Here is a 92,690-nt window from a genome sequence, read left to right as displayed (position 1 = left end):
AGGACGCTCCCCCAACTCCGGCGGCGACTACGGCCTCCTGCCCTACCGCCCCGGAATCCTCACCCTCCAACGCTGACGGGGCCCGGATCGTGGTCCGGACACCATCGGGTGTCCGGACCACGATCCGCCGTGCCGTCGGCCGCTGCGCGCGTCACGGCCGGCGTGCGCGTCACGGCTGGGGCTACGGTTTCGCCGATCGACGGGTACGCACCAGGTCGACGAGGCCACGCCACACGTGACCGACCGTGGCGGCGGTACGGATCGTCACCAGCGGGTTCCAGAAATCCCGGAAGTGGACGATCCGGTCGTCCCGGTAGCGGACCACGGAGATGTAGACCTGGTGGAACGGTCGTTTGGTGACCACACCCCTGCCGTTGCCCACGAACTCGGCGATGACCAGGTCGGGATCGGTCGTCTCGTGGAAGGTGAGGTCGGAGAAGCGGACGTCGAACTGCTTCGGGAAGTCCTGCATGTGCTCGTACAACTCGTGGTGTCCGACGAAGCGGGATCGGACGCCCGGTGGCGGGTACGGGAACTCCAGCACCCCGTCCGGGTGGAACAGCTCCACCCATTCGCGGATCCGTCCCTCGGTGAGGTAGTCGAGATTGCGGGCGAACAGCTCCTGCAGGCGCGCCCGGCTCTGCTGATCGGTCTCCACGTGCTGCCTCTCGTGTCGGTCGTCGCGGGTTCGGGTCTGGGGTGATCGGGTGGGGCGGTCAGCCGTCACGCGGTCGGACGATCGCGGCGAGGTGCCGGTCGAGCAGGGAGTCCGGCAGCAGCCGGGCCGCCAGGCTCGCGATCCGCACGTCGGTGCCGACCGGGTACCGGGTCCTCGGGCGTGCCGTGGTGAGGGCACGGGCCACCGTGTGGGCGTACTGCTGCGGGGTGGTTCGGCTGCGCCGCACCTGGCGGGCGTTATGCCTCAGGAAGGCGCGGAACGGCTCCCGGTACACCGTCGCGGTCGGCTCCGGCGCGCCGTCGACGACGTCGGCACCGGCCTGGGCGAGCTTGTCCCAGATCGGGGTACGGATCGCACCCGGCTGCACCACCGAGACCGCGACACCGAACGGCCGCAGCTCGCGTCGCAGGCTGTCGCTGAGCGCCTCCTTGGCGAACTGTGCCGCCGCGTACGCGCCCAGGTACGGCAGCGCGACCCGGCCGAGTCCCGAGGTGACGTTCACGATCCGCCCCCGAGCGGCGCGCAGCAGCGGCAGGTACGCCTGGATCGTCTGGAACTGCCCGATCACGTTCGTCGTCAACTGCCGCTGGAGCAGCTCAGCGGACAGGCACTCCAACGGCCCGGGTTGGGCGATACCGGCGTTGTTCACCAGCCCCCAGAGCCCCTCGCCGTCGAGCCGTTCGGCCACCTCGTCGGCCGCCTGCCGGATCTGATCCGGCTCGGTCACGTCGAGGCGCAGCGGATGCAGCCGCCCGGCGGACGACTCCGCGAGCAGGCGTGCACCGTCGGCCGGGGCACGGATCCCGGCGAAGACCTGGAAGCCGATCCGTTCCAGGTGCAGCGCCGCCGCCTTGCCGAGGCCGGACGACGCCCCGCTGATCACCACGGTGCGACCGGCCGGGGTGATCCGCCGTGTCCTTCTGCTCATCGTCGACTCCGTACCGGTCGGCGGCCGATCGCGGCGAGCACCGCGTCGACGCTCGCCTCCACCAGATCGACCGCTCGCTGCTCGGGCAGCGCGTCGGGCACGTAGGTGAAGTTCCAGAACAGCTGCCCGTGGCTGGTGTTCACCGTGGCCACGAGATAGCCGCACACGGAGAGCCCGGCGATGAACTGCGCGCCGGAGAGCCGCCACGGCCCGACCCGGTCGGGGAAGTCGTAGCGGCCGATGTTGGACAGGCACAGGTTCACCGGGCCGCTGCGTTCCATCATCTCGATGAACCGACCACTGGTGCTGACCGACTCCGGACTGGCGAGCCGGACCAGGTCGACCATGGCGAACTGGCTGCCCGCCGCGCGGCGGGCAGCGAGATCGTCGCTGATCGAGCGGGCGAGCTGCCAGAGGGAGATCCCCGGCCGGTGCCGGACGAAGGTCGGCACGGTGGCGACGTACGTCCCGGCGGCCCGGTCGGGCACCGCGGGTTCCAACGCGTCGCGCATGGTCACCGGGGAACCGATCGTCAGGTGCCCCGACGTCGCCGCACCGGACTCCGCGGCGACGGCCAGCACCATCGCCGCCGCGAGCGCGCCGTGCACCGTGGTCCCCTCCCGGCGGCAGGCGGCCACCAGCATCGCCACCTGGTCGTTGGTGAGGCTCCGGGCGAGCAGCCGGGTACGCCGCTGCGTGAACGGCACGAAGCTGCTCGGCTCCACCCGGACCGGGCGGTGCCGGTGCGTCCGGCACAACTCCCGCAGCAGCAGCCACCGCAGCCGCAGCACCCCGACCACCCCCCGGTACCGGCGGGGGAACATCGCCTCGCAGGCCGGTAACGCCGGCTCACCCGCCACCACCGCCGACCCGGTCGACTCGGCATCCGTCGAGGGGTCGACCTCCCGGTCGGCAGAGCCCGCCTGCTCCGCAAGTTCGATCCACTGCCGCAGCAGGGCCAGCACGGTCGTGCCGTCGGCCACGCAGTGCGGCATGGTCAGCAGCAGATCGTGCACCTCGTCGCCGGAGGCCGGTGCCCGGGTGAGCACCACGGCCCGGCACAGTGGGCCGTCGCGCCAGTCGATCCGGTCGACCAGCTCGTGCTCGTTGACCCGCCGTACCCAGCCCGGTGCCGCATCCGCCGCCGGGGCGTCCGCGCGTACCCGGTGCAGCGGTATCGGCTGGTCGGTCGGGACGAACCGGGGACGTCGCCCGTCCGGCGCGGCGGCGATCGCCACCCGCAGCAGCGGGTGCCGTCGGCGTAGCCGGTGCAGCGCGGCGTGCAGCAGCGCCGTCGGCAGCGGTCCGCGTACCTGGACGCGGGCCACCACATTGAGTGGTGACACCTGGTCGGCGATCCAGTACCAGCGTTCGAGCGGGCTCAACGCCCGCCGTACCTCCGTCGTCGGCGTGCTCATCTCGCGGCCACCGACGGCTCCGGACGGCCCGGGAAGGTCAGGGCGACCTCGTTGCGCCGGTCGAGCAGACGATCGGGCAGCCAGCGCAGGTAGAGGCGGCGGGCCAGGTCGGCCAGCGGATGGGCCAGCTGCTCGACCCGACTGAGCGAGTACGCCTCCTTGACCATCCAGCGGGTCCGCTCGCGCCGTGCGGTCTCGTAACGCCGTAGCGCCTGTGGCAGGTCGACCGCGTCACGGAGACAGTGCGCGAGTACGACGGCGTCCTCGATGGTCAGCGCCGCGCCCTGGGCGAGACTCGGCAACATCGGGTGCGCCGCGTCGCCGAGCAGCGTCACCGGCCCGTGGCCCCACCGTTCGAGGAAGGGCCGGTCCCGGGCCGGGACGGTGATGATCGCCGACTCGGGCGTCCGGGCGATCGCGGTCCGAACCTCCTCGGCCCAGCCCGCGTACGCCCGCTCGATGTCGGCCTTGCCCCCGGACCAGTCGCGGGCCGCCGCCGGTGCCATGTTCAACGTGCCCCACCAGTAGACCCGGTCGCCGTCGAGCTGCACCAGGCCGAACCGTTGGCCCCGCCCCCAGTAGTGGGCGGTGTAGCCGTCCCGGATCTTCGGATGGCGCATCGGGACGGTCGCGAGCCAGCAGACGTACCCGGGTTCGCGGGGTCGCTCGGGACCGGCTATCTGCCGCCGGACGACCGAGTGGAATCCGTCGGCTCCGATGAGCAGGTCACCCTCGGCGGTCTGCCCCTCGCGGAAGTCGACCCGCACGCGGTCACCGACCACCTCGAACCGCTGGGCCGTGGCACCGAGCCGCACCGGCGGATCACCGGCTGCGGCGAACAGCGCCTGATGTAGTTCGGCGCGGCCGATGGCGACGTTCTGCGCGCCGAGCCGGTCACCGAGCCGCTCGAACGGCACCGTCCTGATCGGGTCGCCGGTCGCCGTGCAGAGCCGCAGCGCGGGGTAGACCCGACCGCGCCGCTCCACGTCGAGGTCGATGTCGAGGGTGCGCAGCGCGACGCGGGCGTTGGCGCCCAACGACAGCGCCGATCCGCCGGGCCGCAGGTCACCGGCGCGCTCGTAGATCTCCACGTCGACACCGACCCGGCGCAGGGTGGCGGCGGCGGCCAGTCCGCCGATGCCCGCGCCCAGGATGAGAGCCTTGGGGCGGCGCGCCCCGCCTGCCGCCGGCATCACCGGCCGCCCACCGGGCTGGGGCCGGGCCGACCGGCCACCGGTGCGGCGGAGCCGGCCAACAGTTCGGTGATCCGGCGGGCCACCTCCGCCACGTGCGGTGGCTCCATCAGGGCCAGATGGTCACCGGGCACGTCGAGCACGTCGAGCCGACCCGTGGTCAGCTCACCCCAGCCGTTGCGTGGGTCGAGGTGCAGCGTGCCGGCGAGGTCGTGCATGGGTTTGAGCAGGGGCGGTAACGGGTCGGAGGCGCGCAGCAGGGTGAGGTCCTGGTCGACGACCTCGGGACGGTAGGTGATGATCGCCTCCCAGTTGGCCTTGAACACCTCGAACAGCCGACGTACCGCCGTGGGCGAGTCACCCGGCCGGAGTATCCCGGCGGCACCGGCCCGGCGGGCGACGAAGTCCAGGCGCTCCTGGGGCGACGCCAGTTCCGACGGGATCGCCTCCAGCACCGGGCGATCCTGGTCGATCGGCATCAGCTCCCAGAAGAACCAGTCGAGCAGCACGTCGTCGGTCACCGGCACCGGCTCGTCGGTGCGCCTCGCGATCGGGTCGATGAGGATCAGCTGTTCGACCGGGCCGGTGCCGGTGGGGTCGAGTCGGCGGGCCTCGTCGTTGAGCTGTCGAGCCATCTCGAAGGCCACCACACCACCGAACGACCAGCCACCGATGCGGTACGGCCCGGTCGGCTGGACCCGGCGGATGGCCGCGAGGTAGCTGGCCGCCAGCTCCGGCACGGACCGCAGCGGGGTCGTCCCGGCGGTGATGCCGGCCGCCTGGAGCCCGTGGACGGGCTGCTCCCGGGGCAGGTGCCGGGCGAGGGGGAGGTAACACAGCACGTTGCCGCCGATCGGGTGCACCAGGAACAGTGGCGGCCGGTCGCCGCCGGTGCGGATCGGCACCACCGGGTCGACCGACGTCGGGTCCACCCCACCGGCGCGGAGCAACGCGGCGAGGTGGGACACGGTCGGCCCGGTCACGAACGCGGCGACCGGTACGGTGACGCCGTACCGCTTCTCGATCAGCGTGACCAGGCGCATCGCGGTGAGCGAGGTGGCGCCCAACTCGAACAGGTTGTGTTCGACGTCGACGTGCGGCAGTTGGAGCAGGTCCGCGACGATCTCCGCGAGGACCCGCTCGTACCGGTCACGCGGCGCGGTCGGCCGGGGGGCCGCCACGGGCAGTGGCAGCTCACGCAGCCGCCGGTCGTCGCGTTTGCCGCTCGGCGTCAGCGGCAGCTCCGGCAGCCATTGTAGGTGGGTGGGCACCAGGTGCTCGGGCAGTCTCTCCCGTAGCCGTCGACGCAGGCCGGTCAGGTCGGCCCGGGTCGGGTCGCCGACGAGGTAGGCGGCCAGGAAGGCGTCGGTGTCGTCCCGGCGTCGGGCCACCACCGCGGCCTCGCGAATGCCCGGCTGCTCCGCCGCCAGCTCCATGATCGCCACCTCGGCTTCGAGCGGCTCCACCCGGAACCCTCGGATCTTGGTCTGGGTGTCGGTACGCGCGAGCCAGGCCAGGTCGCCGTTGGGCAGCACCCGGGCCAGGTCACCGGTGCGGTAGAGACGCTCACCGGGCGCGCCGAACGGGTTGGGCACGAACCGTTGACCGGTCAGTCCGGGCTGCCGGTGGAAGCCGCGCGCCACCTGGACGCCACCGAGGTACAGCTCACCGGCGACCCCGACCGGCACCGGACGCAACCGGTCGTCCAACAGGTACAGCTGGACTCCGGGAAGCGGCGACCCGATCGGTGGCAGGCTCGGGAAGCGGTCCGGGTCGCCGGTCATCGGGTACGCGGTGACGACGTGGGTCTCGGTCGGTCCGTACTGGTTCTCCAGGATCGCACCGGCCGGCAGGGCCGCGACGAACCGGCGGATCTCGTCGGTGACCCGCAGCTGTTCACCCGACGAGATCACCACCCGCAGCGCACGAGGGTGCAGTCCGAGCGTCACCGCGGTCTCGGCGAGCTGTTGGAGCACCACGTACGGCAGGGCGACCCGCTCGACGGCCTCCTGGTCGAGCAGGCGCAGCAGCTGCGCGGGGTCCCGCCGACGCTGCTCGTCGACGAGCTGGAGCGTGCCGCCGGTGCCGATCGTGGTGAAGATCTCCTGGAACGACACGTCGAAGCTGAGGGGTGCGAACTGGAGGGTGACGCCACCGGCTGCGGCACTGACCGCTGCGGTCTGCCACACCTGAAGGTTCGCCAAGGCGGCGTGCGACATCGCCACCGCCTTCGGCACCCCGGTGGAACCGGAGGTGAACAGGACGTAGAGCAGATCATCCGGTCGGCTCCGGGGCAGTGGGACCGGTGCCACCGCCCGCGACGGGGCGAGCAGGTCCTCCACGACGAGCACGCTCTCGGGTACGCCCACCAGCGGGGCGTGCGTCCGGTCCGCGATGACCCGGACCGGTCGTGCCTGGTCGAGCATGGCCGCGATCCGTTCCGGCGGGTAGGTCACGTCCAGCGGCACACAGCCCGCGCCGGCACGGGCGATCCCGTAGATCGACGCGATCATCTCGGGGGAGCGGCCGACCGCGATCCCGACCAGATCACCCGGCCGCACCCCGGCGTGGACCAACCCGTACGCGATCCGGTCGACGTCCTGCTGCAACCGCGCGTACGTCCACCGGCGGCTGCCCGCGGCGACCGCCACCGCGTCCGGGGTACGCCGTACCGCCTCGGCGAGGCGATCGACCACGTCCCGGCGTGCCCCGGTCGTCGGCGTGACCGGCCCACCGGTGATCACCGGCGTGGTCGGGGCCAGGAACCCGAAGTCCGGTGTGGCGTCCGGCTCGTCGGTGATCCGGGCGAGGATCCGCAGGTAGGTGTCGGCGATCAGGTCGGTCTGCGCCCGGGTGAACGTCCGGCGGTCCGCGTCGATCCGCAGTGCGATGCGCTGGTGCGCCGGGTGGACGATGACGTTCAGCAGCAGCGCGAAGTTGGTCTCCTCCCAGGCGTCGAAGTCGAGCGGCTCGATGGCGGGCAGGTCGAGCAGCGGGGCCAGGACGTGCATGTGCACGTAGTTGAAGGCCAGTTCGAAGACCGGTCGGCCACCCCGGTCCCGCTGGATGGCGTGCAGCGGGTAGCGCCGGTGCGGCAGACATTCCTGCTCCCGCCGGTGCACCTCCCGGACCGTGTCCAGCCAGCAGGAGTGCTCGGCCCGCAGCCGCAGCGGCAGCGTGTTGAGGAAGAGTCCGGCCAGCCGTTCCGCACCGGCCTGCTCCGGACGGCCGTGGGTGACCAGCCCGACGGTCACGTCCGTGGTGCCGGAGTACAGCCGCACGGTCAGGCAGTAGGCGGCCAGGAACACCGACTTCAGGGGCAGCCCGTGCTCCCGGGCGAAGGCCCGGAGCCGCTGTTCCAGCCCCACCGGCAGGTCGACCAGGCGCACCGGCGACTCGTCGGCGGTGGGCGGCTCGTACGGTCGGAAACCGTCGAGCTGGGTCAACTCGGCACCGTCGAGCCGGTCGGCCCAGAACTGTCGGGCGGCGGGCGAGGCGAGCGCGTGGCGTTCCTCGACGACGTACGCGGCCGGGTCGGGCAGCGCCGTCTCGGTGACCGGCTCGACACCAGCGCCGATCAGGTGCAGGTAGTCGCGGAACAGCTCACCGACGACGGTGGCGACGCTCCAGCCGTCCAGGAGCACGTGGTGGAAGCTGAACACCAGGTCGACCACCCCGGACGGCAGCAGGTGCGCCCGGAACAGGAACAGTGGCGGCTGGTCGAAGACGTACCGGTGGTGACGTCGCTGCCGCATGTGCGCCAGCACCTCGGCGCGGGCGGCGTCCGGATCGAGAGCGCGCAGATCGGCGACATCGAGGCCGCCGGCTACCCGGGCGTGCACCACCTGCATCGGTTCGGAGAGACCACCCACGTCGAAGGCGGAACGCAGCCCCGGATGGCGGGTGACGAGCCGGTCGTACGCCGTGCGGAACGCCTCCTCGTGCCACGGCATCCGGACCGAGTAGCGGAAGACGTCGTGGTAGGCGGTGGCGGTGTCGTGTTCACTGCTGTGGTAGAGCAGGCCGAGCGCGACGGCGGAGGCGGGAAAGGCGTCCGCCACGTCGCCCAGCCGGGCCCGGTCGAGCGGGGACACCAGCGCGAACGGACCGGTCACGGCGGGCGGCGGCGCGGTGCGCCGGGCGCGCTGTGCCAGCGCCGCGATGGTCGACTGTTCGGCCAGGTCGGCGAGGGTGAAGTGCAGACCCTGCCGCTCGGCCTCGGCGCGGATGCGCAACGCCAGGATCGAGTCGCCGCCGATCGCGTGGTAATCCTGGTGGATGCCGACCGACGGCAGGTCCAGCACCCGGGACCAGATCGCGGCGAGGGTGCGTTCCACATCGTCGCGGGGTTCCTGCTCCGGCTCCTGACCCGACCCCGACACGGGCGCGGGCAACGCCGCGACGTCGAGTTTGCCGTTCGGGGTTAGGGGCATCCGGTCGAGCCGGTGGAACAGGGCGGGGACCATGAAGTCCGGCAGGCGGCGCAGCAGGTGACCACGCAGCAGCAGCGGATCGAGGTCCGCCTCCGCCACGTAGTAGCCGACCAGGTGGACGTCCCGGCCGGGGGAGGAGCGGGCGACGACGGCCGCCTCGTGGACCTGCGGATGGTCGCTGAGCACCTGCTGGACCTCGCCGGGTTCGACCCGGTTGCCACGGATCTTCACCTGCCCGTCGAGACGGCCGAGGTATTCGAGGCTGCCGTCGGCGAGCCACCGTGCGAGGTCGCCGGTACGGTACATCCGGCCGTCGCCGCGTACCGGATCGGTGACGAACCGGGCGGCGGACGGTGAGCCGTCGCCGGAGCCCGTCTCCCTTTCCCCGGCACGTCCCAGGTAGCCCCGGGCGACGGCGACCCCGGCGACGCAGAGTTCACCCGGCACACCCATCGGCTGCGGTTGGTCGTCCCGGCCGAGCACGTAGAGCCGGACGTTGTCGATGGGGCGTCCGATCGGCACCCGGCGGGTCGGCCGGTCCGGATCGGGATGGCACTCGTGGTGGGTGACGTCGACCGTCGCCTCGGTCGGCCCGTACAGGTTGACCAGCCGGGGCCCGGCCGAGCGGCCGGTGCCGGGCGGTCGGCGGAACAACCTGTGGAACTGATCGACCCGTCGGGCCGGTAGTTCCTCACCGCTGGCGAAGACCAGGCGGAGCGAATCGGCCTGCCGACCCAGGTGCGCCGCCGTGCCCAGCAGGTCGAGGAACGGCCCGAACATCGACGGTACGAAGTGGATGACCGTCACGCCGTGGCGCGCCACGAGGGCCGCCATCGCGTCCGGATCACGGTGCGCCCCGGGGCGCGGCAGGACGACCCGGGCACCCGCGAACGTCCACCAGAACAGTTCCCACACCGACACGTCGAACGAGGTCGGGGTCTTCTGCACCAGCACGTCGTCGCCGTCGAGGGGGTAGCACCGCTGCATCCAGGCCAGCCGGTTCACCACCGAGCGGTGTTCGACCATCACCCCCTTGGGGTCGCCGGTCGACCCGGAGGTGTAGATGACGTAGGCGAGGTCGGTGGCCTGGGCGAGCGGTTCGACCGGGACGCTCGGGTGGCTTCCCAGGGCGTCGAGGTGGCGCACGGTCAGACCCGCGATGGTGTCGAGGCCGGCGTGCGCGATGGTTCCCTCGGTGCGGGAGGTCACCAGCACGACCTTCGCGCCGCTGTCGGTGAGCAGGTACCGGATCCGGGCGCTCGGGTAGTCGGGGTCGATCGGCACGTACGCGCCGCCCGCCTTCAAAGTGCCGAGGATGCCGGCGAGCATCGGCGCTCCCCGTTCGGCCAGGACGGCCACCCGGTCGTCGCGGCCGACGCCGTCGGCGCGGAGGGCCTGGGCCACCTGGTTCGCCCGCGCGTCGAGGTCGGCGTAGCTGAGGGTCTCGCCGGTCTCGTCGACCACCACCGCGATCCGGTCGGGTGTCCGGGTGGTCTGCTGCTCGAACAGGCCGTGCAGGGTCGCCTCGGTCGGGTGGTCCACCTCGCCGTCATGCGCCCCCGTGACCCGGTCGAGTTCGGCGTCGGTGAGCATCCGGATCCGGGCCAGGGGCTCGTCGGGCCGGTCCAGGGCGTCGCCGATGAGGGTTTCGAGGTGCCGGCCCACCGCCTCGATGCGGAAGTCCTCGTCGAACACGTCGCGGGAGTAGTCGAGATCCATGGTCAGGGTGCCGTCGTCGTACTCGTTGACGAGCACGGCCAGGGCGTTGTGCTCGTGTACCCGGCTGGCACCCGAGGTGCGGTGGGCGATGCCGTGGATCGGCTCCAGGCGCGGCCAGCGCAGCCAGGACAGGGTCACGTCGTAGAGCTGGCGGGGCCCGCCCGGCGCGATGACCTCGCGCAGCAACTCGCCCCGGGACAGGCGTTGGTGGGTACGCATCGACCGCAGGGTCTGTTGCAGCTCGGCCACCAGTTCGGGCATCGTCCGCGTACCGGGAACCGCGACCGGCACCGGCAGTTCGTTGGCGAGTTGGCCGACGGTCTGCCGCTGCGCGTACGTGCTGCGGTTGAGCACCGGCACGCCGAGCACGACCTGTTCGGTGCGGTGGACCCGACCGAGGAACACCGCGAGGGCCGCCGCGAAGACGGTGAACGGCGACTGACCGGTGGCGCGGATCCGGTCGACGAGGTCCCGTCGCAGGGGCAGGCTGTGTCGTGCGGTCCGGTGCCGGCCGGTGGCGGACGAGGCGAACAGCGCCGGGGTGACCCCGTCGAGGCGGTCGCGGAAGTACTCGATATCCAGCTTGCGCTGGACGGACTCGGCGTATTCGGCCAGCTCCCGGGCCAGGTCAAGGTAGGACAGCCCGCGGCGGGCGACCGATCCCGATAGGTTCGCGGTGGGAGCTGTTCCCTCGACCGCCGCCGCGTACCCGGCGCAGATCTGCCGCAGCAGCAGCCGCGCGCTCCAGCCGTCGACGATCAGATGATGGGCGTTGAGGTACACGTACGCGACCGACTCGCTCTCGCGCAGCAGGGCCAACCGGTACAACCGGTTGCGGTGCAGCTCGAAGGGTCGGGAGAAGACCCGCGCCATCCAGGAATGGCATGCCTGGTGGGGATCCGGGGCGTCACGGAAATCGTATACCTCGATTACCGCCTGTTCAGGTTCGACCCATTGGAAGGGCTGACCGTTCTCCTCGTCGAAACGCAGTCGTAACGCGTCGTTTCGCTCTATGACCTGCCGTAGGCAGGCGAGCAGGAGTTCGTGGTCGAGTGGGCCGACGAACTGTTCCCATCCACACACATTGAACTGTGGAAGGTGCGGCGACAAACGGCTCGCCGCCCAGATGTCTGCTTGGTAGGTGGTCAGCGGCGTACGACCCGGATTGATCACTGGTCACCTTTCCGCTCGCCACCGCACCGACCTGGGCCGCTGCTGCGTTCACGCTCGTGCCCGGGGCCAGGTGCAGGTGGTGTGGTTGCGTCGAAACCGCCCGCCGGGAACGAGCCGGCGGCGGTGAAGTCAGGAGAGGCCCGCCGCCTGTGCCCGGCGGCCGTTCCTGGTGTGTGTGGTGTCGCCCGGTGACGCGGCGTTGTGACGCCGTCGCCTCCTGTTGATCTTTTGGGGGCAGCGTAGCCGAGGGCGGCGTCCGGCCACAGTCGTCATTCCGATATCTGTCAGCCGGGGCGGAATCGTCAGCCATTTCGTCCTACTGTGGAATCGACTGTGGGTGTTCAGGCCGCGCTGTTGGCACGCTGATCGCGGCAGGTGGGAAAATTGCATGTTCCGGGTGGGAGAATGAGACGGGTGGGCGTACTGGGTTGGCGATCGGCGACCGATTTCTCCCATCGGGCGAGGCGCGTGCCGGGCCCCGGGGGTGTGGTGCGGTGGACGACGCGGCACGGTCTGATGCGGCTCGCGATCACCGCCGCCGCGCGCCGGGGAGACACCCAGGCCCGTCTCTTTCTCGACCCGGCGGTCCGGGAGGATCCGTACCCGTTCTATCGCCAGGCGCGCCAGACCGGCGCGCTGGTACGCGGCCACCTGATGTGGAGCGCCACCCGGCACGACGTGGTCACCGAGATACTCCGCAGCGACGCGTTCGGCGTGCATCCGGCCACGGTGCCGGCGCCCCGTGCGGTCACGATGTTGCGCGCTCTCGGCAGGCGGGGAAAGCCGATCGGGCCGATCGACCCGCCGTCGATGCTGGTCACCGACCCACCCGAGCACACCCGCTACCGCCGGCTCGTCGTCAAGGTCTTCACCGCGCGGGCGATCGAGGCACTACGGCCCCAGGTGGAGCAACGCTGTGCGGACCTGCTTGACGACCTGGTCCGCGCCGCCTCGCCCCATGGGTCGGTGGACCTGGTCGCGCACTACGCCAGCCTGCTACCGGTCACCGTGATCGCGGAGATCCTCGGTGTGCCGGCGCAACAGCGACAGCGCTTCCTGGACTGGGGCGAGGCCATGTCCCCGGCGCTGGACCTGGGTCTGTCCCTCGGCCAGTACCATCGCGTCGAAACGGCGATCAGGCAGCTCAACGTGTGGCTGCGGGAGCACTTCGCCCGCCTGCGCGCGGAGCCCGGTGACGACCTGCTGAGCCAGTTGGTGCACCAGGACAGCGACGGTGACGGGCTGACCGAGGACGAGCTGGTCGCCCTCGCCGGCCTGCTGCTGGCGGCGGGCTTCGAGACGACGGTGAACCTCCTCGGCACCGGTACGGCGGTGCTGCTGGCCCACCCGGAGCAACTGGCGCTGCTGCGGGCCGAGCCGCACCGGTGGCCCAACGCGGTGGAGGAGATCCTGCGCTACGACGCCCCGGTGCAGACCACCGCGCGGTACTGCCGCTCCGACACCGAGGTGGCCGGGGTGCGGCTACGCCGGGGCGAGATCGTGGTGCCGATGTTGGGCGGGGCGAACCGGGATCCGGCCGTGTTCACCGAGCCGGATCGTTTCGACGTCACCCGGGCCAACGCCCGTGACCATCTCGCCTTCTCCAGCGGGGCGCACTACTGCCTCGGCGCCAACCTCGCCCGGCTGGAGGGCGAGGTCGGGCTGCGCAGTCTGTTCGAGCGTTACCCCGACCTGGCGTTGGACGGCGCACCACGGCGCCGGTCGACCCGCGTGCTCCGGGGCTACGACCACCTGCCGGTACGCCTGAAGCCGTGACCGGAGTCCGGGAGCCGGAGTGTCAGTAACCGAGGGTCCTGCGGCCCGTAGACCGATCATGTTCGCCAGCCCGTCGCATCCCGGGCAGCTCAACCCGCTGTTGACCATCGCCGCGGAGATGTCCCGACGGGGTGAACCCGACCTGTGGTTCAGCGTCGACGTCGAGGGTCGGCACCGGGTCGAGGCGGCGACGCTCGGCAGCCCGGTGCGATACCTGCCCGGCGCCGACACGCCGGTGCGGATCGAAGGCGACCTGTACGCGGCGATGACCAGAGGCCCGCGTACCACCGCCGGTCTGGCCGCCCTCGCCCGTACGACGCGTACGGCCGACGCCACCGCGCAGGTCTATGAGCGCAACCTCGCCCACATCGAGCGGGTCCGTCCCCGGCTGATGGTCATCGACGTGATGAACCTGGGCGCGCTCGACGCGGCGACCACCATGGGCGTGCCCTACGTGCTGAGCGTGCCGTACCCGATCAGCGCCGTCTATCTGAGCCGGTTGCCGTGGGGCTACCCGACGCCGACCTCGGGGCTGCCGCGCCGACTGACCGGGGCGCGGAGACTGACCAACGCGCTGTACCGCGTACGGCTCCAGGCGGCGCTGCTGCGCGCGGTGGCCGGGCCGACCTGGCGGCGTCGGGCCCAGGGCCTGGCCAACGCGACCGGCGACCCCGCGAGGTACGCCGCCGACGCGGTCGCCGTCTTCGGGTACACGGTGTTCGGGCTGGAGTATCCCTTTCCCGCGCCGGACCACCTGCACCTGTTGGGCGCGATGGTGCCCCAGGAGGTGGCCCCGGGCCGGTCCCACGACGAACTCACCGAGTGGCTGGACCGGCAACCCAGCGTGGTCTACGTCTGCCTGGGCACCCTGGCCACCCTCACCACCGCCCAACTCGACGCGTTCGCGGAGGCCCTCGGCAGGCTCGGCCCGGAACACCAGGTGCTGTGGAAGCTGCCGGATGCGCAACGTGCCGCGTTGACCAGGCTGCCGCCGAACGTGCGGGTGCAGGAGTGGATTCCGTCCCAGCTGGAGGTGTTGGCGCACCCTCGGGTCCGGGCCTTCGTCTGCCACGGTGGCGCGAACGGCTTCCACGAGGGCGTCCACTTCGGGCAGCCGATGCTGGTCACCCCGTTCTGGCTGGACTGCTACGACATCGCCGCCCGAGCGGTCGACGCGGGGGTCGGACTGGCCCTCGACGCTCCGCCCCGGGTGGATCCGGACGAGGTGGCCGGGAAGCTTCGTCGGCTGCTGTCCGAGGACGGTTTTCGGCAGCGCAGCCGGTACTGGGGTGAGCAGAGCCGCAAGGCCGGCGGGGTGGCCCGCGCGGCGGACCTGTTGCGGCAGTTCGCCGGCCGTGACCAGTGGCCACGGCTGAGCGGTCTGGGCGGACCGGGACTGACGGCGGGGCGCGGAGCAGAGCCGCACCCCGCCGTGTCGTCGACGGGTCAGGGGTTGGTGATGCCCACCGAGTAGCTGCCGGAGCCGCTGTACGCGTACACCTCGAAGCGGTAGTAACCCGCCGTGCCGTTGTAGGTCAGCGACTCGTCAGGCCCGGGGCTGTACGAGCCGGCCACGTCGACCCAGCTGGAGCCGTTCCACTTCTGCAGGTAGAGGTCGAAGTCGACGCCGTTGGGTCCGTCCAGGCAGCCGCGGTGGGTGCCCGAGGTGGACGAGTAGTAGTAGCTGCCGTTGGGGTGGAACTGGCTCTGCCGGGAGGAGATGCTGCCGTTGTAGGTCGCCTGGTAGCCGCTGCAACCGGTGGTCGGCGGCGGTTCGTTGCCACCACCACTGGTGCGCAGCGTCAACCCGTACGCGGAGAGGATCTCGTTGACCGGCTGGAAGTAGGTGGTGCCGCCGGAGGAGCAGTTGCCGGAGCCGCCGGAGGTCACCCCCTGTGCCTGCTGACCGGAGAGCCAGGAGCCGCCCGAGTCACCCGGCTCGGCGCAGGCGTTGGTTCGGGTCAGTCCGCTGACCGAGCCCTCGGCGTAGTTGACGGTCTGGTTCTTGGCCTGGATGGTGCCGCACCGCCAACCGGTGGTCGAGCCGGAGCGGCAGACCGCCGCGCCGACGGCGGCCTCGGTGGAACCGGCGACCGTGACGTTGGCGCCGGAGTAGTTGTTCACCCAGGGCTGCGGGGTCCAGTTCGAGTTGGTCTGCACCCAGCCGTAGTCGTTGCCCGGGAACGAGGAGCCACGGAAGGTGCCCTGGGCCACCTGGTTGTAGCCCTGGGTCGCGGTGCCGGTGCGTCCGCAGTGTCCGGCGGTGACGAAGCCGCCGGTCACCGAGAACCCGACCGAGCAGCGCCCGCCCATGTAGTACGCGTCTCCGCCGCGTACGTCGTAGAGCAGCCGGGGAGACTCGGTCGTGGTCACCACGCGGACCGCGGCGGCGTCGACCCGGCTGGCGCGGACGAACTTCGCGGCGGCGGCGGCGTCTCCGTTGGCGAGGACCACGACCGTGTTGGTCGTGACGTCGACGTACCAGCCGGGAACCGCACCGGCGGGCGCGTGGGCGGCGTGACGGTCCAGCGTCGCCTTGATCCGGTCCAACTCGGCGCCACTGCGGTCCACGACCGTCGCCCGGGCTCCGGCGGCCTTGACCCGGTTCGCGGCCGTCTTGCTGGTGACGGCGACGACCAGGCCGTCGGTGGTCATCCAACCGCCGGCGTACGACGAACCGAGCGACTTGCGGAGACTGGCGTCGGTGCGGGTCCCCTTGTCGTCCCGGGCGATCCGGTCGCGCGCCTCGGTCGGGCTCAGGCGGAGGTCACGCTGCATCGCGGCGAGCATCTCCGACGATGCGGCTGCCCCGGTGCCGGGGGCCGACGGTGGTGCCGCGGCGGCGGGGGGCACCGCGACGGCGATGGCACCGACGGGCAGCAGCATCGCTGCTGCCGCGAGGGTGAGGACACGTCTCATCTGTTGCCTCCTGTGGAAACAGCGGCGCGGAGATGGGGGTGCGCCGCGTCGGGCGGGGGATCCCGCCGCGCTTCGCCCTCGGGGTTTGGCGACGGTGTCGCGGCTGGGAGCCCGTCGACCTGGCCGGTGCCGCTGCCGGGCGCCTCGGTGGGGCGCCAGCCGGATCAGGTGGGCCACCTCAACCTAGCCCAACTTATAGAGGAATCTCTATATCAACTGGCTCATACCAAGGCGTCGCCGTTGCCGGGCCGGGCCGAGAAGGTGGGTGGCGGCGGGGGGAGGGACCGCCGCCACCCGGGCGCGGTCAGACCGTGAGGGAGCTGGCCGCGCCAGGGGTAAGCCAGTGCAGGCCCGCGCGGACCGTGGACGGTGCGGAGGCGAAGGCGGCCTCGATCGCCTGTCGGCCCTCGCTGAAGTGGCCCCATCCCTCGTAGTGCACCGGCAGCACGGTGTGGGGGCTGATCAGCCCGCACAGCTCGGCGCCCTCCTCGGCGCTCATCGTGTACCGCAGCGGACCGGTGAGGCCGAAGCGCACCGCTCCGAGGTGCAACACGACGGTGCCGATGTCGAACCGGTCGGCGACCTCGCGCACCCCGTCGTAGAGCACGGTGTCGCCGGTGATCCAGAGTGGTCCGTGTCGCTGGCCGTCCCAGCGCAGCGCGAAACCGGTCACCTCGCCGACGACCGGCCGGCTCAGCGGCGGACCATGCCGACACGGAGTCGCCGTGACCTCGATGGTCGGCCTGCCGGGTGCCGTGAGCGTGGTGTGCTGCCAGGGTGCCAGCCCGGTCGTGCCGGCGCCGAGTCGCCGGCCGCCGGCCACGGTGGTGACGACCCGGCCCACGGTCGGCAACAGGGCTCGGCCGGTGTCGTCGAGGTTGTCGGCGTGGTGGTCATGGGTCAGCAGCACCGCGTCGAGGTCGCCGAGTGACTCCGCCGGTAGCGCGGGGCCGGTGAGCTTGCGTGACGCGGTGCCCCAGCCGAATCGGTAGGTCCGGCCGGGCGCGTCGAACGTCGGATCGGTGAGTAGCCGCCAGCCGTCGATCTCGATCAGCACGGTCGGACCGCCGATGTGCGTGATCCGGACGTCGGTCATGGCGGGCACTCCTCTGGGCCGGCGAGGTTGAATGCAGTATGCGCGGTGTCGGGATGCCGGACAACGCCTAGGCGGAGGGTGTCCGTGCCGAGCGCCGTCCTGAGAGGACGGCTGCCGCGTCGCCGTCGCGGGAGCCCGCAGAGATTCAACCTCTGCTATATATGGGAACGCTTCCAAGCTCGGGGGTCGTGGCCGGAGATGGCTCCGCCCCATCCACGTTCAACCCTCCTACCAGGGCTTTCGTCGCTGTCGCCGAAAGCGTCGCAGGTCGGATGTCTGGACGCCGCTGCCCCTGCCACATCGTGGTGCGGGGAATCTGTTCATGGAGGAACCATGCGCAACATTCTCGCCGCGTTGGCCGCCCTGATGGTCGGCGTGACGGCCGGCAGTGTGCCGTCCGATGCCGCCGGTGCCTCCCACCGTGGCTCCTGCGCCCGACACATGCTTTTCTGCGAGGACTTCGAGCGTCTCCCACGCGGAGGTGCCAGCACGCTGGACTGGGGCATCGACACGCGCAACGGCACCCTCACCGTGGAACGCGCCCACCGGGGCAACCAGGTGTTGCACGTGCACACGGTCGACAATGGGCGTGCCTTCCTGCGGGTCGACGACTTCGCCGCACCGGGCAACCGCTTCTACGGCCGGATGCGGCTGCGGGTCGACGCCTTCCCGACCGCTCCCGACTGGGCGCACTTCACCCTCGTGGAGGTGACCGGCACCGGTAGCTCGGAGATCGTCCGGCCGGTCGGCGGCCAGTACGCGCCGACGGTCCCCGGAATCTTCTGGGGCGTGGGTGCCGACGGCGGGCCGACCGGTGACTGGACGAACTGGCGGGAGTCCGCGCCGGTCGTCGAGGACACCTGGCAGTGCTTCGAGTGGAGGCTCGACCCGGCGGACAACCGCGTCGACGTGTGGATCGACGGCGTGGCGAACCCGGAGTTGACCGCCTCCACCAACAACCACGGCGGCAACGACGTGCCGTTCATCCTGCCGACGGTGAACACCGTGAAGATCGGTTGGCAGCTCTACCAGGGCGGCACCACCCCGGGCGCGTTCGACCTCTGGATCGACGACATCGCACTATCCACCAAGCGCCTCGGCTGCTGACCCGCGCTACCGCCACCTGCCGTCGACCTGACCCGGACCGCGGCCGCCGGGCTCCGCCGCCGAAATCGGCTGTGCCCGGCGCCGCTGGGTCCTTACCCTCCATCGAACAGGCGGCGGACGGTGTGCGTCGACCGCCGGACGATGGGGGAACGTGATGACCTGTCAGCTGGTCGCGGTGTGTTTCGACGCGAGCCGACCGCTGCGGCTGGGGCAGTTCTGGGCCGCCCTGCTCGGCCGGGAGGCCGTCCACGACGCCGACGGCACGCTGCTGCCGGGCACGGACACCCAGCTCGGGCTCCGGTTCGTGGCGAGCAGCGCGGCGCGGGTGGAGACCAACCGGGTACATCTGCACCTCACCAGCGCCGACCCCGCCGACCAACGGCACACGGTGGCGCGGGCGGTCGCCCTCGGCGCCGGTCATCTGGACCTCGGGCAGCGCCCGGAGGAAGGACACATCGTCCTGACCGACCCGGAAGGCAACGCGTTCTGCGTGATCGAGCCGGGCAACGACTTTCTCGCCGGTTGTGGTTTCCTCGGCGAGATCGCCTGCGAGGGCACTCGGGAGGTCGGCCTCTTCTGGAGCGCGGCGCTGGGCTGGCCGCTCGTCTGGGAGCAGGGGCAGGAGACCGCCGTGCAGTCACCGGCCGGCGGCACCAAGGTCGCCTGGGGAGGCCCGCCCCTGCCGCCGAAGCAGGGCAGGAACCGGCAGCGCTTCGACCTCGCTCCGCCGAGCCACGGCGATCAGCAACCGGAGGTCGACCGGCTGGCCTCCCTCGGCGCCACGCTGATCGAGGTCGGTGAGGACGGGAGTGTCATGCTCGCCGACCCCGACGGCAACGAGTTCCGGGTGTTGGCACCTCGATAGCCCGGCGGACCGGCTCCTGTCGCTGTCGGTTCAGCAGGCGGCAGCGGAGCTCTCGGCGGGGTCGGCCGAGGCGTGGCCGGGGCGGCGGGTCAGGACCCGAGGTCCGGAGGCCGTGATGGCGACCGTGTGCTCGGAGTGGGCGGTGCGGGAACCGTCCGCCGAGCGGATCGTCCAGCCGTCCGGGTCGTACCTGATCTTGTCGGTGGTGCGGCAGAGCCAGGGCTCGATGGCGATGGTGAGGCCGGGGTCGAGTCTCAGCCCGCGACGCGGGCGACCCTGGTTGGCCACGTGCGGAGCCTCGTGCATGGTGCGTCCGATGCCGTGGCCGCCGAACTCGGAGTTGACCCGGTAGCCGTACGAGTGCGCGACCTCGCCGATCGCGGCGGAGACGTCGCCGAGACGGCCGCCGGGCTGGGCGGCCGTGATCGCGGCCTCCAGCGCCACCTCGGTGGCCTCGATCAGTCTCAGGTCCGCCGGGTCGGGGGTGCCGACGATGACGGAGAGCGCGGAGTCGGCGACCCAGCCGTCGATGCCGACCGCCATGTCGATGCTCAGCAGGTCGCCGTCGCGCAGGACGTAGTCGTGCGGAAGGCCGTGCAGCACCGCGTCGTTGACCGACAGGCACAACACGTTGCGAAACGGCCCTCGGCCGAACGAGGGGGCGTAGTCCCAGTAGCAGGACTCCGCGCCGCGTTCGGAGATCCGGCGGCGGGCGTGATGCTCCAGCTCCATCAGGTTGACGCCGACCATGGCGAGACCGCTCAACTCGGCGAGCAACTCGCCGACGAACTGGCCGGTCACCGCCATCCGGTCGATCTCCTCGGCCGACTTTAGCTCGATCATCTCGGTCCCCTCGCCGCCTGCCGGTATTTTTATACCACGTCTGGATCGGCTGATCGGGAGGGCTATCCTGCTGGCATGGTTCGCCAACCGCTCACTGCCGCACAGGTCGCCGCAGGTCAGCGACTCGGAGCCGCCCTGCGGGCGGCGCGGGGCGACCGCAGTCTCGCCGAGGTGGCCCTGGCAGCCGGCATCTCTCCCGAGACGCTGCGCAAGATCGAGGCGGGCCGCCTGCCCGCTCCGGCGTTCGGCACGGTGGTCTGCCTCGGTCAGGCCCTGGACGTCCCCCTCACCGACCTGGCCGAGGTCTGGCGGTCCGGCATGCCTGCCCGGCAGGCGTCGTAGGGATCGCCCTCGCCGACGATCGTCCACGCGGAGTGTCACGCTGAGTTGACCGGAGCCCGGCTTATGTCACGCTGAGGTGGCCGTGGGAGCGTTCCAACGAAACGACCATTTAGGATGGTCGGCGGCGACCGGCTGCGGTGAGTGATGTGACACGCACCGGCGTCGCGACCGAAAGCGCTTCGACGTCCGACTGCACCCAGTCCCGCGTGAGGCGGTTCGGCCGGCCGTGACCCGGTGTGGACGAGGAGACGAACTGTGGCGAGTCAAGAGGTGGCACCCTCCGGGGTCGACATGAGCGTGCCGAGTGTCGCCCGGGTGTACGACTTCATGCTCGGTGGCAAGGACAACTTCGCGGTGGACCGCGCCGTCGCCGAGCACGCCCTCAGCATCACGCCGGACGGGCCGGAGGCGGCCCAGGCGAACCGGTCCTTCCTGCGTCGGGTGGTGCGGTTCCTCGCCGCGGAGCAGGGCATCGACCAGTTCCTCGACCTCGGGTCGGGCCTGCCCACCCAGGGCAACGTGCACCAGGTCGCCACGGCCTGCAACCCGCAGTCGAGGGTGGTCTACGTCGACAACGACCCGATCGTGCTGGCGCACGGACGGGCGCTGCTGGCCGACGCGGGCACCACGACGGTGTTGCAGGCCGACGTCCGATCGCCGGAGGCCATCCTGGATCATCCGGAGACGCGCCGTTTCCTGGACTTCGACCGCCCCGTCGGGCTGCTGCTGTTCGGGATCCTGCACCACCTGCGCGACGACGAGAACCCGAAGGGGGTGGCGGCGAGGTTGGTCGCGGCCCTGCCGTCGGGCAGCTACGTCGCGATCTCCCACTTCCGCGATCCCGGCGATCGGGCTCCGGACGCCTCCCGTAAGGCGCGCGAGGTCGAGCGCATCTTCAACGAGTCCCTCGGCACCGGCCGCTGGCGTACCGACGAGGAGATCCTCTCCTACGTCGAGGGCCTGGAGGTGCTGGAGCCGGGTCTGGTGCCGTTCGCCGAGTGGCGACCCGCGCCGGGTGAGTCCCTGCCGGCCCAGAGCGACACGTACCACACCTTCGTCGGGCTTCTCGCGCGTAAACCCTGACCCCGACGCTCGCCCGTGCCGGTCGGTCAGCCCGACCGGCACGTCGGCGTACGCCCCCACCGTCACCCGCTACCAACCGTCTGCCCCCGGCACCGCCGGCATCGGCCTACGGGTGCCTCCGCGTGTCGTACGCCTGAAAACTTGATTCATTCCAGAAGAGTGATAGGTTCGTCGGCATGACGGCCGACTTCGAGGCGCAGCTACGAGCGGTCTCGTTGCGCGTGACCCGACCCCGGTTGGCGGTGCTCGCGGCGCTACGTGATCACCCGCACGTCGACACGGACACCGTGATCCGGTTGGTCCGTGCCGATCACCCCACCGTCTCCCACCAGGCGATCTACGATGTGCTGCGGGCGCTCACCGACGCTGGTCTGGTGCGGCGCATCCAGCCCACCGGAGCGGTCGCCCGATACGAGTCCCGGGTGGGGGACAACCACCACCATGTCGTGTGCCGTTCCTGCGGCGTGATCGCCGACGTGGACTGCGCCGTCGGCTCCGCCCCCTGCCTCACCGCCTCCGACGACCACGGGTTCGTGCTCGACGAGGCGGAGGTCGTCTACTGGGGCGCCTGCCCCGACTGCACGACCGCACGCACCACCAGTGATCCGCAAGGTCGGAAGGAAGCACATTGAGTAACGCACAGCACGACGGCCCGTCCAGCGCCCAGGGCGTGGACAAGAAGGCGGCGGCCGGCTGCCCGGTCGCGCACGACTCGGTGACCGCCCACGGCAGCGAGAGCGAGAACCCGGCGATCGACTCGCCGACTCCGAAGACCGGCGGCCGTCCGCGCACGAACCGGGACTGGTGGCCCAACCAGCTCGACCTTTCGGTGCTGCGCGCCCACTCGTCGAAGGTCAACCCGCTGGGGGAGGACTTCAGCTACGCCAAGGAGTTCGCCAAGCTCGACGTCGAGGCGCTCAAGCGGGACATCACCGAGGTCCTCACCACCTCGCAGGACTGGTGGCCGGCCGACTTCGGCCACTACGGCGGCCTGATGATCCGCCTGAGCTGGCACGCGGCGGGCACCTACCGCATCCACGACGGTCGTGGTGGTGCCGGTGACGGCAGCCAGCGCTTCGCCCCGCTCAACAGCTGGCCGGACAACGCCAACCTGGACAAGGCCCGCCGCCTGCTCTGGCCGGTCAAGCAGAAGTACGGCCAGAAGATCTCCTGGGCCGACCTGCTCGTGCTCGCCGGCAACGTGGCCCTCGAGTCGATGGGCTTCAAGACCTTCGGCTTCGGTTTCGGCCGCGAGGACGTCTGGGAGCCCGAGGAGATCTTCTGGGGTCCGGAGGACACCTGGCTCGGTGACGAGCGCTACGTCTCCGAGAAGGAGATGTCGCAGGAAGTCGGCGCGACCGAGATGGGTCTGATCTACGTCAACCCCGAGGGCCCGCGCGGCAACGCGGACCCGCTGGCGGCGGCGCACTTCATCCGGGAGACCTTCGCCCGGATGGCGATGAACGACGAGGAGACCGTGGCGCTCATCGCCGGTGGCCACACCTTCGGCAAGACGCACGGCGCGGCGGTCGCCGACAACCACGTCGGCCCGGAGCCCGAGGCCGCGCCGCTGGAGGCGCAGGGCCTGGGCTGGCTGAGCACGTACGGCAGCGGCAAGGGCCCCGACACGATCACCAGCGGCCTCGAGGTCACCTGGACCGACCGGCCGACGCAGTGGAGTAACCGCTTCTTCGAGATCCTCTTCGGGTACGAGTGGGAGCTGACCACCAGCCCCGGCGGGGCCAAGCAGTGGGTCGCCAAGGACGCCGAGGCGATCATCCCGGACCCCTACGACCCGGCGAAGAAGCACAAGCCGACGATGCTCACGACCGACCTGTCGCTGCGCGTCGACCCGGCGTACGAGAAGATCTCCCGCCGCTTCCTGGAGCACCCCGACGAGTTCGCGCTGGCCTTCGCCAAGGCCTGGTACAAGCTGCTGCACCGCGACATGGGCCCGGTCAGCCGCTTCCTCGGGCCGTGGGTGCCGGAGCCTCAGCTGTGGCAGGACCCGGTGCCGGCCGTCGACCACGAGCTGGTGGACGAGGCCGACATCGCCTCGCTCAAGGAGAAGGTCCTGGAGTCCGGCCTCACCACCGCCCAGCTGGTCACCACCGCCTGGGCCTCGGCGGCGAGCTTCCGGTACACCGACAAGCGTGGCGGTGCCAACGGCGCCCGCATCCGTCTCGAGCCGCAGCGCAGCTGGGAGGTCAACCAGCCGGAGCAGCTCGCGACCGTGCTGGGCACCCTGGAGGGCATCCAGCAGGAGTTCAACTCGGCGGGCGGGGCGAAGATCTCCCTCGCGGACCTGATCGTGCTGGCCGGCTCGGCCGCCGTCGAGAAGGCGGCGCGGGAGGCGGGCGTGAAGATCACGGTCCCGTTCCACCCCGGCCGCACCGACGCCAGCCAGGAGCAGACCGACGTCGAGTCGTTCCGGGTGCTGGAGCCGCGCGCCGACGGGTTCCGCAACTACCTGCGTGCCGGGGAGAAGACCCAGCCGGAGACGCTGCTCGTCGACCGCGCGTACATGCTCAACCTGACCGCGCCCGAGATGACCGTTCTCGTCGGCGGCCTGCGCGCCCTCGGTGCCAACGTCGGTGGTAGCCGCCACGGCGTGCTCACCGACCGGCCCGGCGTGCTCACCAACGACTTCTTCGCCAACCTGCTCTCCCCGGGCACCCGGTGGAAGGCGTCGGAGTCCGAGGAGCACGTGTACGAGATCCGGGACCTGGCCACCGACCAGGTGAAGTGGACCGCGACCGCGGTCGACCTCATCTTCGGTTCCAACAGCCAGCTCCGGGCACTCGCCGAGGTCTACGCCAGCGACGACGCCCGCGACAAGTTCGTGGCCGACTTCGTGGCCGCCTGGACCAAGGTGATGGAACTCGACCGGTTCGATCTGGCCTGATCCGACCGACGACGAGCCCCGGGTGATCTCGACGATCACCCGGGGCTCGTCCCCGTCACGGGACATTACGGCGGGTCGTCTCTATGCTACTAATTGGAGTGACGTTCGCCGCTCCGCCGACCGATCCGTTTGCAGGCACCGGCATTGAGGGGAGTCATCCGTGGCCCATGCCGCACCCGTCGAGGCACAGCAGACGTCAACCGATCTCACTGTCCTTCTGCGCACCCCGCTTGGTGAGCTCTCCACCGAGCAGGTCCGGCCCCTGGTACGCCGGATCATCGAGGACCGCGACCGCGTCGAGGCGGTCGACGTCGCGGTGTTCGGTTCGGCCATCTGATGCCCGGTGTCCACGACACCAGGCGAATCTGCTCCATGGCCGCCCAGCCTCAGCGAGTACGTCCTGAAGGTGCACAGCCGATGTGATCTGGCCTGTGACCACTGCTACGTCTACGAACACGCGGACCAGAGCTGGCGGGCCCGACCGCGACAGATCGCCCGGGAGACGGTGGACGCCGCCGCTTTCCGGATAGCCGAGCACGCCCGAGAACGCGGTACGCGTCGAGTGCGTCTGGTGTTGCACGGCGGCGAACCGCTGCTGCTGGGCGCGGGCGGGCTGGCGATGGTACTCACCCGGCTGCGTGCCGCCATCGAGCCGGTCGCCGAACTGGACCTCCGGATGCAGTCCAACGGGGTGTTGCTCACCCCGGGACTGTGCGACCTGTTCGTGGAGCACGGCGTGCGGGTCGGCATCTCTTTGGACGGTGACGCGGCGGCCAACGACCGGCACCGACGTTTCGCCAACGGGGCCAGTAGTCACGCCCAGGTCCGGCGGGCACTGGCCCTACTTCGCCGGCCGGAGTATCGCCGCTGCTACGCGGGCATTCTCTGCACGATCGACGTGCGCAACGACCCCGTCGGTGTCTACCGGGCGTTGTTGGCCGAGGAGCCGCCCCGGATCGATTTCCTGCTGCCGCACGCGACCTGGGTCGATCCGCCGCCGCGGCCGGGCGGTGTCACCTCGTACGCGGACTGGCTGCTCACGATCTACCGGTTGTGGGTCCGCGACGGCCGGCCGGTCGACATTCGACTGTTCAACTCGTTGCTGGCCACTGCGGTAGGCGGGCGAAGCGGCACCGAGGTGGTCGGGCTCGATCCGTCGGGCCTCGCGGTGATCGAGACCGACGGCGCATGGGAACTGGCCGACTCGATGAAGACCGCGTTCGACGGCGCGGCCGGAATCGGCTTGGACGTCTTCCAGCACTCGGTGGACGTGGTGATCTCACATCCGGAGTTCGTTCGCAACCGACGTGGTCTGACTGGACTCTGCCAAACCTGCCGGGAATGTTCCGTCGTCGGGCAGTGCGGCGGTGGGCTGCGGGCGCACCGCTACTCCGCTGCGGGTGGGTTCGACAATCCGTCGGTCTACTGCGCTGACCTGAAGAAGCTGATTGTCACGATGAACCGTGAACCACCGGAGACCGCCTTGGCGGCCCATCCGAGCCACGCTGCCGGTGACCGGCTTCTCGACGGCCTGCCGGCCGCCGACCTGCTGGACGATCTCGGTACCGGTCAGGGGTCGGAGGCCAGCCTGCAACGGCTCGCAGCCGCCCAGCTCGCCTACGTGCGGGCACTGCTGGTCCAGATCGCCGACCGGGTCGCCAGCACGCCGTTCGCCGCAGCGTGGGAGCTGATCGTCCGGCTCGACGAGGAGGCGACCGACGCGGTCTCGGCCACCTTCGCCCACCCCTACCTGCGGCGGTGGGCCCGGCACTGTCTCGCTCCTGCCGCTGGGGAGGACCCTGACTGGGGGTACCTCGGCGCGCTGGCCGCAGCCGTGGCCGTGCGGGCGGGCGTCGACACGGACATCGAGGTGCCGCTGCGCGCCGGGCTGGTGCATCTGCCGGGCCTCGGCGCGCAGGCCATCGACGCGCCGGGTGAACGGCGTGCTCGCCTGTCGGTCACGGGCGGCGGGTTCACGGCCCGTGCCGGGAGGTCGGTCGTCACGGTGCCACCGGCCGGGGGCAGCTCTCCGGCGGGATGGGTGCCCGTACATCAGGTCGAGCTGGACGGCTGGACGGTGTCGATAGACGACCTCGACCCGTACCGGGATTGCTACCAGTGGCCGGTGACCGGCCGGCTCGACCCGGCGCAGCTGGCGTCCTGGCGGGGGTCGTTGGCTGCCGCCTGGACCCGTATCGAACGCTCTGCGCCCGGTCAGGTCGCGGGACTACGGACGGGGCTGTGGACCATCACCCCACTGCGCGCGGATCCGGGCGGTCGGCTGCGCAGCGCCGCATCCCGGGACGCCTTCGGCGCGCTCGGCACCGTACAGGCTTCCCCGGACTCGCTTGCGGAGCTGCTGGTGCACGAGTTCCAGCACGTCAAACTCGGCGCGGTGCTGGATGTGAGTCAGCTGTACGACCCGACGTACCGGAAGCGACTCAGCGTGCCGTGGCGTGAGGATCCACGACCGCTGGAGGGCGCCCTCCAAGGCACGTACGCGCACATGGCCATTGCCGACATCTGGCGGGCCCGGCCCGGTGACCTGGCCCGACAGCGGCACCGCCAGTACTTCCGGTGGACGGAGCGTGCCATCGACGAGCTGGCGGGCACCGGTGCGCTCACCGAGCACGGGCAGCGCTTCGTGCGGCGGATGCGCCAGACCATGGACTCATGGTCCGATGACCCACGTTGACCGAGCGGGCCGTTCCGACCGTGCCGATCCCGCCGAGGTCGACCGGCTCGCCGCCGACCTGACCACGCTCGGCGTGCGGGCCGACCAAGACCTGTTGGTGCACTGCTCCATGCGTCGGATGGGACCGGTGACCGGCGGACCGGCGACGCTGCTGGCCGCGCTGCGTCGCGTGGCCGGTCCGGCGGCGACGGTCGTCGTGCCGGCACAGACCGCTGGCAGTTCGCCCACCAGCCCGGCCTTCCGAGCCGCCACCAACGGGCTGGACGCGGTGGAACAGGCAGCCTACGAGGCTCGGCTGCCCGGGTTCGATCCGGCGACCACTCCGTCCGAGGGGATGGGGGTCTTCGCCGAGTATCTGCGGCAGCAGCCCGGCGCGACGCGTAGCACTCACCCGCTCACGTCGTTCGCCGCCCTCGGCCGACGCGCGGCGGAATTCACTGCGGTCCACGACCTGGACTGCCACCTCGGGGAGCGCTCGCCACTGGGGCGTCTCTACCAGGCCGGTGCCGCGGTCCTGCTGCTCGGTGTGGGCTACACGAGCTGTACGGCCCTGCATCTGGCGGAGTACCGCACGCAGGCACGACGACCGGCAGGCCCACCGCCGGAGCGGTCCTATCGCTGTTACGTCCTGGTGGGCGGGCGGCGGGAGCGGCGCGATTTTCGCGCACCGTCGCTCGACATGAGTGATTTCGCCGAGCTCGGTGCGGCAATCGAGGCGAATCTGCCAGTCGGTCGCGGCCTCGTCGGCACAGCACCGACCCGGTTGCTCGATCTGCGCGATGCGGTCGACTTCGCGACAACCTGGATGGCGGGGCATCGCCGACCGTAAAGCGGTATAGACCCATCCGTGCGGGTGTGCTTACCTTGGGCGACGGCGCGATGGCACCTGCGGTCGATGGTGGGGGAGCGACAGTTGGGTGACGACAGGGTGGTGGACGATCCGTTCGCTCCACTGTTCTTTGTCAGCTACGCCGTCATCAAGCCACCGTTGCGGGCGCCCGGTGGCCGGCGGGAGGCCAACACGAACGCGCTACGACTCTTCACCGAGCTGTCCATTCACGTGAACGCCTTGGTGAGCCGTCAGGCCGGCGCGGATCCCGGGTTCATCAACCGGACCATGCGCGGCGGCGAGAAATGGACCCCGGAGCTGCTGGAGGCCGTCGGGACATGCCAGGTCTTCGTCGCCCTGCTGTCTCCGGCCTATCTCGACAGCGAGTGGTGCGAGCGCGAGTGGGATCTGTTCACCCGCCGGACGATCATGCGCCGCGACGGTCGGCCCACCCACGAGACCTGCATCTTACCGGTGTGCTGGGCGCCGGAGGATTCGTGCGAGCCGCCCGACGGTCTCGAGTGGTTCTCCCCGGAAGGCACCCCGGACGAGAACGTGGTGCCGAGATACCACCAGGAGGGCCTGTACGGGCTGCTCTCCATGAAGGACGACGCGAGCGACGTGGTGATCTGGAAGTTGGCGCAGCGCATCGTCGAGTTGACCCGATCGCACTGGGTGGAGCCGAAAGTGCTCAGCGAGCCGAGCCGGCACCCCAGGAAGTTCTCCAGGAGGGACAGATGAGCGGGATCGGGGCGACGGCGGCACCCGTGTCGGTCGACCGCGGCACGTACTTCTTCCTCAGCTACGCCCATTCTCCGCCGATGCTGGAGGATCCCCGGCTGGACCCGGACAAGTGGGTCAAGGTGTTCTTCGACGATCTGTCGGCGGCGATCCGCGGTCAGATCTCCGTCCCGGACGACCAGCAGGTCGGGTTCTTCGACGCGCAGTTGAGCTCCGGTGCGGACTGGGAAGAGACGTTGACCATCGCGCTCGGTAACACACAGGTGTTCGTGCCGCTCTACTCGCCCGCGTATCTCAGCAACTCTTGGCCGCTCGGCGAGTTGGAGGCGTTCCGGCGTCGGCTGAAGGCATCCACGGTCGGTGAGAAGTACCGACACATCGTGCCGGTCCTGTGGATCCCACTGCCACCGTGGGACCAGACGGCCGAAACCCGTGAGGCGCTCGAACTCGCCGGTGATGTCGTCGGGTACGCCGAGAACGGGTTACGCGCGCTGTGCATGCTCGCCAGCTACCGCTCGGCGTACCGGGAGGTGCTGAACCGCATCGCGACGGAGATCACGCAGATCGCGCAACGGCATCCATTACCGTCCTCCGTGGTGCCGAAGGTGGCCGACGCGCGTTCCACCTCGCGGGCGGACGCACAGTTCGTGGTGGTTGTCGCCGCACCGACCCGGGCCGAGGCGCCGGCGGAGGGTGCGCCCGGGGTCTACGCCGATCGCAGCGAGCAGTGGCGCCCGTTCGGGCAGGACCAGGCGTTGCCCGCCGCCAAGTACGTGGCGAGCACCGCCGAGCGGCTGGGCTTGTCCACCCACATCACCAGCTTCGCCAATGCCGGGGATGTGATGGCCCGCTGTCCCTCGGTGCTACTAGTCGATCCGTGGATCGTCAGTGACAGTGCCGGGGAGCATGACCTGGCGCTCGTGCTCAAACGGCTGCCTCGGTGGGTGATTCCGCTGGTGGTGCTCAATGAGAACGATCCGTTGGCCAGATCCGCAGGAGATCGGTTCGCAGATCGGGTCGCGCGGATCTTCGACCGCGCCAATCGGCCGACGGCGAGGCGGATCAGCCAACTGTCGGAGTTCGTCAAGATCATGCCGGAGTTGGTGACCGAGGCCCGCCGCCAGTTCCTCAAGAACGCACCCGTCGTGCCGACGGACCGACCCCGGGTTCGGCGACCACAGCTCGGTCGGCCCGAAACGTCAGGTGGCAGCAACGTGTTTCCAGGTGCAGAAGAGGATCGATGACTGACGAACGCAACGGCCAGGTGGTCACGTTCTACTCGTTCAAGGGTGGTACGGGCCGGACCATGGCATTGGCAAACGTGGCGTGGATCCTGGCGGCGAACGGTAAGAAGGTGTTGGTCGCCGACTGGGATCTCGAGTCGCCGGGTCTACACCGGTTCTTCCATCCGTTCATCGACTTGAGTGTCCTGCCCGGCACCGGCGGGGTCATCGACATGATTCGCGCTTTCGAGACCCAGGCGTCGGCCAAGGATTCCGACGGGCTGCCGAAGAGCCGGCTGCTGCCGAACGGTTGGGAGGCGGAGTACGCGAGGGTGCAGCGGTTCGCGTTCTCGCTGAACTACACCTTCCCCGGTGGGGGTAGCCTCGACTTCCTGTCCGCCGGCCGACACAACCGGGACTATGCTGCCGGGATCAGTGGCCTGGACTGGGACGTGTTCTACGACGGACTGGGCGGTGCGGCGTTCATCGACGCGTTGCGCGAGGACATGCGGCGCAACTACGACTACACGTTGATCGACAGTCGGACCGGGCTGAGCGATGTGGCCAGCATCTGCACGATCCACCTGCCGGACGTGCTAGTCGACTGCTTCACGTTCAGCGACCAGGGCATCGAAGGCGCGGCCCAGGTGGCCCGCGAGGTGACCGAACGGTATGTCAACCACCGTCGGATCCGGGTGCTGCCGGCACCGATGCGGGTCGACCCGGCGGAACAGGACAAAGCCAACGCCGGACGCGCGCTGGCCATGCACCGCTTCGCGGGCCTGCCGGCCGGTATGAGCGAGAGCGACCGCCGCGACTACTGGGCCGAGGTCGAGGTGCCCTATGTGGCCTACTACGCGTATGAGGAGACGCTGGCGACCTTCGGCACCGACCGATCGATGCTGTCGGCGTACGAGCGGCTAACCGCGGCGATCACCGACGGCCAGGTCCGGTCCCTGCCGCGGCTGGACGATGCGGTACGCAGCCAACTGCGGTCACAGTACGAACGCAAGAGGTTCCTGCCGCAGGGGGAGATCCTGCTGCGCTACGCGCCGAAGGACGAGGTCTGGGCGGAGTGGATCGTGCGGATCCTCGGCCTGGTCGGCATCCAGGTCCTCGACGGGGGGTCACCTTCGCTTCGCCGGGGAGCCACGCCGATCCGGACGCTGACTGTCGTGTCGACGTCGTACGCGGAGACCGCGCCGGAGGCGTTGCCGCCGTCGGAGACCCCCGGCTCCGGCACCCCGCTGGCCGTGTACATCGACGATGTCAAGCCACTGCCTGAGTTCACGCTGGAGACGTCGGTCTTCCTCAACGGTGTGACGAGGGCGACCGATGCGGCGGCGAGTCTGCTGCGGCTGGTCGGCCGTGTCGAGCAGACCAGCGCGGACGTGACTGCGGCGACCGGGACCCGCTATCCGGGTGCTGGTCCGGAACTGCAGAAGACGCCGGTCGCCAACGTCCAATTCATCGGGCGCGACGATGAGCTGCGCAGGTTGCGGAGGCTACTCCAGGCCGGTGCCAGCCGTGGATACTCTCTGGTCGCACTGCGCGGGATGGGTGGTGTGGGCAAGAGCCAGATCGCCCTGGAGTACGTCCATCGCTTCCGGACGGCTTATGACCTGGTGTTCTGGATCGAGGCCGACCCGAAGGCGCTCGTCGACTCGTCGTTGGTGGATCTCGGCCAACGGATGGGGCTGCCTGAGGCGGTGAACATCCCGGCCGCGATCCGTCAGGTGCACGACACGCTGATCCGCGGTGACCGCTATCCGCGCTGGCTGCTGGTCTTCGACAACGTCGCGGACTACCGGGAGATCGAGGAGTTCCTGCCGCAGGGCGGGCGGGGCCACATCATCATCACCGCTCGGGAACGGACCTGGGAAGAGAGCGCGGAGACCGTCGAGATCAGTCCGTTCAGCCGGGCCGAGAGCATCGCGCATCTCCGGCGCCAGGTAACCAGCCTTTCCGAGCCGGACGCGGACCGCGTCGCCGAGGCACTCGGCGACCTGCCGATCGCCCTCACCGTCGGTGGCGCCCTGCTGGCTGATAGCGGTGGTTCGGTGGACGACTACCTGGTCGCGTTGGCCGAGGACGGCGCCGCCCTGGAGACCTGGGGACCATCCCTGGACCGGCTGAAGGCGGATTCACCCGGCGCGTACCGCCTGCTGGAGATCTGCTCGGTGCTGTCGGTGAAGGTCTCCATCGAACTGCTCAACAGCAGGGGTATCGGAGATCTGCTGCGGCAGGCCGACCCGTCGGTACCGACCCGCTCCGGCGCCGCGAGACTGATCCAGCGCATCAACCGGCTGGCGCTGCTGCGGCTCGACACCCGAGCGCAACAGATCGAGATCCACCGCCTGCTGCGCGACGCCGTCCAACGTCGGATGACCGAGGAGGAGCGGCAGAGCATCCGCCGGCAGGTGATCAGTGCCCTGGCCGCGGCCCGGCCGGACAGCGACGTGGACGTGGCGGACAACTGGGAACGCTTCCGAATGCTCTGGCCCCACCTGGAGGAGTCGCAGGTAGCCATGCAGGCGGCGCTCGACTCCGACGATCCGGCGGTGCTGGAGTTGCTGGTCGAGCGGGTGCGTTACATCTGGCTGCGCGGGGTGCTGGGCCAGGCCCGTGAACTTGGCGAGCGGATCCTCGGGGCATGGAACGACCGGCTTCAGGCGAGCACCGACCCCGACGAGCAGGAGATGCTGCGCCCGCCGCTGCTGCGGCTGCGCTTCAACTTCGGCAACATCCTGCGCTCACAGGGCCACTTCGAACAGGCTCACGCATTCGACGAGGAAACCCTCGCCCAGCAGCGGGAACTGCTCGGTCCGACGCACGCCGACGCGCTGATGACCGCAGGTGGGCTCGCCGCCGACCTGCGCGGTCTTGGCAGGTACGCCGATGCGCTGAAGCAGGACGAGCAGACCTACGCGATGTGGTCGCGGGACTTCGGTGAGAACTTCCCACGTACCTTGGCGGCATTGAACAACCTGGCCGTGTCGATGCGACTCAACGGCAGGGTCGCCGAGGCGCAACGGCTGGACCAGCAGGTTTACGAGCAGCGCCGGGTGATGTTCGGCCGGCTCAATCCCTGGACCCTCGCCTCGGCCGTGAACCTGGCCCGAGACCTGCGGGAGTCCGGCGAGTACGACCGTTCCCTGGTGCACTCGCAGGAGGTGTTCACCGACTTCCAGAAGCTGTCCGGTGTCAACGCACTGGCTACGCTCGGTGCGCAGACGAACCTGGGGGTGGCGCTGCGCACGGTGGGTCGGTCCGCCGAGGCGGCCCAACTCCTCGACGCCGCGTACGACGCGTTGCGGGCGACGTACGGGGAGGACAGCCCGGACACGCTGGCGGCCCGGCTGAGCCGGGCGACGAACCTGCTGGCGCTCGATGACCCCGCCGGAGCCGAGGGAGAGTTGCGGGCAGTGCAGGCGCTCTACCGGGCGTTGCTCGGTCCGCGACACCCACACACGTTGATCTGCGAGAACAACCTCGCGGTGGCGGCCCGGGCGCTGGGCGAGCGGGAGCCTGCCCGGTTGTCGGCTCAGGTGGCGGCTGGTGGGCTGGGTGAGGTGCTCCATGCGCAGCACCCGTTCGTGCTCGCCGCCCAGATGAACCTGGCGATCTGCAAGGCGGAGACCGGGGATCTCGCCGGAGCGTTCGAGCTGATGGACGACCTGCGTAAGGTGCTGCGGAGCGTGCTCGGGCCCCAGCACCCGGACACCCTGCGGGCCGCGGCCAACCTGGCGTTGCTTCGTCACCTGCGGGACCCGGATCCAGCACCGGAGGAACTGGACGCGGCGGTGGCCGAGCTGGTCAAGCGGCTCGGTGGTGGTCATCCGGACGTGCGTGCGCTCGGTCAGCGGAAGCTGCTCGATCGGGTGCTGGATCCGCACCCGTTCTAAGTGGTGCGGCGACCTCGCCGCGACTCGCTGGGCGGTCGGGTCAGACCCGACCGCCCAGACGAGCGTCGACGAGATCCGCCTGGGGGGTAGCGAGCCAGGCGAGGATGTCCGGCAGGATCTGCATTGCGGCGAAATGGCCCGCCCCGGGCTGCTCTTCGAACTCCGCGTGCGGGATTCGCGATTTGAGCCAGCGGGCGTGGGAGACCGGCGAGAAGGCGTCGTCGGCACCGTGCCACAGGCGAACCGGAACGGTTATCGACGACGGGTCGAAGCCCCAGTCCTGGCTGAGTGCCAGCGCGTCGTCGATCCAACCATCGGCACCGAAGCGGACCGCCTCCGCGAAGCTCGTGGCCAACTGCCGGCGAATCGCGACGTCCTCGACCACATGGCGATCGGCGGCACTCAACTCGCCGTCGAGGAAACGGACCACGCTTGCCGGATCTCGCCGGGTGCGGTCAGCCCGGATGGTCAGCGACTCGATCAGCCTGCGCTGGTCGGACATCGCCTCGCGGTATGCCTGGACGTTGGAAGGGGCCATGCCCGCATACCAGTCCAGACCGGGTGCGTCGGTGGGAGCCGGGGAGACCAGTACCGCGGCCCGGGTCAGCCGACCAGCGAACAGGTCACTGGCGGCGCAGGCGAGGGCGTGCGGCCCGCCGCCGGAGCGGCCGACGATGGCGAAGGTGTCCAGTTCGAGGTGGTTGGCGATCGCGTGGACGTCTCGTACCGCGTCGACGACGCGACGGCCAGGATGGCGACTCGATCTGCCATAGCCCGGACGGTCGTAGCAGATGAGCCGGATGCCGAGCAGGTGCAGGATCATGCGTCGGGGCTTCGGGCCGCTGCGGCTGCCGGGCATTCCGTGCATCAGGAAGATCGGGAAACCGTCCGCCTTGCCCGATGTCTCGACGGCGAGAGTTCGGTCGTCCACCGGGACGTCCCACTCGGTCGGCCGTTCTTGTGACACCCCTGTGCCTTCCCCTACGAACCTCGATGCAGGTGGCGGCGGCGCACACCAGCACGCACCTTTTCGGCTGAGGCTTGCCCGTCGATCGCGATAGGGCTGATTACCGAAGAACTCAGGGTATCCCTCACGAGGCAGGTACACCAGCAGAGCGCAGGATACCCGTCAGTTGCCATATCGCCGTGATCGACCCGCCGGTGAACCGTGTGTCTTTGATTACCCGCGACCGCTGCGGCGCGTCGCCAGCAACCGGTGGTGCTCCCGTTTCAACACATCGAACGACCTGCGAACGTAATCGACGTACGCGGCACCGGGATGCCTGATCAGGGGCCGTCGGTTGTCCGCGTGGGCCAGCGCGACCTCGTATGCGGCGACGTGGGCACAGAAGGCTCGCAAAGGCTCCGGCATGCGATCCTCGATCACCAGGTCGGCGCGGCCGACGATGAGGTCGCGCATCTGGATGTTCGCCGGCATGAGCGCCTGCTGAACCCACCGCATCCACTGATCCTGCTGATCCTCGGTCAAGGCCGTGTCTGACCTGCGCTGCTGCTGGCCGGGCAGATTGTCGTCGCGAAGTGCCTGCCAGAGTCGTTCGTTGACGTCGACGAGGGCGTGCAGCGGGCCGTAGAGGTCGCGCAACTGGTTCGCCACTCGGTCGAGGCGGGCGCGGCGGCGCTCGGCGCGAATCTGGGCGTACTGGTTGAGCACGAAGACCAGTACCGCGACCACGATGCTGGCGCTGGCTGTGATCACAGCCGCCGTCACGTCACGCTCCCGCCTCGCCCGCTGCGGACTGCCGTCCCCACGCAGCATATTGCACTGTCTGGCCGACGTGGGATGACGCCCGCACCCGGTGCCCCCGGGATCGGTGGCGGCCACCGCCGACAGTGCTCGGTGGCCCCCACCGGAGTCATCTCACCGGCGCGGACCCGCCGGCAGGATCAGCCGACGGGTCCGCACGGGTGTCACAGGTTGGCGCAGTACCCGATGCTGTAGGTGCTGGCACCGGCTTTCAGGGTCCGGTTCCAGTCCACTCCCTTGATCCGGTAGCTGCCGTCGCCCAGTCGTTCCCGCTGGAAGTTCCAGGCGTCGTAGATGTCACCCTCCAGGTCGACCACGGCGGTCCACTCGACCGCCTCGTCGCCGGTGTTGGTGGCGGTGATGGTGGAGCAGTAACCGCCGCCGCTGTCGGAGTTCCAGCGGGCGATCCGGGTCACCGTGATCTCCACGTTGGAGCCGGCGACCAGCCGACCCACGCCCCAGCGGGCGGTGGTCTGGTAGCCCTCGCCGTTCTGCTCCGCCCAGTTGCGGATCGACGTACGGGCGCCGTCGGAGGCGTCGTTGACCTGGAAGTCCAGGCCGTGGAACGTGCCGACGCCGCCGTATTCGAGCAGGCTGATCGCCGCCTCGATGGTGTAGCCGCTCTCGGTCCGCACCGCGGCGCTCTCCAGCCGCCCGGCCTGGAACGCCTCGTCCCCGGTGCCGAACGACACGACGTTGTCGGCGTTGATCCGGATCTGGGTGTCGTCGTAACGGAAGGGTCCGTTCTTGACGTTGCCCGCGTCGACGTAGATCTCGACCGAGTCCTGCGTCCACGGGTCGGAACCGGAGACGTCGACGACCGGGTCGGTGACCTCGGCCAGCACGTAGAGCGTCTGACCCCGCCAGAGGGTGCGTACCTCGGCGGTCGCCCCGTCGGTGCCGGAGACCTGCTTGGCGGTGGTGACCGAGCCGGCCTGGGCCCAGGCGGCGTCCACGGCGCCGTCGATGACCGGCGCGGTGGCCGTCTCGCGTACCTCCAGGTACGACAGCTCCTCCACCAGGCTCAGGGTGCCGACGGCGCCCGGAGTGTTCCAGCCGGAGGTGGTGCCGTTGTCGGTCACCCGCACGTCGAAGGTGCGGGTGTCGCCCTCGGCGGCGTCGGTCAGCGGCAGGTGGGCCACCAGGTGGTAGCCGCCGTCGCGTTCGGCCGCCACGGCCGGCACGTCACCGGTGCCGTCGCGGGAGACCCGGTAGGGCTCGTCGCCCAGGGTGAAGGTGACCTTGTCGTCGTCGGAGGACGAGGTGTCGTCGACCGCCACGTACGCGGTCAGGTGGTCCGACGCCCAGCGCAACTGGAACCGTGCCGTGTCCTCGATCGGGTGCAGCGGCAGCTTGCGCCAGGTCAGGTCCTTCGGCGCGGTGCCCGTGAGGGCCACGTCACCGGCGAAGACGTTCGCGGTACGCAGGCGTGCCGGCAGCTCGCCGTCCACCGCTCCGTGGTACGCGGGCTTGGCGCGCAGGTTGTCGTCGAACAGCAGTGGCGAGTTGGCCGACCGCCACGACCGGCCGTCGGTGAGGCCCCAGACGGTGACGGCGAACAGGTCGTCGGTGTGCTCCCGGAAGATCCGGAAGGCGTCCCGGTAGAAGTAGCCCTGCTCGATCAGACGCGCCTGGGTCACCGGGGTGCCGGTGGTGACGTCGAGTTCGGTGACGGCCTGGGTCAGCGGCAGCGTCGCGAAGGACTCCAGGGTGGCCTTCAGGCTGCCGACCGGCGTGGCCAGCGAGACGTGGAACTGGTGACCCACGCCGTCGATCGGCACCTCACGGTCGAGCAGTCGCTGCACCAGCGCCCGGTAGCGGGCCTGCTTGCCGCTCTGCTCGGTGTTGTAGTCGTTGATGAACAGGGTCACCGGGTCGCTGCTGCCGGCTGCGGCATGGACGTCGTTGAACGCCTCGTGCGCGTACTCGAACGACAGGTCGATGAAGCTCTCGCCGAGGATCCGGTACCACTCGCTGCGGCGCAGGCCGTCGGCGTACTCGCCGCTGTCGCTGATGACCTCGTTGACGACGTCCCAGGCGTACAGCGGGTTGGTGGGGGAGCCGAACGGGCCGTAACGGTCGGCCAGCGATTCGGCGACGTTGAAGATGTGGGTACGCAGCCGGTCACGCAGCAACTGCTGGTGCGCCGTGGAGGTGGTCAGCGGCTGACCGTCCGGGTCCTGGAAGAACCAGTCCGGGGTCTGGCTGTGCCAGACCAGCACGTGGCCGTAGACGCGCAGGTCGTTGTCGCGGGCGAAGTCCAGCACCGCGAGCGCCTGCTCGTGCGGCCGGAAGTTGCCCTCGTCGTCGTACCACGCCTCCGGCTTCATGTGGTTCTCGTGCGTGACCTGGTTGAAGTGCCGGGTGAGCAGCTGGGTGGGCGCGCCCACGGTCTCCCGGGCGTCGATCGCCACGCCGACCGGGAAGTCGGTGGTCTCGTGGAGGCCGGTGAGGTCCTCGATGACCGGCGGCTCGGGCACCCGTACGACGATGTCGTCGACCAGGAAGTCGCTGGTGTTACCGGTGACGTCCGCGCCCTCCCAACGGGTCTCGAAGTACAGCAGCGCCTCGTCCGCGGCGGGCATCGTGAACCGGGCGGTCACCTCGGTCCAGCCGGTGTTGGTGATCGAGTCGAACTGGGCGATGGTGCTGAACGACTGGCTGCCGCCGGAGGTGCTGGCCAGGCTGAGCCAGATCTGGTCGGTCGGCTGACCCTGGGCGAACCGTACCCAGGCGCTGAACTCGTAGGTGACGCCCGCCTCGAACAGACCGGCGACGTCGCGCCCGATCCCGGCGCCCTGGTTGACCCGGTCGCTGACCAGTGCCGCTGCCGCGCCGCCGTGTGCGACGTCGCTGATGCCGACCGTCGGGGCCCCGGGGCCGCTGTCACGCGGGCCCCAGCCGTCCAGCCCGTCCTCGAAGTCGGTGTCGATGACGACGGTGCCGGGTGCGGGCCCGCCCGGTCCACCGTCCGGTGCGGTGATCAGCACGTCGTCGAGGAGGAACGGGGTGTCGTCCGCCGCCTCGACGTAGAGGGTGGCGGCGCTGAGCCCGGCGGGCAGGGTGTAGGTGCCGCCGATCTGCACCCAGCTGTCGGCGGTGGTCGGGACGTCCCCACCGATCCAGGTGTAGGTGTTGTCGCCGCCGTCGGCCGGGGTCGCCTCGACGGTGAAGTGCACTCCAGCGGTGCCCTCGGTGCCGGCCGGCAGCTTCACCCAGGCGGTGACCGAGTACTGCGTACCCGGTCGGAACAGCGCCGTCGCGCTGGTCGCCGGGCCCTGCCAGTTGGCCGTGCGGCCGGTGACCGACAGGCTGCTGTCGCTCTCGTGTCCCTCGTCGGTGATGGCGAGGGTGACGTCACCGCGCGGCCCCCAGGGGGCGTACGAGCCGGACTCGAAGTCGTTGGCGAGGACGACTTCGGCGGCGGCGGCCGGGGTGGGTGCCACCGCGATGGCCGCCACGAGCGCGGCCGAGGAGAGCAACGCGATGGTCCGGGATCGGCGTCGCGATCGATGGGAGAGGTTCCAGAGGCGCATCGGCATTCCTCTATGTGAGATCGGTGCTGGTGGGGTGTCTCTGACGTGGACCTTCGGGTGGATCAAAGCGCGTGCATGTTATGTCGAGGTGGCGGCCGTGGCCAGAACTTCCGGAAGTTTCCGGTAATGACGCGACGCGCGGGCGAGCCGCTCCACCGGGTGAGTCGGGGCCGCCGACCGGCGCTTGTCGGTGACCCGTTTCAGCGGACGTTCCCCCAACTGCGGCAACACGTGTCGGCCGACCGGCTGCGTACCCTGGCCGCCGCCGTCCGCGTCGCAGCGGCCAGCGCACCGACCCGGCCGCACCCCAGCGCCCAGACGGCCAAGGGGAACCTGGCCGTCGGCCCCGCCCTGGCGGTCATCGACCGGGTCCGCGACGCGATCCGGAAACCTTCAGAAAGGTAACGGCTTCGAGCCCACCGGTAGTCGCACGACAACGTCCGGCATCCCCGGTGACCTCCTGGTCAACGCGGTCAGTGCCCGGCCGACTGTGGGGTGACCGTCGGGCGGCCCGCCGCACCGCTGCGGTACCGGAAGACGTGTCGGTAGGTCTGCGGGGTCATCCCACTGATCCGCCCGAAGTGCTGGCGCAGGTTGGCGCCGCTGCCGAAACCGGTGCGGTGCGCGATCCGCTCCACCGGCTCCTCGGTGGTCTCCAGCAACTCCTGCGCCAACCGGACCCGCTGCTCCAGCAACCACTGCAACGGCGTGGTGCCGAGGGAGTCGCGGAACCGGCGGGCCAGGGTACGCGGGCTCAGGTTGGCCGCACGGGCCAGGTCGTTGACCGACAGCGGCCGGTCGAGGTGCTGCCGAGCCCACTCCAACACCGGGCTCAGATCGGCCGGGGAGGTGCCCCGCATCGGCGGCGCCGGGTACTGGGTGTGGTCGGCACTGCGCTGCGGTGCCACCACCATCCGCCGGGCCACCTCGTTGGCCACCGCCGCGCCGTGGTCCTGCCGCACCAGGTGCAGGCACAGATCGATGGCGGCGGCCGTACCCGCCGAGGTGAAGATGTTCCCCTCGGCCACGTACAGCACCCGGGGGTCGAGGTCGACCAGCGGGAACCGGCCGGCGAAATCCTGGGCGTTCATCCAGTGCGTGGTGGCGCGGCGGCAGTCGAGCAGGCCGGCGGCGGCGATCGGGTACGCGCCGGTGCAGAGACCGACGATGCGCCTGCCTCGCGCGTACGCGGCGCGCAGCGCCTCGACCAGCTCGGCCGGGGGACTGGTCTGGACCGGTCGGGCACACGCCGGCACCAGCACCGTGTCCGCCTCGACCAGGTCGGCCACGCCGTACCGGGCGTCGATCCAGGCACCGCCCGCGGTGGTGCGCAGCGGACCCGGCTCGACCGCACACAGGCGCACCTCGTACGACGGGTCGACGATGTCCCGCCGGTCCGTGCCGAACACCTCCAACGGGACCGCCAGCTCGAAGAACGGCAGGTTGTCGGTCACCGCCACCGCGACGACGTGCGGACGCATGGCAGGAATCTAACGCAGGTCGGCGCCAATCCGACTGGCCGACCCGGCCGAACCGGACGAGGGTTGCCCCATGACTCAGACTCGTGTCGCGCCGGTGGTCGGCGGTCGGCTCACCGCCGCTCAGGGCACCGCCCTCTACGTCGGTGCCGTCCTGGGTACCGGCGTGATCGCGCTGCCCGCGCTGGCGGCCGAGGCGGCCGGACCCGCCTCGCTGCTCGCCTGGTTGCTGCTCGTGATCGTCTCCGCGCCGTTGGCGGCCACGTTCGCCGCGCTCGGCGCGCGCCACCCGGACGCGGGTGGGGTCTCGACGTACGCCCGGATGGCCTTCGGTCCCCGCGCGGCGGCCGTCGTCGGCTGGTGCTTCTACTTCGCGGTGCCGCCGGGCGCCTGCGCGGCGGCGCTGTTCGGGGCCGCCTACGTCGAGGCGGCGCTCGGCGGCGGTGCCCGCACCGTCGCGGTGACGGCCGCCATGCTGATGGTCGCGGTCACCGTCACCAACCACGTCGGCGTGCGACTCGCCGGGCGGGTCCAACTCGCCCTCGCCGGGGTGCTCGTGGCGTTGCTCCTGGCGGCGGTGCTGCTGTCGCTGCCGCACGCGGAGTCGGCGAACCTGGTGCCCTTCGCCCCACACGGCCTGACCGCCGTCGGCCCGGCGGCGGCGCTGCTGATGTGGAGCTTCGTCGGCTGGGAGGCGATCACCCACCTGACGGGGGAGTTCCGCCGCCCGGAACGGGACCTTCGCCGCGCCACCACCGCGGCGGTCGTCGTGGTCGGTGCGCTGTATCTGACCGTGGCCTTCGCGACCGTCGCCGTCCTCGGCTCGGCGGCGGCGGGGTCCGCGGCACCCCTGGGCGACCTGTTCGCGGTCGCGCTCGGCGGCGACGTCCGCTGGCTGGTCGCCGGGGCGGCACTGCTGCTGACCTTCGGCACGATGAACGCCTACTACGCCGGCGCGGCGAAGCTCGGTGCGGCGCTCGGCCGCGACGGTGCGCTACCCGGCTGGCTCGCCCGGGGCAGCGTGGCCGGTGAGGTGCCCCGCCGCAGCCTCGCCGTCACCGCCACCCTGGCCTTCCTCGCACTGGGCGCGACCCTGGCCACCGGTCTCGGTGCCCGCCCGCTGGTGCTGCTCACCACTGGTTCCTTCGTCACCGTCTACGTCATCGGTGTCGCGGCGGCGCTGCGGTTGCTGCCCCGCCGCAGCCCGGCCTGGTATGCCGCTGCCGCGACCATCGGGGTGGTGCTGTTCCTCCTGGTCATGACCGGCGTCTACCTCCTCTGGCCGGTGGCGGTGACCGGGGCGGCGCTGCTCTATCTGCGGGCGTGCGGGCGCAGCCGCCCCTGACCGGTGACGCGCGCCCGGTGCGCGCGCCGTCCCGCCGGGCCCGACGCAAGCCTCGGCCGGGTCGGCACTGGTACGCTTGCCGTCGCGGATCAACCGCCCAGGGGTACGGAGCAAGGAGCGGCGACATGCTTTCGGGGGACGACGACATCTCGGGGTGAGCAGCCCCGCCGCCGTGTCGGCGGCCTGTCGTGTCGTGGCCCTGTCTGCCTGACCGGGGCGCCGGTGGCGTTCCCGGCTTCCTTTCCGAGGTTTCCTGCGATGTCCGACGTCTGCGTGATCTGCACCAATCTGTCCTTTTCCTGGCCCGACGACACCTCCGTGTTCCGGGACCTGTCCTTCACGGTGCCGCCGGGGCGTACCGGTCTGGTCGCGCCGAACGGCGCCGGCAAGTCGACGCTGCTGCGTCTGATCGCCGGTGACCTCGTACCCACCGGCGGCGGCGTGACGGTCGAGGGAGTGCTCGGCTACCTGCCGCAGAACCTCCCGTTGACCGGTGACCTGACCGTGGCGGAGGTGCTGGGTGTCGCCCCGGCGCTGACCGCGTTGCGCGCGATCGAGGCCGGTGACGCCAGCGAGGAGAACTTCGCCGCCGTCGGCGACGACTGGGACGTCGAGGAGCGCAGCCGCGCCGAACTCGACCGGTTGGGTCTGGGCGAGGTGGCGTTGGACCGTCGCCTGCACACCCTCAGTGGCGGTCAGGTGGTCTCCCTCGGCCTGGCCGCGCAACTGCTCCGGCGTCCCGACGTGCTGCTGCTCGACGAGCCCACGAACAACCTCGACATCGACGCCCGACACCGGCTGTACGCGGTGCTGGAGGACTGGTCCGGTTGCCTGCTGCTGGTCAGTCACGATCGGACGCTGCTGGACCGGATGGACCGTATCGCCGAACTCGACGGCGGCCGACTGCGTCTGTTCGGGGGGAACTTCTCCGCCTACGAGGCGGCGGCCCAGGCCGCCCGGGAACTGGCGGAGCGGCAGGTCCGTAGCGCCGAGTTGGAGGTCAAGCGGGAGAAGCGGGAGATGCAGCAGGCCCGCGAACGCGCCGAGCGGCGAGCCGGCAACGCGGCCCGCAACCTCGGCAACGCGGGCCTGGCCCGGATCGTCGCCGGTGGGCTCAAGCGCAGCGCCCAGGAGTCGGCGGGCCGGGCCCAGCAGGCGCACGCCAGTCGGCTCAACGACGCCAAGGCGCGACTCGACGAGGCCGGGCGGGCACTACGGGAGGACCCGACGCTGGCGTTGGAGCTGCCGGAGACCGACGTCCCGGCCGGTCGGACCCTGGTCGCGGCGGAGCGTGCGCAGGTGCGGTACGGCTCCCGGACGTTGTTCGCCGCAGACGGCGTCGACCTGGTCATCCGTGGGCCGGAACGGATCGCGTTGACCGGCCCCAACGGCGTCGGCAAGTCCACCCTGCTGCGGCTGCTGCTCGGCGAGCTGGTCCCGGAGGGCGGGCAGGTACGCCGGGCCGACGGCCGGGTCGCGTACCTGTCGCAGCGGCTGGACCTGCTCGACGGGGACCGCACCGTGCTGGAGAACCTCACCGCGTACGCCCCGGACCGTCCTCGGTCGGAGCGGATGAACCTTTTGGCCCGGTTCCTGTTCCGGGGAGACCGGGCCCACCTACCGGCCGGTGTCCTCTCCGGTGGTGAACGCCTGCGCGCCACCCTGGCCTGTGTCCTGTACGCCCAACCGGCACCGCACCTGCTGCTGCTCGACGAGCCCACGAACAACCTCGACCTGGTCAGCGTGGGCCAGTTGGAGAACGCGTTGAACGCCTACCGGGGGGCGTTCGTGGTGGTCAGCCACGACGAACGTTTCCTGCGTGACATCGGCGTCCAGCGGTGGTTGCGTCTCGACGGCGGCGGCCTGCGGGAGATCCCCGCCCCGGAACCGGACTGAGCGACGCCGTAGCCGTGGCCGCCGGTCCGAGGAGGACGGTGGCGGCGGCGTGTTATCCATGGGCTGGCCGGTTCGAACCGGCTGACGACGGAGGGAGCGCCGATGAGTCCGGTCAAGCCCACTGACGACCTGACCATCTCCGAGGCCGTGCAGAGCCTGCGCGAGCAGATCCTCGCCGCGGTCGACTGGGCCGAGGGTGAGGACCTGACGTTCGAGGTCGAGAGCGTCGAACTGGAGTTGGAGGTGGCGGTCTCCACCGTCGTCAAGGGCGGTGCCAAGGCGGCGCTGTGGACGGTGGTCACCGTCGGCGGTGACGTCGAACGGCACAAGTCCGCCACCCACCGGGTCACCCTGACCCTGCAACCGGAACTGGGCGGCAACCGCGTACGGATCAACAAGCGTGGTCGAGCGGGAAGCAAGCCGGAGCCACCCGTCGAGCCTTCTCAAACACGCTCTCCCGGGCGGCCGTAACCGCCCGGGATGACGAGTCTGTTCGCGTTGAACGCGAGCAGCGGCGCGAAGCCCTCGTCGCCGACGACCGGGGGGCCGGCGTAGTCGCGCAGATCCCGGTCGTGGCTCGACGACCGTAGCGTGATGACGTCGGCGCTGAGGTGGTCGTAGACGCACAACGCGGTGCCGGGTTTGATCTGGCGCAGCGACCGGTGCCGCGCACCCAGCAGCAGGTCGTCGGAGAGCAGACTGCGGTACAACTGCTGGGTGCGTTGGTCCCGGTTGCCGGGCAGCAGCAGCAACGCCGAGTGGTTGTTCGCGATGCTGTTCGCCCGGTACTCCCCGTACATGGCCTCCATCTGGGCCAGGTCGTGGAAGACGGTGACCAGTTGGATGTCGGTGCCGGCGGCGCTGGTGGCGAGGGTGTCGAGGTTCTCCAGCCGCGCGATGTTGCCGGCCTCGTCCAACAGCAGCAGCAGGGGCAGGTGCCGCTCACCTCTGTTGTGCCGGCGGTACGCCTCGGCGATCACCCGTTGGATGAGCGTGGTGAAGATCGGGGCGAGGATGCGCTGGTCCTCCGGTGGCGCGCAGAGGTAGAGCGTGTTCGCCCTGCCGTCGAAGAAGTCGTCGACCCGGAAGTCGCTCTCCGAGTTCCGCCGCACCGCCTCCGAGCTGTACGCCGTGAGCAGCGTGGTGGTGGTGGCGTAGACGCTGGTCATCGTCTGCGGGGCCAGGGCACGGATGCCGGCGAACGCGCGTACCGCGTTGGCCCCGTCGGCACCGCGCCGGAGCGCTATCGTCAGCCGGGCGCTCACCTCGGCACTGTCCATCGTCTTCACCCAGCGGTGCACGTCGCCCATGGTGCAGCCGGTGGCTGCGGCGGCGTAGAGCAACGCTTCGAGCAACTGGTTCGCCATGTTGTACCAGAACTGCTCGTCCCGCACACCCGACTGACCGGCCAGTCGGCCCGCCTCGACCAGGGACCGGGCGGTCAACACCGTGCCCTCCCAGGTACGGCAGTCGTCGATCGGGTTCCACTTCCTGACCAGGCTGCCGTGCACCAGTCGCTCCGCCGGCTCGAAGACGGCGACCTCGCCCATCGCGGCCCGGTGCCGCACGGTGCCGCTGAGCACGTCGGTGCGGATGGAGGTGACCACCGCGGGTCCGTCCCATTCGAGCAGGGTCGGGATCACCATGCTGGTGGTCTTGCGGCTGCGCTGCGGGCCGAGCACCAGGACCGGCCGGAACGGCACCGCGGCGATCAGTTGGTCACCGTGTCGACCGAGCACCACGCGGTGCCGCCGTTGCCGCAGGTCGGGCTCCACCACCAGCATGTCGAGGGTGTCCGACGAGGACCCGGTCGGTGTGACGACGAGGTCGGTACGGCCACCGTCGCGTTCCCGTAGCCACTCGTCGAGTTCGGCGCTGACGGTCTGGCGGTCGTCGTCGTAGCCGGGAAACAGCGGCGACATCACCTCGAAGACGCCGATCGCCTCCTGGGCCAGCACGATGGCCCCGTCCACGTCACCCTGCTCGTGGCGTACCTTCGCCCGCAGGTAGAGCACCAGGGCGAGGTACTGCCGGTGCTCGTCGGTGCGTGCCTGGTCGCGCAGGCTGTCGGTGAGTCGTCGGACCGAATCGTCGGCCTCCGCCTCGAAGCCTTCGTCGCTGAGCCGGGCCGCCGCCGCCAGCTGCAACAGGTGCGCGCTGAGCGTCTGGATCAGGTACGTGCGGGGTTCGTCCTCGGACAGCCGTTGGAACTCGGTCACGGCTCGCTCGGCTGCCTGCAGCGCCGCCCGGAACTCCTCGGTCTCCAGCCGCAGCAACCCCAGCAGGGTGTACAACTCACCCAGGTGCGCCCGGCCACCGATCGGATCCAGGTCGGTGAGCCGGTCGATCGCGCCGCTGATCGCGTCCACCGCCTCCGGCAGCCGATCAAGTCCGAAGTACAGCGCCGCACGGGTCTTGGCCGCGATCACCGGCAGCACGTACATCCGTCGCGGGTGCCGCGCGTACAGGTCCTCGACCATCGCGTCGGCGGCCCGTATCTCCCGCAGCGCCGCGTCGACGTCGTCGAGTTGGTACAGGGCCTCCGCGTACGCGATGCGGGTCATCGCGTACGCGAACTCGAACTGGTCCGGCAGCTCGCCGGAGAGTTCCTGGAAGATCTGCCGGGCTTCCCGCAGATACCGCCGTGCGGCCTCCTGGTCGACCTGCAACAGCAGCGAACCGGCGCCGAGCCGGATCGACGCGCGGTTGAACCGGACTTCGTCGTCGTGGTCGTCCGGGGCGGAGTCGGCGATGGTGATCGCCACCTCGACCTCGTGCTGGGCCTCCTCCAGCTCCCCGGCGAGCGCACGCAGGTTCGCCAGCAGCATGCTCGCCGCCGACATCTCCACCGGGCGTGGTGGCGTGGCGGTACGGAACCGGTCGACGGCCTGCGCCGCCTGGCTCAACGCGCCGGGCAGGTCGGCGGTGGCGAGCAGCGCCATGGCGTACGCCATCCGCAGCCGTCCCGCCTCCAGCGACGGCAACAGGCCGGGTTGGTGCACCGCCTCGTGCAGCGTGGTGACGGCGGCGCGGTGCTGCCCGGCCGCGAGGTAGGCGAGCGCGAGATGCCGCCGGGCCTCGGCGAGGGCGGCGAGGTGCCCGTCCGGATCGTCGCGGGACGCGGCCTCGGCGAGCGCGACGGCCTGCCGGCCGGTCTCGATGGCGGCCTCGACGTTGCCGGTGCCCATGCGGACCAGCGAGGTGGTGCTGAGCAGCCGCCCGAGCTGGTTGTCCTGGCCGAGCTGCGGGGCGCGTCGCAGGTAGCCGAGCGCCTCGTCGGAGGACTGCGTGGCGGCATCGGGTTGGCCGAGCCGCAGGTAGGCGTTGGTGGTGTCCTGGAGCAACCGGATGGCGCGTGCCGGGTCGTCGGTCTGCTGATAGTGGGTCGCGGCCTGGTGCAACACCGCGGCGGCCAGCTTGTGCAGCCGGGCCTGCGAGCGGAACGTCACGGTCGACGCCTCGGCGGCGGCCCGGGGCACCTCGATCTGTTCCAGGGCGGTGGCGATCCTCGCGGCGAACAGGTAGGCGTCCGAGGTGGGGGTGCTGCCGTCGGGCAGCGGGTCGTTGACCTGCCGGGCGAGTTCCGGTAGGCGCTCGTCGAGCAGCCGCGTGAGCACCTGCCGCGCGGACTGCGCCGCCGCGGTCGACGGCGACGCCAGCATCCGCAACAACACTTCGAGCATCCGCGACCGCTGGCCGACCCGATCGACGTCACCGAAGAGACGCGGCACCTGGTCGCGCGCGATCAGCTGGCGTGCGATGAGTCGCTCACCGAGCAGATCCGGGCGTACGGAGGGCAGCGGGGCGCCTCCGTAGGTCTCCCGCAGGTGTTGCAGCAGCCGTTCCACCCTGGCGTCGTCGCCGCGTAACGTGTCGACCTGGTCGAGCAGGAACCGCGCCTCGTCGTCGGTGTCCGCCCCGGCGAAGGTGGCGACCGCGAAGACGTCCATCCGTGGTCCGCTGCTGTCCAGACCGTGTCGGAGCAGCGTGGGGGCCCAGAACTCGCGGTCCTCCCGGTCGAGTAGCCGGTCCAGCAGGTCGTCGATGTCGTGCCGGTCGGCCGGGGACGCCGCGACGGCGGCAGCCTCGGTCGGCGCCGGTGGGGGGAGCAGGTCGAGCAGCGCCCGGGCGTGCAGGAGCAGTGGAGTGCTCAGTACGCGCAGCCACGGCACCAGGTCGGCGGGCGGCTCGGCCGGTGCCGCCAGGTCGGTCGTCGCGCTCCCCGTCGGCTGGTCCGGCTCGGGAAGCCCGCGCAGCCGACTGAACGCGGCGCGGGCCACCAGATAATGCTGGTAGCGGGCCACGTCGTCCAGCTGCTGCTGCGCCAACCGCAGGTCGAGCGCGGGGTCGTGGCTCTCCAACCCCATCGCGGCGTGCAGCCTGGGCAGGAAGGCCGTCGCCGACCGGGCGAGGAACACGATCCGTACCGGATGTCGGGCACCACCGGTGAGGCAGCCGAGCAGCAGGTCGGCGGCGGTGTCTGGGGTGTTGTCGACGTAGTCCACGACGATCAGCACCGGCCGGGGTACCGCGTCCAGTCGGGTCTGCGCCGGTTCGGTGGTGAAGTTCGCGATCCCGGCGACCCATCCGTCAGCTGCCGCCTGTCGGCACAACTCGGCGGCGAGCCGGGTCTTGCCGCTGCCAGCCGGGCCGGACACCACCGCGTAGCTGACCCGGGCCGGCGCGGCGCACCACTGTCTGAGCTGCGCGAACTCGACGGACCGGCCGGTGAACGGCACCAGTTGGTATTCGACGTGCAGCAGCGCGGTCAACGACGTACGCAGATTCTCCCGCAGCTGCGGGCCGAACGACCGATGGGCGGCCCGGATGCGGATCACCTGCCCGTTGCCCACGGAGAAGGAGAGCAGGTTGCTGATCCGTCGCGCCCCCGTGTGCTCCCAGGACCGCGGTAGGTGCTCCTGAAGGTCGCGGTCCGCGAGGAGCCGGGTGACCGGAACCGCCTCCAACCGGCTGCCGCCGTCGAAGGCGCGGTTGTCGGTGACGATCACGCCGACGAGCAGGCCACTGCTCCAGACGGCCGCGCCGGACAGGCCGGCCCACCCGGACTCGTCGCGCCGACGTGCCGGCCGGACGTTCAGCGGCCTGGCCGAGGTGACGTCCAACGACAGGAGTTTCTGCCGGTCGGCGCTGTAGGGCGCGGTCACGCCACGGACGTCCTCCAGATCCCGGCGCTCCTCGGCGTGGACCGGCTCTGCCGTCTGCACATCGGGAAATCCGATCGCCCGGAACGGCAGTGGCTCGTCGACGTCGATGTGGGCGATCTCGATCGGCTCCTCGTCGCCATCGACGTGATCCCAGATCGTATCGAGCAGCACCACTGCGGCGTCCAGGTCGGGGTCGGCCGACAGGATCCGTGCCGTGGCGGTCGTCCAGGCGCGCGGATCCTCGGTGTCGGCCCGGCGCACCTCGATGTCGGCGGGTTCGGCCCCGTCGACCACGTGTGCGGCGGTCAGCACCACACCGGGGGCGATCAGCAGGCCCGTACCTCGACTCGGCCGACCGTCGACGGTGCAGCTGATCTCGACAACGCGGTTGATCATGCGGGTCCGGTTCCGTTCAGGTCCTCGGTGCCGATCAGCCACAGCTGGGATCGGTCCGGTAGTCGTTTCCACCGGCGTGACCGGGCGTCGGTGAAGTGCACCTCGAACTCCTCTGGCAGCGGAGAGCCGGATTCCGGTGGCAGCGCGAAGACATGCCGGAAGGAGTTGTACGGCTGGATCGTCACCGGCCCGGCCTCGGCCTCGCTGAACTGTGGCTCTCCGACGGCCGGCCGATAGTTGACGGACACGCGGTGGATCACGTCGGGGCTGTGGTTCACCACCTCGACCTCCACCGCGCCCGGAAGATCCTGGCCTCCCCGGTAGCTGTCGCCGAGCCGCAGCGACACCCGGCGGGCCTGACCGTTGGCCCGCTCCTCCTGGTCGGCTTCGCAGAACGCGGACACCGCCCGCCCGATCACCGTCACCTGTTCGGCCAGGCGATCGACAGCGGCGTCGGCCCCGGCCGAGCGCTGTGTTCGCAGGATGGCCAGCAGGGCCGTGACAGCGACCGCCAGGGCCGCGACGCTCGCCGACAGCGAGATCAACGCAATCACGGTGGCCGTCCCGCCCACCACCAACCCCCGCAGTCGTGGGCGACACCGGTGCTCCGGTGCGCCTGCTGTCGTCTTGTCGTACGGCGCTTCGAGCATAGTGACGTGCCCGATCCGAGACGAGCACCGGAGTGACGGTGTGGCTACTCCGTTCGGCTGGTTCGCGGTGTCCGGGTATTGCCGCTGAACCGTCCGATGTCCACACCGGCGTCGGCTGATCCCGTCGGAATGACGCCAACGCACTGTCGGGGGTCCGGTGCGGCGGGCTAGATTCCGCTGTGTCCATCACCCCTCGCGCGACCGGTGCCAGCCGAAGGCCGGCGGGTTCGGCCACCCCCGGACCGCGACACTCCAGATCGGAGCATCGGCTGCGTCAGGTGGCGTTGCTGCTGGCGCGTACCGCCTCGGCCCGGTTGTGCTGGTGGCGGCTGATCGGGAGACCGTGGCAGCGGGTCGACGGGCCGTCCCCGCCGTACGTGGCCCTGGCGCGTCGCCGTCGCCGCTGGTGGCAGCAGCTCGGGGCGGTGCTCGGCTGGCCGGTGGCCGGTCTGGCCGCGCTGGCCGGGGGCGGGTGGCTGGCCCACCGCATCGTCGACGTGCTGGTCGACGCGTCGAAGCGGGAGGCCGCGCACGACCTGCTCGACCGGTCGGGCGCCCAGGTCGTGGCGGACCTCGGCGGCACCGGGCCGCTGGGTCGGCTCCTGCCGGTGCTGCTGGTGACGGCGGTGTTGGCGGCGGTCGGCACGGTACGCACCGTGGCGCGACGGGAGATGCGCCAGCCGACGGAGTCGGTTCCGCCGCGTACGCTGTTGCGCCGTCATCGCACCTCGACGCTGCTGACCGTCGCCCCCTGGGCGCTCGGGGTGGCGGCGTTCGGTGCGGTCAGCGGCTACCTCGGTTACCGGGTGCTACCCCGCACCGCACCGCAGTGGCAGGCGGTCGGCGTCACGTTGGAAGAGCCCCGGCTGACCCCCGCGCAGTGGTGGACGTCGACCGTCGCGGCGGTGGCGGTCATCGCCCTCGGCGTCGGACTGCGTACCCACTGGGGACGTTTCGTGGTGGTACGGGCCGGTCTCGTGCTGGCGCGTCGGTTGCCGTGGCGGACCATCGGTTTCCTCGACGACGCGGTAACCTCCGGCGAGCTGCGCGTGGTCGGCGGCGGGTACCAGTTCCGCGACCCGGACCGGGTACGTGCGCTGCTGCGCGGCGACGTCGACCAGGCCGACCTCCGGTCGATGCCGATCGTCGAACTGGCCGCCCGTCGACAGTTGGCCGCGGCCGACCTCGCCTGGCGGCAGGAGGTCGCTCTCGGTGCTGCCGGCGCCCGGATCGGCTGGGCCCGACACCGCGCGGAGTGGGCGGAACTGAGCGCCGGACGGCACCGGTCGCCCATGCCACGTTGGGTCTACCGGAGCACGTCGAGCGCGTTTGCCTGGGCGTCGGCCGTCGAGGCGGCCGAGCCCGGCGTGTGGTCGGCGCTGGCCGGCTGGTGCGACCAGGTGGCGCGGACCGGCCGCCGTTGGCGGCTGTCGCGGGCGGTGATCAGCCCCACCGTGGCGCAGGTGGCTCGGTTCGCCTGGCTGGAGGCGGCGATCCGGGGAGAGCCGGGCGCGTTGGCCGCGCTCGGTGACCTGGTGCGGCGCCGAGACGGCGACGAGCCGCCGGTGGAGTCCTTCACCGGGCTGGCCCACCTGCTCGGTGCCGATCTGGCCCGGCACCTCGACGCAGGCGACGCGACCCGGCGTCGCTGGCTGGACTGGCGTCGGCCGTTGGGCCTGTCCGCGCGGTTCGGGATCACGCTGCAGGCGTGGGCCGTCGCGATCGACACGGGCGAACCGGCGAGCCGCTCGGGTGCCGCCGTCGCCCTGATCGACCTGGCCGAGACCGGCAAGGGGCGGGGCCTCTCCGACCGGCTACTCCGGCTGCTGCTCTTTCACACGGCCGTGCAGGTGCGGATCGCGGCGGTCACCGCCGACGAACCCGACGCGGCGGCCGGTCTCGCCGAGACGGTCCGGCGTTGGCGGCACACCCGGCACCGGTGGTTCGGTGGCCGGCTGAGCCGGTGGCTGCTGCTGTTACCGGCCGAGGCGCTGCTCGCCCGTGGGGCACCGGAGGGTGCCCCGTCGACCCGGCGACCGCCCGCCCCCGAGCGGTTCGCCGAGCAGAGCCTTCGGGCCCTGGACACCGCCGCCGCCGAGGGACCTGTGGTGACGTGCGGCCGGGTGTTCGGGGCGCTGATCCGCAGCGACGTCTACGCCGACTGGGCCCGGATCTGGCCCTACGATCCACGGAGTTCCCGCCTGGTCGAGGCGGTGGACACCGACGTGCCGGACGCCGGGGACGCGCCGACACCTCAGCGCTGGCGCGCCACCCCGGTCACCCCGGCCCTGGCCGACGCGCTCGGCTGGGCCGACGCCGTGGCCACCCGCAACGGGATGGACCGGGTTCCTCCCGGGCTGCTGGCCTTGGCGCTGGTGCGGGACCCGCGCAGCGGTGCCGCCCGGTGCCTGACGGCGGTGCAGGGCGTCACCCGCGAGCAGGTGATGTCCCGCATCCGGCAGGATCTCCTGCGCGCCGTCACGCTGCAGGAGTGAGGTTGTCCCGAACCCAGCCGGCGAGCAGGCGGGCGCAGCCGTCCACCGACTCCTTCCAGGTGCGGTCGGCTCCCGCTCCGGCTTCGTCGCTGACCTGCTTCACCACCCGCACAGGTACGCCGAACGCGCGCGCCGTCGACGCCACCGCGTACCCCTCCATGTCCACCAGGTGGGCGCGGCGGCCCAGTGCCGCACGGGCCTCGTCGTCGGCGATGAAGCGGTCACCGGTGGCCAGCGTCGGGCCGTCGCCCAGGGCCAGCGGCGCGCCCACGCTCTGGCCGGTGAGCCGGCGGATGAACTCGGTGTCCAGGTCGTGCTGCAGGACGCTGCCGACCTCGTGGGTGCCGGTCAGCCCCGCGTGCAGGGCGCCTGCGGTGCCGAGGTTGACCAGGACTGACGGCAGCGGGTGGCGGGCCAGTGTGGCCGCGACCGCGGCGGCGGAGTTGACCTTGCCCATCCCGGTCAGCAGCACCGGCAGATCCGCGTCGAGATACGCGGCCTCCTCGGCGATGGCCAGGACGAGCAGCGGACGGTCCGGGCTGATCGTTCCGCGAAGATCCATCGGGCGATGGTAGCCGCTGTCCGCGACGGGCCGGTGCCGCCGGCATCGGCGCGGAGCAGGGCGCATCGACGTACCCTGCCAGGGTGGAGCATGAAGACCGGATCGCCCTGTTTCTGGACTACGAGAACCTGGCGTTGGGGGTGCGCGACCACCACGGCGGGGCGATGTTCGACTTCCGGCCGATCGCCGACGCGTTGGCCGAGCGGGGACGGGTGGTGGTGCGTCGGGCGTACGCCGACTGGTCGTACTTCGACGAGGACCGTCGGATGCTGACCCGCTCGCACGTCGAGTTGATCGAGATCCCGCAGCGGATGGGTGCCACGCGGAAGAACGCCGCCGACATCAAGATGGCCGTCGACGCCATCGAGTTGGCCTTCGAGCGCGGCTACATCTCCACCTTCGTCCTCTGCACCGGTGACAGCGACTTCACTCCGCTGGTGCACAAGCTCCGCGAACTCAACAAGCAGGTGATCGGTGTGGGGGTCGAGAAATCCACCTCGGCTCTGCTGCCACCGGCGTGCGACGAGTTCCTCTACTACGACCGGTTGGAGGGCGTCGACATCCTGCCGACACGCGGACGACGGTCCCGTCCGGCCCGGCTGCCCGAACCGGAACCGCAGCCCGTCGAGCCGGAGGAGAGCGAGGCGTCGGCGGGCGAGGAGCCGGCCCGGGACGCCGACGCGCTGGCCGTCCTCGTCGCGCAGACCGTCGCGGGTCTGCAGGGCGGCTCCGGTGGGGCGGTGACCGCGTCGCGGTTGAAGCGGACCCTGCTGCGCAAGGATCCGACCTTCAGCGAGTCCGACTACGGATTCCGCACCTTCGGCGAACTGCTCCGCCATCTCGCCGAACGACGGCTGATCGAGTTGGCGGAGGGTCCCGCCAAGGGTGACCCGGAGGTCTCCCTGCCGGAACACGGTGACCGGGAGACGGCTTTCGTGCTGCTCAACTCGGTGGTGCGTGATCTCGGCGGCGAGAACGGAGAGGTGGCCCTGTCCGGTCTGAAGAACCAGCTCCGACGGGTGCGGCCGGACTTCAGCGAGAAGAAGCTGGGCTACCGAGGTTTCCTCCAGTTCTGCAAGGCCGCCGCCACGGAGGGGGCGGTGGGGCTGCGGTGGAGCGCCGAGGCGGACGACTACCTACTCACCGCTTCCTGACCGACCGGGGCGCGGCGGGCCGGTCACTCCCAGCGGAACAGCGCGCTGGCGACCACGGCTCCGCTGACGACCGTCGCGCCGAGGCCGACCAGGTTGGTCGCCGACACCGAGGTGCCGGCCCACACGGCCGACATGGCCTCGACGGCCGCGCCGAACGGTAGCCAGCCGCCGACCTCGGCGAGCGGCTCGGGCAGGGCGTCGCGGCCACCGAACATGCCGCCGAGGGCGCCGAGCACGAAGAAGGCGACCAGGCCGATGGCGACGGCGGAGTTGGGCGTGGGTGCCACCGCCGCGACGATCATGCCGGTGGCGTACATCGCCGCCATCGCCAGGGCGATCACCGCGACCGCCGGGCCGGGGTCGGTGGGCAGGCCGGCGTCGAAGACCAGGACCGCGACGACCAGGGCCACCGCGATGCCGACCAGCGACTGGAGGACGCTGACGACGGCCTGGGCGGCGAGGACCATGACCGGGGACGCCGGGGTGACCCCGAGCCGACGGAGGATGCCGGAGCGCCGGTAGTAGGAGAGGAAGCTCGGCATGTTGACGATGCCCACGATCGCGATGACCATCGTGAACACCAGCGGCAGGACGTAGAGGTCCAGCGCGTTGCGCCCGTTGTCGACGATCGCCTGGCTCGCGGAGGAGGCGCTGGTCAACAGGATCAGCAACGGCAGACAGAGCGGGACCACCAGCCCGGCCGTGTCCCGGACGACCATCCGCGCCTCGCACCCGATGAGCGTGAGCAGCGAGCGGAGTCCGGGCCGGTGGGCTTCGGCGAGCGTACTCATGCGGATTCCTCCTCCAGTGGCCTGCCGGTGAGCGCGACGAACGCGTCGTCGAGGGTGGCGGTGCCGGCGCGGGTGATGAGATCCGCCGGGGTGCCAAGCGCGACGACCCGACCAGCGTCGAGCACCGCCACCCGGTCGCAGAGCCGCTCGACCTCCTCCATGGTGTGGCTGACGAGCAGCACGCTGACCCCGTCGGAGGTGAGTCGTTCGACAGTGCCCCACACCCGCCGCCGGGCCTTCGGGTCGAGCCCGGTGGTCAGCTCGTCGAGGATCACCACCCGGGGGCGGCCGGCGATGGCGAGGGCGATGGAGAGCCGCTGCTGCTGGCCGCCGGAGAGCTTGTCGAACAGCGTCCGGCGGTGGTCGGTCAGCTCGACCATGTCCAGCAGTTCGTCGGTGGGGCGAGGGTCGGGGTAGAAGCTCCGGTAGAGATCGACAAGTTCGGTGACCCGCAACGAGTGATGCAGGTGGGCCTGCTGCAGCTGCACGCCCAGGACCTGCCGCAGCCGCGCCCGGTCCCGGCGCGGATCGAGGCCGAGCACGCGTACCCGCCCCCGATCGGGTACGCGTAGCCCGGCGATCATCTCGACCGTCGTCGTCTTACCGGCGCCGTTGGCACCGACCACGCCGACCGCCTCGCCGACCTCGACCCGCAGGCTCACGTCGACGACCGCCCTGGTGCGGCGGTAACTCTTGGCGAGGTGCTCGGCGAGGATCGCCGGTTCGGCGCTGGTCATACCTCGACGCTACGGACGGTCCCGATCCGTGTCGGGTCCCGAAAGTCATCACCTGCGGGCATTACTTTCGGCACCGGCGGCCCGGTCTCGGCCCGACCTAGAGTGGGATCGTGCGACGCGTCGGAACGGAGGAGTGGTCCGGCCTCGCGATGCTCGTGGTGGCTGTCGCCGTTGCCGCTCCGGGCCTCTTCGGTGCCGTCGAGACCGCCGTTCCGCAGGGCCTGTGGATCGCGATCTTCGTCGGCTACCTGGTCGCCACCTTCGTCGCGGTGGCCACCTGGATGGCCCGTCCGACGCGGTACGCGGCGTTGGCCGCGGCCGTCGTCACCGCCTGGGTCCTGCTGCTGTCGGCGTCCGGCCAGGGACTGTTGCCGGTGCTGCTGGTGCTCACCGCCGCGGTGAGTGTGTACGTGGTGCCGGTACGGGTGGGGTTGCTGGTCGTGGCGGGCAACACCCTGGTGATCGCCCTCGCTGCCGCGTCGAGCATGCGCGGCGTCGTCGACAGCGCCATCACGCTGGGTTTCTACCTGCTCATTCAGGTGGCGACCCTGCTCAGTTCGGTCACCCTGCTGCGCGAGCAGCGGATGCGCCGCGAGCTGGCCGAGGCGCACGTCGAGTTGCAGGCCGCCAGCGTCCTGCTCTCGGAGTCGGCCGCCACCGCGGAACGGCTGCGCATCTCCCGTGAACTGCACGACCTGATCGGGCACCAGCTGACCGTGCTGGCCCTGGAGTTGGAGACCGCCCGTCATCTGGAGGGGCCGGCCGTCCGTACCCACCTCGAGCGGGCCAACCGGGTCGCCCGGGACCTGCTCGGCGACGTGCGGTCCACGGTTGGTCGGCTGCGGACCGAGAGCCCCGATCTTGAGCAGGCGCTGCGTCGGGTGACACAGGATCTGCCCGGACTGGAGGTGACCATCGACGTGGCTGCGGGAGTCAGGATCGACGAGGAGCACAGTGCGGCGTTCGTCCGGGCCACGCAGGAGATCGTCACGAACACCATCCGGCACGCGGACGCGCGTACCCTGCGGATCTCGGTGACCGGCGACGAGCGGGAGACCGTCCTGGACGCCCGCGACGACGGTCGGGGAGCGCCACGGCCCGCCCTCGGCAACGGGCTGCGCGGCCTGGGTGAGCGTTTCGCCGCTCTCGGTGGTGACCTTGCCGTCGACGGCAGCGACGGGTTCCGGGTGACCGTCCGGGTGCCGGCGCGATGATCCGGGTGGTGGTGGTCGACGACCAGACGCTCATCCGGCAGGGCATCCGGGGGTTGCTGGAGGTCGCCGGGATCGACGTGGTCGGCGAGGCCGACGACGGCCGGGCCGCGTTGCCGGTCATCGTGCGTACCTCACCCGACGTGATCCTGCTCGACCTGCGGATGCCCCAGTTCGACGGCATCTGGACGCTGGAGCGGCTACGCGCGGAGAACGTCGACATCCCGGTGCTGGTGCTGACCACGTTCGACGACGACGAACTCGTCCTCGCCGCGCTGCGCGCGGGTGCCCGCGGCTATCTGTTGAAGGACGTCACGCTGGAGCAGCTCACCCGGGCGATCCGGACGCTCGCCGACGGCGGCACGCTGATCGCGCCGTCGATCACCGATCGGATGCTGCGGGCGATCCGGTCCGGGCCGTCTCCGGCCGGTCCGCAGGCGACACCGGTGCAGAGCCTGACCGAACGTGAACAGGAGGTGCTGCGGCTCGTGGCGCGGGGCTACAGCAATCGGGAGATCGCCGAGGTGCTGTTCCTCGCCGAGGGGACCGTCAAGAACCACGTCTCCACGATCCTCACCAAGCTCGGCGCTCGGGATCGCACCAACGCGGTGCTCCGTGCGCTGCACGAGGGAATCCTGGGATGACCGTCCGGCATCCGGCGTCGGGCGGACGGTGGGGGCGAGGGCACGGTTGCGGCGCCGTGGACCACCCGCCGCGTGACAGGGCTCCGGCCCGGCGGATCGTCCCGCCGGGCCGGAGCTGGTGTGGTGCGACGCGGGCGCGGGTCAGCTCGTCCGCACCGAACCGTTGACCTTGCTGTCGCGGATGGTGGCGCCGATGGCGTCCACCGAGCCGTTCACCCGGCTCTCCACGATGGAGACCACGGAGGCGTTCACCGCGTGGATCGAACCGTTCAGGGTCGAGTTGAACACGATCAGCCCGGCACCCGGGTTGACCTTGATGGCTCCGTTCTGGGTCACCCCGTCCATGCAGGTGATCCCGTCCTTGATGGTCATGCTGCCGTTGTGACGTCCGGTGAGGACCGTGGTGCAGGCCGGGTAGCTCGGCTGCGTCTGCACGTTCAGCTCGCTGAAGGCCACCGCGCGGGCGTTGTTGGTACGCGGGTCGTCCAGCTTGAGGACGTCGAAGCCCTTCTGGATGTCGTTGGAGTAGATGTATCCGTTGTGGTAGTAGGTCGACCACGCCCCACCGAGGATGCGGCGGGTGTCCGACAGCGGCCCGCGCTCCCAGAAGGCGATCTCGACCGGGTTGGCCGAGTCGGTGAAGTCGATGACCGAGACGCCGCCCTGGTACCAGGCCTGGACCATGATGTCGCGGCCCATCGCCGGGATCAGCGACCCGTTGTGCGCCACGCAGTTCTCCAGGTCGGTGTTCTCCCGGGGGATCTTGAAGTAGCTCCGGAAGACCAGCTCGCGGTCGGCGCCGCTGCCGACGATGTCGTAGATGGCGTTGGCACCCTGGTTGGCCCGGTAGCTGCTGGTGCAGATCGCGCCGCTGCCGCCGCCGAGTTCGTCGGTGAAGATCACCTTGGTGCCGGCGTTGTTGAACGTGGCCGAGTGCCAGAACGCGAAGTTGGTGTCCCGCACCTGGCTGATGATCACCGGGTTCTCCCGGTCGGAGATGTCCATCAGCACGCCGTCACCCATGCAGGCACCGGCGGCCAGGTCCAGCTCGGGGTAGGTGGTGATGTCGTGGCAGCCGCTGGTGCTGGTGTTGCCGGAGGTGCCGGGGAAGAGCACCGGGGTGGCCACCACCGAGGCGCTGGTCGGGTTGTCCAGCGGCACCTTGATGATCGAGATCTTGTCGTGCGGCGGCTTGCAGTAGAACGCGCTGCTCGACGGGCTGTACGACTGCACGTAGACGTAGACGCTCTGGTCGTCCTTGCTCGGCACCAGGGTGAGGGTGTGCGAACCGCAGTCGGTGCGGACCGACTTGATGTAGCGCGGGTTCGCCTTGTCGCTGATGTCGAAGATCCGGACGCCCTCCCAGGAACTCTCCTGGGCCACCGAACCACTGCTGCTGTCGCACGAGTCGTCACTGCGCGGCGAGTCGACCGCGAGGAACAACAGGTTGCCGAAGACCGAGGGGTCGCCCTGCGCGCCGACGCAGACGACCTGGCTGACCACCTGCGGCGAGGTGGGGTCGCTGATGTCGAAGACGTTGAAACCGTTGTAGTTGCCGGCGAAGACGTAGTCGCCCTGGAACGCCAGGTCCGAGTTGTACGCGCTCTCGCTGGCGAACCCGCCGAACTTCGGGATGTTGGCGACCTGCTGGAGGTTGGGGGAGCTGACGATCTCGTCGATCCCCGGGATGGTGTTCGCGGTGGACTCGGCACCGCTCGCCGGCGCGGCGGCCACACCGGCGACGAGAAGGGCAGCGGTAGCGGCCAGGCTGATGGCCAGCCTTCGGCTCCCTCGTGGGGTTGGATCGGACATGTAGGACACCCTTCGTCGAGGATCAGCAGGGGTAGCGGGACGATAACGCCGTCGGGGCAAGGGCATCGATGTGCTGGTGGTCACGGTTCAGCAACACGACCGGCGCCGGTGGGGTGCAAAACTGTCGCAGCTGGGGTCAATTGATCCTTTCGCCGGGCCGTACCCTCCCGTCGCAGGTCGGCCCGCGCTAACATCCCGCCAACCTCGACCAACGGCGGGAGGCACGTGTGCTGGGGGTACGGATCCGGGAGCGTCTCGCACGTTCGCGCAGGCTGGTGCTGATCGAGATGGCGGTGTTGGCCGTCCTGGCCGTCGGGGTGGCACTGGTGCTCTGGTGGCCGCAGAGCGAGCCCGAGCCGGCGACCACGTCGAGCACCCCCGCGCCGATCGAACTTCCCGGCCTGCCGGACGCCACCGCGCCGGTGCTGATGCCCGGACGCCCCGGCGAGCCGGCGAAGTCGCTGCCGGCGAACGAGATGTCGGCGATGCCGCGCCCGCCGCACAACAACGCCGACGTCCGCTTCGTCACCATGATGATTCCGCACCACGAGCAGGCGCTGGTGATGGCCCGGTTGGTGGCGGACCGGGGCGAGAACCCCCAGCTGAAGATCATTGCGGAACGGATCCTGGCCGCCCAGGGTCCGGAGATCAAGGTGTTGGAGGCGTGGCTTGCCGACCGGGGTCTGGACCGTGACTCCGGTGGCGATCATCGGCACCGCATGTCCGGCATGCAGTCGGCGGAGGCGCTGAACCGACTCACCGCCGCCCGGGGGGCCGAGTTCGACCGGATGTTCGTCGCCATGATGACCGACCATCACCAGGGCGCGATCGACATGGGCAAGGAGGCACTGACGCTCGGTTCCGACATCACCGTGAACGAACTGGCCAGCAGTGTGGTGGTGGAGCAGAGCGTCGAGATCAACCGGATGCGTCAGGCGTTGGCGGAGGGGACCTGACGCCCGGCTGAGCGTCGAACGACGTCGCACCGACAACTGGCGTTGTCGGTGCGGTGCGCCACCCGCTCGCGGGCGTACGCAGGCATCGACTGTTGTATCGATCAACGTCGACTGAAAGACTCGACCTCGGGCTGAGCCCACCGCACCAGGGAGCCGGTGCGGTCACGCGGCGGTGTGGGCATACCGCGCGTGTCACGGTCCGGGCAGCCCTGTCCCCGTGTGCCGCCGCCGACGTCCGCCGTCGACACCTGGCAGTCGTCCCAACGCGGTGCCCGACCCTCGGACCGGCCAAGGAGCCGGCGCGTCGTCGCCCCCGGCCGGTCACCGTTCTTGGAGGTAACGATGCTCCGCACGTTCGGTGTGGCGCTGACCGTCGCGACCCTGACCGCTGGCGCCCTGGTCACCGCGGCCGCTGCCGCCGACTCCCCGGCCGCCCCGCCCCTGGCACCCCTGTGGACCCCGATCCCGAGCCCGCCTTCGTCGCCGAGCCTGACCCCGTCCCCGACCCCGCCCAATATCTCGTCGCCGTCACCGACGGTGGCCTGCCCGCCGGCGCTGCCGATCAGTGGCCAGGTCTCCGACGTCACCGCCACCACCATCACCATCAGCTACTCCCTGATCTTCAACGGCCCGCCCTGCGGTTACGACCTGCCGATAACCGTCCACTTCTTCACCAGCCGCGACGACGCGGAGAAGTGGCGGGACCCGGCGGCCGAGACGGTCACCGGAATGGAGCGCTACGGGAAGGTCACGGTGGACGGACTGACCCCGGACACCGAGTACTGGTTCCGGTTCAGTGACGTCGAGGATCGGCGCGATCCGTACATCGGGGGGCCGGTGCGGACGCAATCGTCGACCGGCTGCGAGGCGACCGCCGCGATCGACGCCAGTTGGGCCACCGGCTTCGTCGCCACGGTCACCGTACGCAACACCGGCAGCGAGCCGCTCGACGGCTGGCAGGTCCGGTGGCGCTGGTCGGGCGACCAGCAGGTCCAGACGGTCTGGGGTGGCGTGCTCGACGGCGCGGGCCCTGACGTGACGGTACGCAACGCACCGTACAACGGCACCGTGGCACCGGACGGCACCACCACGTTCGGGCTGCTCGTGGTCGGCGTGGTGCCCACCGGGATCGCAATGACCTGCGGCTGACGGACGCACGGCGTCGGGTCCCCGGGTGGGGCGCTGCCGGCACGCTTGACTTTATGCCATAAAGTAGTTTGCGTGAACACCGACGATGACCTGCCACCCGAGGACCCGGCTGCCGCCCTGCGACTGATCGACGAGCAGCGGGCGACCGCCGCCCGCCAGTTCGAGCCCGACCCCCGTGCCTACTACTGGCCCTGGGGGCTGGCCTGGCTGATCGGCTTCGGGCTGCACTTCCTCTACTACTCGCCGGGTGACACGCCCCTGGTCGGGATGCCCTCGTGGCTGCCACTGACCACATTGTTCGTGCTGCTGACCGCCGCCGGTGCCGTCACCGCGGTGGCCGGCGTACGGGCGCACGGACAGGTGACCGGGGAGTCCGCCCGGCGTGGCGCCTGGTACGGCTGGTCCTGGGGGCTGGGCTTCCTGACCATCTTCGTGCTCGCCGGTCGGGTGTCCGACAGCCTCCCGCCGGACCTCATCGGCCTGCTCTGGTCAGCCCTCGCGGTGGGTCTGACCGGCATCCTGCACATGGCCGGCGGCGCGATCTGGATGGAGCGCCCGCTGTTCCTGCTCGGCGTCTGGATCACCGCGGTCAACGTGCTCGGCACCATCGCCGGCCCCGGCTGGCACGCGCTGGTCGTGTCGGTGGCCGGCGGTGGCGGGATGCTCCTGGCCGGCCTGCTCGGCTGGCTCCGCCGGAGGGGTCAAGCGTGACCGAACTCGATCCGGTAATCCACGCCCAGGCACGGTTGAGAGTGGTCGCCTCGCTCTCCGCTCTGCCCGAATGTGATCAGGTGACCTTCCCTCGTCTCCAGGAGGTCCTCGGGATGACCGCCGGAAACCTCTCGGTGCACCTGCGGCGACTGGAGGAAGCCGGGTACGTCGCCGTCACCAAGACCCACCGGGGACGTACCCCGGTCACCCTGATCGCCCTCACCCGCCGGGGCCGCCTGGCCTTCGAGGAGTACACGGAAGCGATCCGCTCGCTGCTCGCACCCGCCGACGTCAAGGAGACACCATGATCCTCGCCAGGGCCGAGCAGGCCACCCGACGCTACGGTGACGTACTGGCCCTCGACCAGGTCGACCTGGACGTGCCGGCCGGGGAACTGGTCGGCCTCCTCGGGCCGAACGGGGCCGGCAAGAGCACCCTGCTCAACCTGCTCATCGGTCTGCGTCGGCCGACCGGCGGCCGGGTGCTGCTGTTCGGCGGTGATCCCCGCGACCCCGCGCGTCGCCGACAGGTCGGGGTCACCCCGCAGGAGACCGGGTTGCCCGGCACGCTGCGCGTCGGCGAGGTGGTCGACTTCGTCGGGGCGCACTTTCCCGACCCCGTCCCACGGGCCGAGCTGCTCGACCGGTTCGGCCTGGCGGACCTGGCCCGGCGGCAGACCGGAGGGCTGTCCGGAGGGCAGCGGCGGCGGCTGGCGGTGGCGCTGGCCTTCGTCGGTCGGCCGCGACTGGTCCTGCTCGACGAACCGACCACCGGCCTCGACGTCGAGGCCCGGCGCACGCTGTGGGACGCGATCCGGGACTTCCACGCCGACGGCGGCACGGTCCTGCTCACCAGCCACTACCTGGAGGAGGTCGAGGCGCTGGCGCAGCGGGTGGTGGTCATCGGGCAGGGTCGGGTGCTCGCCGACGACACCGTCTCCGCCATCCGCGGAGTGGTCGACCTGCGTCGGGTCAGCCTGACCACCGACGACCTGCCGACACTGCCGCACGTGGTGCGGGTGGAGCGGGACCGGGACCGGGTCCACCTGCTCACCGGCGACGCCGACCAACTGGTCCGTGACCTGGTCACCGCCGGGGTGGCCTTCCGCGACCTGGAGGTCCGCCCCACCTCGCTGGAGGAGGCCTTCCTCACCATCACCGCCGACAGTCGGCCGGCGGACGCCGACGTACCGACCCCCGCCTGAGGAGATCACCGTGCAGTACGCCCTGGCCCATGCCCGTTACCAACTGCTGGAGATCGTCCGGACGCCGGTGGCCGTCTTCGGCAGCGCCTTCTTCCCCGCCGCCGCGATGCTCTTCTTCGTGGTGCCGGCGGTCGGCGACAACGCCGTCGGCGCCACCTACGCCACCGCCGCCATGGTCACCTTCGCGGTGCTCAGCGCCAACGTCTTCCAGTACGGCATCGGCGTCGCCGAGGACCGCGCCCAGCCGTGGGATCCGTACCTGCGCACCCTTCCGGTGGGACCGACGCCCCGATTCGTCGGCCGGGTGCTGGCGGGCCTGTGTCTCACCTACCTGTCGCTGCTGCCGGTGGTGCTCATCGCGGCGCTGCTCACCGAGGCGCGTACCACCGTGGCGGGGTTCGCGCTCGCCGCCGCCGCCGTCGCCGTGGTGTCCGTACCGTTCACGCTGATGGGGCTGGCCATCGGGTACGCGCTGCCGAGCAAGGCGGCTATCGTCGTCGCCCAGCTGGTGTTCTTCCCGCTGGCCGTCGGCGGTGGTCTGCTCAGCGCACCGGGACAGGCCCCCGCCTTCATCGAGACGATCGCGCCGTTCCTGCCCACGCGGGGTGCCGTGGAGCTGATGTGGACGGCGGTCGGCGACTTCCGGCCCGAGCCGACCTCGATGGTCATGCTCGGGGTGTGGATCGTCGCGTTGGCGGGACTCGCCGGTTGGGCGTACCGCCGCGACGAGGGACGCCGCTTCTCCTGACCGGGTTCGGGCGGCAAGGCCGCGCGTCGGCGCGGGGCGTCATACAGTCGGGGCATGCCGGAGATCGTCCAGTTGCTGGCCTCGCCCGTGCACCGGTTCGTGGGCCGGCCGGCGGACGGGCCGGAACCGGCGCCCGCCGGTGAGCTGGTGAACGAGATCCAGGTCCGGGCGGAGCTGGGCATCGTCGGCGACCGGTACTTCGGCAAGGCCGCGCACCGTCAGGCGAGCGTCACCGTCATCGCGGCCGAGTCGCTGCCGCCGGGGATCGGCCTGGCCGAGGTCCGCCGCAACATCCTGACCAGCGGCGTCGGCGTGGACGACCTGGTCGGCGCGACGCTGGTGCTCGACTCGGGCGAGGGACCGGTGCGGCTGCGGGTGAACCGGCCGGCACCCCCGTGCGCCTGGATGGACGTGACCGTCGGCCCCGGTGCCTGGCGCGGCCTGCGCGGCAGAGGCGGTGTTCGCTGCACCCCGTTGACCGACGGCATCCTGCGGGTCGGTCCGGTCGAGGTGACGATCGAGGACGCCGGGGGAGCACAGGGCTGAACCACTCCGCGTGGCGGCTCTCGGCGTCCGGCCACGGGATGGGCGATGACCGGTGCGTCCGGCGGCACGGTCAGTCGCTGAACTCGGCGCGGTCCACGGTGAAGAGGGTGCCGGTGCCGCCGGTGAACACCAGGTAGAGGTCGTGGATTCCGTTCGCCGCCGGTGGGCTGGTGTCGACCCAGGTCGTCGCGGTCACCCAGTCGCTGCCATCTCCCGACGGTACGGTCATCGAGCCGACCAGCGGTCCGCTCGGGCTGCCGATCCGGGCCTCGATGACTCCGCCGCCCTGCGCGGCGACGGTGACGTGCAGGCGCAGCTGGCCCTTCTGCTCCGGGAAGCCCGCCGCCGAGCCGTCCGCGAAGTTGACGTTCGCCCAGCGGAGGTGGCTGCCATCGCGTACGCCCGTGACGACCTTGCCGTGCTCGGGCGTCGTGACCACCCGCAGCCCGGCGGACTGCCCGTCGTTCTCCTCGGCGAGGTAGGTGGAGAACACGTCCTTGCGGTCGGGGAGCGCGGGCAGCTCGGACCACGTCGGTACGAACGTCGTGACGCTGCGGCCACGGAGTTCGGTGCTGAACGACCCGCCGTGCGTGCGGACCTCGGCCAGCTTCTTCATGTTCTCGTTCGCCGACGTGCGGTACGGCACCACCGACGAGCGCGGGCCCTTGCCGGTGGCGACGTGGGAGACGCAGTCGCCCTGGTTGCGGAACGTCGGGTTGACGAAGTGGGCCCATCCGCCCTTCTTGCAGTCCTGCTTGGTCTCCGGTGGCAGCGGGAAACCGCCGGTGAGGTCGACGGTGAGCGGGACGTCGTCCGGGTTGTTGTTGACCACGACGATGGTGAAGTCGTGGCTCGTCGCGTCCTTGTACGCGGTGACCGTCACCCCGGGCGACGGTGTGCTGGTGGCATCGATCATCACGTCGCCCGGGTCGAGGAACCGGCTGTACTGGCCGAACGTGTAGTACCGCTTGAAGATGCGGTACTGGCCGTTCTCGGTCGGGTTGCCGCTCTGCGGGGTGCCGGTGTTGACCAGGCGGATCAGATCCGAGCCGTCCGCGCCGTTGTTCGCCACCGGCCACCACCAGAAGTAGCCGCTCAGCCGGGTCTCGTCGAACAGGTTGCCGATGAGAGTCGCGTAGCGCAGGCCGTCGCTGATGGTGTTGTTGACGAACAGCCGGTCACGCGGTGAGCCCTGGTTCATGTACTCGGTCTGCCAGATGGTCTTGCCCAACGTGTGCGAGGTGGTGAACGCGGTGGGCGCGGCCCGGGTGGCGTCGTCGATCAGCCCGGCGTAACCGTGTGCCGCGACGACGTCGACGTACCGGTTCGCCGCCGGTTCGCCGATCGCGGGCAGCGCGTACCCCTCGTGGAAGCCGACGCCCTCGCCGAGGACGATCTTCGCGGTGACGCCCCGGCGCTCGAAGGTGGGACCGAGGTGGTCGCGTACCAGCACGCGCAGTTCCTCGGCCGTCCACTGGCAACTGGAGTACCCGGTGCTGATGTCGGGTTCGTTGGTCGGCGAGATGTGCGTGATCCTGATGCCGAACTCGCGTTCGTAGCCGAGCACGTACTCCGCGAGGTAGTCCGCGAACGCCTGGTACATGTCGGGCCGGAGCTTGTTCGGCGGGCCGGAAGGGCCGGAGGAGATCACACTGTTGTTCTGCTTCATCCATGCCGGTGGGCTCCACACGCTGGCGAGGATCGTCTTGACGCCACGCGCCTGTGCCTGCCGCATCAACCAGATCTGGTACGCGTCGAAGTCGGCCTTGCGCTGCGCCCAGTCGGGTTGGTCCCACACGAAGACGCCCGGCTCCGGGGCGATCGTCTGCGTCGGGCCGTCGTAGAGTTGGTCGCCCCAGACGCCCCCGTCGCCCACCATGACACGGACGATGTCCAGCCCGATGCCGGTCTTGTCGTCGAAGATCATGTCGAGCATCTGCGAGGTGAGCGGCTCGCCCAACCGCTGGATCCCGCCCGCCTTGTGGAACGCGAAGGACCCACCGAAGCCGTCGATCGTCTGTCGCTCGGCGCTCCAGTCGACCACTGCGGTGGGTGGTTCGGTGGGCTGGTGCGCGGTGCCGACCACGGCCGTCGAGGTCACCAGGCTCCCCACCGCGACCAGGGCTGTGGCCAGCCGGATCGTCCACCTCGTCCGCCGTCGCATCAACGCCCCCGATGATCAATCGACATAAGTGAATCAAGGCTAGGGGTTCGCCAGCCGACGGGCAAGGTGCGTCGCCTCCCACGGCAGCATCCGGGCGGCGGTGTCACACCGGACCTCATGACGATCGGCACTGCCCGGGACGGCGGCTGACGCGATGTACTGAGGCCGCCGGAAAGCCCAGCAGACCGCAGGAGGGATTCTGGTGACCCTCTGGACAGGTGCCGCCGGTGCGGTGCTGTTCGTGCTGGTGTTCCTCATCGACGGTGGGAGCCGAAAGCACTACTCGTCGGTGCGTCACCCGATCAGCGCCCTGGCGCTGGGCCGGCGAGGCTGGATCCAGACGACGAACTTCCTCGTCTCGGGTGCTGCGATAACCGTGGGGGCGGTCGGGACGGTCGCCGACGGGCCGAGTGTTCTGCTCGGTGGGGTCCTGGCCGTGTTCGGGCTCGGCCTCGTCGCCTCCGGGGTGTTCCGGATGGACCCGATGCTCGGCTACCCGCCGGGCGCTCCACCCGGGATACCCGAGGAGAGCAGCGTCGGGCACCGAGTCCACGACTTCGCCGGGGCCGTCGTCTTCCTGGCTCTGCCCCTCGCTGCGGCGATCGCGACGTTCACGCTGCCCGGGACGTGGTGGCGGACCGGCTCGGCCAGTGTCGCCGTCGCCCTCTTCGTCGGAATCGGTTGGTTCGGCAGGGCGTGGGAGGAGACGTCACCGCACCTCGGCCTCATTCAGCGCGCCGTCGTCATCACCGGATGGGCCTGGCTCACCGCCTTCTTCACGGCGCAGGCGCTCGGCCTGAGCGGGTAGCTGCGCGCCAACCGCCGAATCGGCCCGTCAGGCGAGGTCGTCCATCAGGGCAGGATCTGCACGTAGCCGTCGCTGGCGTGCACCCGGATCCGCTGGCCGTCGGGGCTCAGCCGGGTGGCGTCGGCCACCCCGACGACGGCCGGCAGACCGTACTCGATTCTGCGCCAGGACCGGGGTCTTGCCACAAGCCCCCGGGTGCGCTATACGTTAGGAGTGGCAGGGAGGTGACTCTCTGCCTTTGTCTTTTGTCGCCCGTCGTTGGGGCCCCACCGACCGGACGGGGAGGCCCACACATGGATGTCACGTCGCGGTCCGGGTCGGCCCCGGTCGGTCTCGACGGGCCGTTGGGCGGCAACGCCACCTCGATGCGGGCCACCGCCCGTGCCCTGGCGCAGGCCGAGTCCGCCGTGGCGGTGGTGCTCGTCGAGGGCATCAGCGACCAGATCGCCCTGGAGACGTTGGCGGTCGGCCGGGGCCGGGACCTCGCGGCGGAGCGGATCGTCGTCGTCCCGATCGGTGGGGCCCACGCGATCGGGCGCTTCCTGACCCGGCTGGGTCCGTCGGCCACCGGGTTGCGTCTCGCCGGCCTCTGCGACGTACGCGAAGAGGAGATCTTCCGGCGTGGGCTGACGGACGCGGGCGTGGGTACGCCCCGCACCCGGGCTGAGCTGGAGCAGCTCGGGTTCCACGTCTGCGTCGACGACCTGGAGGACGAGTTGATCCGCGCGGTCGGCGGCTCGGGTGTCGAAGCCCTCTTCGACGCCCAGGGTGACCTGCGACAGTTCCGCGCGTTCCAGAGCCAGCCCGCCTGGCGGGGGCGGGATCGTGACGCGCAACTGTGGCGGTTCCTGCGCAGCAGTTCGCGTCGCAACCTGCGCTACGCCCGGCTGCTCGTCGAGGCCGCCGTCGCCCGGGACAGCGTGCCACGCCCGCTCGACGCCCTGCTCGCCTGTGTGTGACCAGCGACCGCCCGGCGGGTCGACCCCCGCGACGACCCGGTCGTGATCGACACGGCCGCATTCGGCCACGCTGCGCGCCCCGGCCGGGCAGCAGACCGACGCAGCCGGGCAGCAGAACGACGCGGCCGTCGCGGTATGACCTGAGTCGTACCGGGACGGCCGCGTCGTGAGCCGCTGACGATCAGCCCTTCACGGCTCCGGTGAGTCCGCCGACGATCCGGCGTTGGAACAGGCTGAAGAACACCAGCGCCGGGATCATCGACAGGGAGGTGAACGCCAGGACCTTGGCCGTGTCGACCGAGTACTGCGAGGCGAAGGCCTGCACGCCGAGGGGCAGCGTGAAGGTCTCCTCCCGGTTCAGGATGAACAGCGGCAGCAGATAGCCGTTCCAGCTCTGGATGAAGGTCAGGATGCCCACGGTGATGACCCCCGGCATGGCCAGTGGCAGCACCATCCGCCAGAAGAAGCCCAACCGGCCGCAGCCGTCGATCGACGCCGCTTCCTGGATCTCGTCGGGGATGGCCCGTACGAAGGGAACCAGGATGATGATCGTCATCGGGATGCCGAAGCCGATCTGCGGCAGGATCACCCCGGGCAGCGTGTTCATCAGCCCGAGGTTCTTGACCAGGATGTACAGCGGCGTGATCGCCACGGTCAGCGGGAACATCAACCCGGCGGCGAACAGCGAGTACATCGCCCCCCGGCCCCAGAAATTGTACCGGGCGATGATGAAGCTGGTCATCAGGCCGAGAGTGACCACCCCCGCCGTGGTGAACAGGGCGACGATGGTGGAGTTGAGCACCTGCCGCCAGAACGTCCCGCCGGTCAGCACGTCGAGGTAGTTCTCCACCTGCCACGGGTTGGGCAACCCGGCGGGGTCGGTGGTGATCTGCGCGTTCGTGCGGAAGCCACCGAGGATGATGTAGATGACCGGCGCCAGCATCGTCGCGATGAGCAGCAACGCGACGAAGTAGACGGACGGGCTTCCCCAGGCCATTCGCTGGCGGGGTCGCCTTGCCCGGCGCCCGAACACGGCGGTCGCGGCCATCAGCGCCTCCCTCCGGTGATCGCGCCCTCGGTGTCCCGGCGCAGAATGAACCGCTGGTAGAACAGAGCGGCGACGAGCGAGATGAAGAACAGGACCACGGCGACCGCGTTGCCGAATCCGTACTCTCCGGCGGTCCGGCCGTTGGCGACCATGTAGGTGGCCATCGTCGACGTGCCGGCGGTGTCGGCGATGTACTGGCCCCAGATGATGTAGACCAGGTCGAACAACTGCAACGCGCCGATCATCGACAGGAACGCCCAGATGCGGATCGTCGGCCCGAGCAGCGGCAGCGTGATGCGACGCTGGATCTGCCAGTACGACGCGCCGTCGATCGCCGCCGCCTCGGTTAGTTCCTCGGGGATGCCCTGGAGCCCGGCGAGGAAGAGGATGACGGCGAAGCCGATGTACTTCCAGGTGAGGATGCCCATCAGCGTCCAGATCGCGATCTTCGGATCGGAGAGCCATTCGCTCTGCAACGAGCCCAGCCCGATCTTCCCGAGGACGGCGTTGACGACGCCGTCGCCGTGCAGCATCAGGCTCCAGCCGGTGCCGACCACCACTTCGGAGATCACGTAGGGGACGAAGATGAGCACCCGGATGACCGTCTGCCCCCGGATCTGCCGGTTCAGCAGCAGGGCGAGCAGGACGGCCGCCGGCCCCTGGAGCAGCAGCGACAACACCACGATGGTGGCGTTGTGGCGCAGGGCGGCGAGGAAGGTGCTGTCCTCGAAGATGAGTAGGTAGTTGCGGAAGCCGACGAAGTTCTCGGCCGGCCCGTAACCCTGCCAGCTGAAGAACCCGTAGTAGGCGGCCATCACCACGGGCAGGATGACGAAGGACAGGAACACGATCAGTGTCGGTCCTGTCATCAGCGCGATTTCCAGCCGGGCCGGCCAACCGATGCCCTTGCGTCGACGGCGCGGGGCCGGGGGTGACACGACCGGCGTGTCACCCCCGACCTTCGTCAGACCCGATGCCGGGTCCGGCGCGAGCCGTACGCTCTCGTGTTGCGTATCAGACATGACGCTGGGACTACTGAGCCCTCTTGGCGGCGGTCTTGACCGCGTCGACGATGCTCTGCGGGTCGCCCTTACCGGCCAGCATGTTCACCACGGCGGTGTTCAGGGCGTTGCCGACGTTCTGGCCGTAGACGGTGTCGAGCCACTGCGAGACGAACGGCGCCTGGCTGTAGGCGGTGAGGATGGACTGCAGGTGCGGCTCCTGGACCGCCGCCTGCGCCTCGATGTTGACCGGCGGGGCGCTGAACGCCTCGTAGTAGGCCTTCTGCACGTCGGTGCGCGCGATGTAGTTCAGGAAGGCGGTGCACTCGGCCTTGGGGGCCTGCGCCGAGCAGGAGTAGCCGTCGACGCCGCCGAGGATGGCTCCGGGCTGACCGGCACCGCCCTCGATGCTCGGGAAGGGGAACCAGTCCAGGTCGGGCAGCGGCTTCTTGTCCGGGGTGAGGTCGCCGATGACGCCCGGGTTCCAGGCACCCATCAGCTCCATCGCCGCCTTGTGGTTGGCGAGCAGACCGGCGGAGCTACCGGCGCCCTGCTGCGCCGAGGTGGTCAGGAAGCCGTTGTTGAACGGTTCGGTCGCGGCGAAGTTCTGCACGTCCTGACCGGCCTTGAGCCAGCAGGGGTCGTCGAAGTTCATCGTCTGACCGGCCTGGGTGATGGTCTCCGAGCTGCACTCACGCAGCGCGAAGAAGTAGTAGTAGAAGGCCGCCGGCCAGGCGTCCTTCGCGCCGAGGGCGATCGGCTGCACGCCCGCCGCCTTCAGCTTGGCCACGGCGTCCTGCAGCTCGGCGAGGGTGGACGGCGGCTGGGTGATGCCGGCCTTGGCGAACAGGTCCTTGCTGTAGAAGAAGCCACCGGGCAGGACCGCCACCGGCATCGCGTAGACCTTGCCGTCGATCGTCTGCGCGGTGAAGGACCCCTCCGAGATCACCTTCTTGGTGTCGTCGGTGATCGAGTCCGTGATGTCCATCAGCTGGCCGGCCTTGACCATCGCGGCCATCTTGCCGCCACCGCGCTGCATGAACACGTCGGGAGCGTCGCCGGAGTTGAGGGCCGTCTGGAGCTTGCCGTCCAGGTCCTCGTTCTGGATCGACTGAATCTCGATCTTCACGTTCTCGTTGGCGGCCTCGAAGTCGGCGACGGTCTTCTCCCAGAAGGCCTTGCCCTCGCCGGTCGTGGCGTTGTGCCAGAAGGACATGGTGACCGAGCCGTCGCTGTTGCGACCCTCAGAGTCGCCACCCCCGCAGGCCGCCGTCGCCAGGACGCCGGTCGCCAGGGCTACCGACACAGCCAGTAGTTTTCTCGCCCTCATCAATCTTCCTCTCTGCGGAGTCTGCCCACCAGAGGCACCCCTGCGAGCGGATCCATCGACCGGCACGCGGATCGAGGACGTCGAGGGCTGCCTCCTGTCGACAGGCGCTGGTCCGGGCTCGGCTCGCGGTCACGTCGCGATCAACCTCGGAGTGACCCAGGCCACCGACGGCCAAAACGGTCGCAGACTTATCCGAAAAAAACAAGACACGTTTCCGAAACTTTCATAGAGCAAGACGGTATGCCGAGATCTCTTCGTCGGCCCGACTTATCGGCGGGGGAGCAGGAGGCTGGCGACGGTGGCTCTGCGTGACAAGGTGTTTGCGCTAACAAACAATAGGGTCGACCCTCGTCCGAATCGTCCGGAAGGCCGGTCTGGAACCGCCGTGCGGATATCCGACAGACGGCTGTGCCGTCTCACAGTCCCGGAAAAATCCCGGTAGGTTCCGACGGTCGGTCACCGCGTACCGGGCAGAGCATCGGGCCGATGCTCGGGCCGTGACGTTACCCCGGACAGCGGTGGACGGGGAACGGGTGTCCTCCAGCGCACCGGCGGATGATCACGCTGCCAACCGCCATTCGGCGGACCGAGTCGCTTTCTCACATCGCCGGTGCCCGGACGCGGTGAGTGCTCACTCCAGGGTGACGGCAATCGCGACCGCCTCGGTCGCGGTCAGGTCGCCTTCCAGTCGGTAGGTCATTCCGGCGTCCTCCCAGATCAGGGTCGCCGCGGCGAGCCGGGCGCTCTCCTGACGGACGGCGCCGTCGCGGTCCACGTAGGAGACCGGGTGTGGTCCGTCGATCCAGATCGCCGGGGCCGTGCCGACCGACGTCCACCGGGTCTGCGATCCGCTGGCCTGCTTGTAGAAGACCAGATCGAGTCGGCCGTCGAAGGTGTCCAGGCGGACGGTGCCGTCCCGGTAGAGCAGGGTCACCAACCGGTGCCCGCCCTCGGCGTCCGGGTCGGCCACCAGCGCCTGTTCGGGCGGCCCCAGCACGGCGGGGGTCCGGATCGGGAAACGCACCAGCCGCTGCGCCTCGTCGAGCGTGGCGTTGCGTTGGGCGGGCGGCGGCGACCCGACGCCGGTCGGCGGTGGCGGCGCGGGGGAGGTGCTGACGGTGATGCCGGCGAAACGCAGCAGGCCCGCCACCGCGTCGGCCAGCGCGGCCCGCCCCGGCGGCAGCACCGCCACCAGTAGCGCGGCCAGCGCCGCCGCCAGCGCGTACCGCCAGCGCCGTCGGCGCACCACGCGGCGGGTGTCCGGCGCGGCGGCCAGCCGGGCGCGGACCTCGGCGGCGACCTGCGGCGGCTCGGGGGTCTCCAACCACGCGGCCAGCTCGCGCAGCTCCCGCTCCAGGTCATCCACGGCTGGCCTCCTCGACCGCGAGCAGGCCGCGCAGCTTCACCAACGCGCGTGAGGTACGCGACTTCACGGTGCCCCGGGGCCAACCCAGCATGGTGACCGTCTCCTCCTCGCTGAGTTCCAGCAGGTACCGGCAGACGATCACCTCCCGGTCCCGGGACGGCAGCGACCGCAGGGCCCGCACCAGCGCGGCCCGACGCTCCCCGGCAAGGACCGCGTCGACGGCGTCGTCCTCGACGATCTCCGCGCCCGGCTCCACGCGCGCCGCGCGCAGCACCAGGCCGTTGCGTCTTTCCCGGGTACGGTGCAGATTGCGGGTCTCGTTGGCCACGATGGCCAGCAGCCAGGAGCGGAACGACGACTCGCCACGGTAGCGGTCGAGCTTGCGGTATCCCTTCACGAACGCCTCCTGGATGACGTCCTCGGCGTCGGAGCCCGCGCCGAGCAGCACCGCCGTGCGGTGCGCGGCCGCAGTGTGCCGGGCGACCAGGAATTCGTACGCCTCCAGGTCACCTGCCTGCGCGCGGGTGACGAACTGCTCGTCGTCCAGGACAACCTCCGGTGGGAACACCCCTGTTGACACCGCCGGAGCCGGGAAGGTTCCACCCGTGGCACGGGAACCCTCGGCACCCCGGTGGTGTCACCCGGACATGATGGCGAACACGACGATCTCGCGGCGTACCCTGCTGACCGTGCTGGCCGGGGCCGGAGCCGCCGCCCTGACCGGCTGCGACCCGACCGCCGCCTCCGCCGACCCGGTGCCGGACCCGCTGCTCGTCACCGACGACGGTGGCCTGACCCTGTTGCGCGGCACCGACCGGCAGACGCTCGGTGCCGGAGTGGCCACCGCCGACGGGCGGCTGGTCTACACGGCCGTCGCGGACGGTGCCGACACGGCTCTGCGCCGCGTCGACGCCGCCAGCGGCAACGCCTCCGAGCGGGTACGGCTACCCGGCCGATGGGTGCCGCAGACCGTGTCCACCGACGGCACCCGACTGGCGCTGACCACCGAAGCGCTCAGCGCCACCGGGGACCGGCCAGCCGGGCGCGACGAGACACTGGTGTTGATCGCCGACGCCGGTGGCGTGCGGCAACGGCTGCGGCTGCCGGGCAACGTGGTGCCGGAGGCGTTCACCCACGACCTCACCGGGCTGTTCGTGCTGGAGTGGCTGCCACCGGCCGCGCCGGACCGCTACCGGGTGCGTCTGGTCGACCTCGCCACCGGGATCGCCGGTCGGCTGCTGACCCGCACCAAGGAAGTGGTGCCGGAGGAGGCGGAGGAGGAGATGCGCGGCGACGGGCGGCAGGCGGTCCTGGCGCCGAACCACACGGTGCTCTACACGCTCTACACCCACCAGCCGGACCACCGGCACACCCGGGACCGGATCAGCGGTCGGCCGGGCAGCGACGTGCACGCCTTCGTACACACGCTGCACCTCGAACAGCGGTGGGCGTACTGCGTGGACCTGCCGCACCCGTTCGGGGAAGGCGCCGCCGAGGGCCACACCATGGCGCTGACCCCCGACGGCAGCCGGCTCTACGTCGCCGACGTCGGCTCCGGCGCGGTCGCGGAGATCTCCACCGAGGAGCTGACCGTACGCCGCACGGCCACCCTCGCCGCCGACCGCGCTCCGGCCTTCGCGGCGGCCTCCACGAAGCGGCTGTACCTGGGCTCGGGAACCGGGGTGCGGGCCGTGGACCTGACCGGTCTCACCGTCACCGCCGAGCAGGCGACGGACCCGGTCACCGGTCTCGCGCTCAGTCCGGACGGCAGCCGCCTCTACCTGGGCCATCGGGCTGTGGTGTCCTGGCAGGACGCGGACTCCGGCGGGGAACTCGGTCGGGTCGGCGTGCCCGGCCTGGCGGGCCTGCACGGACCTGCCCGGCCGGTCTGACCCAATCCGTCTCGGCGGGGGCAACCGCACCGAGCTGTTGGCCCCCGCTTCGTACCATCCTGGCCGGGCCGTCGTGCTGAACGGACAGCCCGCGGACTGAGCCTGAACCGGCCCGTACCAACCGGTTCGCCCAACGAGAGGACCTGCCATGACTCCTGCGGTCGCCACCGCCGACAACCTCAGCAGCGCGCTCGACGACATCGTCGACCGCGTGCCGGGGGCACAGTTCGCGGTGGTGCTCTCCCCGGACGGGCTCCTGCTGGGCGCCTCCCGGGGCATCGACGACGAACTCGCCACCGAGCTGTCCGGCATGGTCTGTGGGCTCCAGGCGCTGGGCCTGGCCGCCGCGCAGGTCTGCGGAGACGGCGAGCTGCACCAGGTCGTGGTGCAGATGTCCCGGGCGTTCCTGTTCCACGCCACCACCGGCAGCGGCGCCGTCCTCGCCGTCGGGATCGACGGCGATGCGGAGGTCGGCGACATGGCGTACGAGGTTGCGCTCTTCGTCGCCCAGGCCGGCGACCACCTTCCGGTGTACCTGGAGCCGGCGACCGGGGCCGCCCAGGCCGAGTGACCGCCGGCGGCGTGATCAGCCCCGCTCGTGCTGCGCGTCGTACTGTGGGGCAGGATTCGCCACCTGCCAGAACTCGGCGGGCAGGAACGCGATGACGTCGTCGTACTGGCTGGCCTCGACGGCCTCGCGGAGGGTGTCCAGGACCGCCCGGATGCCCGCTGCCGCCGTCTCGGGGTCGACGTCCGAGCGTCCCGCGACCCGCTGCACGAAAACGTCGAGCCCGAAGCGTTCGGCGCTCTCCTGCGGGCCGAACGCGTACGCGCGCAGACCCTCCGGCAGGTGACGGGCGAGGTCGCGTGCCTCACCTCCGTCGATCCGCTCCGCCAGGGTGGTCAGCGTGGCCCGCGCGATGGCGGTCGCCTGTTCTGCCGAGCTCCCTGTGCGGCTCGCCACCGAGTCGATGAACTGGTCGTCGTCCACCTCGCCGTACCCCTCTCGCCGCGGATCCGGCGTCTACCCGCCCGCCGGCCGCCCAAACGACGGCGCGCCCCGAGCGACCGCCCGCTTTCACATGATCGGATCGGGCCAGGACGATCGGGCGCGGACCGCCTCGCGCGGGCCAGGCTTGACGTCGAAAGGGGGGCTTCATGATCTCGGCACTCAACCGGCTTGTCGACCTCGTCGAGGAGCACCTCACCGAGGAACTCGACGTCACCGCGTCGGCTCGGGCACTCGGCACGACCGAGTACCACCTGCGGCGGATGTTCTCGTCGCTGGCCGGCATGCCGCTGTCGGAGTACGTACGTCGGCGGCGCATGACCGTCGCCGCGGGCGACGTCGTCCGGGGTGAGGACGACCTGCTCAGCATCGCGGTGCGGTACGGGTACGGCTCGACGGAGGCGTTCGGCCGTGCGTTCCGGGCCGTCCACGGCGTCGGCCCCGGCGACGCTCGTCGCGATGGTGGCCCCCTTCGTACTCAACCGCAGCTCAGGTTCCGCCTGACCGTCGAAGGGAGCACCCCCGTGGACACCCGCATCGTCGACCGGCCCGGGTTGCGGCTCGTCGGACACGCCGCCCGCGTTCCGCTCATCCACCACGGGGTCAATCCGCACATCCAGCGGCACATCGCCGCCCTACCCGCCGAGGAGCACCAGCGCCTGAAGCAGCTCAGCGACACCGAGCCGGCGGGCCTGCTCCAGGTCACCGCCGACATCGGCCCGGACGCGGTCGAGGGCACCGAGCTGACCTACCTGCACGGGGTCGCGGTCAGCCACGACACCGGCGTCCCGGACGACCTCGACAGCATCGAGGTACCGGCCGGTGCGTGGGCGGTCTTCCGCACGGCCGGACCCCATCCGCAGGCCCTGCAACGGACCTGGACGGCGACCGCCGCGGAGTGGTTCCCGTCGAACCCGTGGCGGCTTCGGCCCGGTCCGTCGATGGTCGCGATCCTCGAACGCGCGGCCGACTTCAGCACCGCAACCTGCGAGTTGTGGTTGCCCGTCGAACCGGCCTGACGGCTACCGCCATCCGGTGGCGGTCGGGGCGGCGCCACCTGAATCACCGGCCGGTGGGCCCGCCACCCCCCAGCGTGCCCACCGGTACCTTCCGGAAGTATCTTGACGCCCCTGTCGGAATCGTTACGATCTGCGCGATGAGCCGCCCCGCTTCGACCGACGTCCACCCCGCCTGGTTGCCGCCCGAGGCGTTCCGCGCGATCGGCTCCCGGCACTGCCTCGTGCTCGGCGACGGCAGCCTCGTGGACACGGTCGTCGCCGAGATCGAGCAGGCCAGCGCCGTCCACGGGGGCAGCGTCCGGCGCGGGACGGCCGGGCCGGCACCGAGCCTGGTGCTCGCCCTGGTGTCGGCCGCCGACGGCGGCCCCACCGAACTCGACGCCGTGCTGGCCGAGCTGGACGCGGCCGACGACGGGCCACTCGGCGCGGAGGGCTACGCGCTGGCCCGCCACGGTGAGGTCACCGTGGTGCTCGCCGACGAACCGGCCGGGCTCCTCTACGGGCTGTTCCACGTCGTCCGGCTCGGCGAGTCGGCGTTCGGCGCACCCCGGGCGGCACGGCGGCACCGTCCCGCGATGCGCCGCCGGATGCTCGACCACTGGGACAACGTCGACGTGCACCCGGTGATGGGGCAGGTCGAACGCGGCTACTCCGGCGGGTCGATCTTCTGGAGCGACGGTCGTCCCCGACGCGACCGCCACCGGCTGTGGGCGTACGCGCGACTGCTGGCCGCGTGCGGGATCAACGCGGTGGCGGTGAACAACGTCAACGTGCACGCCGCCGAGGCGCGGCTGCTCACCGAGCGACTCGACGAGGTCGCCGAGATCGCCGACGAGTTCCGCCCGTACGGCATCCGGGTGCATCTGTCGGTCACCTTCGCCGCACCCGTCGTCCTCGCCGGGCTGCCCACCGCGGACCCGCTCGACGAGGCGGTGCGGGCGTGGTGGGCCGAGACCACCCGGGCGGTGTACGCCCGCATCCCCGACTTCGGCGGCTACGTGGTGAAGGCCGACTCGGAGGGGCAGCCGGGCCCGTTCAGCTACGGCCGCGACCACGCCGACGGCGCGAATCTGCTCGCCGAGGCGCTGGCGCCGCACGGCGGTGTGGTGCACTGGCGGGCCTTCGTCTACAACCACCAGCAGGACTGGCGGGACCGCTCGACCGACCGTGCCCGCGCCGCCTACGACCACTTCGCCCCACTCGACGGCCGCTTCGGCGACAACGTCATCGTGCAGGTCAAGCACGGTCCGATGGACTTCCAGACCCGGGAGCCCGTCTCCCCGGTGATCACGGCGATGCCCGACACCCGGCTGGCGGTGGAGTTCCAGGTCACGCAGGAGTACACCGGTCAGCAGCGGCACGTGTGCTACCTGGCTCCCTGGTGGAGCGAGGTGCTCCGGTTCGGTTGGGGCGACGACGGGCAGACCGTCTCCGGCGTGGCCGCCGACGGCGGTGGCCTGGTGGCCGTCTCCAATGTGGGTGACGACCCGTTCTGGACCGGGCATCCGCTGGCCCAGGCCAACCTGTACGCGTTCGGTCGACTCGCCTGGGATCCGCGACTGAGCCCGGCGGTGGTGCTCGACGAGTGGATCGAGCTGACGTTCCACCCGGAGACCGTCGCCGACCCGGACCTGCTCCGCCGCACCGTCCACGAGATCATGGACGACTCGTGGCGCACCTACGAGCGGTACACCGCCCCACTGGGCGTGGGGTTCATGGTGCGGCCGGGGAGCCACTACGGCCCGGACGTCGACGGGTACGAGTACACCCCGTGGGGGACGTACCATTTCGCCGACCGGGACGGCGTGGGCGTGGACCGCACCCGGGCCACCGGCACCGGCTTCACCGGCCAGTACCCACGGCCGTGGTCCCGGGTGTACGAATCCCCGGACACCTGCCCCGACGAGCTGCTGCTCTTCTTCCACCACGTGCCGTACGAGCACGTGCTGCACAGCGGACGCACCGTCATCCAGCACATCTACGACACCCACTTCGACGGGGTGGCCGAGGTGGAGGCGGCCCGCCTGCGGTGGAAGTCGCTGGTCGGGCTGGTCGACGCGGCCGTGCACGCCCGGGTGACCGAGCGGCTCGACGAGCAGCTGCGCTGCGCGCGAGAGTGGCGTGACCAGGTCAACGCCTACTTCCACCGAAAGTCCGGGGTGCCCGACGCGCACGGCCGGCCGCTGCACTGAGCCCGGCCGCCGACCGGTGCGCACCGGGGCCTCGCCGGGGTGCCGGAGCCGTTCCCGTGCCGGGGCGTCGACGGCTGGCAGGTCGGGCGCGGGTTCAGGGTGCCTCGGCGCGGTAGAAGGCGTACCGGCCGAACCACGCCCTGCCGCCGCCGTTGGTCGCCGGGCGGATCAGATCCGCGTCGATCAGCGCGGCGAGCACCCGTTCGGGGACGCTGGCGGCCATCCGGGGGTTGCGGTGCGCCACGCGTTTCCCCCGGTCCGACAGGGTGCCGTCGATGTCCAGCACGTGCAGCTCGCCGCCGCGTCGCAGTACCCGCCGGGCCTCGCGTAACGCCCGTGCCCGCTCGCCGTCGTCCAGGTGGTGCAGCATGAAGGCGGACAGCACCCGGTCGACGCTGTCGTCGGGCAGAGGTAGCGCCCCGGCGAACGCCTGGTGGTAATGGATCGGCAGGTTGGCGCGCGTCGCCTTGCGGCGGGCGCGGCGCAGGGCGGCCGGGTCGGGGTCGATGCCCAGGGCGACGGTGTCCGGGTGGCGGTGCGCCAGCGCGGTCAGGAGGTTTCCGGTACCACAGCCGATTTCGAGGATCCGCTGGCCGGACCGGAGGTTCGCCCGGTCCATCAGTTGTCCGTGCAGACGTCCGACGCCCGCGAGGCGGGAGAACGGATCGTAGATCGGCAACAGCCAGTGCTTACCCATGCCGGGCAGGTACTGCTGTGCGTCCGTGTGGTGCGGCTGTCCGGTCATTCGACGCTCCGAGATCAGATGAAGTTCGGTCGTACTCTTAGCGTCGTGGAGCGTGACACCATGGACAATGGCGTAACTGTGGATCGGATGCGACGAAGTTTGGCCTCCGGTCCGCAGGCTGTCGGGGTGACCGGCCGGGGCGTACCGGTGATCGGGTTCGACCGGGCGGCGGGCGTCGCGCCGGTCGCCGTGGCTCGGGTCCCGCAGGGCGAGCCGGTGGCCCATCCGATCGCCGACGGTGCCCACACCCACGACTTCCTGGTGCTCTTCTACGCACGCCGGGCCGCCGGTCGGTTGGAGATCGACAATCGCAGGTGGACGGTGGCCGACGGGGACCTGTTCGTCATCGCACCGGGGCAGGTGGTCGCCTTCCCGGAGCCGATCGACGTGACGGTCACCGACGGATGGGCGGTGTGGTTTCCGGCCGACGTGGTGCGCCCGGGCACGCCCGGCGCCTACTCGTCGTGGCGGTCGCACCCGCTGCTCCTGCCGTTCGCCCGTGGCACCGACCGGGCACAGCGGCTGCGCGTACCGCCGTCCGACCGGGACGCCTGGGTCGAACGCCTCGCCGCGCTCGACGCCGAGTTGCGGGCCCGACGCGACGGCCACCGGGAGGCCGCGCTCGCGCACCTGACCCTGTTGTTGGTGGCCGTGGCCCGGATGTCGACAGACGTCGCCGACCAACTCCGCGCGGCGGAGGAGCCGCTGCTGGCGGCGGTCTTCGACGTCATCGAGCGGCGTTACCAGGAGCCGATCTCGCTCGCCGATGTCGCCGCCGACCTGGCGCTCACCGCCGGCCACCTCACCACCGTGGTACGCCGCAAGACCGGCCGGACGGTGCAGCAGTGGATCGCGCAACGTCGCATGCAGCAGGCGCGGTCGCTGCTCACCGACACCGACCTGACCGTGGCGGCGATCAGCCGACGGGTCGGTTACCCGGACGTCAGCTACTTCATCAAACGCTTCCGCGCCGAGCACGGGGTGACCCCGACCCAGTGGCGTGATCCCGCGTCCGGCGCGTCCTGAGCGTCGGCCGGGTCACTGCACGAACTCGTCCCGGACGATGTCGATCATCGGGGTGCCACCGCGCACCAGCGCCAGCGCCAGCACCGAGCCGAGGGCGGCCAGCGCCGCCTCCGAGGTGGCCACGGTGAGTGCCGTCGCCGCGACCAGCAGCAACGCGGTGCCGACGGCGACCACCGGGGTACGCAGCACGAAGTACCCGGCCAGCCGGAACACGTCGCGCAACCGGAACGTGAACAGCGATGTGATCACCAGCGCGTTGAGCCCGACCACGCACACCCCGGCACCGACCAGCACCAGCGGCGCCGCCCACCAACCCGGCACTCCCGCCGCCGGCAGGTTGACCAGGTTGACCGCGATCACGGTCAGCCAGAGCAGCGTCGGCACCCAGACCAGCAGCGAGCCGGTCAGGTTGGCCCGGTAACCGCGCCAGAACAGTCGCCACGGGTGCAGTTCGGTCAGGTCGAGGCGCTGACGGTGCAGGGCGTACAGCGCGGCGGAGAAGGCCGGGCCGAGCGGCACCGCACAGACGGCGACCAGCGGCAGGTTGCTCACGTGCCGTTCCAGGGCGAACAGCGCCACCAGGCCGGGGGCCGCACAGACCAGCAGCAGCAACTCCACCACGAGCAGCGTGTAGACCAGCGCCGCGACCCGGGACAGCGGGCCGGCGCCGAACTCCCGGCGGGCGGCGGTGCTCACGTCGACTCCTGGCCGAGTAGACGTCTCTCGTCCCACCAGGGTGGCGTCTCGTCGCTCACCGCGCTCACCTCGGCCAGGGTCACCTCGTGCCGGGTGAGGTGCAGGTCCACCTCGACGCGACCGGCCCGCACCGGCAGCGCGCGGTGCTGCCGGGCCGGTTCGGCCGCCTGCCGCAGGACGTCCAGTTGTCGGGCGGTGGGGGAGGCCGGCCGACCCAGCTCGCACCAGGCCCGCCAGGCGTTGCCGGCCACCTCGCTGACCGAGGAGCGCAGCAGGAAGGCGCTGCGGGCCGTCCCGTCGGTGATCGGTAGTGACAGGCGGACGGTGTGGTTGTCGACCGGGTCGCGGCCGGTGACGTCCACCGGAGCCCAGGCGAGCACGGCGATCCGGCCGGTGTCGTCGCGGGTGACCAGGTGATCGGCGCCGCGAGCCAGGATCTGCCCGCCCAGCCGGTTCATGAAGGCGTACAGGTGGAAGGTGGGCTTGCGGATCTGCCGGTGGGTGAGCAGCCCGAACCCGCCGTGGAACAGGGTGGTCGGCACACCCACCTCCTCGAACACGTCGCTGAAGGTCCAGTACGCGAACGAGTCGACCAGGTCGCCACCGCTCGCCAGCACCGGGGCCAGATAGGCGGCGTGGAAGGCGGTGTCGTGGATCGGGTTGTCCGGCCGGTAGGAGCTGTTGAACTCGGTGATGTGCACCGGCAGGTCGGCCAGCGCGGTGCCGGCGAGCAACCGGCGAGGGCTGCCGAACTGCTCCAGCAGCCGCCCCGCCGGTGCCAGGTCCTGGTGTACGCCGAACGGTACGTGTTGGGCCGGGCCGGAGGTGTAGGCGTGCCGGCTGACGAAGTCGACCGGCACCGAGCGGTCGGTGACGAACTCGGCGAACCGGGGCAGCCAGGTGTCGTCGGCACCGGGGGAGAGCGCCGGGCCACCGACCTGGAGGTCGGCGTCGACGTCCTTGACCGCGTGCGCGCTCACCTCGTAGAGCCGGTGGTAGGCGTCGGCGTCCGCGCCCTGCCAGAACTCCTTCAGATCGGGCTCGTTCCACACCTCGATCGGCCAGCCACGCACCTCGTCGAGGCCGTACCGGTCGACGAGGTGGGCGACGGTGGTCCGGACCAGGTCGGCCCACTCCCGGTGCGATCGGGGCGGGGTGACGTTGCCCTGCCACCAGAACACCGTCTGATCTCCACTGGCCAGCCCGGAGGGCATGAAGCCCAACTCCACGAACGGCCGGATGCCCAGCTCCAGGTACGCGTCGACGACCTGGTCGACGTAGCCGAAGGCGTGCCGGACGTGGCGTCGCCCCTGGTACTCGTACGGGCGGTACACGCCCACGCCGTCACTGAGCAGGCCGTGCCCCCGGATGTGCCGGAAGCCGATCTCGCGTTGGATCAGCGCCAGCGAGTCCTGGTAGTCGCGCCGCAGGGCCAGGTCGAACCGGCCGGTGCCGACCGCGAAGCGCCACGCGTCGCTCAGCCGGCCGACGGGTTGCTCCGCAACGGTGATGCGCATCGTCGTCCTCGTGCTCGTGGGTGGTGGAGGGTGTCCGGTCCGGCCGCGCCGACCCCGACCGGACCGGACACGTCACCTAGTTCTTCTCCTGGTAGCGCTTGTACGCGTTGTTGACCGTCTCCAGGTAGGCGTCCATGTTCTTGCTCTTCAGCTCCGCCACGTAGGCGTCCCACTCGGCGAAGTCACGCTGCCCGAGGATGAACTGGAGCGTGGCCTGGTAGACGTGGTCCTTCAGCGGCGTCTCCCAGAGCGACACCTGCTCCCGCTCCTCGTCGCTGAGCGGGTACGGCGGCGGCGGCGACTTCGGCGCGCGGGCGTTCATCACCTTCTGGAACTCCTGCTCCTCGGGGGAGAAGAACGCCTGCACCAGTTCGGGCTTGCCGCCGTAGGAGAACACTCCGTTGCCGAAGCCGAAGTCCTTCTGCAGGTGCTTGGGCGCACCGGGGTTGAGGCCGATCATGTCGACGTCCGGGGCGAGGGTGGGCTTGCCGGAGCTGTCCTTGACGTAGGTGGTGCCCTCGACGCCCCACTTGGCGAAGTGCTGGCCCTCGTCGGAGTACCAGAGCCAGTCGACGAACTGCATCATGGCCACGAAGTTCTTGCTGTCGCGGGCCTTCGAGGAGATCATCATGCCGTTCTCGAGCCGGCTGGCCGGGTTGATCTCGCCGGCCGGTCCGATCGGCAGCGGGATCTTGGTGATCTTCGCCTTCGGGTTGGTCGCGGCCAGGTCGGGCCGGTAGTCGTTGACCAACGTCTGCGCGTTGCTGCTGATCACGAAGGACTTGCTGTTGGCGAGCTTCTGCCGGGCCAGGTCGTCGGTCTGGGTGAAGCTCTCCGGGTCGAGCAGCTTCTCCTTCACCAGCTTGTTGAGGTACTCCAGCATGTGCCGGTAGTGCTCGGTGGCACCGGTGTACTCGAACTGCTGCGCCTGCTCGTTCCAGTTGACGTGCTGGAAGTTCCAGCCCGCACCGGCCAGGCCGTGCGACACGGCCAGCATGTTGAGCAGGTTGCCGGCGGGGTTGGGCTGGCTGAACCGGTCGGAGAACGGGTAGACGTCCGGGTACGCCGCCTTCATCGCCTTGAGCATGGTGTAGACGTCGTCCCAGGTCTTCGGGATCTCGAGGTTCAGCTCTTCGAGGATGTCGGTGCGGACCGCCAGGGAGTACTCGTGCCACGGCTTCTCGTGCAGACCGGGCAGCAGGTAGAACTTGCCGTCCTGCTGGCGCAGGGTGTCGATCTCAGCGTTGAGGTTCCACTTCTCGATCTTGTCCTTGAAGTTCGGCATCAGATCGAGGTAGTCGCTGACCGGCAGGATCGCCCCCGAGGAGACGTACGCGTGCACGTCCGGCGGATAGGTCTTGGGGATGAGCAGCGGGGCGTCGCCGGCACCGATGAGCAGGCTGCGCTTCTGGTTGTAGTCGCTCAGCGGGACGGCGACCTTCTCGAGGCTGACGTTCGTCCGGGACTGCAGCTCCGTCCAGAACAGCCAGTCCTCCTTCAACGGATAGTTCGGGTGGTTGTTGTAGAGGACGGAGAAGGAGAGCGGCTCGGTGGCCTTGAACTGGGTGCCGACGGAGTAGTTCTCCATCGCGCCGACCCGGTTCTCCGACAGATCTTCGCTGTCGGAGGAGTCGTCGCCACAGGCGGTGACGCTACTGAGGGCTAGCAGCACGGCAGCAGCCGCCGCCGCGTGACGCCACGATCTGCGGAACATGGCGATTTCCTTTCAACTCGGTGGTGGGAGGGGTGGTTCTCTTCTGATCAGCCCTTGACCGCGCCGAGCATGATGCCCCGGACGAAGTACCGCTGGACGAAGGGATAGACCAGGAGGATCGGCAGGGTGGTGAGCACGATGGTGACGGCCTTGAGCGTCGCCTCGGCCTGCACCTCGTTGGCTTCGCTGATCGCTCCGACGTTCTCCGCGCCGGTGGCGCCGGCGATCAGGTTGCGCAGGTACACGGTGACCGGCCAGAGTTCCTGCCGGTCCATGTAGAGGAACGCCGCGAACCAGGAGTTCCAGAAGGAGACCGCGTAGAAGAGGACCATCGTGGCGACGATGGCCTTGGACAGTGGAAGCACGATCCGTAGCAGGATCCCGTACGTGTTGAGGCCGTCGACCGCGGCGGCCTCCTCCAACTCCGTCGGCAGGCTCTCGAAGAACGCCTTCATCACCAGCAGGTTGAACACGTTGATGGCGTTGGGCAGCGCGATGGCCCAGACGCTGTTCTTCAGGCCCAGGCTGGTGACCAGGACGTAGTTGGGGATCAGGCCACCGGTGAAGAACATGGTGAACAGCGCGATGCCGACCAGGGCGCCGCGTCCCTTGAGCTGCTTCTTGGACAGCACGTACGCGTAGCAGGTGGTCATCACGATCGAGATGACGGTGGCGGTGACCGTGTAGAACACCGTGTTGCGGTAGTTCGTCCAGAACATCGAGTCGGACATCAGCAGCTGGTAGGTGTCCAGCGTGAAGCCGCGCGGCACGAGGTTCACCTGGCCGGTGATGATGTACGACTCGTGGCTCATGGACCGGGCGACGATGTTGATGAACGGGTAGAGCGTCACCACCACCACGAGGGTCAGGATGATCCCGTTGACGACCTGGAACGCCCGGTAGCCGCGGGTCTCCCGGACACCGCGTCGGCGGGGCGGACGGGGCGTGGTCTCGGTTTGCCGCTCGGCGGCGTCGATGGTCACCACAGGCTCGTCCCCACCGTACGACGGGCGATCTGGTTCGCCGACAGCACCAGGATCAGCCCGATGACCGCCTCGAACAGCCCGATCGCCGCGGCGTAGCTGAAGTTGCTGGACGCGAAGCCCATCCGGAACAGGTAGGTGGACAACACGTCTGCGGTCGGATAGGTCAGCGGGTTGTACAGCAGCAGGATCTTCTCGAACCCGACCGCCATGAAGGTGCCGATGTTGAGGATCAGCAACGTCACCATCGTCGGTCGGATGCCCGGCAGCGTGACGTGCCAGGTCTGTCGCCACCGGTTCGCGCCGTCGATCCGGGCCGCCTCGTACAGGTCTTCGTCGATGGTGGTGAGCGCGGCCAGGTAGAGGATGGTGCCCCAGCCGACCGTCTGCCAGATCTCCGAGGAGACGTAGATGGTGCGGAACCACTCCGGCCGCTGCAGGAACGGGATCGCCTCACCGCCGGCGGCGCGGACCAGCTGGTTGACCGTGCCGTCCATGGAGAGCAACTGCATCACGATCGCCGCGACGATCACGATGGACAGGAAGTGCGGCAGGTAGGACACCGACTGCACGAAGCGCTTCAGCTTGCGGGCCCGCACCTCGTTGAGCAGCAACGCCAGCACGATGGGCAGCGGGAAGCAGAACAGCAGGGTCAGCGCGCCCAGCACCAGGGTGTTGGTGAAGACGTTCCAGAACGTCGGGTCGTTGAGGAACATCTTGAAGTAGCGCAGCCCGACCCAGTACTCGCCGAAGATGTTCCCGCCGGGCTGGAACCGCCGGAAGGCGATCACGTTGCCCAACATCGGCAGGTACCGGAAGATCAGGAAGAACAGCAGCGGCAGGATGGCCAGCGAGTAGAGCTGCCAGTCCCGCCGTAGCGCGCGGCGCCAGGTCTGCCGGGGCGCCCGCGGTGGACGGTTCGGTGTCGGCGTCTCGGGGGCGGGGGCCGACGGGGGCAGGGTGGTCGTGGTGCTCATGACCGGGACTCCGTGACGGGCTCGACGTGTGGGTGGGAGAGCAGCTCGCGGTGGTGACCGACCTCGCGTTCGTCGCCCTCCAGCCGCAGCGTCAGACCAGCCGCCACGTCACCGCTGGAGCGGCTGATTCGCAGCTGCACCTCGCCGGGCTCCACCACCCGGCGGCCGTGCACCCCGGTGAACGAGGTGACGTCGGCGGGGACCGTGAAGCTGACCCGAGCTGCCGCGCCCGGCGCCAGCGGCACCCGGGCGTACCCGATCAGGCGGACCACCGGCCGGGTGGTCTGTGCCACCGGATCGTGCAGGTAGAGCTGGACGACCTCGGTGCCGGCCCGGGTGCCGGTGTTGCGGACCGTGACGCCGACCGTCACCTCCCCGTCGACCGGCCAGGCCACCGGCTCACCGGAGACGCCACCGGGCGCGCCGGTGACCGTGGCGTCGCTCCAGTCGAAGGTGGTGTAACTCAGACCGTGACCGAACGGGAACGCGGGTGTGGGGTCCACCGACGACACCTTCGTACGTCGGCCCAGGGTGGGGGTGAGGTAGGTGCCCGGAAGCCCACCGGTGTGCCGGGGGATGCTGACCGGCAACCTGCCGGACGGATCCACCTCACCGGCGAGGATCTCGGCGAGCGCCGTCGCGCCGAGCTGGCCGGGGAAGAACGCCTGCACGATGGCGCTCGCGCCGTCCACCAGATCCCCCAACGCGTACGGGCGGCCGGAGAGCACCACCAGCACCACCGGGGTTCCGGTGGCCAGCACGGCGCGTACCAGTTCCGCCTGCACCCCGGGCAGTTGGAGGTCGATCGCGTCGCAACCCTCGCCGGAGGTGCCCCGACCGAACATGCCGGCCCGGTCGCCGACGGCCAGTACGCAGACGTCGGCGTCCTTGGCCGCCTGGACCGCCGCCGCGATGCCGGAGGTGTCCGCTCCGGTGATGTCGGTGCCCGGTACGTGGGTGAGCTGCGGATGGCGCTGCTGGAGCGCCTCGCGTAGGGACGGGATCTCGACGCCGACGCCGTGCTCCGGATGGTGCACGCCCACGTGCAGCGGGAACGAGTAGCAGCCCAGCAGTGACATCGCGTCGTCGGCGACCGGCCCGACCAACGCGACACGCTGACCGGTGGAGAGGGGCAGCAGTCCGTCGCGGTTGCGGAGCAGCACCACGGCCTGGCGGGCCAGCCGGAGGGCGACGGACTGGCCGGCCTCGTCGTCGAGGCGAAGCGCCTCGACGTCGGCCGGCAACTCGCTCCAGTCCTCGTCGAGCAGGCCCAGCTCGATCTTCTGGATCAGTACCCGCCGGAGGGCGCGGTCGACCAGGCTCTCGCTGACCGCGCCGGAGCGCACCGCCGCAGCCAGCGGCGCGCCGTAGGCGTCCACGGTGGGCAGTTCCACGTCGATGCCGGCCCGCAGCGCCAGCCGCGCCGCGTCCGCGGCGTCCGCGGCGACACCGTGCAGGGTCTCCAGGAAGCGGACCGCGAAGTAGTCCGCGACCAGCACCCCGTCGAAACCCCACTGCTCGCGCAGCGTCCGGGTGAGCAGATCCACGTCGGCCGCCGCCGGCACGCCGTCGATCTCGGCGTACGAGTTCATGACCGATCGCGCCCCACCGAGCCGCAGGGCCATCTCGAAGGGTGGGAGGATCACGTCCGCCAACTCCCGATGCCCCATGGCCGTGGGCGCCAGGTTCCGACCACCCCGTGAGGCCGAGTAGCCGGCGAAGTGCTTCAGCGTCGCCACCACCCCGGCCCGTTCCAACCCGCGCACGTACGCCGCGCCGATGGTGCCGACCAGGTAGGGATCCTCGGCGATGGTCTCCTCGGTGCGCCCCCAGCGGTAGTCGCGGGTGACGTCCAGGACCGGAGCGAGTCCCTGGTGGACACCGGCGGCCCGCATCGAGCGGCCGATCAGGCCGGCCATCTCCTCCACCAGCTCCGGGTCGAAGGCCGCGCCCCAGCTCAGTGGTGCCGGGTAGACGGTCGCCCGCCAGGCGGCGAAACCGGTCAGGCACTCCTCGTGCACCTGGGCCGGGATGCCGAAGCGACTCGCCGCGACGATCTGCGCCTGCGAGGCCGCCAGGGACCGTGCCCCGAGGACCGGGTCGACCGGCGCGGTCCCGAACGGTCGGGTCAACTGCCCCAGGCCGTGCCGGATGGCTTCCGACCAGGGCGGGGTGTGCTCGACCATGTCGGTCTGATGAGGAGCGACACCCTCACCGGAGGCGTCCGCACCGACCCACAGGCCGACCAGTTGGGCGAGCTTCTCCTCCAGCGACATCAGCGGGATGAGCGCGTCGGCCCGTTCGTCCGGCCGCAGCTTCGGGTCGCGCCACCGATCGGCGGGGGAGTACGCCAATCGGTCGTCGACGGGCAGCTGACTTGTCATGCGAACCCCTCCGGCCGGGTCCGGGAGGTTGTCCCGCCAGGCCACGCCGACCGCCGTGCGAGACGGCGATTATCGAAATTTTCGGAAACCAGTTCGGCACCTGTGTCGGCGAACCTATGGGCGTCGACAGGGCCTGTCAAGAGGCGTGGATAGACTGTTCAGGAGGTGGTTGCCGTGCGGGTAAGCGATTGCCTACATTCATCGCCAGCAGTGGCCAGCATCGACCAGGTTGACATCGTATTGGTGCAAGGCATGCTAGAGTCTCCGAAATTTTCGGAATCGTTGCAGAGGGTCGGATGGCAGAGAAGCGTTCATCGGCGGCGCTTGGCTCGGCGACCATCGCGACCATCGCCCGGGAGGTCGGCGTCTCCTCGGCGACGGTCTCGAAGGTCCTGAACGGACGGTCGGACGTCGCCGCCGTCACCCGGGCCCGGGTCGAGGCCAGCCTGCAAAGACACCGCTATCGTCGGCGGGCCCGACGGGCTCCCGGCGAAGGCCAGATCGACCTGGTGTTCCACGAGTTCGGCTCCGACTGGGCCTTGGAGATCATCAGGGGAGTCGAGGCGGTCGCCACCCTGACCGGCGTGAACGTGGTGCTCTCACAGCTCAACGCCGCCCGTCGGCCGCCGCAGTCCTGGGTCGACGCGACGATCGCCCGGCGTCCCCTCGGGGTGCTGCTGGTCATGTGCAACCTCACCGACACGCAACGGCAGCAGTTGCAGCGCCAGTCGATTCCGGTCGTCGTGATCGACACCGACAGCGCCAGCGTGGCCTCGGTGCCGACCGTCGGTTCCAACAACTGGAACGGTGGGCTGATCGCCACCCGGCACCTGCTGGATCTCGGGCATCGCCGGATCGCGGTCATCTCCGGCCCACGGGACGTGCTCTGCGCCCGGGCCCGCACGGCCGGCTTCCGCTGTGCCCACGAGGAACTCGGGCTCACCGTCGACAGCACGCTGATCCGGCACGGCAACTTTCACCTCGACGCCGGCTACACGCACGGCATCGAGTTGCTGAGCCGACCCGATCGGCCGACGGCGATCTTCGCCGGTTCCGATCTCCAGGCGTTGGGCGTGCTGCGGGCCGCCCGGCAGCTCGGCCTCGACGTCCCGGGCGACGTGTCGGTGGTGGGCTACGACAACCTCCCCCTCTCCGGGTGGATCGGCCCGGCGTTGACCACGGTCAACCAGCCGTTGCGGGACATGGCCGGCACCGCGACCCAGATGCTGCTCGACCTCGCCCGCAGCAACGCCCTGCCCACCAGCCGGATCGACCTGGTCGCCGAGTTGGTGATCCGGGAGAGCACCGCACCACCCCCACACCCCTGACCGACCCCGTTGCGAGGAGCCATGCCCCTGTTCGACCTGCCCCTGGACCAGCTACGGCAGTACGTGCCCGCCGTCGCCGAGCCTGCCGACTTCGACGCGTTCTGGCGCTCGACCCTGGACGGGGCGGCGCAGGTGCCGGTGCTGCTCGACGTCCGCCCCGAGCCGACCGACCTGCGTCTGGTGGACAGCTGGGACGTCACCTTCGCCGGCTTCGGCGGTGACCCGGTCCGGGCCTGGTACAACCGGCCTGCCGGGGTGGACGAGGCGCTGCCGGTGGTCGTCGAGTACGTCGGCTACGGCCGTGGCCGTGGGTTGCCGCACGAACGGCTGATCTGGCCGGTCGCCGGTTACGCCCACCTGCTCATGGACGCCAGGGGGCAGTCGGGTCAGTACGGCGCGGGGGACACCTCGGACCCGCACGGCGAGGCGGCCGGCGGGCCGTCGCCGGTGACCCGCGGCATCATGACCCCGGAGGGCTACTACTACCGCCGCCTCATCACCGACGCGGTCCGCGCGGTGGACGCCGTGCGCGCCCTGCCGGGAGTCGACCGGCACCGGGTGATCGTCGCGGGTAACAGCCAGGGCGGTGGGTTGGCGCTGGCGGTCGCCGGGCTCGACACCGAACTCGCCGCGGTGCTCGCCACCGCGCCGTTCCTGTGTCACATGCAGCGGGCCCTGGAGATCACCGAGGTCGGGGTGTACGGCGAGATCGTCAACTACCTCGCGGTCAACCGCGACGCGGAGCCGGCCGTGCGGCGCACCCTGTCCTACGTCGACGGGGTCAGTTTCGCCCGTCGGGCCACCGCGCCCGTCCACTTCGGAGTGGGGCTGCGGGACATGGTCTGCCCGCCGAGCACCGGGTTCGCCGCCTACAACCACTACGGTGCCGCAGTCGGTGGGCCCCCCGCCGAGCGGGTGATGCACGTCTACCCGTTCAACGGCCACGAGCACGGCGACGCCACCCACGTACGACGTCAACTGCGCTGGCTGGCCGGCGTGCTCGGCGACGAGGGGCTGGGCCGGTCCGCCGGGCCGAAACTTTCGGAGGCCCTGATCTCACCGGTGTGACGGTGTCCCTCCCCGCGCGCCTCGACACTCGGATACCGATGGCAGTCCGTGCAGGGGGTGCGAGGGCACGTGGAGCGCGTTGAGCTTTCGGGTCTGTTTCGATAAGGTTTTCGATATCACAGCCTCGATCTACTCACGATGGTCGGCTGAGCACACCGGCGACGCGGCATCCGGGCGACCGCGTCGATGACGGAGGACCATCGTGGTGGGCAGTAGTCGGGGCCGGCTTCCATCAGCACGGCTTCGTCGAAAGGCTCATGCCATGAACAACGCCCACGCCCGCGCGAGCGGGCGGCCGGCTACCCGACTGCGACCGCGCACCGCGCTGGTCTCGGCCGCAGTCGGTCTCGCTCTCGTCGCCACCAGCGTGGTGGTGGCGACCTCCAGCGCCAGCGCGGCAACCACCCTCGGTGCCTCGGCGGCGGAGAAGGGTCGCTACTTCGGTGCCGCGGTCGCGGGACACAAGCTCAACGACTCGACCTACGTCGGCATTCTCAACCGTGAGTTCAACTCGGTCACGGCTGAGAACGAGATGAAGATCGACGCTCTCGAGCCACAACAGAACAACTTCACGTTCGGCAACGCGGACCGGATCGTCAACCACGCTCTCTCCCGGGGCTGGAAGGTCCGGGGGCACACCC

71 protein-coding genes and 1 pseudogene are annotated in these 92,690 nt (G+C 70.5%); 39 read left to right on the top strand and 33 right to left on the bottom strand.

Going from position 1 to position 92,690, the window contains the following annotated elements; genetic code table 11:
- Window positions 1–181 precede the first annotated feature (181 nt).
- From FF096_RS21695 to FF096_RS21675, 5 genes are read right to left on the bottom strand one after another with little or no spacing between them, the layout of a single operon-like run.
- A complete protein-coding gene (locus tag FF096_RS21695) occupies window positions 182–658 on the bottom strand; it encodes a nuclear transport factor 2 family protein (RefSeq protein WP_309223727.1) in 477 nt (158 codons plus the stop codon).
- Between the two features lie 58 nt (window positions 659–716).
- Window positions 717–1,607, bottom strand: a complete 891-nt coding sequence (locus FF096_RS21690) for an SDR family oxidoreductase (protein WP_155221379.1) — start codon at window positions 1,605–1,607, stop codon at window positions 717–719.
- Window positions 1,604–3,025 carry a hypothetical protein gene (locus FF096_RS21685; protein ID WP_155221377.1) on the bottom strand — a complete coding sequence of 474 codons (1,422 nt, stop codon included), beginning with the start codon at window positions 3,023–3,025 and terminating at the stop codon, window positions 1,604–1,606. The genes FF096_RS21690 and FF096_RS21685 overlap by 4 nt, the downstream gene beginning before the upstream one ends.
- A complete protein-coding gene (locus tag FF096_RS21680) occupies window positions 3,022–4,218 on the bottom strand; it encodes an FAD-dependent monooxygenase (protein ID WP_155221375.1) in 1,197 nt (398 codons plus the stop codon). The genes FF096_RS21685 and FF096_RS21680 overlap by 4 nt, the downstream gene beginning before the upstream one ends.
- Window positions 4,218–11,543 carry a non-ribosomal peptide synthetase gene (locus tag FF096_RS21675; protein WP_309223726.1) on the bottom strand — a complete coding sequence of 2,442 codons (7,326 nt, stop codon included), beginning with the start codon at window positions 11,541–11,543 and terminating at the stop codon, window positions 4,218–4,220. Before FF096_RS21675 ends, FF096_RS21680 begins: the two co-directional genes overlap by 1 nt.
- 516 nt (window positions 11,544–12,059) lie before the next feature.
- Between FF096_RS21675 and FF096_RS21670 the strand changes: the two genes are divergently transcribed.
- Both FF096_RS21670 and FF096_RS21665 read left to right on the top strand, forming a co-directional pair.
- Window positions 12,060–13,319: a cytochrome P450 gene (locus FF096_RS21670; RefSeq protein WP_230462828.1), complete on the top strand. Its 1,260-nt coding sequence runs from the start codon at window positions 12,060–12,062 to the stop codon at window positions 13,317–13,319.
- A gap of 19 nt (window positions 13,320–13,338) precedes the next feature.
- The gene (locus FF096_RS21665) at window positions 13,339–14,793 is read left to right on the top strand and encodes a glycosyltransferase (protein WP_155221371.1); all 1,455 of its coding nucleotides are present in this window, start codon (window positions 13,339–13,341) and stop codon (window positions 14,791–14,793) included.
- Here FF096_RS21665 and FF096_RS21660 read toward each other — a convergent pair.
- Window positions 14,766–16,238 carry a S1 family peptidase gene (locus FF096_RS21660; protein ID WP_155221369.1) on the bottom strand — a complete coding sequence of 491 codons (1,473 nt, stop codon included), beginning with the start codon at window positions 16,236–16,238 and terminating at the stop codon, window positions 14,766–14,768. The two genes, FF096_RS21665 and FF096_RS21660, sit on opposite strands and share 28 nt — an antisense overlap.
- 304 nt (window positions 16,239–16,542) lie before the next feature.
- Window positions 16,543–17,334, bottom strand: coding sequence for an MBL fold metallo-hydrolase (locus FF096_RS21655; RefSeq protein WP_155221367.1), 792 nt, complete (start codon window positions 17,332–17,334; stop codon window positions 16,543–16,545).
- A gap of 333 nt (window positions 17,335–17,667) precedes the next feature.
- On the opposite strand from FF096_RS21655, the gene FF096_RS21650 reads away from it, so the two are divergent.
- Window positions 17,668–18,441 (top strand): hypothetical protein, encoded by a 774-nt coding sequence (locus tag FF096_RS21650; protein WP_155221365.1) that lies wholly within the window; start codon window positions 17,668–17,670, stop codon window positions 18,439–18,441.
- Between the two features lie 154 nt (window positions 18,442–18,595).
- A complete protein-coding gene (locus FF096_RS21645; protein WP_155221363.1) occupies window positions 18,596–19,306 on the top strand; it encodes a VOC family protein in 711 nt (236 codons plus the stop codon).
- Between the two features lie 30 nt (window positions 19,307–19,336).
- On the opposite strand, the gene map is transcribed toward FF096_RS21645, so the two are convergent.
- Window positions 19,337–20,149: a type I methionyl aminopeptidase gene (gene map / locus FF096_RS21640; protein ID WP_155221361.1), complete on the bottom strand. Its 813-nt coding sequence runs from the start codon at window positions 20,147–20,149 to the stop codon at window positions 19,337–19,339.
- A 75-nt stretch (window positions 20,150–20,224) separates the two neighbouring features.
- Here map and FF096_RS21635 point away from each other — a divergent pair, with 75 nt between their 5' ends.
- From FF096_RS21635 to fxsT, 10 genes are all read left to right on the top strand, one after another.
- Window positions 20,225–20,491 carry a helix-turn-helix domain-containing protein gene (locus FF096_RS21635; RefSeq protein ID WP_155221359.1) on the top strand — a complete coding sequence of 89 codons (267 nt, stop codon included), beginning with the start codon at window positions 20,225–20,227 and terminating at the stop codon, window positions 20,489–20,491.
- 255 nt (window positions 20,492–20,746) lie between these two features.
- Window positions 20,747–21,574: an SAM-dependent methyltransferase gene (locus FF096_RS21630; protein ID WP_309223725.1), complete on the top strand. Its 828-nt coding sequence runs from the start codon at window positions 20,747–20,749 to the stop codon at window positions 21,572–21,574.
- A gap of 176 nt (window positions 21,575–21,750) precedes the next feature.
- Window positions 21,751–22,206, top strand: coding sequence for a Fur family transcriptional regulator (locus FF096_RS21625; protein WP_155221347.1), 456 nt, complete (start codon window positions 21,751–21,753; stop codon window positions 22,204–22,206).
- A complete protein-coding gene (katG, locus tag FF096_RS21620; RefSeq protein WP_155221345.1) occupies window positions 22,203–24,479 on the top strand; it encodes a catalase/peroxidase HPI in 2,277 nt (758 codons plus the stop codon). Before FF096_RS21625 ends, katG begins: the two co-directional genes overlap by 4 nt.
- Window positions 24,480–24,639: 160 nt before the next feature.
- Entirely contained in the window at window positions 24,640–24,816 is a 177-nt protein-coding gene (locus FF096_RS21615; protein WP_155221343.1) for a hypothetical protein, read from the top strand.
- A 6-nt stretch (window positions 24,817–24,822) separates the two neighbouring features.
- Window positions 24,823–27,174 (top strand): FxsB family cyclophane-forming radical SAM/SPASM peptide maturase, encoded by a 2,352-nt coding sequence (locus FF096_RS27350; protein ID WP_309223724.1) that lies wholly within the window; start codon window positions 24,823–24,825, stop codon window positions 27,172–27,174.
- The gene (locus FF096_RS21605; protein ID WP_155221341.1) at window positions 27,161–28,003 is read left to right on the top strand and encodes an aminoglycoside N(3)-acetyltransferase; all 843 of its coding nucleotides are present in this window, start codon (window positions 27,161–27,163) and stop codon (window positions 28,001–28,003) included. Before FF096_RS27350 ends, FF096_RS21605 begins: the two co-directional genes overlap by 14 nt.
- An 84-nt stretch (window positions 28,004–28,087) precedes the next feature.
- Complete coding sequence (locus tag FF096_RS21600; protein ID WP_196222606.1) at window positions 28,088–28,744, top strand: TIR-like protein FxsC; 657 nt, start codon at window positions 28,088–28,090, stop codon at window positions 28,742–28,744.
- Window positions 28,741–29,988 (top strand): TIR-like protein FxsC, encoded by a 1,248-nt coding sequence (locus tag FF096_RS21595; RefSeq protein ID WP_155221337.1) that lies wholly within the window; start codon window positions 28,741–28,743, stop codon window positions 29,986–29,988. The genes FF096_RS21600 and FF096_RS21595 overlap by 4 nt, the downstream gene beginning before the upstream one ends.
- Window positions 29,985–33,872, top strand: a complete 3,888-nt coding sequence (fxsT, locus tag FF096_RS21590) for an FxSxx-COOH system tetratricopeptide repeat protein (protein ID WP_155221335.1) — start codon at window positions 29,985–29,987, stop codon at window positions 33,870–33,872. Before FF096_RS21595 ends, fxsT begins: the two co-directional genes overlap by 4 nt.
- Before the next feature lie 40 nt (window positions 33,873–33,912).
- Here fxsT and FF096_RS21585 read toward each other — a convergent pair whose 3' ends face one another.
- The 3 genes from FF096_RS21585 to FF096_RS21575 form a co-directional block, all read right to left on the bottom strand.
- A complete protein-coding gene (locus tag FF096_RS21585; protein ID WP_309223723.1) occupies window positions 33,913–34,803 on the bottom strand; it encodes an alpha/beta hydrolase in 891 nt (296 codons plus the stop codon).
- Between the two features lie 249 nt (window positions 34,804–35,052).
- Window positions 35,053–35,601 (bottom strand): hypothetical protein, encoded by a 549-nt coding sequence (locus FF096_RS21580; RefSeq protein ID WP_230462827.1) that lies wholly within the window; start codon window positions 35,599–35,601, stop codon window positions 35,053–35,055.
- Between the two features lie 200 nt (window positions 35,602–35,801).
- On the bottom strand, window positions 35,802–39,173 hold the full coding sequence (locus tag FF096_RS21575; RefSeq protein ID WP_196222605.1) for an endo-1,4-beta-xylanase: 3,372 nt from the start codon (window positions 39,171–39,173) through the stop codon (window positions 35,802–35,804).
- 126 nt (window positions 39,174–39,299) lie between these two features.
- Between FF096_RS21575 and FF096_RS21570 the strand changes: the two genes are divergently transcribed.
- Entirely contained in the window at window positions 39,300–39,578 is a 279-nt protein-coding gene (locus tag FF096_RS21570; protein WP_196222604.1) for a hypothetical protein, read from the top strand.
- Between the two features lie 68 nt (window positions 39,579–39,646).
- Here FF096_RS21570 and FF096_RS21565 read toward each other — a convergent pair whose 3' ends face one another.
- Complete coding sequence (locus tag FF096_RS21565; protein ID WP_155221329.1) at window positions 39,647–40,654, bottom strand: GlxA family transcriptional regulator; 1,008 nt, start codon at window positions 40,652–40,654, stop codon at window positions 39,647–39,649.
- A 70-nt stretch (window positions 40,655–40,724) separates the two neighbouring features.
- Between FF096_RS21565 and FF096_RS21560 the strand changes: the two genes are divergently transcribed.
- From FF096_RS21560 to FF096_RS21550, 3 genes are all read left to right on the top strand, one after another.
- On the top strand, window positions 40,725–41,996 hold the full coding sequence (locus FF096_RS21560; protein WP_155221327.1) for an amino acid permease: 1,272 nt from the start codon (window positions 40,725–40,727) through the stop codon (window positions 41,994–41,996).
- A gap of 258 nt (window positions 41,997–42,254) precedes the next feature.
- Window positions 42,255–43,892 (top strand): ribosomal protection-like ABC-F family protein, encoded by a 1,638-nt coding sequence (gene abc-f / locus FF096_RS21555; protein WP_155221325.1) that lies wholly within the window; start codon window positions 42,255–42,257, stop codon window positions 43,890–43,892.
- A 102-nt stretch (window positions 43,893–43,994) separates the two neighbouring features.
- Window positions 43,995–44,363: a trypco2 family protein gene (locus FF096_RS21550; protein ID WP_155221323.1), complete on the top strand. Its 369-nt coding sequence runs from the start codon at window positions 43,995–43,997 to the stop codon at window positions 44,361–44,363.
- Here the strand turns inward: FF096_RS21550 and FF096_RS21545 are convergent.
- The gene (locus FF096_RS21545) at window positions 44,336–49,453 is read right to left on the bottom strand and encodes a type IV secretory system conjugative DNA transfer family protein (RefSeq protein WP_196222603.1); all 5,118 of its coding nucleotides are present in this window, start codon (window positions 49,451–49,453) and stop codon (window positions 44,336–44,338) included. The genes FF096_RS21550 and FF096_RS21545 overlap by 28 nt on opposite strands.
- Entirely contained in the window at window positions 49,450–50,007 is a 558-nt protein-coding gene (locus FF096_RS26400; protein ID WP_196222602.1) for a hypothetical protein, read from the bottom strand. Before FF096_RS26400 ends, FF096_RS21545 begins: the two co-directional genes overlap by 4 nt.
- A 374-nt stretch (window positions 50,008–50,381) precedes the next feature.
- Between FF096_RS26400 and FF096_RS21540 the strand changes: the two genes are divergently transcribed.
- A complete protein-coding gene (locus FF096_RS21540; RefSeq protein WP_155221320.1) occupies window positions 50,382–52,598 on the top strand; it encodes a hypothetical protein in 2,217 nt (738 codons plus the stop codon).
- On the opposite strand, the gene FF096_RS21535 is transcribed toward FF096_RS21540, so the two are convergent.
- Entirely contained in the window at window positions 52,582–53,160 is a 579-nt protein-coding gene (locus tag FF096_RS21535; protein ID WP_155221318.1) for a nucleosidase, read from the bottom strand. The two genes, FF096_RS21540 and FF096_RS21535, sit on opposite strands and share 17 nt — an antisense overlap.
- Before the next feature lie 83 nt (window positions 53,161–53,243).
- On the opposite strand from FF096_RS21535, the gene FF096_RS21530 reads away from it, so the two are divergent.
- Window positions 53,244–54,314: an NYN domain-containing protein gene (locus FF096_RS21530; RefSeq protein ID WP_309223722.1), complete on the top strand. Its 1,071-nt coding sequence runs from the start codon at window positions 53,244–53,246 to the stop codon at window positions 54,312–54,314.
- Window positions 54,315–54,337: 23 nt separating this feature from the next.
- Here the strand turns inward: FF096_RS21530 and FF096_RS21525 are convergent, their stop codons facing one another.
- Together FF096_RS21525 and FF096_RS21520 are read right to left on the bottom strand one after the other, a co-directional pair.
- A complete protein-coding gene (locus tag FF096_RS21525) occupies window positions 54,338–55,105 on the bottom strand; it encodes an ABC transporter permease (protein ID WP_155221316.1) in 768 nt (255 codons plus the stop codon).
- The gene (locus FF096_RS21520; protein ID WP_155221314.1) at window positions 55,102–55,842 is read right to left on the bottom strand and encodes an ABC transporter ATP-binding protein; all 741 of its coding nucleotides are present in this window, start codon (window positions 55,840–55,842) and stop codon (window positions 55,102–55,104) included. Before FF096_RS21520 ends, FF096_RS21525 begins: the two co-directional genes overlap by 4 nt.
- Window positions 55,843–55,952: 110 nt before the next feature.
- Here FF096_RS21520 and FF096_RS21515 point away from each other — a divergent pair, with 110 nt between their 5' ends.
- Window positions 55,953–57,056: a histidine kinase gene (locus tag FF096_RS21515; protein ID WP_309223721.1), complete on the top strand. Its 1,104-nt coding sequence runs from the start codon at window positions 55,953–55,955 to the stop codon at window positions 57,054–57,056.
- Entirely contained in the window at window positions 57,053–57,697 is a 645-nt protein-coding gene (locus tag FF096_RS21510) for a response regulator transcription factor (protein WP_155221312.1), read from the top strand. The genes FF096_RS21515 and FF096_RS21510 overlap by 4 nt, the downstream gene beginning before the upstream one ends.
- A gap of 423 nt (window positions 57,698–58,120) precedes the next feature.
- On the opposite strand, the pseudogene FF096_RS21505 reads toward FF096_RS21510, so the two are convergent.
- Window positions 58,121–59,509 (bottom strand): annotated as a pseudogene (locus FF096_RS21505) (LVIVD repeat-containing protein); the annotation flags it as partial.
- A gap of 227 nt (window positions 59,510–59,736) precedes the next feature.
- Here FF096_RS21505 and FF096_RS21500 point away from each other — a divergent pair.
- The 7 genes from FF096_RS21500 (at window position 59,737) to FF096_RS21470 (ending at window position 64,823) form a co-directional block, all read left to right on the top strand.
- The gene (locus FF096_RS21500) at window positions 59,737–60,465 is read left to right on the top strand and encodes a DUF305 domain-containing protein (protein ID WP_155221308.1); all 729 of its coding nucleotides are present in this window, start codon (window positions 59,737–59,739) and stop codon (window positions 60,463–60,465) included.
- 342 nt (window positions 60,466–60,807) lie between these two features.
- Window positions 60,808–61,614, top strand: a complete 807-nt coding sequence (locus tag FF096_RS21495; protein WP_155221306.1) for a cellulose binding domain-containing protein — start codon at window positions 60,808–60,810, stop codon at window positions 61,612–61,614.
- A gap of 72 nt (window positions 61,615–61,686) precedes the next feature.
- Window positions 61,687–62,325 carry a transporter gene (locus FF096_RS21490; RefSeq protein ID WP_309223720.1) on the top strand — a complete coding sequence of 213 codons (639 nt, stop codon included), beginning with the start codon at window positions 61,687–61,689 and terminating at the stop codon, window positions 62,323–62,325.
- Window positions 62,322–62,633 carry a transcriptional regulator gene (locus FF096_RS21485; protein WP_309223719.1) on the top strand — a complete coding sequence of 104 codons (312 nt, stop codon included), beginning with the start codon at window positions 62,322–62,324 and terminating at the stop codon, window positions 62,631–62,633. Before FF096_RS21490 ends, FF096_RS21485 begins: the two co-directional genes overlap by 4 nt.
- A complete protein-coding gene (locus FF096_RS21480; RefSeq protein ID WP_155221302.1) occupies window positions 62,630–63,529 on the top strand; it encodes an ABC transporter ATP-binding protein in 900 nt (299 codons plus the stop codon). The genes FF096_RS21485 and FF096_RS21480 overlap by 4 nt, the downstream gene beginning before the upstream one ends.
- A gap of 10 nt (window positions 63,530–63,539) precedes the next feature.
- A complete protein-coding gene (locus FF096_RS21475; RefSeq protein WP_309223718.1) occupies window positions 63,540–64,277 on the top strand; it encodes an ABC transporter permease in 738 nt (245 codons plus the stop codon).
- 54 nt (window positions 64,278–64,331) lie between these two features.
- Window positions 64,332–64,823 (top strand): molybdenum cofactor biosysynthesis protein, encoded by a 492-nt coding sequence (locus FF096_RS21470; RefSeq protein WP_155221300.1) that lies wholly within the window; start codon window positions 64,332–64,334, stop codon window positions 64,821–64,823.
- Between the two features lie 70 nt (window positions 64,824–64,893).
- Here the strand turns inward: FF096_RS21470 and FF096_RS21465 are convergent, their stop codons facing one another.
- Window positions 64,894–66,987 (bottom strand): glycoside hydrolase, encoded by a 2,094-nt coding sequence (locus FF096_RS21465; RefSeq protein WP_155221298.1) that lies wholly within the window; start codon window positions 66,985–66,987, stop codon window positions 64,894–64,896.
- Between the two features lie 202 nt (window positions 66,988–67,189).
- Between FF096_RS21465 and FF096_RS21460 the strand changes: the two genes are divergently transcribed.
- The gene (locus tag FF096_RS21460) at window positions 67,190–67,795 is read left to right on the top strand and encodes a DUF998 domain-containing protein (protein WP_309223717.1); all 606 of its coding nucleotides are present in this window, start codon (window positions 67,190–67,192) and stop codon (window positions 67,793–67,795) included.
- A gap of 44 nt (window positions 67,796–67,839) precedes the next feature.
- Here the strand turns inward: FF096_RS21460 and FF096_RS21455 are convergent, their stop codons facing one another.
- A complete protein-coding gene (locus FF096_RS21455; RefSeq protein WP_155221293.1) occupies window positions 67,840–67,980 on the bottom strand; it encodes a hypothetical protein in 141 nt (46 codons plus the stop codon).
- Between the two features lie 108 nt (window positions 67,981–68,088).
- On the opposite strand from FF096_RS21455, the gene FF096_RS21450 reads away from it, so the two are divergent.
- A complete protein-coding gene (locus FF096_RS21450) occupies window positions 68,089–68,754 on the top strand; it encodes a TOPRIM nucleotidyl transferase/hydrolase domain-containing protein (protein WP_230462826.1) in 666 nt (221 codons plus the stop codon).
- 181 nt (window positions 68,755–68,935) lie between these two features.
- Here the strand turns inward: FF096_RS21450 and FF096_RS21445 are convergent, their stop codons facing one another.
- The 5 genes from FF096_RS21445 to FF096_RS21425 form a co-directional block, all read right to left on the bottom strand.
- Window positions 68,936–69,802: a carbohydrate ABC transporter permease gene (locus FF096_RS21445; protein WP_155221291.1), complete on the bottom strand. Its 867-nt coding sequence runs from the start codon at window positions 69,800–69,802 to the stop codon at window positions 68,936–68,938.
- Window positions 69,802–70,824 carry a carbohydrate ABC transporter permease gene (locus tag FF096_RS21440; RefSeq protein ID WP_155221289.1) on the bottom strand — a complete coding sequence of 341 codons (1,023 nt, stop codon included), beginning with the start codon at window positions 70,822–70,824 and terminating at the stop codon, window positions 69,802–69,804. Before FF096_RS21440 ends, FF096_RS21445 begins: the two co-directional genes overlap by 1 nt.
- 10 nt (window positions 70,825–70,834) lie before the next feature.
- Window positions 70,835–72,109 (bottom strand): extracellular solute-binding protein, encoded by a 1,275-nt coding sequence (locus tag FF096_RS21435; RefSeq protein ID WP_309223716.1) that lies wholly within the window; start codon window positions 72,107–72,109, stop codon window positions 70,835–70,837.
- Between the two features lie 655 nt (window positions 72,110–72,764).
- Window positions 72,765–73,499, bottom strand: coding sequence for a hypothetical protein (locus FF096_RS21430; protein ID WP_309223715.1), 735 nt, complete (start codon window positions 73,497–73,499; stop codon window positions 72,765–72,767).
- Window positions 73,492–74,079, bottom strand: a complete 588-nt coding sequence (locus tag FF096_RS21425; protein ID WP_309223714.1) for an RNA polymerase sigma factor — start codon at window positions 74,077–74,079, stop codon at window positions 73,492–73,494. Before FF096_RS21425 ends, FF096_RS21430 begins: the two co-directional genes overlap by 8 nt.
- Window positions 74,080–74,104: 25 nt before the next feature.
- On the opposite strand from FF096_RS21425, the gene FF096_RS21420 reads away from it, so the two are divergent.
- Together FF096_RS21420 and FF096_RS21415 are read left to right on the top strand one after the other, a co-directional pair.
- Window positions 74,105–75,391 carry a hypothetical protein gene (locus tag FF096_RS21420; protein WP_309223713.1) on the top strand — a complete coding sequence of 429 codons (1,287 nt, stop codon included), beginning with the start codon at window positions 74,105–74,107 and terminating at the stop codon, window positions 75,389–75,391.
- A 148-nt stretch (window positions 75,392–75,539) separates the two neighbouring features.
- Entirely contained in the window at window positions 75,540–75,962 is a 423-nt protein-coding gene (locus FF096_RS21415) for a roadblock/LC7 domain-containing protein (protein ID WP_155221285.1), read from the top strand.
- A gap of 15 nt (window positions 75,963–75,977) precedes the next feature.
- Here the strand turns inward: FF096_RS21415 and FF096_RS21410 are convergent, their stop codons facing one another.
- Window positions 75,978–76,382, bottom strand: coding sequence for a DUF2267 domain-containing protein (locus FF096_RS21410; RefSeq protein WP_309223712.1), 405 nt, complete (start codon window positions 76,380–76,382; stop codon window positions 75,978–75,980).
- A 167-nt stretch (window positions 76,383–76,549) separates the two neighbouring features.
- Here FF096_RS21410 and FF096_RS21405 point away from each other — a divergent pair, with 167 nt between their 5' ends.
- Window positions 76,550–77,419 carry an AraC family transcriptional regulator gene (locus FF096_RS21405; RefSeq protein WP_155221283.1) on the top strand — a complete coding sequence of 290 codons (870 nt, stop codon included), beginning with the start codon at window positions 76,550–76,552 and terminating at the stop codon, window positions 77,417–77,419.
- A 137-nt stretch (window positions 77,420–77,556) separates the two neighbouring features.
- The gene (locus FF096_RS21400; RefSeq protein WP_155221281.1) at window positions 77,557–79,611 is read left to right on the top strand and encodes an alpha-glucuronidase; all 2,055 of its coding nucleotides are present in this window, start codon (window positions 77,557–77,559) and stop codon (window positions 79,609–79,611) included.
- 94 nt (window positions 79,612–79,705) lie between these two features.
- Here the strand turns inward: FF096_RS21400 and FF096_RS21395 are convergent, their stop codons facing one another.
- Complete coding sequence (locus FF096_RS21395) at window positions 79,706–80,356, bottom strand: class I SAM-dependent methyltransferase (RefSeq protein WP_155221279.1); 651 nt, start codon at window positions 80,354–80,356, stop codon at window positions 79,706–79,708.
- A gap of 87 nt (window positions 80,357–80,443) precedes the next feature.
- Between FF096_RS21395 and FF096_RS21390 the strand changes: the two genes are divergently transcribed.
- Complete coding sequence (locus tag FF096_RS21390; RefSeq protein WP_155221277.1) at window positions 80,444–81,382, top strand: AraC family transcriptional regulator; 939 nt, start codon at window positions 80,444–80,446, stop codon at window positions 81,380–81,382.
- Between the two features lie 12 nt (window positions 81,383–81,394).
- Here the strand turns inward: FF096_RS21390 and FF096_RS21385 are convergent, their stop codons facing one another.
- From FF096_RS21385 to FF096_RS21360, 6 genes are all read right to left on the bottom strand, one after another.
- Window positions 81,395–82,078 carry a DUF624 domain-containing protein gene (locus tag FF096_RS21385; RefSeq protein ID WP_309223711.1) on the bottom strand — a complete coding sequence of 228 codons (684 nt, stop codon included), beginning with the start codon at window positions 82,076–82,078 and terminating at the stop codon, window positions 81,395–81,397.
- Window positions 82,075–83,595 (bottom strand): xylan 1,4-beta-xylosidase, encoded by a 1,521-nt coding sequence (locus tag FF096_RS21380; protein WP_155221275.1) that lies wholly within the window; start codon window positions 83,593–83,595, stop codon window positions 82,075–82,077. Before FF096_RS21380 ends, FF096_RS21385 begins: the two co-directional genes overlap by 4 nt.
- A 76-nt stretch (window positions 83,596–83,671) precedes the next feature.
- Complete coding sequence (locus FF096_RS21375) at window positions 83,672–85,309, bottom strand: extracellular solute-binding protein (protein ID WP_155221273.1); 1,638 nt, start codon at window positions 85,307–85,309, stop codon at window positions 83,672–83,674.
- Between the two features lie 47 nt (window positions 85,310–85,356).
- Window positions 85,357–86,292 (bottom strand): carbohydrate ABC transporter permease, encoded by a 936-nt coding sequence (locus tag FF096_RS21370; RefSeq protein ID WP_309223710.1) that lies wholly within the window; start codon window positions 86,290–86,292, stop codon window positions 85,357–85,359.
- Window positions 86,289–87,269, bottom strand: a complete 981-nt coding sequence (locus tag FF096_RS21365; RefSeq protein ID WP_155221271.1) for a sugar ABC transporter permease — start codon at window positions 87,267–87,269, stop codon at window positions 86,289–86,291. Before FF096_RS21365 ends, FF096_RS21370 begins: the two co-directional genes overlap by 4 nt.
- A complete protein-coding gene (locus FF096_RS21360) occupies window positions 87,266–89,653 on the bottom strand; it encodes a glycoside hydrolase family 3 N-terminal domain-containing protein (protein WP_155221269.1) in 2,388 nt (795 codons plus the stop codon). Before FF096_RS21360 ends, FF096_RS21365 begins: the two co-directional genes overlap by 4 nt.
- A gap of 296 nt (window positions 89,654–89,949) precedes the next feature.
- On the opposite strand from FF096_RS21360, the gene FF096_RS21355 reads away from it, so the two are divergent.
- From FF096_RS21355 to FF096_RS21345, 3 genes are all read left to right on the top strand, one after another.
- Entirely contained in the window at window positions 89,950–90,981 is a 1,032-nt protein-coding gene (locus FF096_RS21355) for a LacI family DNA-binding transcriptional regulator (RefSeq protein WP_155221267.1), read from the top strand.
- A 21-nt stretch (window positions 90,982–91,002) separates the two neighbouring features.
- The gene (locus FF096_RS21350; protein ID WP_155221265.1) at window positions 91,003–92,049 is read left to right on the top strand and encodes an acetylxylan esterase; all 1,047 of its coding nucleotides are present in this window, start codon (window positions 91,003–91,005) and stop codon (window positions 92,047–92,049) included.
- A 262-nt stretch (window positions 92,050–92,311) separates the two neighbouring features.
- Window positions 92,312–92,690, top strand: a 379-nt coding sequence (locus tag FF096_RS21345; protein WP_196222601.1) for an endo-1,4-beta-xylanase, incomplete at its 3' end; no start/stop codon positions are given.

Source organism: Micromonospora sp. CP22, from assembly GCF_009712475.1.
Lineage (GTDB): Bacteria > Actinomycetota > Actinomycetes > Mycobacteriales > Micromonosporaceae > Micromonospora.
The sequence above is the reverse complement of the archived record's forward strand: the minus strand, read 5'-3'. Positions and strand labels throughout refer to the sequence as shown.

Excerpts from the sequence above, each read along its gene's own strand:
- FF096_RS21690 (WP_155221379.1), bottom strand. The coding sequence starts at position 1,607 with ATGAGCAGAAGGACACGGCGGATCACCCCGGCCGGTCGCACCGTGGTG.
- FF096_RS21685 (WP_155221377.1), bottom strand. The coding sequence starts at position 3,025 with ATGAGCACGCCGACGACGGAGGTACGGCGGGCGTTGAGCCCGCTCGAA.
- FF096_RS21680 (WP_155221375.1), bottom strand. The coding sequence starts at position 4,218 with ATGCCGGCGGCAGGCGGGGCGCGCCGCCCCAAGGCTCTCATCCTGGGC.
- FF096_RS21670 (WP_230462828.1), top strand. The coding sequence starts at position 12,060 with ATGCGGCTCGCGATCACCGCCGCCGCGCGCCGGGGAGACACCCAGGCC.
- FF096_RS21660 (WP_155221369.1), bottom strand. The coding sequence starts at position 16,238 with ATGAGACGTGTCCTCACCCTCGCGGCAGCAGCGATGCTGCTGCCCGTC.
- FF096_RS21655 (WP_155221367.1), bottom strand. The coding sequence starts at position 17,334 with ATGACCGACGTCCGGATCACGCACATCGGCGGTCCGACCGTGCTGATC.
- FF096_RS21650 (WP_155221365.1), top strand. The coding sequence starts at position 17,668 with ATGCGCAACATTCTCGCCGCGTTGGCCGCCCTGATGGTCGGCGTGACG.
- FF096_RS21645 (WP_155221363.1), top strand. The coding sequence starts at position 18,596 with ATGACCTGTCAGCTGGTCGCGGTGTGTTTCGACGCGAGCCGACCGCTG.
- map (WP_155221361.1), bottom strand. The coding sequence starts at position 20,149 with ATGATCGAGCTAAAGTCGGCCGAGGAGATCGACCGGATGGCGGTGACC.
- FF096_RS21635 (WP_155221359.1), top strand. The coding sequence starts at position 20,225 with ATGGTTCGCCAACCGCTCACTGCCGCACAGGTCGCCGCAGGTCAGCGA.
- FF096_RS21625 (WP_155221347.1), top strand. The coding sequence starts at position 21,751 with ATGACGGCCGACTTCGAGGCGCAGCTACGAGCGGTCTCGTTGCGCGTG.
- FF096_RS21605 (WP_155221341.1), top strand. The coding sequence starts at position 27,161 with ATGACCCACGTTGACCGAGCGGGCCGTTCCGACCGTGCCGATCCCGCC.
- FF096_RS21595 (WP_155221337.1), top strand. The coding sequence starts at position 28,741 with ATGAGCGGGATCGGGGCGACGGCGGCACCCGTGTCGGTCGACCGCGGC.
- fxsT (WP_155221335.1), top strand. The coding sequence starts at position 29,985 with ATGACTGACGAACGCAACGGCCAGGTGGTCACGTTCTACTCGTTCAAG.
- FF096_RS21575 (WP_196222605.1), bottom strand. The coding sequence starts at position 39,173 with ATGCGCCTCTGGAACCTCTCCCATCGATCGCGACGCCGATCCCGGACC.
- FF096_RS21570 (WP_196222604.1), top strand. The coding sequence starts at position 39,300 with ATGACGCGACGCGCGGGCGAGCCGCTCCACCGGGTGAGTCGGGGCCGC.
- FF096_RS21565 (WP_155221329.1), bottom strand. The coding sequence starts at position 40,654 with ATGCGTCCGCACGTCGTCGCGGTGGCGGTGACCGACAACCTGCCGTTC.
- FF096_RS21560 (WP_155221327.1), top strand. The coding sequence starts at position 40,725 with ATGACTCAGACTCGTGTCGCGCCGGTGGTCGGCGGTCGGCTCACCGCC.
- abc-f (WP_155221325.1), top strand. The coding sequence starts at position 42,255 with ATGTCCGACGTCTGCGTGATCTGCACCAATCTGTCCTTTTCCTGGCCC.
- FF096_RS21550 (WP_155221323.1), top strand. The coding sequence starts at position 43,995 with ATGAGTCCGGTCAAGCCCACTGACGACCTGACCATCTCCGAGGCCGTG.
- FF096_RS21545 (WP_196222603.1), bottom strand. The coding sequence starts at position 49,453 with ATGATCAACCGCGTTGTCGAGATCAGCTGCACCGTCGACGGTCGGCCG.
- FF096_RS21535 (WP_155221318.1), bottom strand. The coding sequence starts at position 53,160 with ATGGATCTTCGCGGAACGATCAGCCCGGACCGTCCGCTGCTCGTCCTG.
- FF096_RS21525 (WP_155221316.1), bottom strand. The coding sequence starts at position 55,105 with ATGAGTACGCTCGCCGAAGCCCACCGGCCCGGACTCCGCTCGCTGCTC.
- FF096_RS21520 (WP_155221314.1), bottom strand. The coding sequence starts at position 55,842 with ATGACCAGCGCCGAACCGGCGATCCTCGCCGAGCACCTCGCCAAGAGT.
- FF096_RS21510 (WP_155221312.1), top strand. The coding sequence starts at position 57,053 with ATGATCCGGGTGGTGGTGGTCGACGACCAGACGCTCATCCGGCAGGGC.
- FF096_RS21495 (WP_155221306.1), top strand. The coding sequence starts at position 60,808 with ATGCTCCGCACGTTCGGTGTGGCGCTGACCGTCGCGACCCTGACCGCT.
- FF096_RS21480 (WP_155221302.1), top strand. The coding sequence starts at position 62,630 with ATGATCCTCGCCAGGGCCGAGCAGGCCACCCGACGCTACGGTGACGTA.
- FF096_RS21470 (WP_155221300.1), top strand. The coding sequence starts at position 64,332 with ATGCCGGAGATCGTCCAGTTGCTGGCCTCGCCCGTGCACCGGTTCGTG.
- FF096_RS21465 (WP_155221298.1), bottom strand. The coding sequence starts at position 66,987 with ATGCGACGGCGGACGAGGTGGACGATCCGGCTGGCCACAGCCCTGGTC.
- FF096_RS21450 (WP_230462826.1), top strand. The coding sequence starts at position 68,089 with ATGGATGTCACGTCGCGGTCCGGGTCGGCCCCGGTCGGTCTCGACGGG.
- FF096_RS21445 (WP_155221291.1), bottom strand. The coding sequence starts at position 69,802 with ATGGCCGCGACCGCCGTGTTCGGGCGCCGGGCAAGGCGACCCCGCCAG.
- FF096_RS21440 (WP_155221289.1), bottom strand. The coding sequence starts at position 70,824 with ATGTCTGATACGCAACACGAGAGCGTACGGCTCGCGCCGGACCCGGCA.
- FF096_RS21415 (WP_155221285.1), top strand. The coding sequence starts at position 75,540 with ATGACTCCTGCGGTCGCCACCGCCGACAACCTCAGCAGCGCGCTCGAC.
- FF096_RS21405 (WP_155221283.1), top strand. The coding sequence starts at position 76,550 with ATGATCTCGGCACTCAACCGGCTTGTCGACCTCGTCGAGGAGCACCTC.
- FF096_RS21400 (WP_155221281.1), top strand. The coding sequence starts at position 77,557 with ATGAGCCGCCCCGCTTCGACCGACGTCCACCCCGCCTGGTTGCCGCCC.
- FF096_RS21395 (WP_155221279.1), bottom strand. The coding sequence starts at position 80,356 with ATGACCGGACAGCCGCACCACACGGACGCACAGCAGTACCTGCCCGGC.
- FF096_RS21390 (WP_155221277.1), top strand. The coding sequence starts at position 80,444 with ATGCGACGAAGTTTGGCCTCCGGTCCGCAGGCTGTCGGGGTGACCGGC.
- FF096_RS21380 (WP_155221275.1), bottom strand. The coding sequence starts at position 83,595 with ATGCGCATCACCGTTGCGGAGCAACCCGTCGGCCGGCTGAGCGACGCG.
- FF096_RS21375 (WP_155221273.1), bottom strand. The coding sequence starts at position 85,309 with ATGTTCCGCAGATCGTGGCGTCACGCGGCGGCGGCTGCTGCCGTGCTG.
- FF096_RS21365 (WP_155221271.1), bottom strand. The coding sequence starts at position 87,269 with ATGAGCACCACGACCACCCTGCCCCCGTCGGCCCCCGCCCCCGAGACG.
- FF096_RS21360 (WP_155221269.1), bottom strand. The coding sequence starts at position 89,653 with ATGACAAGTCAGCTGCCCGTCGACGACCGATTGGCGTACTCCCCCGCC.
- FF096_RS21355 (WP_155221267.1), top strand. The coding sequence starts at position 89,950 with ATGGCAGAGAAGCGTTCATCGGCGGCGCTTGGCTCGGCGACCATCGCG.
- FF096_RS21350 (WP_155221265.1), top strand. The coding sequence starts at position 91,003 with ATGCCCCTGTTCGACCTGCCCCTGGACCAGCTACGGCAGTACGTGCCC.